General features: G+C 62.8%; 111 protein-coding genes and 3 tRNA genes (2 of these 114 running past the window's edge). 60 read left to right on the forward strand and 54 right to left on the reverse strand.

The annotated features are described in order from the left end of the window. The 5 genes from pepN to F0Q04_RS11995 form a co-directional block, all read right to left on the reverse strand. Nucleotides 1-2,292, reverse strand: partial view of an aminopeptidase N gene (gene pepN / locus F0Q04_RS11975; protein ID WP_182340771.1) — the 5' portion only. It extends 447 nt beyond the left edge of the window; 2,292 of the gene's 2,739 nt are visible here — the first part of the coding sequence; it begins with the start codon at nt 2,290-2,292; the stop codon falls past the left edge of the window. Next, nucleotides 2,282-2,953 (reverse strand): HAD family hydrolase, encoded by a 672-nt coding sequence (locus tag F0Q04_RS11980; RefSeq protein WP_182340774.1) that lies wholly within the window; start codon nt 2,951-2,953, stop codon nt 2,282-2,284. The genes pepN and F0Q04_RS11980 overlap by 11 nt, the downstream gene beginning before the upstream one ends. 101 nt (nt 2,954-3,054) lie before the next feature. Next, a protein-coding gene (gene prfB / locus F0Q04_RS11985) for a peptide chain release factor 2 (RefSeq protein ID WP_133857164.1) occupies nt 3,055-4,159 on the reverse strand; the annotation gives its coding sequence in 2 pieces (ribosomal slippage) (nt 3,055-4,077 and nt 4,079-4,159; 1,104 coding nt in all). A gap of 148 nt (nt 4,160-4,307) precedes the next feature. Further along, nucleotides 4,308-4,967, reverse strand: a complete 660-nt coding sequence (locus F0Q04_RS11990; protein WP_232539316.1) for an NUDIX hydrolase — start codon at nt 4,965-4,967, stop codon at nt 4,308-4,310. A 93-nt stretch (nt 4,968-5,060) separates the two neighbouring features. Next, nucleotides 5,061-5,381: a hypothetical protein gene (locus tag F0Q04_RS11995; RefSeq protein WP_116926896.1), complete on the reverse strand. Its 321-nt coding sequence runs from the start codon at nt 5,379-5,381 to the stop codon at nt 5,061-5,063. Between the two features lie 507 nt (nt 5,382-5,888). On the opposite strand from F0Q04_RS11995, the gene F0Q04_RS12000 reads away from it, so the two are divergent. The 3 genes from F0Q04_RS12000 to plsY all read left to right on the forward strand — a co-directional run bounded on the left by F0Q04_RS12000 (nt 5,889) and on the right by plsY (nt 8,500). After that, a complete protein-coding gene (locus F0Q04_RS12000) occupies nt 5,889-6,950 on the forward strand; it encodes an aldo/keto reductase (RefSeq protein ID WP_116926895.1) in 1,062 nt (353 codons plus the stop codon). Between the two features lie 358 nt (nt 6,951-7,308). Further along, nucleotides 7,309-7,800, forward strand: coding sequence for an aminoacyl-tRNA deacylase (locus F0Q04_RS12005; RefSeq protein WP_116926894.1), 492 nt, complete (start codon nt 7,309-7,311; stop codon nt 7,798-7,800). A 67-nt stretch (nt 7,801-7,867) separates the two neighbouring features. Next, on the forward strand, nt 7,868-8,500 hold the full coding sequence (gene plsY, locus F0Q04_RS12010) for a glycerol-3-phosphate 1-O-acyltransferase PlsY (RefSeq protein WP_182340780.1): 633 nt from the start codon (nt 7,868-7,870) through the stop codon (nt 8,498-8,500). 97 nt (nt 8,501-8,597) lie between these two features. Here plsY and F0Q04_RS12015 read toward each other — a convergent pair whose 3' ends face one another. Continuing rightward, nucleotides 8,598-9,308: a retropepsin-like aspartic protease family protein gene (locus F0Q04_RS12015; RefSeq protein ID WP_182340783.1), complete on the reverse strand. Its 711-nt coding sequence runs from the start codon at nt 9,306-9,308 to the stop codon at nt 8,598-8,600. A gap of 273 nt (nt 9,309-9,581) precedes the next feature. On the opposite strand from F0Q04_RS12015, the gene F0Q04_RS12020 reads away from it, so the two are divergent. Beyond that, the gene (locus F0Q04_RS12020) at nt 9,582-11,723 is read left to right on the forward strand and encodes a TonB-dependent receptor (protein ID WP_182340786.1); all 2,142 of its coding nucleotides are present in this window, start codon (nt 9,582-9,584) and stop codon (nt 11,721-11,723) included. Nucleotides 11,724-11,798: 75 nt separating this feature from the next. On the opposite strand, the gene F0Q04_RS12025 is transcribed toward F0Q04_RS12020, so the two are convergent. Further along, on the reverse strand, nt 11,799-12,284 hold the full coding sequence (locus tag F0Q04_RS12025; protein ID WP_021026760.1) for a YajQ family cyclic di-GMP-binding protein: 486 nt from the start codon (nt 12,282-12,284) through the stop codon (nt 11,799-11,801). A 65-nt stretch (nt 12,285-12,349) separates the two neighbouring features. Here F0Q04_RS12025 and murB point away from each other — a divergent pair, with 65 nt between their 5' ends. Beyond that, nucleotides 12,350-13,450, forward strand: a complete 1,101-nt coding sequence (murB, locus tag F0Q04_RS12030; RefSeq protein WP_116926890.1) for a UDP-N-acetylmuramate dehydrogenase — start codon at nt 12,350-12,352, stop codon at nt 13,448-13,450. Nucleotides 13,451-13,474: 24 nt separating this feature from the next. Here the strand turns inward: murB and F0Q04_RS12035 are convergent, their stop codons facing one another. The 6 genes from F0Q04_RS12035 to F0Q04_RS12060 all read right to left on the reverse strand — a co-directional run bounded on the left by F0Q04_RS12035 (nt 13,475) and on the right by F0Q04_RS12060 (nt 18,769). Further along, complete coding sequence (locus F0Q04_RS12035; protein WP_182340789.1) at nt 13,475-14,704, reverse strand: MFS transporter; 1,230 nt, start codon at nt 14,702-14,704, stop codon at nt 13,475-13,477. 138 nt (nt 14,705-14,842) lie between these two features. Further along, nucleotides 14,843-15,619, reverse strand: coding sequence for an ABC transporter ATP-binding protein (locus tag F0Q04_RS12040; protein ID WP_021026757.1), 777 nt, complete (start codon nt 15,617-15,619; stop codon nt 14,843-14,845). Between the two features lie 19 nt (nt 15,620-15,638). Next, complete coding sequence (locus F0Q04_RS12045) at nt 15,639-16,352, reverse strand: ABC transporter permease (protein ID WP_182340792.1); 714 nt, start codon at nt 16,350-16,352, stop codon at nt 15,639-15,641. Then, a complete protein-coding gene (locus F0Q04_RS12050) occupies nt 16,349-17,035 on the reverse strand; it encodes an ABC transporter permease (RefSeq protein ID WP_116926886.1) in 687 nt (228 codons plus the stop codon). The genes F0Q04_RS12045 and F0Q04_RS12050 overlap by 4 nt, the downstream gene beginning before the upstream one ends. A 211-nt stretch (nt 17,036-17,246) precedes the next feature. Further along, the gene (locus F0Q04_RS12055; RefSeq protein WP_116926885.1) at nt 17,247-18,008 is read right to left on the reverse strand and encodes a transporter substrate-binding domain-containing protein; all 762 of its coding nucleotides are present in this window, start codon (nt 18,006-18,008) and stop codon (nt 17,247-17,249) included. A gap of 281 nt (nt 18,009-18,289) precedes the next feature. Further along, entirely contained in the window at nt 18,290-18,769 is a 480-nt protein-coding gene (locus F0Q04_RS12060; RefSeq protein ID WP_133248187.1) for a hypothetical protein, read from the reverse strand. A gap of 412 nt (nt 18,770-19,181) precedes the next feature. Here F0Q04_RS12060 and F0Q04_RS12065 point away from each other — a divergent pair, with 412 nt between their 5' ends. The 3 genes from F0Q04_RS12065 (at nt 19,182) to F0Q04_RS12075 (ending at nt 23,591) form a co-directional block, all read left to right on the forward strand. Then, nucleotides 19,182-20,726 (forward strand): acetolactate synthase large subunit, encoded by a 1,545-nt coding sequence (locus tag F0Q04_RS12065; RefSeq protein ID WP_182340795.1) that lies wholly within the window; start codon nt 19,182-19,184, stop codon nt 20,724-20,726. Between the two features lie 49 nt (nt 20,727-20,775). Further along, a complete protein-coding gene (locus F0Q04_RS12070) occupies nt 20,776-21,213 on the forward strand; it encodes a DUF2946 family protein (protein ID WP_182340799.1) in 438 nt (145 codons plus the stop codon). 203 nt (nt 21,214-21,416) lie between these two features. Continuing rightward, entirely contained in the window at nt 21,417-23,591 is a 2,175-nt protein-coding gene (locus tag F0Q04_RS12075) for a TonB-dependent copper receptor (RefSeq protein WP_420093958.1), read from the forward strand. A gap of 70 nt (nt 23,592-23,661) precedes the next feature. Here F0Q04_RS12075 and F0Q04_RS12080 read toward each other — a convergent pair whose 3' ends face one another. Then, entirely contained in the window at nt 23,662-24,132 is a 471-nt protein-coding gene (locus tag F0Q04_RS12080; protein WP_182340802.1) for a CopD family protein, read from the reverse strand. Nucleotides 24,133-24,335: 203 nt separating this feature from the next. Further along, nucleotides 24,336-24,833, reverse strand: coding sequence for a flavodoxin family protein (locus tag F0Q04_RS12085; protein ID WP_116926985.1), 498 nt, complete (start codon nt 24,831-24,833; stop codon nt 24,336-24,338). Between the two features lie 120 nt (nt 24,834-24,953). On the opposite strand from F0Q04_RS12085, the gene F0Q04_RS12090 reads away from it, so the two are divergent. Continuing rightward, on the forward strand, nt 24,954-25,379 hold the full coding sequence (locus tag F0Q04_RS12090) for a PaaI family thioesterase (protein WP_182340805.1): 426 nt from the start codon (nt 24,954-24,956) through the stop codon (nt 25,377-25,379). Between the two features lie 56 nt (nt 25,380-25,435). On the opposite strand, the gene F0Q04_RS12095 is transcribed toward F0Q04_RS12090, so the two are convergent. Together F0Q04_RS12095 and F0Q04_RS12100 are read right to left on the reverse strand one after the other, a co-directional pair. Continuing rightward, the gene (locus F0Q04_RS12095; protein ID WP_116926879.1) at nt 25,436-26,224 is read right to left on the reverse strand and encodes an enoyl-CoA hydratase/isomerase family protein; all 789 of its coding nucleotides are present in this window, start codon (nt 26,222-26,224) and stop codon (nt 25,436-25,438) included. Nucleotides 26,225-26,279: 55 nt separating this feature from the next. After that, a complete protein-coding gene (locus F0Q04_RS12100; protein WP_182340808.1) occupies nt 26,280-27,269 on the reverse strand; it encodes a Bug family tripartite tricarboxylate transporter substrate binding protein in 990 nt (329 codons plus the stop codon). Nucleotides 27,270-27,481: 212 nt separating this feature from the next. On the opposite strand from F0Q04_RS12100, the gene F0Q04_RS12105 reads away from it, so the two are divergent. Continuing rightward, nucleotides 27,482-28,276 (forward strand): crotonase/enoyl-CoA hydratase family protein, encoded by a 795-nt coding sequence (locus tag F0Q04_RS12105; RefSeq protein ID WP_116926877.1) that lies wholly within the window; start codon nt 27,482-27,484, stop codon nt 28,274-28,276. A gap of 28 nt (nt 28,277-28,304) precedes the next feature. On the opposite strand, the gene F0Q04_RS12110 is transcribed toward F0Q04_RS12105, so the two are convergent. Continuing rightward, on the reverse strand, nt 28,305-29,750 hold the full coding sequence (locus F0Q04_RS12110; protein ID WP_182340811.1) for a PLP-dependent aminotransferase family protein: 1,446 nt from the start codon (nt 29,748-29,750) through the stop codon (nt 28,305-28,307). Between the two features lie 121 nt (nt 29,751-29,871). On the opposite strand from F0Q04_RS12110, the gene F0Q04_RS12115 reads away from it, so the two are divergent. Genes F0Q04_RS12115 through F0Q04_RS12125 form a run of 3 tightly spaced genes read left to right on the forward strand, consistent with a single transcriptional unit; the run spans nt 29,872 to nt 31,762 of the window. Then, the gene (locus tag F0Q04_RS12115; RefSeq protein WP_182340814.1) at nt 29,872-30,309 is read left to right on the forward strand and encodes a carboxymuconolactone decarboxylase family protein; all 438 of its coding nucleotides are present in this window, start codon (nt 29,872-29,874) and stop codon (nt 30,307-30,309) included. Between the two features lie 33 nt (nt 30,310-30,342). Beyond that, complete coding sequence (locus F0Q04_RS12120; protein ID WP_182340816.1) at nt 30,343-31,068, forward strand: SDR family oxidoreductase; 726 nt, start codon at nt 30,343-30,345, stop codon at nt 31,066-31,068. Between the two features lie 58 nt (nt 31,069-31,126). Next, nucleotides 31,127-31,762, forward strand: coding sequence for an FMN-dependent NADH-azoreductase (locus F0Q04_RS12125; protein WP_116926873.1), 636 nt, complete (start codon nt 31,127-31,129; stop codon nt 31,760-31,762). 424 nt (nt 31,763-32,186) lie between these two features. Here the strand turns inward: F0Q04_RS12125 and F0Q04_RS12130 are convergent, their stop codons facing one another. Together F0Q04_RS12130 and lexA are read right to left on the reverse strand one after the other, a co-directional pair. Next, nucleotides 32,187-32,774, reverse strand: coding sequence for a hypothetical protein (locus F0Q04_RS12130; protein WP_133248186.1), 588 nt, complete (start codon nt 32,772-32,774; stop codon nt 32,187-32,189). 135 nt (nt 32,775-32,909) lie between these two features. Continuing rightward, entirely contained in the window at nt 32,910-33,626 is a 717-nt protein-coding gene (lexA, locus tag F0Q04_RS12135) for a transcriptional repressor LexA (RefSeq protein WP_021024923.1), read from the reverse strand. Between the two features lie 114 nt (nt 33,627-33,740). Here lexA and F0Q04_RS12140 point away from each other — a divergent pair, with 114 nt between their 5' ends. Further along, nucleotides 33,741-34,760 (forward strand): asparaginase, encoded by a 1,020-nt coding sequence (locus F0Q04_RS12140; protein ID WP_269780243.1) that lies wholly within the window; start codon nt 33,741-33,743, stop codon nt 34,758-34,760. A gap of 97 nt (nt 34,761-34,857) precedes the next feature. Here the strand turns inward: F0Q04_RS12140 and adk are convergent, their stop codons facing one another. From adk to F0Q04_RS12175, 7 genes are all read right to left on the reverse strand, one after another. Then, nucleotides 34,858-35,514: an adenylate kinase gene (adk, locus tag F0Q04_RS12145; protein WP_116926871.1), complete on the reverse strand. Its 657-nt coding sequence runs from the start codon at nt 35,512-35,514 to the stop codon at nt 34,858-34,860. 217 nt (nt 35,515-35,731) lie between these two features. Then, entirely contained in the window at nt 35,732-36,526 is a 795-nt protein-coding gene (gene kdsB / locus F0Q04_RS12150; protein ID WP_182340819.1) for a 3-deoxy-manno-octulosonate cytidylyltransferase, read from the reverse strand. A gap of 215 nt (nt 36,527-36,741) precedes the next feature. Further along, nucleotides 36,742-37,338, reverse strand: coding sequence for a hypothetical protein (locus F0Q04_RS12155; RefSeq protein WP_133248185.1), 597 nt, complete (start codon nt 37,336-37,338; stop codon nt 36,742-36,744). Between the two features lie 161 nt (nt 37,339-37,499). Then, nucleotides 37,500-37,697, reverse strand: coding sequence for a Trm112 family protein (locus F0Q04_RS12160; RefSeq protein WP_027010813.1), 198 nt, complete (start codon nt 37,695-37,697; stop codon nt 37,500-37,502). A gap of 8 nt (nt 37,698-37,705) precedes the next feature. Further along, nucleotides 37,706-38,833, reverse strand: a complete 1,128-nt coding sequence (lpxK, locus tag F0Q04_RS12165; RefSeq protein WP_182340822.1) for a tetraacyldisaccharide 4'-kinase — start codon at nt 38,831-38,833, stop codon at nt 37,706-37,708. A gap of 42 nt (nt 38,834-38,875) precedes the next feature. After that, nucleotides 38,876-39,292: an ExbD/TolR family protein gene (locus tag F0Q04_RS12170; RefSeq protein ID WP_021026537.1), complete on the reverse strand. Its 417-nt coding sequence runs from the start codon at nt 39,290-39,292 to the stop codon at nt 38,876-38,878. Nucleotides 39,293-39,311: 19 nt separating this feature from the next. Next, on the reverse strand, nt 39,312-39,932 hold the full coding sequence (locus F0Q04_RS12175; protein WP_021026538.1) for a MotA/TolQ/ExbB proton channel family protein: 621 nt from the start codon (nt 39,930-39,932) through the stop codon (nt 39,312-39,314). A 614-nt stretch (nt 39,933-40,546) separates the two neighbouring features. On the opposite strand from F0Q04_RS12175, the gene xseA reads away from it, so the two are divergent. The 10 genes from xseA (at nt 40,547) to F0Q04_RS12225 (ending at nt 54,478) form a co-directional block, all read left to right on the forward strand. Further along, nucleotides 40,547-41,902, forward strand: coding sequence for an exodeoxyribonuclease VII large subunit (gene xseA / locus F0Q04_RS12180; RefSeq protein ID WP_182340825.1), 1,356 nt, complete (start codon nt 40,547-40,549; stop codon nt 41,900-41,902). Between the two features lie 273 nt (nt 41,903-42,175). Beyond that, nucleotides 42,176-42,757: a superoxide dismutase gene (locus F0Q04_RS12185; protein WP_021026539.1), complete on the forward strand. Its 582-nt coding sequence runs from the start codon at nt 42,176-42,178 to the stop codon at nt 42,755-42,757. 238 nt (nt 42,758-42,995) lie between these two features. Then, complete coding sequence (locus F0Q04_RS12190) at nt 42,996-45,242, forward strand: TonB-dependent receptor (RefSeq protein ID WP_182340828.1); 2,247 nt, start codon at nt 42,996-42,998, stop codon at nt 45,240-45,242. Between the two features lie 29 nt (nt 45,243-45,271). Beyond that, nucleotides 45,272-45,802, forward strand: coding sequence for a sigma-70 family RNA polymerase sigma factor (locus F0Q04_RS12195; protein ID WP_232539317.1), 531 nt, complete (start codon nt 45,272-45,274; stop codon nt 45,800-45,802). Nucleotides 45,803-45,812: 10 nt separating this feature from the next. Then, entirely contained in the window at nt 45,813-46,802 is a 990-nt protein-coding gene (locus F0Q04_RS12200) for a FecR domain-containing protein (RefSeq protein ID WP_182340831.1), read from the forward strand. Nucleotides 46,803-46,955: 153 nt separating this feature from the next. Continuing rightward, entirely contained in the window at nt 46,956-49,433 is a 2,478-nt protein-coding gene (locus F0Q04_RS12205; RefSeq protein WP_232539318.1) for a TonB-dependent siderophore receptor, read from the forward strand. Nucleotides 49,434-50,539: 1,106 nt separating this feature from the next. After that, nucleotides 50,540-51,520 carry a protein-methionine-sulfoxide reductase catalytic subunit MsrP gene (gene msrP / locus F0Q04_RS12210; RefSeq protein WP_182340834.1) on the forward strand — a complete coding sequence of 327 codons (981 nt, stop codon included), beginning with the start codon at nt 50,540-50,542 and terminating at the stop codon, nt 51,518-51,520. Between the two features lie 15 nt (nt 51,521-51,535). Further along, a complete protein-coding gene (locus F0Q04_RS12215; protein ID WP_182340837.1) occupies nt 51,536-52,174 on the forward strand; it encodes a sulfite oxidase heme-binding subunit YedZ in 639 nt (212 codons plus the stop codon). A 112-nt stretch (nt 52,175-52,286) separates the two neighbouring features. Continuing rightward, entirely contained in the window at nt 52,287-52,997 is a 711-nt protein-coding gene (locus tag F0Q04_RS12220; RefSeq protein WP_182340839.1) for a response regulator transcription factor, read from the forward strand. Then, nucleotides 52,994-54,478, forward strand: a complete 1,485-nt coding sequence (locus tag F0Q04_RS12225; RefSeq protein WP_116927414.1) for a sensor histidine kinase — start codon at nt 52,994-52,996, stop codon at nt 54,476-54,478. Before F0Q04_RS12220 ends, F0Q04_RS12225 begins: the two co-directional genes overlap by 4 nt. Nucleotides 54,479-54,601: 123 nt before the next feature. Here the strand turns inward: F0Q04_RS12225 and F0Q04_RS12230 are convergent. The 4 genes from F0Q04_RS12230 to F0Q04_RS12245 form a co-directional block, all read right to left on the reverse strand. Then, nucleotides 54,602-54,692, reverse strand: a tRNA-Ser gene (locus F0Q04_RS12230). A gap of 87 nt (nt 54,693-54,779) precedes the next feature. Further along, nucleotides 54,780-54,870, reverse strand: a tRNA-Ser gene (locus F0Q04_RS12235). Nucleotides 54,871-54,991: 121 nt separating this feature from the next. Further along, nucleotides 54,992-55,906, reverse strand: coding sequence for an SPFH domain-containing protein (locus tag F0Q04_RS12240; protein WP_021028801.1), 915 nt, complete (start codon nt 55,904-55,906; stop codon nt 54,992-54,994). A 189-nt stretch (nt 55,907-56,095) separates the two neighbouring features. After that, the gene (locus tag F0Q04_RS12245) at nt 56,096-56,536 is read right to left on the reverse strand and encodes an NfeD family protein (RefSeq protein WP_182340842.1); all 441 of its coding nucleotides are present in this window, start codon (nt 56,534-56,536) and stop codon (nt 56,096-56,098) included. A gap of 159 nt (nt 56,537-56,695) precedes the next feature. Here F0Q04_RS12245 and F0Q04_RS12250 point away from each other — a divergent pair, with 159 nt between their 5' ends. After that, entirely contained in the window at nt 56,696-59,254 is a 2,559-nt protein-coding gene (locus F0Q04_RS12250; RefSeq protein WP_232539319.1) for an arginine/lysine/ornithine decarboxylase, read from the forward strand. 111 nt (nt 59,255-59,365) lie between these two features. Here the strand turns inward: F0Q04_RS12250 and F0Q04_RS12255 are convergent, their stop codons facing one another. Together F0Q04_RS12255 and msbA are read right to left on the reverse strand one after the other, a co-directional pair. After that, nucleotides 59,366-60,262, reverse strand: a complete 897-nt coding sequence (locus F0Q04_RS12255; protein WP_232539320.1) for a DNA ligase — start codon at nt 60,260-60,262, stop codon at nt 59,366-59,368. A gap of 131 nt (nt 60,263-60,393) precedes the next feature. Further along, a complete protein-coding gene (msbA, locus tag F0Q04_RS12260; protein WP_409935150.1) occupies nt 60,394-62,214 on the reverse strand; it encodes a lipid A export permease/ATP-binding protein MsbA in 1,821 nt (606 codons plus the stop codon). A gap of 121 nt (nt 62,215-62,335) precedes the next feature. Between msbA and tolB the strand changes: the two genes are divergently transcribed. The 5 genes from tolB (at nt 62,336) to F0Q04_RS12285 (ending at nt 65,968) form a co-directional block, all read left to right on the forward strand. Further along, nucleotides 62,336-63,649 carry a Tol-Pal system beta propeller repeat protein TolB gene (gene tolB / locus F0Q04_RS12265; RefSeq protein WP_116927367.1) on the forward strand — a complete coding sequence of 438 codons (1,314 nt, stop codon included), beginning with the start codon at nt 62,336-62,338 and terminating at the stop codon, nt 63,647-63,649. 59 nt (nt 63,650-63,708) lie between these two features. Then, a complete protein-coding gene (pal, locus tag F0Q04_RS12270) occupies nt 63,709-64,245 on the forward strand; it encodes a peptidoglycan-associated lipoprotein Pal (RefSeq protein ID WP_116927366.1) in 537 nt (178 codons plus the stop codon). 9 nt (nt 64,246-64,254) lie between these two features. After that, a complete protein-coding gene (ybgF, locus tag F0Q04_RS12275) occupies nt 64,255-65,016 on the forward strand; it encodes a tol-pal system protein YbgF (protein ID WP_027011353.1) in 762 nt (253 codons plus the stop codon). Nucleotide 65,017: 1 nt separating this feature from the next. Beyond that, nucleotides 65,018-65,818, forward strand: a complete 801-nt coding sequence (locus tag F0Q04_RS12280; protein WP_116927365.1) for a tRNA threonylcarbamoyladenosine dehydratase — start codon at nt 65,018-65,020, stop codon at nt 65,816-65,818. Nucleotides 65,819-65,892: 74 nt separating this feature from the next. Further along, nucleotides 65,893-65,968: transfer RNA gene (locus tag F0Q04_RS12285), tRNA-Lys, on the forward strand. A 91-nt stretch (nt 65,969-66,059) separates the two neighbouring features. Here the strand turns inward: F0Q04_RS12285 and F0Q04_RS12290 are convergent. From F0Q04_RS12290 to F0Q04_RS12325, 8 genes are all read right to left on the reverse strand, one after another. Continuing rightward, complete coding sequence (locus F0Q04_RS12290; RefSeq protein WP_232539321.1) at nt 66,060-67,043, reverse strand: tyrosine-type recombinase/integrase; 984 nt, start codon at nt 67,041-67,043, stop codon at nt 66,060-66,062. A gap of 118 nt (nt 67,044-67,161) precedes the next feature. Next, on the reverse strand, nt 67,162-67,386 hold the full coding sequence (locus F0Q04_RS12295; protein WP_182340848.1) for a DUF4224 domain-containing protein: 225 nt from the start codon (nt 67,384-67,386) through the stop codon (nt 67,162-67,164). Nucleotides 67,387-67,507: 121 nt separating this feature from the next. Then, the gene (locus F0Q04_RS12300) at nt 67,508-68,014 is read right to left on the reverse strand and encodes a hypothetical protein (protein ID WP_182340851.1); all 507 of its coding nucleotides are present in this window, start codon (nt 68,012-68,014) and stop codon (nt 67,508-67,510) included. Next, nucleotides 68,007-68,375, reverse strand: a complete 369-nt coding sequence (locus tag F0Q04_RS12305) for a hypothetical protein (RefSeq protein WP_182340854.1) — start codon at nt 68,373-68,375, stop codon at nt 68,007-68,009. The genes F0Q04_RS12300 and F0Q04_RS12305 overlap by 8 nt, the downstream gene beginning before the upstream one ends. A gap of 1 nt (nt 68,376) precedes the next feature. Then, on the reverse strand, nt 68,377-68,898 hold the full coding sequence (locus F0Q04_RS12310) for a Lar family restriction alleviation protein (RefSeq protein ID WP_182340857.1): 522 nt from the start codon (nt 68,896-68,898) through the stop codon (nt 68,377-68,379). Nucleotides 68,899-69,097: 199 nt separating this feature from the next. After that, nucleotides 69,098-69,745 carry a hypothetical protein gene (locus tag F0Q04_RS12315; RefSeq protein ID WP_182340860.1) on the reverse strand — a complete coding sequence of 216 codons (648 nt, stop codon included), beginning with the start codon at nt 69,743-69,745 and terminating at the stop codon, nt 69,098-69,100. 554 nt (nt 69,746-70,299) lie between these two features. Beyond that, nucleotides 70,300-71,154: a hypothetical protein gene (locus tag F0Q04_RS12320; protein ID WP_182340863.1), complete on the reverse strand. Its 855-nt coding sequence runs from the start codon at nt 71,152-71,154 to the stop codon at nt 70,300-70,302. Between the two features lie 223 nt (nt 71,155-71,377). Further along, a complete protein-coding gene (locus F0Q04_RS12325) occupies nt 71,378-72,340 on the reverse strand; it encodes a DNA cytosine methyltransferase (protein ID WP_232539322.1) in 963 nt (320 codons plus the stop codon). A 166-nt stretch (nt 72,341-72,506) separates the two neighbouring features. Here F0Q04_RS12325 and F0Q04_RS12330 point away from each other — a divergent pair, with 166 nt between their 5' ends. Continuing rightward, nucleotides 72,507-72,809, forward strand: a complete 303-nt coding sequence (locus F0Q04_RS12330; protein ID WP_182340866.1) for a hypothetical protein — start codon at nt 72,507-72,509, stop codon at nt 72,807-72,809. 61 nt (nt 72,810-72,870) lie between these two features. Here F0Q04_RS12330 and F0Q04_RS12335 read toward each other — a convergent pair whose 3' ends face one another. The 10 genes from F0Q04_RS12335 to F0Q04_RS12380 all read right to left on the reverse strand — a co-directional run bounded on the left by F0Q04_RS12335 (nt 72,871) and on the right by F0Q04_RS12380 (nt 80,367). After that, the gene (locus tag F0Q04_RS12335) at nt 72,871-73,554 is read right to left on the reverse strand and encodes a hypothetical protein (RefSeq protein ID WP_232539323.1); all 684 of its coding nucleotides are present in this window, start codon (nt 73,552-73,554) and stop codon (nt 72,871-72,873) included. A gap of 25 nt (nt 73,555-73,579) precedes the next feature. Further along, nucleotides 73,580-74,005: an exonuclease domain-containing protein gene (locus F0Q04_RS12340; protein ID WP_182340870.1), complete on the reverse strand. Its 426-nt coding sequence runs from the start codon at nt 74,003-74,005 to the stop codon at nt 73,580-73,582. Beyond that, the gene (locus tag F0Q04_RS12345) at nt 74,006-74,200 is read right to left on the reverse strand and encodes a hypothetical protein (protein ID WP_182340872.1); all 195 of its coding nucleotides are present in this window, start codon (nt 74,198-74,200) and stop codon (nt 74,006-74,008) included. Nucleotides 74,201-74,267: 67 nt separating this feature from the next. Next, complete coding sequence (locus F0Q04_RS12350; protein WP_182345669.1) at nt 74,268-74,573, reverse strand: HU family DNA-binding protein; 306 nt, start codon at nt 74,571-74,573, stop codon at nt 74,268-74,270. A gap of 48 nt (nt 74,574-74,621) precedes the next feature. Then, nucleotides 74,622-76,532: a YqaJ viral recombinase family protein gene (locus F0Q04_RS12355; RefSeq protein WP_182340875.1), complete on the reverse strand. Its 1,911-nt coding sequence runs from the start codon at nt 76,530-76,532 to the stop codon at nt 74,622-74,624. Further along, nucleotides 76,533-77,534, reverse strand: a complete 1,002-nt coding sequence (locus F0Q04_RS12360; protein ID WP_182340878.1) for a recombinase RecT — start codon at nt 77,532-77,534, stop codon at nt 76,533-76,535. 115 nt (nt 77,535-77,649) lie between these two features. Further along, nucleotides 77,650-78,009 (reverse strand): hypothetical protein, encoded by a 360-nt coding sequence (locus F0Q04_RS12365; RefSeq protein ID WP_182340881.1) that lies wholly within the window; start codon nt 78,007-78,009, stop codon nt 77,650-77,652. After that, on the reverse strand, nt 78,006-78,296 hold the full coding sequence (locus F0Q04_RS12370; protein WP_182340884.1) for a hypothetical protein: 291 nt from the start codon (nt 78,294-78,296) through the stop codon (nt 78,006-78,008). Before F0Q04_RS12370 ends, F0Q04_RS12365 begins: the two co-directional genes overlap by 4 nt. A gap of 994 nt (nt 78,297-79,290) precedes the next feature. Further along, nucleotides 79,291-79,668, reverse strand: coding sequence for a hypothetical protein (locus F0Q04_RS12375; protein ID WP_182340887.1), 378 nt, complete (start codon nt 79,666-79,668; stop codon nt 79,291-79,293). 24 nt (nt 79,669-79,692) lie between these two features. Further along, nucleotides 79,693-80,367: a LexA family transcriptional regulator gene (locus F0Q04_RS12380; protein ID WP_182340890.1), complete on the reverse strand. Its 675-nt coding sequence runs from the start codon at nt 80,365-80,367 to the stop codon at nt 79,693-79,695. Between the two features lie 71 nt (nt 80,368-80,438). Between F0Q04_RS12380 and F0Q04_RS12385 the strand changes: the two genes are divergently transcribed. The 11 genes from F0Q04_RS12385 (at nt 80,439) to F0Q04_RS12435 (ending at nt 86,823) form a co-directional block, all read left to right on the forward strand. Next, entirely contained in the window at nt 80,439-80,651 is a 213-nt protein-coding gene (locus F0Q04_RS12385; RefSeq protein ID WP_182340893.1) for a Cro/CI family transcriptional regulator, read from the forward strand. After that, nucleotides 80,644-80,919, forward strand: coding sequence for a hypothetical protein (locus F0Q04_RS12390; RefSeq protein WP_182340896.1), 276 nt, complete (start codon nt 80,644-80,646; stop codon nt 80,917-80,919). The genes F0Q04_RS12385 and F0Q04_RS12390 overlap by 8 nt, the downstream gene beginning before the upstream one ends. Before the next feature lie 159 nt (nt 80,920-81,078). Beyond that, complete coding sequence (locus F0Q04_RS12395) at nt 81,079-81,612, forward strand: hypothetical protein (protein WP_182340899.1); 534 nt, start codon at nt 81,079-81,081, stop codon at nt 81,610-81,612. Beyond that, nucleotides 81,605-81,760 carry a hypothetical protein gene (locus tag F0Q04_RS12400; protein ID WP_182340902.1) on the forward strand — a complete coding sequence of 52 codons (156 nt, stop codon included), beginning with the start codon at nt 81,605-81,607 and terminating at the stop codon, nt 81,758-81,760. The genes F0Q04_RS12395 and F0Q04_RS12400 overlap by 8 nt, the downstream gene beginning before the upstream one ends. Beyond that, nucleotides 81,757-82,062 (forward strand): hypothetical protein, encoded by a 306-nt coding sequence (locus tag F0Q04_RS12405; protein WP_182340905.1) that lies wholly within the window; start codon nt 81,757-81,759, stop codon nt 82,060-82,062. The genes F0Q04_RS12400 and F0Q04_RS12405 overlap by 4 nt, the downstream gene beginning before the upstream one ends. Continuing rightward, a complete protein-coding gene (locus F0Q04_RS12410; RefSeq protein ID WP_182340908.1) occupies nt 82,055-83,014 on the forward strand; it encodes a hypothetical protein in 960 nt (319 codons plus the stop codon). Before F0Q04_RS12405 ends, F0Q04_RS12410 begins: the two co-directional genes overlap by 8 nt. Next, the gene (locus F0Q04_RS12415; RefSeq protein ID WP_182340911.1) at nt 83,011-84,396 is read left to right on the forward strand and encodes a replicative DNA helicase; all 1,386 of its coding nucleotides are present in this window, start codon (nt 83,011-83,013) and stop codon (nt 84,394-84,396) included. The genes F0Q04_RS12410 and F0Q04_RS12415 overlap by 4 nt, the downstream gene beginning before the upstream one ends. Before the next feature lie 18 nt (nt 84,397-84,414). Continuing rightward, nucleotides 84,415-84,915, forward strand: a complete 501-nt coding sequence (locus F0Q04_RS12420) for a hypothetical protein (protein WP_182340914.1) — start codon at nt 84,415-84,417, stop codon at nt 84,913-84,915. Beyond that, entirely contained in the window at nt 84,912-85,385 is a 474-nt protein-coding gene (locus F0Q04_RS12425) for a DUF1367 family protein (protein WP_182340917.1), read from the forward strand. Before F0Q04_RS12420 ends, F0Q04_RS12425 begins: the two co-directional genes overlap by 4 nt. Then, nucleotides 85,382-85,753: a hypothetical protein gene (locus tag F0Q04_RS12430; RefSeq protein WP_182340920.1), complete on the forward strand. Its 372-nt coding sequence runs from the start codon at nt 85,382-85,384 to the stop codon at nt 85,751-85,753. Before F0Q04_RS12425 ends, F0Q04_RS12430 begins: the two co-directional genes overlap by 4 nt. A gap of 554 nt (nt 85,754-86,307) precedes the next feature. Beyond that, entirely contained in the window at nt 86,308-86,823 is a 516-nt protein-coding gene (locus F0Q04_RS12435; RefSeq protein ID WP_182340922.1) for a hypothetical protein, read from the forward strand. Between the two features lie 5 nt (nt 86,824-86,828). On the opposite strand, the gene F0Q04_RS12440 is transcribed toward F0Q04_RS12435, so the two are convergent. Beyond that, on the reverse strand, nt 86,829-87,245 hold the full coding sequence (locus F0Q04_RS12440; protein WP_182340925.1) for a hypothetical protein: 417 nt from the start codon (nt 87,243-87,245) through the stop codon (nt 86,829-86,831). Nucleotides 87,246-87,401: 156 nt separating this feature from the next. Between F0Q04_RS12440 and F0Q04_RS12445 the strand changes: the two genes are divergently transcribed. From F0Q04_RS12445 to F0Q04_RS12490, 10 genes are all read left to right on the forward strand, one after another. After that, the gene (locus tag F0Q04_RS12445) at nt 87,402-88,085 is read left to right on the forward strand and encodes a hypothetical protein (protein ID WP_182340928.1); all 684 of its coding nucleotides are present in this window, start codon (nt 87,402-87,404) and stop codon (nt 88,083-88,085) included. A gap of 44 nt (nt 88,086-88,129) precedes the next feature. Next, nucleotides 88,130-89,650 (forward strand): terminase, encoded by a 1,521-nt coding sequence (locus F0Q04_RS12450; protein WP_232539325.1) that lies wholly within the window; start codon nt 88,130-88,132, stop codon nt 89,648-89,650. Between the two features lie 5 nt (nt 89,651-89,655). Further along, entirely contained in the window at nt 89,656-91,803 is a 2,148-nt protein-coding gene (locus F0Q04_RS12455; RefSeq protein ID WP_182340934.1) for a genomic island protein, read from the forward strand. Nucleotides 91,804-91,813: 10 nt separating this feature from the next. Beyond that, nucleotides 91,814-92,005 (forward strand): hypothetical protein, encoded by a 192-nt coding sequence (locus tag F0Q04_RS12460; protein ID WP_182340937.1) that lies wholly within the window; start codon nt 91,814-91,816, stop codon nt 92,003-92,005. Nucleotides 92,006-92,041: 36 nt separating this feature from the next. After that, the gene (locus F0Q04_RS12465; protein ID WP_182340940.1) at nt 92,042-93,106 is read left to right on the forward strand and encodes a hypothetical protein; all 1,065 of its coding nucleotides are present in this window, start codon (nt 92,042-92,044) and stop codon (nt 93,104-93,106) included. A gap of 163 nt (nt 93,107-93,269) precedes the next feature. Further along, nucleotides 93,270-94,370 carry a N4-gp56 family major capsid protein gene (locus tag F0Q04_RS12470; protein ID WP_182340944.1) on the forward strand — a complete coding sequence of 367 codons (1,101 nt, stop codon included), beginning with the start codon at nt 93,270-93,272 and terminating at the stop codon, nt 94,368-94,370. A gap of 67 nt (nt 94,371-94,437) precedes the next feature. Continuing rightward, nucleotides 94,438-94,839 (forward strand): hypothetical protein, encoded by a 402-nt coding sequence (locus F0Q04_RS12475; RefSeq protein ID WP_182340946.1) that lies wholly within the window; start codon nt 94,438-94,440, stop codon nt 94,837-94,839. A gap of 80 nt (nt 94,840-94,919) precedes the next feature. Beyond that, nucleotides 94,920-95,306: a hypothetical protein gene (locus F0Q04_RS12480; RefSeq protein WP_182340949.1), complete on the forward strand. Its 387-nt coding sequence runs from the start codon at nt 94,920-94,922 to the stop codon at nt 95,304-95,306. Nucleotides 95,307-95,315: 9 nt separating this feature from the next. Further along, nucleotides 95,316-95,987, forward strand: coding sequence for a DUF6682 family protein (locus tag F0Q04_RS12485; protein ID WP_182340952.1), 672 nt, complete (start codon nt 95,316-95,318; stop codon nt 95,985-95,987). A 510-nt stretch (nt 95,988-96,497) separates the two neighbouring features. Continuing rightward, nucleotides 96,498-97,370: a hypothetical protein gene (locus F0Q04_RS12490; protein WP_182340955.1), complete on the forward strand. Its 873-nt coding sequence runs from the start codon at nt 96,498-96,500 to the stop codon at nt 97,368-97,370. Here the strand turns inward: F0Q04_RS12490 and F0Q04_RS12495 are convergent. Next, the gene (locus F0Q04_RS12495) at nt 97,367-97,702 is read right to left on the reverse strand and encodes a hypothetical protein (protein ID WP_232539326.1); all 336 of its coding nucleotides are present in this window, start codon (nt 97,700-97,702) and stop codon (nt 97,367-97,369) included. The two genes, F0Q04_RS12490 and F0Q04_RS12495, sit on opposite strands and share 4 nt — an antisense overlap. A 222-nt stretch (nt 97,703-97,924) precedes the next feature. Between F0Q04_RS12495 and F0Q04_RS12500 the strand changes: the two genes are divergently transcribed. From F0Q04_RS12500 to F0Q04_RS12510, 3 genes are all read left to right on the forward strand, one after another. Beyond that, nucleotides 97,925-98,128 (forward strand): hypothetical protein, encoded by a 204-nt coding sequence (locus tag F0Q04_RS12500; RefSeq protein WP_182340958.1) that lies wholly within the window; start codon nt 97,925-97,927, stop codon nt 98,126-98,128. Continuing rightward, nucleotides 98,121-98,525: a hypothetical protein gene (locus F0Q04_RS12505; RefSeq protein ID WP_182340961.1), complete on the forward strand. Its 405-nt coding sequence runs from the start codon at nt 98,121-98,123 to the stop codon at nt 98,523-98,525. The genes F0Q04_RS12500 and F0Q04_RS12505 overlap by 8 nt, the downstream gene beginning before the upstream one ends. Nucleotides 98,526-98,617: 92 nt before the next feature. Beyond that, a complete protein-coding gene (locus F0Q04_RS12510) occupies nt 98,618-105,370 on the forward strand; it encodes an LPD38 domain-containing protein (RefSeq protein ID WP_182340964.1) in 6,753 nt (2,250 codons plus the stop codon). On the opposite strand, the gene F0Q04_RS12515 is transcribed toward F0Q04_RS12510, so the two are convergent. Further along, on the reverse strand, nt 105,365-105,535 hold the full coding sequence (locus F0Q04_RS12515) for a hypothetical protein (RefSeq protein WP_182340967.1): 171 nt from the start codon (nt 105,533-105,535) through the stop codon (nt 105,365-105,367). The two genes, F0Q04_RS12510 and F0Q04_RS12515, sit on opposite strands and share 6 nt — an antisense overlap. Before the next feature lie 751 nt (nt 105,536-106,286). Between F0Q04_RS12515 and F0Q04_RS12520 the strand changes: the two genes are divergently transcribed. The 5 genes in view from F0Q04_RS12520 to F0Q04_RS12540 are tightly spaced (at most 9 nt apart) and all read left to right on the forward strand, a layout consistent with a single transcriptional unit that may run on beyond the window. Then, complete coding sequence (locus F0Q04_RS12520) at nt 106,287-107,084, forward strand: hypothetical protein (protein WP_182340971.1); 798 nt, start codon at nt 106,287-106,289, stop codon at nt 107,082-107,084. Nucleotides 107,085-107,093: 9 nt separating this feature from the next. Then, nucleotides 107,094-108,185, forward strand: coding sequence for a hypothetical protein (locus F0Q04_RS12525; RefSeq protein ID WP_182340974.1), 1,092 nt, complete (start codon nt 107,094-107,096; stop codon nt 108,183-108,185). A gap of 7 nt (nt 108,186-108,192) precedes the next feature. Further along, nucleotides 108,193-108,879 carry a hypothetical protein gene (locus F0Q04_RS12530; RefSeq protein WP_182340977.1) on the forward strand — a complete coding sequence of 229 codons (687 nt, stop codon included), beginning with the start codon at nt 108,193-108,195 and terminating at the stop codon, nt 108,877-108,879. Further along, the gene (locus F0Q04_RS12535; RefSeq protein WP_182340980.1) at nt 108,873-110,039 is read left to right on the forward strand and encodes a hypothetical protein; all 1,167 of its coding nucleotides are present in this window, start codon (nt 108,873-108,875) and stop codon (nt 110,037-110,039) included. The genes F0Q04_RS12530 and F0Q04_RS12535 overlap by 7 nt, the downstream gene beginning before the upstream one ends. Further along, nucleotides 110,036-111,227: the 5' end (the start) of a hypothetical protein gene (locus F0Q04_RS12540; protein WP_182340985.1), read on the forward strand. The gene runs 1,196 nt beyond the window's last position; 1,192 of the gene's 2,388 nt are visible here — the first part of the coding sequence; the start codon lies at nt 110,036-110,038; its stop codon lies off the right edge, out of view. Before F0Q04_RS12535 ends, F0Q04_RS12540 begins: the two co-directional genes overlap by 4 nt.

The raw sequence follows: 111,227 nt of genomic DNA on the forward strand, positions 1-111,227 counted from the left end.
GCTGCCGCTCACCACCAGCGCGCTCAAGGCGTTGTAGCGGTCGGTCATGTTGCCCGCGTCCTTGTAGCGCTGCAAGGTCTTGCCAGGCCAGACCTTGTCGCCCGACTCACGGGCGGCCACGCAGAGCATCAAGAGCGCATGGCCGGCCAGTGCGCGCTTGCCGGCGCTCACCGCATCGGGCACATAGGCGCCGGTGTGGCTGCATTCGTCGTAGGCCCAGGCCCAGTCGGCGGCCAGCTCAGTGGCCAGCTGCTGGCGCATGGCCTCGCGCACGGCGTGCACGGTCTGCGGGTCGACCTGGTCGAGCTGCTCCGTGATATAGCCTTCGGACGGCAGGGTCAGCGCCAGGTCCTTGAAGGCGGCGTCCAGCTGCGGATCGCGCAGTACTTCGCGCATCGCTTGCACAAACGAGGCGGGCAGCAGGTTGGCTTGCAGCGCGGGGGCATCGGCACCGGCGGCGCTGCGTGCGGCAATCGCTTGCAGCGCAAAGCGCAGGCCCAGGCGTTGGCCCGCTTCCCAGCGGTTGAAGGCGTCTTCGTCGTGGGCCAGCAGGTGCAGGAGCGCGTCATCGCTCTCTTCGATCTGCAGCACCACGGGCGCGCTAAAGTTGCGCAGCAGCGATGGGGCAGGGGCTTGCTCGACACCGTCGAACACGATGGTGTGGGATTCCTCGGTCAGCACCACGGTGTGGTTAGTGGCGCTGTGGGCAATGCTGCTGAGTGCCTGGCTGGGGCGAATGTTCAGCGGCAGGCTGCGGCCGTCGGCTGCCAGCAGGCCCAAGGTGACGGGGATCACAAACGGCTCCTTGCCAGGCTGGCCCGGGGTGGGTGGGCAGGACTGGGTCAGGGTCAAGGTGTAGGTCTGCGCTTCTGCGTCATACACACCTTGCGCGGCCACGCGCGGCGTGCCCGACTGGCTGTACCAGCGCTTGAACTGCGGCAGGTGCTGGGCCAGTGGCGAGCCGGGGTTGGCATCGGCAATGGCCTGGGCGAAGTCGTCGCAGGTCACGGCCTGGCCGTCATGGCGCTCAAAGTAGAGCTTCATGCCTTTGGCAAAGCCTTCGCGGCCCACCAGGGTGGACTGCATGCGCACCACTTCCGAGCCTTTTTCGTAAATGGTGACGGTGTAGAAGTTGTTGATTTCTAGGTAGCTGTCCGGGCGCACGGGGTGGGCCATGGGGCCGGCGTCTTCGGGGAACTGCACGGTGCGCAGCACGCGCACGTCGTCGATGCGCTTGACGGCGCGGGCCGAGGCGCTGCCGGCCATGTCCATGCTGAACTCCTGGTCGCGGAAGACGGTCAGGCCCTCCTTGAGCGAGAGCTGGAACCAGTCGCGGCAGGTGACGCGGTCACCCGTCCAGTTGTGGAAGTACTCGTGTCCCACCACCGACTCGATATTGGCGTAGTCGGCATCGGTCGCGGTGGCCTGGCTGGCCAGCACGTACTTGGTGTTGAAGATGTTCAGGCCCTTGTTCTCCATCGCGCCCATGTTGAAGTCGCTGGTGGCGACGATCATGAAGCGGTCCAGGTCCAGGCTCAGGCCAAAGCGGGCTTCGTCCCAGGCGATGGAGGCCATCAGCGAGTTCATCGCGTGCTCGGTCTTCTCCAGGTCGCCCGGGCGCACAAAGACCTGCAGCAGGTGCTCTTTGCCGGCGCGGCTCTTGATCTTTTGCTCGCGGGCAACGAGGTTGCCGGCCACCAGTGCGAACAGGTAGCAGGGCTTTTTATGCGGATCGACCCACTTGGCAAAGTGGCGGCCTTCGTTGCCAGGCCCTTGCAAGTCGCCTTGCTCGACCAGGTTGCCATTGGACAGCAGCACCGGAAACTGGGCCTTGTTGGCGCGCAGGGTCACGGTGTACATGGCCATCACATCGGGACGGTCCAGGAAATAGGTGATGCGGCGAAAGCCTTCGGCCTCGCACTGCGTGAAGAACGAGCCATTGCTGGTGTACAAGCCCATCAGCTTGGTGTTCTTCTCGGGCATGCAGGTGGTGAAGATCTCCAGGTCGACGGGGTCGCTGCCTTCTGGCAGGTTCTCCAGCACCAGGTCCGAGCCGTCCATCTTGAACGAGGACGCTGCGCCATTGACCATCACGCGGGCCAGGTTCAGCTCGTCGCCATTGAGGTGCAGCGGCTGGGCCGGCACATCGGGGTTGCGGCGCACGCGCATCTTGTTGAGCACGCGCGTCTTGGCCGGGTCCAGATCGAATGTCAGGTCGACCGTATCAATCCACCATGCCGGGGCCTGGTAGTCGGCGCGGTACACGGTGTGTGCTTGTCCTTCACGCATCATGGAGCTTCTCCAAAAATTGGTTGTTGAGCAGGGTCGAAAAATCGGGCGCCCATGCCAGAACATGGGGGCCGCTGAGTTGCTGGGCATCGTGCGTGGTGCCAATGCCCACCGCACGCATGCCGGCGCGCCGCGCCGCCTCAATGCCGTGCGGCGCATCTTCAAACACGATGCAGGCGGCCGGGTCTATTGCCAGGCGCTCGGCCGCCTTCAGAAAAATATCGGGGTGGGGCTTGCCGGGCAGGCCCTCGTCGCCACGCGCAATCGCCTGGGCCGGGGGCTGCATCTGCAGGTTGTCCAGCACAAAGCGTACATTGTCCTGGTCGCCCGCAGTGCCAATGGCCACTTTGAGGCCCATGTCTCGCGCCTGGGCATGAAAACGGTCAAAGCCATCGACCGCGCAGAAATGGGCGGCAAACAGCTCGCGGTAAATGCCTTCTTTTTCTGCGGTGATGCGCTCGCTCTCTTCGGGGCTCACCGTGCGGCCCATCAGCGCGCAGGCGCATTCAAAGGCATTCTTGCCCGTGGTCTGCGCCATGAAGGCGGGCACATCCAGATCCATGGCGTGGCGGCGTGCGTATTCCACCCAGGCCTGGGTGTGCCAGGGCATGGAGTGAACCATGGTGCCGTCCATGTCAAAAATCAGCGCTTCGATCGCAGGCATTGGGCTTGTCTTCAGGTCCGTATCGGCTGGGAGGCCCAGCCAATCGATAGAGGGGCTGAGGCACGCCGCATGCACCGCTGCATGGGGAGTGCCACAGGTTTTTAAACGCCTTGCTTGAGCGAGGCTTCGATGAACACGTCCAGGTCGCCGTCCAGCACCTTTTGGGTGGCTGAGACTTCGACGTTGGTACGCAGGTCCTTGATACGGCTGTTGTCCAGCACGTAGCTGCGGATCTGGTGGCCCCAGCCCACATCGGTCTTGGTGTCTTCGAGCTTTTGCTGCTCTTCCATGCGCTTGCGCATTTCAAAGTCATAGAGCTTGGAGCGCAGGCGCTGCCAGGCTACATCGCGGTTGCTGTGCTGGCTGCGGCCATCCTGGCACTGCACGACGATGCCGGTCGGGATGTGGGTCAGGCGCACGGCCGAGTCGGTCTTGTTGATGTGCTGACCACCCGCGCCCGAGGCACGGTAGGTGTCGGTACGCACATCCGAGGGGTTGATGTTGATCTCGATGGAGTCATCAATCTCGGGGTAGACGAACAGCGACGAGAAGCTGGTGTGGCGGCCGCCCGAGGAGTCGAACGGGCTCTTGCGAACAAGGCGGTGCACACCGGTTTCGGTGCGCAGCAGGCCAAAGGCGTACTCGCCCTCGATCTTGATCGTGGCGCTCTTGATGCCGGCGACGTCGCCCGGGGTTTCTTCTTCAACAGTGGCCTTGAAGCCCTTGCGCTCGGCGTACTTGAGGTACTGGCGCAGCAGCATGCTGGCCCAGTCGCAGGCTTCGGTGCCACCGGCGCCAGCCTGGATGTCGACAAAGCAGTTGAGCGGGTCGGCCTCGTTGCGGAACATGCGGCGGAACTCGAGCTCCTCGATCAGCGGGCGCAGCTTGGCAGCCTCGGCCTCGATGGTCTCCAGCCCGGCGTCATCGCCTTCTTCCTTGCTCATCTCGAAGAGCTCGGTGTTGTCGGCCAGCTCACTGCTCAGCTTTTGCAAGGTCAGCACGACGGAGTCGAGGGCCTTCTTTTCCTTGCCCAGCTCCTGGGCCTTCTTGGGATCGTTCCAGACGCTGGGGTCTTCCAGCGAGGCGTTTACCGTGCGCAGTCGTTCGTACTTTGCATCGTAGTCAAAGATACCTCCGAAGCTCTTCTGTCCGGCTGGACAGGTCTTCGAGGGTGTTGCCGATTTGGTTGATGCGTTCTGCTTCCATGTCACTGTGTCCTATTATTGCGGTCTAGCCCGTTATTGTCGCATGCTGGCAGCGCTTGGCCGGCCAGTGGTGCTTTAGGGCATATGCTTGATTTAATAATGTTTTTGCTCCCGCTGCGCCGCGTTTGCGGCGCTGGGCGAGGCGAGGCTCACTTCCAGGCAAACCGGGGCTGGTCAAAATGCGCGACGCGGGTGGGGTGCCCCAGCAGGCAAACCTCACGAAACTGGTACAAAAATGCGGCTGTAGGTGCGGCCACCCAGCTCTTGCCCATGGGCATGCGCAGCACCGGGTGGGGGGAGGCATCGGTGTGCTCCAGCATCGGCGTATCGCTGCGCAGCAGCTCGGCCAGTGGGATGCGGTGCACGCTGGCCACTTCATCGGGGTTGGGTTGCAGCTGGGCGGTGGCACCGGCCCAGACCACCACCGGGGTGATGACAAAGCCAGAACGCGTGGCGTAGTCATCGAGGCAACCGAGCACTTGGCTGGGCGCCAGCAACAGGCCCGCCTCTTCATGCAGTTCGCGCAACGCCGCCTGCTCGGCGGTCTCGCCCGCCTCGATGCGGCCGCCGGGCAGGGCCCATTGGCCCGGGTGGTTGCGCAAGTGCAGGGCGCGGCGCGTCAGCAGCAGTGCGGCCTCGTTGCTCCACTGCGCGGGTGGGGGCATGCCTTCGAGCCCGGCGCCCGGGCCTTCGTCCAGCAGCACCAGCGCGACGGCGGCCTGGGACTGGCCGGCGACGCCCATGCGCTGCACCTCAAAATGCTGCAGGCTGTGGTGGATGCGCGTTCGCAGGGCGTCGCTCAGGGGCATGGCATGGGTCATAGGGCTGCTGCATTGTAGAAGCGGCCCGGCCGGCTACGGCGCGCCAGAGAGACAGGGGGCGGTGTTCGGGACTTTAAGGGTTCAGCTGGAGCGGCTCCTGTGGCGCAGGCAGACCTGGAACATCAATCCAAAGCCCGCATCGGGCCCAAACTGGGCAGGCCAAGGCTCGCCCGGGGTCAGCAGCAGGCGGCCATGCATCACGCCGGCATCGCCTGGCTGGGAGGTAATGAGTATCTCAGGGCCGCATCCACCGGGCAGCAGTACCCGCAGGGTCTGGCCCTGGTGGTAGTGCAGGGGGGCTTGCGGTTCAAAGATCAGCCGGACCGTGCCGTGTGCATGGCCGCTGGCGTCGCACAGCATGCAATGCACGATGCCTGGGGCGCTGCCCTTGGGCCAGGACATTGCCTGCCCCGCAACTGGACCTTTGTGGTGCTGTGCGTATTGCGCCGTGCTGCTGCAGGCCCACGCCTGCCTGCCATGGGGCGCGCACTGAGGGCAATGGGATTGGGTGCAAGGCGTTGGTATGCTTTTGCCGTCCTCGGGCTTGGGGTCGCGCGGCTTGTCTGGCCGGGGTGCGGGGGGAGGGTGGCTGTGGGGGTTGGGCGGCTGGAACATCGGGGGCTGTCGCTATAACTGTATTGAACGGATTAATGATCTCGATAGTTTTTTATAAATAATAAAAGATGAAGCTTCAGCAGAACTTACGGGTTATTGGCGACTGATGCGGATCAAAAGAGCGATGAATAACGCTTGACAGCGCCTCAATCTGCTGCGCGGTGCTAGCTGAGCGGCGGTGATGCCCGTGTCGATGGGCGTCTCTGCCTGGCGCGCATGGCGGGCATGGCCAGCGAGGTGTCAAAAAATGCTTTTACACTTGGTTTTTTTGACCGACACCGCTGAATTTTTCTTATGCAAGACATCCAACTTGGCCGCAGTGATTTGAAGGTTTCGCCCATTTGCCTGGGCACGATGACGTTTGGCGAGCAAGTGAGCGAGGCGGATGCGCATGCGATGCTCAGCCATTCGCTGGCGCGCGGCGTGTACTTCTGGGACACGGCGGAGATGTACTCGGTGCCCGCCCGCGCCGAAACCTATGGTGCGACGGAGACCATCATCGGCAACTGGTTCAAGGCCAACCCGGGCCAGCGCGACAAGGTGGTGCTGGCCAGCAAGGTGGCGGGCCCGTCGCGCGGCATGCCCTGGGTGCGCGAAGGCAAGGGCATGACGGCGGCCGACATCGTGGCATCGTGCGAGGCGAGCCTGCGCCGCCTGCAGACCGATGTGATCGACCTCTACCAGATCCATTGGCCCGAGCGCCATGTGCCCGCCTTTGGCAATCTGTACTACGACCCGAAAAAGGAAACCAGCGAGACAACGATTGGCGAGCAGCTGCAGGCGCTGGCTGGCCTGGTCAAGGCCGGCAAGATCCGCCACATTGGCCTGTCCAACGAGACGCCGTATGGCGTGCATGAGTTTGTGCGCCTGGCCGAGCAGCATGGCCTGCCGCGCGTGGCCAGCGTGCAAAACCCGTACTGCCTCATCAACCGCAGCTGGGAAAACGGCCTGGATGAAACCTGCGACCGCCTGGGTGTGTCGCTGCTGGCGTACTCGCCCCTCGCCTTTGGCCTGCTGACGGGCAAGTACGACGACAGCGGCATCACCGGCCCCCAGGCACCCCAGGGCGCGCGCATTGCCAGCTATGAATCGGTGCGCAAGCAGCGCTGGGGCCGCCCCGAGGCGCTGGATGCCGCCAAGCGCTACAACCAGCTGGCACGCGACCATGGCCTGACCCCGGCTGCATTGGCACTGGCCTTTTGCTACAACAAATGGCAGGTGGGCAGCACCATCATCGGTGTGCGCACGATGGAGCAACTGGACGAAGACCTCAACGTCTGGGGCACGCAGCTGTCCGAGGCCTTGCTGCAGGAGATTGACGCACTGCGCTGGGCGCTGGGCGATCCGGCGCAATAAGAGACGTTAACACAACCCTTCATACGTCGTTGCCTCGCTGGCCGCGCCCTGCCTTGTCGTACTACTGTACTGCCTGCGGCAGGACGCCTAGTCGGGGACGCCTAGTCGGGGACGCCTAGTCGGGGACGCCTAGTCTCAACCGCAAACCTTCGGTTTGCTGGGTCGTGTTACCGGCTCTAAGTCTCCAACAGGTTCTGAGGTCCTGGAGGGGGCTGATGAAGGCGCTGACCTGCAGGCCCTGGTGCAAACCAGGGCCTTTGGCGTTGCCAAGGCCGCTATGCTTGGCGGCGCCCTCTACTTATTTTTTCGGGACAATAGGGGCAGATTTTGTGTGGCGCCTGCCGCCACCCCTCCAGCCATGAGCAAAAAAAACCATATCAGCGAAACGCCTGCCACCCAGTTTCTGAAGGCGCACAAGGTGGCGTTTACCGAGCATCCCTACGACTATGTGGAGCATGGCGGCACGTCCGAGTCGGCCCGCCAGCTGGGGCTCGATGAGCATGTCGTCGTCAAGACCCTGGTGATGCAGAACCAGGATGCCAAGCCGCTGATCGTGCTGATGCATGGCGACTGCAAGGTGTCGACCAAGAGCCTGGCGCGCCAGATTGGCGCCAAGAGCGTGGAGCCCTGCACGCCCGAGGTGGCCAGCCGCCACAGCGGTTATCTGGTGGGGGGCACCTCACCGTTTGGCCTGCGCAAGGCCATGCCGGTCTATATCCAGGAGACGATTCTGGCGCTGCCGCGTATCGCCATCAACGGCGGGCGGCGTGGTTTTTTGGTGCAGATCGACCCCAAAGCGTGCGTGGAGGTGCTGGGCGCTCAGCCGGTGCAATGCGCGCTGGCAGAATGATGCCTGTTTTTGACCTAGATATACCAGTGCGCGCCGGCCGCCCAGGCGCGCAGACAAGGGGAGCAATTTGAGTACCGTTTATTCCATCCTGGCCACCATCCTGGCCTACCTCATCGGTTCGCTGTCATTTGCGGTGATCGTCAGCCGCACGATGGGCCTGAGTGACCCGCGCACCTATGGCAGCAAAAACCCGGGTGCCACCAATGTGCTGCGCTCGGGCAGCAAGGCTGCGGCCGTGGTGACCTTGCTGCTCGATGCCGCCAAGGGCTGGCTGCCGGTGGCGCTGGTGGTCTGGTTGGGCAAGCCCTATGGCCTCGAAGAGGGCACTGTCGCCCTGGTGGGAATTGCGGCATTTCTGGGCCACCTCTGGCCGGTGTTCTTCAAGTTTGAAGGCGGCAAGGGCGTGGCCACTGCGCTGGGCGTGCTGCTGGGCTTTAGCGGTTGGCTGGGTCTCTTGGTCTTGCTGGCCTGGGTGGCGGTCGCTGCCATCTGGCGCTATTCGTCGCTGTCGTCGCTGGTGGCGGCGGTGCTGGCGCCGGTGTTCTACATCCTCATCGGTGGCGAGCTCTGGGATTTCCATGCCGAGATCTTTGTCGCGATCCTGGTGATGTCGGCCTTGCTGGTCTACCGCCACAAGCTCAACATCCAGCGCCTGGTCGAAGGCAAGGAATCCAAGCTGGGTCAAAAGAAAAGCAAGTGATGCGTCGCGCTGCCGACGGGCAGATGGCAAAAGGGCTGAACCCCCATAGCGGGTTCAGCCCTTTTGTTTTGCCGGCTTTCAGCCCAGCCGTTGCACGCTATTTGATCCGGTCCAAGGTCATCTGCGGGCCGGCGCGTTTCATCTCAAAGGCATTGAGAAAGCTGTTGCCCAGCAGCACATAAGGCATGTTGGCCGAGGTGACCACGGCATCGACATTGCGCAGCTCCACATCGGAGATGCGCACGCTGCTCAGCTGGAGGTGCCAGCCGTTGCTGACGCCATTGGCCGTGCCCATGCGCACTGCACGGCCCTGTTTGTAGTCAATCCCCAGCTTGAGCGCCTCGCTCATCCCCAGGCTCACCGTTGTGGCACCGGTATCGACCAGAAAGCGCGTGGCCTTGCCGTTGATCATGCCGGCCGTCATGAAGTGCCCGCTGGCATCGGCTGCCAACACAATACGGCCGGTGTTGCTGACGGGCAGCGCCGCATCGGCCACGCTGACCGGCGACTCACCCATGCGCAGGCTGTGCAGGGCGCCCGCGATGCTGACCTGTGCCTGCCCATCCTTGACGCTGACCACCTGCACCTGCTGGTAGCTGCTGCCCACTGCCACGGCCTTGGGCGCCCGGCCATCGATGACGAGCAAGGCCTTGTCCCCCAGAATGCCGGCCAGCGCCACCGAGCGGGGGCCTTCGGCGGCATCTTGTGCATGGACGGCCCAACTGGCGCTGCCGCACAGGGCCAGTGCCAACGCCCAGTGGTGCAGGCGGGTTGGGGCGGGGCAAGGCTTGGGGACTGAAAGCTTCATGGGTCGCGGGGCAGCATGGTGGTGCATACAAACAGGGCGGGGCCGCGTCTAGCGCGGGTCACAGGCAGGTCGGCTGCTTTACATCCTAAAGCATGCGAGTGGCAGCAAAAGCTGCGATTTATTTTTTGACCCAAAGTCTAGCCCGTTGTTTTTTTGAAAAGTAAGCAGCCGCTTAAGGTTAATATGTTGCTATTGATAATCGTTATCATTAGCATTCCTGACTCAAATTTACAAGCCGTTTACCAAGCGGAATTATTGTTTCAGGAGTTTTCAATGATCCAAGCCCTTCGCAGCGAGACGCTCGCGCGTACAAGAGGCGAGCGCGCCGGCCTGTCGGTCGCCGCGCTGTTGATGATGGCCGCCGTGCCGGCCATGGCACAAGAGCATACCTTGCCAACGGTCCAGGTGTCTGCCGACCAGTTCGATCCCGATGATGTGCGCCCCGAAGGCGTGACCACGGCGACCAAGACCTATATGGCGCCCAAGGACATTCCGCAGACCATCGACACCTTGGAAGTCAACAAGTACAAGAGCTATGGCATCAATGACCTGTCGGTCATGCTCGATGGTGTGCCGGGCGTCAACACCAGCTATGACATGCGTGGCGAGGGGGTGATGATCCGCGGCTTCAATGCCGACAGCGGCGACATCTACCGCGATGGCGTGCGCGAATCCGGCCAGGTGCGCCGCAGCACGGCCAACGTCGAGCGCATCGAGATCCTCAAAGGCCCGGCCTCGGTGCTGTATGGCCGTGGCGCGGGCGGCGGTGTGGTCAACATGGTCAGCAAGCAGGCGCGTTTTGATGGCGTGAGCAGCGTGACCTTGCGCGGCGGCTCCTGGGAGAACGTGGGCGGCACCATCGACATCAACCGGGTGATCAGCCCCAATGTGGTCATGCGGCTGACGGCCGACCGCGAGCAGGCGCACAGCTTTCGCAGCGGCATCCGCAACCGCAACGAGATGGTCTCGCCCAGCATCCTGGTGGATACGCGCACGGGCCTGCGCTGGACCGGCCAGTACACCTATGACAATGTCTGGCGCGTGCCGGACCGGGGGCCATCCTACGACCAGATGCCGCCGGGCATGTCCATCCGCCAGGGCTTTGCCCAGCCGGGCGACTTTGTCGAAGACCGCCTGCGCGTGCTGCGCTCGGACCTGTCGTATGAGTTCAACAAGGCCTGGAGTGTGCGCTGGGTGGCCAGCAAGCGCGAAGCCAGCCAGGACTTTGACCACTACTTTGCCGGTACCTACTGCAACCCCCAGGGCCTGACGCCGGCGGGCGCCAAGTGCGCCAACCCCGGCCTGCTGCGCCAAAGCTATGCCTGGCAGCAAACCGAGAACCGCACCACCACCCACACCGTAGACTTGACCGGCAAGCTGGACCTGGCCGGCATGCGCCATGAGCTGTTGCTGGGTGTGGAGCACAGCGAGGAAGAGCGCGCGCCGCGCCTTTTCAGCACCGCCAACAGCAATGGCTATATCGACCCGAACAACCCGGTGTTCGATGCCGTGCGCCCGCCCCAAGGCGCGCCATCGCAGCACAACCTGCACAAGGGCACGGCCCGCGCGCTGTATGTGCAGGACTTGATCAGCCTGAGCGACCAGTGGAAGCTGCTGCTGGGCGCGCGCTACGACAACTTTGACTTCAACAGCACGAACCAGCTGACCCATGCGAGCCGCAGCACCGACGGCAACTCCGTCAGCCCGCGTGCGGGCCTCGTTTGGCAGCCGGTGCGCGAGCACAGCTTGTACGCGTCCTGGAGCCGCAGCTTCTCGCCCTATGGCGGGCGCGGCATTCTGTCGGTGGATACCGGCGCTGGCGCGGTGCTGGACAACGAGCCCCAGCATTCGCAGCAGTTCGAGATGGGGGTCAAGAGCGATTGGCTGGGTGGCGCGCTGTCCACGCAGCTGGCCGTCTACCAGCTGGAGCACTACAACATCCGCTACCGCCCCGATCCGGACAACGACCCCTTCACCTGGGCCGTGCGTGGCAAGGAGCGCTCACGCGGCATCGAGTTCAGCGCGTCTGGCCGTGTGGCACCGTTTTGGTATGTGCGCGGCGGCGTCGGCATCATGGCCGCCAAGGTTACCGAGAACAAGGCCAACCCCGCTCTGGAAGGCAACTACCTGGCCAACACCGCGCGCCGCAATGGCAATGTCTTTCTGCGCTATGCGCCTGCAGGCAACTGGTATGCCGAGCTGGGCGTGACCCACACCAGCGCGCGCTACACCAATGACGCCAACACCAGCCGTGTGCCGGGTTACACCCGCTGGGATGGCCTGGTGGGCTGGCGCGCCGCGCCCTGGACCGTGACGCTGGCGGTGTCCAACCTGACCAACAAGGAATACTGGCGTTCCAGCAGCATGCCCGGCACGCCGCGTGGTGCGCTGCTGAGCGCGAACTTCCAGTTCTAAACGCCCAGGCGCCATAAAAACAGGCCGCGCTGCAATCCCTGCAGCGCGGCCTGTTTGTTTTTGATCGAGTGCGGATCAGTCGCGGAAGTTATTGAACGACAGCGGCACGTCGGTCACGTCTTTCTTCAGCAGTGCCATCGCTGCTTGCAGGTCGTCGCGCTTGGCGCCGGTGATGCGCACAGCATCGCCCTGGATGGCGGCCTGCACCTTCATCTTGCTGTCCTTGATGAGCTTCTGGATCTTCTTGGCCAGCTCCTGCTCGATGCCGTTGCGCACCTTGATCACTTGCTTGACCTTGTCGCCGCCGACCTTTTGCACATCGCCCTTGTCCAGAAAGCGCACATCCACATTGCGCTTGGTCAGTTTGTTGCGCAGGATGTCTTCAACCTGCACCAGCTGGAAGTCGGCATCGCCGTACATGATGATCTCTTTGTCCTTGAGCTCGATCCCGGCCGACGTTCCCTTGAAGTCAAAACGGGTGCCAATTTCCTTGGCGGAATTCTCAACAGCGTTTTTCACCTCGACGAAGTCGGCTTCGCAAACCGTGTCAAACGATGGCATAAATACTCTCCTTGCAGGCCAGGCTGAGCGCCTGAGTGGGTCGCGACAAGTGCGACAATCTAGCGATGTTAGTCGAGAAAAATGCCCCGCTGCAGCAATACAACACCTTTGGCATCATGGCGCGGGCCATGAACCTGGTGCGCGTGCAGGCCCCGCAGGATATCCGTGATTTTTTGGCCCAGCCCCCGTTGGGCGCCAGCCGCCAGGTGGTGGTGCTGGGGGGCGGCAGCAATATCGTCATCACCGGCGATGTCGAGCCCACCGTCTTCAAGATGGAGATCATGGGCAAGCGCCTGGTCGAAGAGACCGACAAGCACTACATCATTGAAGTGGGCGCTGGTGAAGTCTGGCACGAGGTCGTGGCCTGGAGCCTGGCCCAGGGCTACCCCGGGCTGGAGAACCTGGCGCTGATCCCGGGCACCGCAGGCGCTGCGCCGGTGCAGAACATTGGCGCCTATGGCGTGGAGCTGCAAGACCGCTTTGACTCGCTCGATGCGATCGACCTGAGCAATGGCGAGCATTTCAGCCTGCAGGCGGCGCAGTGCGCGTTTGGCTACCGGGATTCAGTGTTCAAGCATGCGCCGGCCGAGACCATGCCGCTGACCATGATTGCCCGCGCCACCGGCGTGGCCGAGCCCCGGGGCATGGGGCTGGCGGGCCGCGCCGTCATCACCCATGTGCGCCTGCGCCTGGCCAAGGATTGGAAGCCCGAGCTGGGCTACCTGGACCTGGCCCGCAAGCAGGCCGAAAAAGGCATTGCGCAGCCCACGGCCCAGGATATTTTTGACTGGGTGGTGGAGATCCGCCGCGCCAAGCTGCCCGATCCGGCGCAGATCGGCAATGCCGGCAGCTTTTTCAAGAACCCGCAGGTCACCGCCGACCAGTGCGAGGACATCATTGCGCGCGAGCCCAAAATTGTGCACTACCCGATGCTGGACGGCAGCATCAAGCTGGCTGCGGGCTGGATGATCGATGCCTGCGGCTGGCGCGGCAAAAGCATTGGCAAGGCCGGTGTCTATGACCGCCAGGCCCTCGTGCTGGTCAACCTGGGCGAGGGCGAAGGCAGCGTGACCGGCGGCGAGGTGGTGACCTTGGCGCGCGCGATCCAGACCAGTGTCTATGAGCGCTTTGGCATCCAGCTGGAGCCCGAACCCGTCGTTTGGTAGCTGCGCCAGCGCGGGCTAAAGGGCTCAGCGCTTGGCTGGCGGTATCCAGCGCGCCAGCGCAGCCGCCGCACCCCAGGCCAGCAAGCCGATGCAGGCGATGCCGCTGGCCAGCGACAGGCTGCCGGCCAGAAACGACAGCAGCGCTGGCCCCAGCGATGAGCCCAGGTCGGCCGCCAGGCGCCATAGCCCCAGAAAATGCGCCCGCGCATGGCGCGGCGCGTGGTCGGCCCCCAAGGTCATGATCAGGCCCGAGCCAATGCCATTGCCAAAGCCCAGCGCCATGGCTGCGAGCAGCAAGGTCGTCACGCTGCCCGTCAGCGGCATCAGCAGCATGGCCGCGCCCATCACCAGCATCGACGGCACGGCCACCCAGCGCCGGCCTTTGAGATCCATGAGCTTGCCCGCAGGGTAGAAGACCAGCATATCGATGGCGCCCGCCAGCCCGTAGACCAGCGAGGCGGCAGCGGGTGCCAGGCCAAGATGGTCGGCCCACAGCGGAATGACCACCTGGCGCGAGGCACGCACGGCGCTGACCAGCAGCACGCCCAGGCCCAGCGTGAGAAATAGCCGGTGGTGATCGCGCAGAATGCCGGCGATGGACGGAGCCTCGGTGGGCACCGGCTGTCCCGGCAGCGCAGTGGGCGCCGCCAGATCGGGCACGCGCAGGCCAATGGCTGCAGCGCAGAGGACGCCCACAATGCCCACCGCGAACGCGGCATGCAGGCCAAAGGCATGCATGGCCCAGGCGCCGATAAAGGGCCCGATGAACATGCCGATGCGCATCACCCCACCCAAGGTGGACAGCGCCCGCGCGCGGTAGGACACCGGCACGGCCTCGCTCAGATAGCTTTGCCGCGCCAGGTTGTAGACCGCCTGCGACATGCCCACCATCAGGCAGCCCAGCGCAAACAGCCACAGCTGCTGGGTGGCCAGGCAGAGGGCCATGCCGATGGCGCTCCACAGGCCTGCGGCCACAATGGCCCAGCGCTCGCCCCAGCGGGCGGTTATCAGCGATGCCGGGATATTGCTCAGCAAGGAGCCAATGCTGACCAGCCCCACCACCAGCGCCGCCATGGAGACTGAGGCGCCCAGGTCCCGCGCCATCAGCACGATCACCGGCAGCACCGCACCCTCGCCAATGCCAAACAGCAGCGAGGGGCCAAAGGCCGCCACGGCAATGCGGCGCAGCGAGAATGCTGCGTCACTGTCTAGGGCCGGATCGGATGCGGGAGGAGGGGAGCTGGGCGTGCCCATGGTCGCGGTAAAGTGGGTATCAATCTACGCTGGTTGCCTGGGGTGCTGTGTGGATCAGCACCTCAAGCGCAGATTGTGCGCCTGCCCGGCGCTCGGATAGCAGTGATCCTGTCGCGGGCAGAACTTGGCCTGCGCGGCTTACTTCAAGCTGCCCGAGAGGAAGCGTGCCAGGCGTTCACTCTTGGGGTTGGCCAGCACCTCGCGCGGCGGGCCTTGCTCTTCGATCAGGCCCTGGTGCAGGAAGATCACATGGTTGGAGACCTCGCGGGCAAAGCCCATCTCATGCGTCACGACCAGCATGGTGCGGCCTTCCTGGGCGAGCACCTGCATCACGCGCAGCACCTCACCGACCAGCTCGGGGTCGAGGGCAGAGGTAGGCTCGTCAAACAGCATCACCTCGGGCTCGACCGCCAGCGCGCGCGCAATGGCCACGCGCTGCTGCTGGCCGCCGCTCATGTGGTTGGGGTAGCTGTCTTCCTTGTTTTCCAGGCCCACCAGCTTCAGGTACTTGCGGGCGCGGGCGACGGCCTCGTCCTTGCTGATGCCCAGCACATGCACCGGCACTTCGATGATGTTCTGCATCACCGTCATGTGCGCCCAGAGGTTGAAGTGCTGGAACACCATCGCCAGCTTGCTGCGCAGGCGCTGGAGCTGCTTGGGGTCCACCGCGTCCAGCGCACCATTGCGGCCGGTGCGCAGCTGCAGGCTTTCGCCAGCCACGATGATTTGCCCTTGCTGGGGCTGCTCCAGCAGGTTGATGCAGCGCAAAAAGGTGCTCTTGCCCGAGCCGGAGCTGCCGATGATGCTGATCACGTCGCCAGCGCAGGCGTTGAGCGAGACGCCCTTGAGCACCTGGTTGCTGCCATAGCTCTTGTGGATGTCCAGCGCCTGCAGTTTGTAGTTGGATGCGTTCATATCTCGATGCTCGAATGTCTTAGGCCTTGCGCGGGGCCAGATAGCCCAGGAAACGGCGCTCGGCGAGGCGGAAGATGCCAATCAGGATAAAGGTGATGCTCAGGTAGATGGCAGCTGCCGCGATATAGGCTTCAAACGGCAGGTAGTAGTCCGAGTACACCCGGCTGGCAGCGCCGGTCAGGTCTACCAGCGACGGCACGGTCGAGGCCAGGCTGGTCGAATGCAGCATCATCACCACCTCGTTGCTGTAGGCGGGCAGGGTGCGGCGGATGGCGCTGGGCATCACGATGCGGCGCATCAGCTGCCAGCGGCTCATGCCCATCGCGCGGGCCGCTTCGACTTCGCCCTTGTAGGTTTCGCGGATCGAGCCGGCGAGCATCTCGGCCGTGTAGGCCGCGTTGTTCAAGGTGAAGGCGAGGAACGCGCAGAAGAACGGCTCCTTGAAGTAGGTCCAGGGCCAGATCGCATCCCAGCGCGCCTGCACCCATTCGAGCTGCGAGAAGCCGTAGTAGATCAGGTAGACCTGGATCAGCAGCGGCGTGCCGCGCATGAAATAGGTAAAGGCGCCCACCGTTTTGCGCAGCAGCCAGGAGCGGCTGACCAGCGCGAGCGCGCCCAACAGCGCCAGCACAGCGCCAAGGGCCAGGCTGGACAGCAGTAGCTTGAGGGTGGTGACCAGGCCCTCGCCGTACAGCGCAATCGTGTCGGGCTGAAAAATGACGTCCCAGTTCATAGCTGCACCTTTTCGGTTCCCAAGCTGTAGCGGGCATTGAGGCGGCCCAGCGCCCACAGTGATACCGATGTGTAGACGAGGTACAGCGCAGCGGTGAAGAGGAAGAAGATAAAGGGCTCGCGCGCAGCGGCGCTGGCCTGCTTGGCCAGGTAGGTCATGTCTTGCAGGCCGATCAGGCTGACCAGCGCGGTGGCCTTGATCAGCACCAGCCAGTTATTGGTAAAGCCGGGCAGGGCATAGCGCACCATCTGCGGCAGGGTGATGCGAAAGAAGGTCTTGACCGGACTCATGCCGAAGGCCCAGGCCGCTTCCATCTGGCCCTTGGGGATGGCCAGGATCGCGCCCCGGAAGGTTTCGGTCATGTAGGCGCCGTAGATAAAGCCGATCGTGAACGAGCCAGCCACAAAGGGGTTGAGGTCGACCGAGCTTTCGCTGCCCATCTTCTCGAGCAAGGTATTGAGGCCGATGGCGCCGCCGTAGAAGATCAGCAGCATCATCACCAGCTCGGGGATGCCGCGCACGATGGAGGTGTAGACCGTCGCCAGCACCACCAGCGGGCGGCGGCCCGACAGCTTGGCACTGGCACCCAGCAGGCCCAGCACGGTGGCAATGGCCGCTGATGCCAGTGAGACCGCTACCGTCAGCAGCGAGCCCATCAGGATCGATTGAAAGTAATCACTCATATTTTTTGGCCTTGGGCGCCGGGATCGCGTTGTGCAATCGGGCCCATCGGTGGCCTGGTGTTGCCTTGGGTGGGCGCTGCAAAAAGGCCTGGCACCATGGAATTGCGGCGCGATTCATCCAGTATGAAGACTCTGGAGCAGCGCGCCGCTTGGTGTTAGCCCTGATCGAGGACGCGGGTGGCGCTAGGCGCGCCACCGCGTTTTACAAAGATCAGTTGCCGTAGGGGTCGAAATCGAAGTACTTCTTGGCAATCGTGGCATAGGTGCCATTGCTGCGGATGGTCTTGATCGCTTCGTTGATCTGCTTTTTCAGGTCGCCCTGGTTCTTGCGCAGCGCAATGCCGATGCCATCACCGTAGTACTTGGTCTCGTACTGGTCCGGGCCCTTGTAGCCGTAGTCAGCGCCTTCGGGCTTGCGCAGGAAGCCGCCGTTGACTTCGACCTTGTCAGCCACGGTGCCGTCGAGGCGGCCGGACTTGATGTCCAGGTAAACCTGGTCCTGGGCTTCATAAGGCACGATGGTCGCGCCTGCGGGCTTGAGCTCGCCATTGGCCCACTTCTCTTGGGTCGAGCCCTTGAGCACGCCGATCTTCAGGCCCTTGGCCGAAGCCGGGCCCTTGTATTCCACGCTTTTCTTCAGCACCACGGCGCTGGGCGTCTTGTAGTAGCGGTCGCTGAAATCGACCACGCGGCGGCGCTCGTCGGTCATCGACATGGAGCTGACGATGACGTCGTATTTCTTGGCTTGCAGGCCGGGGATCATGCTGTCCCAGACTTGCTCGACGAACACGCACTTGCGCTTGATCTGCTCGCACACCGCCTTGGCGATGTCCACGTCAAAACCGGTGACTTCGCCTTGGGGCGTCTTGTAGGTAAACGGTTCGTAGGTCGGGTCGACAGCTACTTTCAGGTCTGCAGCAAAAGCAGGGGCGGCGATAGCGGCCACTGCCAGTGCGATCAAGGTTTTACGCATAGTGAATCCTCGGATCCGAATGTTGATAAGGTGGCTAGCATGCTAGTGCTTTTGCTGCCCGCCGTCGGGCTCTGATATCGGCTTGTGGCGACCCGGCGACAGCTCTGCGCTGTGCTTTGTGGCAAAGCGGCGAGCTTGTGCGCATTATCACCAGCCTAAACGGCCATTGAGCGCAAAAATTGACGTTGAAGCGTCAATTTTTACGCCCTATCCAGGGAAACACTAATAAGTATGGGTTGTGACGGTCGATTTGATCGTCTATTTTGTCGAAACGTCCGCGCTTACTTCTTCCAGTAGCCTGGGCGAATCAGCAGGCTGTGGACGCGGTAGGGCGCCTTTTCCTCAATGCCGATGTCCATCGGCACATAGGCCTTGTCGCACTGCAGCAGGTAGCTGGTGATGTAAGGGGTGGGGCTGGTCATCTGCGCGCCGACCTTGCAGCTGCCCACGCTTTGGTGCACGTCGTTGAACACCTGCTTCATCTGGTCGGCCGTGACCTGCTTGTTGAAGTCTTCGGTGAAAGTCTTGGCATCGGGCACGGCGGCCTTGCCTTCAAAGGCGGCGAGCAGCGCCTGGAAACGCTGGGCCAGCGCCTTTTCAGCAGCCGGGTTGGGCGCAGGGGCCTGGGGCGCTGCCTCGGCTGCGGGCGGCGTGGCTGCCGCTGCTGGGTTGGCCGCTCCCTGGCTGCTTTGGGCTTGGGCCGCCAAGGCGGCGCAGGCCAGTGCGGTGGACAACAGGGCGTGGCGGGACATACGGTGCATGCGGGTTTCCTTGGTGTGGTTTTGCATCGGGCCATCCTAGGCGCAGTGGGCGCGCTGGTGGTAACACTTGGTGTTTAGATGCAGGGGCTAAAAGTGGGGGCGGAGGGCCGTTTTCGGCGCCTGTCTCGCAGCCCAGAACGGGCGAGCCAGGCATCTTCATCGGATGCCGCTCTGCGTGGACCTCTACTGTGGCGCGCGGCCGGCCAAGGTGGGGCCATCCGATGCCGTAAGAGGGCTTGAGAATTGGCCTACATAGTGGGTCGATGCAAAAGCGGGCAAACCCTGTGCCCATGCGCTTGTGCGGCACGCGGCCATGGCCCGGCCTGGCCCGCTTTCATCTTGGCGACCCGGTTTTTGCGCTGTTGCGGCTAAGGTGTCGCGCAGTGATAGGCAACCCCATAAGGACATAGAGATGAATGGCGCACACAGTCTGGTCAAGACTTTGCTGGCTGCAGGTGTGGATACTTGCTTTGCGAATCCCGGCACCAGCGAGATGCACTTTGTAGCAGCTTTGGACCAGATCCCCGGCATGCACTGCGTGCTGGGCCTGCAAGAGAACGTGGTCACCGGCATGGCCGATGGCTACTACCGCATCGCCCGCAAACCCGCCTGCACCTTGCTGCACTGCGGCCCGGGCCTGGCCAATGGCCTGGCCAATTTGCACAATGCGCGCCGCGCGCGCAGTGGCATTGTCAATATCGTGGGCGACCAGGCCACCTACCACCGGCCTTTTGACGCGCCGCTGACGGCTGATACCGATGGCCTGGCGCGCGCCGTATCGGGCTGGGTGCATACCAGCACGCACAGTGCGGACCTGGGCCAGGATGCGGCGATGGCCGTGCGTGCGGCCTCGACCTTTCCCGGGCAAATCGCCAGCCTGATCTTGCCGGCCAATGTGTCCTGGGACGAGGGCGGTGTGGTGGCGCAGCCGCTGCCCCTGCCTGCGCCGCCCGCAGTGGATGGCCATGCGATCGATGAAGTGGCAAAGCTGCTGCGCCAGGCGGGCGGCAAGGCCTTGATTCTGCTGTCGGGCGCGGCGGTGTTTGCGCCGGCCCAGGCGCTGGTGTGGCGGCTTGCGCAGGCCAGCGGCGCTGCCGTGCTGGCCGAGTACGGCGCTTCGCACCTGCAGCGCGGCCAGGGCCGCATGGCGCTGGAGCGGGTACCCTATGGCATGGAGGCCGCGATCAAGACCCTGGCCCGGTTTGAGCACATCATCCTGGTGGGCGCCAAGCCGCCGGTGGGCTTTTTTGCCTACCCCGGCCTGCCGTCGACCCAGTACCCTTCGAGCGCCCAGCTGCATGTGCTGACGCGCCCCGAGCAGGAGCCGCTGGCCGCGCTGCAAGCCCTGGTCGATGCGCTGCAGGCGCCGCAGGCCGCCATCCCCGATGCGGGCCCCCGGCCCGAGGCAGCGACTGGCGCGCCCACGCCCGAGGGCCTGGCGCGTACCGTGGCCGCGCTGATGCCCGAGGGCGCCATCGTCTCGGACGAGAGCATCTCCTACGGCCGGGGCTTTTACCCGCACACCCATGCCGCGCCGGCGCATGACTGGCTGCACCTGGCTGGCGGCGCGATTGGCGATGGCATGCCGGTGGCGACCGGCGCGGCCATTGGTGCGGGCAAGCAGCGCAGGGTGATCAATCTGCAGGCCGATGGCTCGGCGATGTATTCGCTGCAATCGCTGTGGACGCAGGCGCGTGAGCAGCTGCCTGTCACCACCATCGTGCTGAACAACAGCCGCTACAACATCCTGATTGGCGAATATAAGGGCGTGGGCGCCACGCCGGGCGCCACCGCCATGCAGATGCTGGACCTGGGCAACCCGTCGATTGGCTGGGTGAAGCTGGCCGAAGGCATGGGCGTGGAAGCGGCGCGCGCCACCAGCATGGAGGACTGCGCCCAGCTGATGCAGGCCAGCTTTGCTAAATCCGGCCCGTTCTTGATTGAACTGATAATTTAATAAATTCTGAACATACAGGTTTGGAAGTCACCTACACTGCTGCCTGACCATGCTCCAACGCCTGCGCAGCCGCCCACGCTTTTCCGCCGTCATCACGGCGGTTTTTGCGTTGCTGCTGCTCGTGGCATCGGTGGCGGGCGTGCAGGTGCGTGTGCTGGCGCAGCCCATTGCCGCGGTGCTGGCGGCCGATGTCTGCAGCGTCAATGCGCCGGCGCTGGATGTGGCGCTGGCCCATGGTGACCACCAGACCTTGGATGATCTGCTGGCCGATGGCAGCGACAGCCATGCCAGCCACAGCGCGCACAGCGCCCATGGCGCTGATTGCGTGCTGTGTATCGCCATGGCGCTGCCACTGGCCTTTGCCGCCGATGTGCACCGGCCAGCGGCCCCTGCTTTCCACGCGCAGTGGCAGGCCCAGGCGGCGCACAACCCCCAGGCGCCGGGCGCACCGCTGCCCGCGCGCGGCCCGCCTCCCGTCCTTGTCTAACGCACTTATGCCGCAGTGATGCTGCCGCTGCTCTCCGCGCCCATCGCGCGGGGAGGGCAGCCGCGCAACCTTGCGGCCCATGGGCCTCTTCGTCATGTCTGCTTTAGCCGCCTTCGCTGCGGCCGGCTGGGCATGGCTGCGAGTGCCTCCACCACATTGATGCAAGCCGCTGCGCCCTGCAGCGCTTGCTGCGAGAGACATTGATGACTTCCTTCTTTTTGGCAGCAGCGCCTGGACTGCGCCTGCCTGCCCCGCCACGCGCCCGCTTGCAGCGACCGCAGATGGCGCTATCCGCGCTGGTCTTGGCCACCAGCTCTGCCTGGGCGCAAAGCCCTGCTGCACCATCGCTACCTGCGGCCAGCGTGCCTGAGATCAGCCTGCAGGAGACCGTGGTGACAGCGGTGCATGAACACTCCCCACTGCAGGTGGTGGCCGATCCCAAGCAACCGCGACAACCGGTGCCGGCGAGCGATGCGGCTGACTATCTCAAGAGCATTCCAGGCTTTTCGGCCATCCGCAGTGGGGGCTCCAACAGCGACCCGGTGTTCCGGGGCCAGTTTGGCTCACGCCTGCCGGTATTGACCAATGGGCAGACCTTGCTGGGTGCATGCCCGGCGCGCATGGATTCGCCCAGCTCCTATATCTCGCCCGAGACCTACGATGTGCTGACGGTGGTCAAAGGCCCGCAGACGGTGATCTGGGGGCCGGGTGCATCGGCCGGAGTGGTGCGCTTTGACCGCGAACGGCCCGAATTGGACAGCGGCCAGGTGCGCCTGTCTGCCAGCCTGCAAGGCGGCACCGCGGCGCGCAGCGACCAGAACATCGACCTGCTGGCCGGCAATGCCGCGTACTACCTGCGCCTCACGGCCAACCATTCGCAAAGCAAGGACTACCGCGACGGCGATGGCCAGCGCGTGCCCTCGCACTGGGACAAATGGAACACCGATGTTGCGATTGGCTGGACGCCCGATGCCAACACCTGGCTGGAGCTGAGCGCGGGCCAAGGCGATGGCGAGGCGCGCTATGGCGGCCGGGGCATGGACGGCACCCAGTTCAAGCGCGAAAGCTATGGGCTGCGGCTGGAGAAAAAGAACCTGGGCGAGCGCTGGACCAAGCTGGAGGCGCAGCTGTACTACCACCGCGCCGACCATGTGATGGACAACTTCAGCCTGCGGCCCTTTGTGCCGGAAGGCGGCATGTCCATGCCGATGGCGGCCAATGTGCGGCGCACCACCACCGGCATGCGGGTCGCAAGCACCTGGCAACTGGGCCCGCACACCGAAGCGGTGCTGGGCGTGGATGCCATGGGCAGCCCGCACGACAGCCGATCGGGCACGGCCATGCAGTCCTACCGCAGCAAGCCCTGGGCGCGGGATGCCAAGTTCAGCAACCAGGGCCTGTTTGCGCAGGCCACGCAGCACCTGGGTAGTGAAGACATGCTCGTCGCCGGCCTGCGGCTGGACCGCGCCCAGGCCTGGCGCACCCCCAGCAAAGGCGGTATGGGTGGCATGGATGGGATGGGTGATATGGGTGGTATGGCGGGCATGCAGGCCATGGCGGGCATGGATGGCAGCATGGCCGCCACGGCCAGCAACCACCGCGAGCGCAGCGCCATGCCCAGTGGCTTTCTGCGTTGGGAACGGGCCCGCGCCGATGGCAGCACGCTCTACGCCGGTATCGGCCATGTGCAGCGCTTCCCGGATTACTGGGAGCTGATATCGCCGAGCAACAGCGCAGCCGACAAGGGCGATGCCTTCAACCGCCTGCAGCCGGAGAAAACCACGCAGATCGATGTGGGCGCGAGCTGGAAGGGGGCGGACTGGCAGCTGTGGACCTCGGCCTATGTCGGCCAGGTGCAGGACTATCTGCTGTTTGACTATGCCGGCATGGCCGCCAACGTGCGCAATGTGCAGGCGCGCACCGCTGGTGCCGAGCTGGGTGGCAGCTACCGGCTGAGCCCCGGCCTGACCGCCCAGGCCACCCTGGCCTACAGCTGGGCCCGCAACCGCAGCGATGGCAAGCCGCTGCCGCAGATGCCGCCGCTCGAAGCCAAGCTGGGCCTGGACTATCGGCAAGGCCCCTGGAGCGCGGGCGCGCTGTGGCGCCTGGTTGCCGCGCAGCACCGCTATGCCAGCGGCCAGGGCAATGTCGTGGGCCAGGATCTGGGGCCCAGTGCTGGCTTTGGCGTGCTGTCGCTCAATGCCGGCTACAAGATCAGCGAGCAACTGCGCCTGACGGCCGGCATCGACAATGTCTTTGGCAAGACCTATGCCGAGCACCTGAACCTGGCTGGCAATGCGGGCTTTGGTTTCCCCGGTGGGGTGCGCATCCATGAGCCGGGTCGCACCTTGTGGCTGCGGGGCGACTTGAAGTTCTGAGGCAGGCCTGCGCTGCTGCCAGCCAGGTGCTGGCGGCGGCGCTGCGGCTTTGGACTCTTTGAACAGGTTCTTACAACGGTACGCGCAGAAAAAGCACAATCACTACGCCCAGCGCCAGGTTCAGCGCGACGAGCTGGCGAATCTGGCCCAGGGCCTTGCCGCCTGCCGGCCAGTCCTGGGCGTTGACGGCGCGGTCCAGGCGCTTGAACAGCGCAAAGCGGATATGGCCAAACACGGCCATCATTGCCAGGCCCAGCACGGCCATCACCATCCAGGGGACGGGCATGCTGAATTTGGCACTGGCCTGCGCGGCCATCTGGTGGACCAGGCCCATCATGCCGATGCCCGACAGCAGCACGGCGGCGATGATGACCAGCACCACGGCAAAAAAGCGCCCCAGCACATCGCGCATCAGCATCAGGCGCTGAGGGGGTTCGAGCTGCTGCAGCGCAGGGCGCAGAAAGAAATGTGCAAAAGCCATGCCGCCCAGCCAGACGATGATGGACAACAGGTGCACGGTTTTGAGAATGATGTAGAGCATCGGGGGGCGCCGTTTAGTTTTGTGTGGGGATGCGCTATGGTACGCGCCAAGCCGCCCCGGCTGGGGATGCGGGCCTGCTTTGAGAGGCGCTAACATAGCCCAGCAAACCGAAGGTTTGCGGTTGAGACGAGGCTTCAAGCCGCAGACAGTACAGACGTACGGCAAGGCTTGAGAACGAAGTATCAACGGTTATGTCAGTGACTCTAAAAAATACCCATGCTTAAACCTGCTGCCAAGGCTTCGCCCAGCTCGCGGCAGCGCTGCAGATCGTCTGCGCCAATCTGCTTGGTCGCCGCAATGGTCTCGGGCGTTTGGGCATGGGTGCAGACAATCAGCGGCTCGGCAATGGGCTTGAGCCGCCAGCCGGTTGCGATGCGGGCAATCTGCCTTGCCGCGTTGCTGCCATCGCTGCCAGCGCAGATGAGGGCGGCATAAGGCCGGCCCTCAATGCGGCCCAGCGCCGCGTAGTAGCAGCGGTCAAAAAAGTCCTTCATCAGCCCGCTCATCGCAGCCAAATTCTCGGGGCAGACAAACAGGTAGCCGCTGGCGGCCAGCACATTGGCAGGCCCGGCATCGGGCGCGCACAGCAGGCGCACTTGCACACCCGGCTGGCTGGCCGCACCGGCGTGCGCGGCCTCGGCCATCTGGCGGCTGCCATCCGTGTGGCTGTGATAGACGATCAGGAGTTGGGGACTGTCCATGGCTGCAAGCATAGTGGCAAAGGCAGCTGTCATGTGCAGGACGCAGGGCTGCACCATCAGTTGCGCTGCATGCTAGATTGGCTGATCGCTATCGAGGCTTGGCCACAAAGGCATACCACCATGAACGCAGTGTTTGAACGCATCTCCACCAGCTTCCATGCCCAAGGGCTGATGCAGACCCTGGGCGCGAGCCTGCTGTCCGTGCAGCCGGGGGAGGTGCAGATTGCGCTGCCCTACCAAAAGGCGCTGTCGCAGCAGCATGGTTTTTTGCATGCCGGCGCCGTCAGCAGCGTGGTGGACAGCGCGGCAGGCTATGCGGCGCTGACGGTGGCGGCCGAGGGCTATGAGGTGGTCACGGCCGAGTTCAAGATCAACCTGATGCGCCCGGCGATTGGCGAGCGCTTTGTCGCCATTGGCAAGGTGGTGAACGCCGGCAAGCTGCTGACGGTGTGCAGCGGCGAGGTGCTGGCCTATGGCGCAGATGCGGCAGTGCCACCCAAGGTAGTGGCGCTGCTGCAGGCGACGATTGTCAATGTGAAGTACTGATCTGACGCACCAGCAGCCCACCAGGGCTGCTGCAGCTGCGCCTTCCGATCACGTGCTCAGTCCTGCCACTGGAACAGCGGCGGCTGCTTGGCTACAAAGCGGGCAATGGCCTCCTGGTGGAAGGCGCTTTCGCGGCACAGCGTCTGGGCCAGCGCTTCTTGCTGGTAGATCTCGTCGCGCTGGGTCTCAAAGGCGCGGTTCATCACGCGTTTGGTGTAGCCCATGGCCTCGGTCGGTGCGCTGGCAAAGCGCTCGGCAAAGGCCAGGGCGTCGGCCAGCACGTCTTCGCTGGTGATCTTGTAGACCATGCCCATCTGCTGCGCCTCGGGGGCGGCGACGACGCGGGCCGTGAAGGCCAGCTCCTTGGCCGCTTGCAGGCCCACCAGGCGCGGCAGCAAATACATGCCGGCCAGATCGGGCACAAAGCCGATCTTGGCAAACACGCAGCAGAACTTGGCAGACGGTGCGGCCAGCACAAAATCGCCTGCCAGGGCCAGCGACAGGCCGGCGCCAAAGGCGCTGCCCTGCACGGCGGTGATGACGGGCTTTTCCATGTCCAGCAGCTCGTCAAACCAGCGGTGCAGGCCCAGCATGCGGTTGCGGCTGTCAAACACATCCTGCTTGCCGGCAACGGCCGCTTGCATGCTCTTGATATCGCCGCCGGCGCAGAAATGGCCGCCGGCCCCCGTCAGCACCACGGCCTTGATCGCGCGGTCATCGCGCACCTGTGGGATCAGGCGGGTGAAATCCTCGCGCATCTGCTCGTCGAGCGCATTGCGGGCCTGGGGGCGGTTCATCGTCAGCACGGCGGTGGTGCCATGCATGCTCAGGGTCAGGGCGGTCATATCAGTCGGTTTTCAACAATAAAACGGTAAGGCAAGCCAGCGGCGGGAGCGGGGGCTATTCGGCGCGGATACCCAGCTTTTGGGCCACCGGTATCCAGCGTTCGCGCTCGGAGGCCACAAACTGCCCCCATTCTGCGGTGCTGCCCGCAATCGGCTGCGCACCTATGCGACGCAGGCGCTCTTGCACATCGGGCTTGGCCAGGGACTGGTTGATGGCCCGGGCCATGCGCGCCACCGCGTCAGCGGGCGTGCCGCTGCGGGCCACCACGCCAAACCAGGCGCTCGCCTCGGTATCGCCAAAGCCCAGCTCGGCCAGGGTGGGCACCTGGGGCAGTGCTGCAAAACGCTGTTTGTCCAGGATGGCCAGCGGCACGATGCGCCCGCCAATCGCCTGCTGCATGCAGGAGGGCAGCGCGTCGAACATGATGTCCACATTGCCGCCCATCATGCTGGTGATGGCCGGTGCACTGCCGGAAAACGGCACATGCGTCACCTGAAAACCCATGCGCTCGGCGGCATATTCGCCCGCCAGGTGGGTGATGTTGCCGCTGCCGGCCGACCCCATGCTGAGCGTCTTGCCCTGGCGCTGCGCCTGCTGGGCGAGCGTGATCAGCGCGCGCAGATCGCTGGCGCCCAGGTCCTTGCGGGTGACCAGTAGCAAAGGCGCCTTGCCCAGGCCCGCGACAGGCACAAAATCCTTGACCGGGTCATAGCTCATCTTGGCGTAGATGGCGCTGTTGATGACCAGCGGCGCATTGGAGCCGACAAAGAAGGTGAGCCCATCGGCGGGGGCGCGCAGCGCGGTCTCGGCCGCAATCATGCCGGCGGCGCCGGCCTTGTTCTCGATGACGATGGGCTGCCCTGTGCTTTGGCCCACATCCTGGGCCACGATGCGGGTGATCTGGTCGGCGGCGCCGCCTGCGGGGTAGGGCACGACCCAGCGCAAGGGGGCATCGGCCGCGCGTGCCAGCCAGGGGCTGGCCAGGCTGGCGGCTGCGCCCCATTGCACAAGACGGTGGTGGAACTGGCGTCGGGATACGGGCATCAACTGTCTCCTAGGCAGCATGTAGTTATCGGCATGTGGGGCGCTGCCTGCCCCAGCATCCATGCAGGCTAGGGCCGTTTTTGGGCAGCGTCCAATACCAAATTGCACTCAGCTGATATGCAGGCGCATGCGGGCTTTAACCGTATGCTCTGGCTCATTCGGCGCACAGCGCTGACCACATCGAGACCTACCCGGAACCAGGAGCCCTTTCCATGACTGCATTTTTGAAGTACGAACAGCAAGGCCATGTCGTTACCCTGACGATGAACCAGCCCGAGCGCCGCAATCCGCTGACCGGCAACACGGCGGTGGCGGAGATCCTGGCCGCCTGCGAGACCATTGCGGCCGACAGCAGCGTGCGGGCCGTCATCCTGACGGGCGAGGGCCCCGCGTTCTCGTCGGGTGGCGACATCAAGACCATGCAGCAGCAGTCCTTTGGCGATGTCGATGGCATGCGCATCCGCGATGACTACCGCCGTGGCATCCAGCGCCTGCCGCTGGCGCTGTTCAACCTGGAGGTGCCCACCATCGCGGCGATCAATGGAGCGGCGGTGGGCGCGGGCCTGGACCTGGCCTGCATGTGCGATCTGCGCGTGGCCTCGGACAAGGCCAAGTTTGCCGAGAGCTTTGTGAAGATGGGCATCATCCCCGGCGACGGCGGTGCCTGGCTGCTGCCCCGCGTGATCGGCATGGCGCGCGCGGCCGAGCTGTCGCTGACCGGCCGCATGATTGATGCCGCCACCGCCTTGCAGTGGGGCCTGGTCTCGCAGGTGGTGCCGCCCGAGGAATTGCTGAACGCCGCCAACGCCCTGGCCAGCGAGATTGCGGCCAACCCGCCCCAGGTCACCCGCATGACCAAGAAGCTGATGCGCGAAGGCATGCACCAGAGCCTGGCTTCGTTGCTGGAGCTGTCAGCCGCCTACCAGGCGCTGGCCCACCAGACGGCTGACCACCGCGAAGCGGTGACTGCCTTCTTGGAAAAGCGCACGCCTGCGTTTAAGGGCTAAGCAGTCCGTCTTCCTGGTCCGCGTTCCGCTAGCCGAAGGCTTGTTGGATCTGGCCCGCCAGCTGTAAGGCCTGCGCCTCGCTGGTGATATTGGCAAAGCCCATCAGCAGGCCTTGGCGAGGGGCTGCGTCGATATACCAGCGCGACAGCGGGTGCGTGGCCAGGCCCTGTACGCGGGCGCGCTGGGCCACCAGGCTGTCGTTGTCGCCGTCCTGGATCTGGCCGAGCAAGTGCAGACCGCCGGGCTGCAAGTCAATGCGCAGGCGATCGCCCAGCACTTGCTGAAAACTGCGCTGTGCGACTGCGCGGCGCTCGGCATACAAGAGCCGCATCTTCTTGAGGTGGCGGGCAAAGTGGCCCTGGGCCATGAAGTCGGCCACGCTGGCCTGCAGCAGATAGGGGCAGCCGGCATTGAGGTTGGAGCTGACGGCCTGAAAGCGGGGCACGACCTCGAGCGGCACCACCGCGTAGGCCAGGCGCAGGCCGGGAAACATCACCTTGCTGAAGGTGCCGGCGTAGATCACGCGGTCCTGCCGGTCCAGGCTTTTGAGGGCGGGCAGGGGCCGGCCCTGGTAGCGGAACTCGCTGTCGTAGTCGTCTTCGATGATCCAGCTGCCCGCCTCGCTCGCCCATTCGAGCAGCGCCATACGCCGGTCAAGTGACAGGGTGACGCCAAGCGGGCTCTGGTGCGAAGGCGTCACCATGGCAAATTTAGCATACGGACTGAGCTGGCGACCCGCATCGACCTGCAGGCCCTGGGCATCGACGGGTACGGGCACGATCTGTACGGCGGCATTTTGCAAAAACGGCCGCGCCAGGATATAGCCCGGGTCCTCAAACCAGAAGGCATCGCCAGGGCTGGCCAGGCTGCGCAGGCTCAGCTCCAGGGTGTTGCGCAGGCCGGTGGTGACGAAGACCTGCTCGGGCACGCAGGTCACGCCGCGCGAGACCGCCAGGTAGGCCGCAATGCGCTGGCGCAGCTCCTCATCGCCTTGCGGGTTGGGGTAGGCCAGGCGGTAGGGCTCGCTGCTGCGCAGGCGGTGGGTGACCAGCCGGTTCCAGACCTTGCGCGGAAAGGCATCGATCGCGGGCAGGCCCAGTTGCAGGGGGCGGGGCTGCAGACCGTCGTGGTCCACGATATCGGCGGCCGGTGGCCGGGCGATGGCTTGCGGCGCCGGGGCCGTGGCAGCCGGGGGCAGGCTCGGTGATATGACGGTGCCCGCCGCGCCGCGCCCCTGGAAGTAGCCTTCGTCGGCAAGGATGCGGTAGGCCAGATCGACGGTGCCGCGCGCCAGGTTCAGCTCGGTGGCCAGCGCCCGCGACGCAGGCACCCGGTCGCCGGCGCGCAGATGGCCTTGCGCAATGGCGGTCTTGAAGCGCTGGCAGATCTGCAGGTACATGGGCAGCTGCAGGCTGCGGTCCACCTGCAGTGGCAGCGCATGTAGGGGATCGGTGTGGGCGGGGTCTGAAATCATGGCATCCCTATCTTGGCCTAGTCATTTTTGCATTTCTTGGCTCTTTTGGCTTGGCCAAGACAACTGCATACTGCCTATCAGCAACGGAATTCACCGACGCAACCCAGCCATGGAGATAGCTATGCAAACCCGACTCGACTTCTACACCGCCGACCCCGCCATCATGAAGGCCCTGATGGGCGTGGAAAACCAGATTGCCAAGGGCAGCCTGGACATTCTGCTCAAGGAACTGGTGCGCCTGCGCGCCTCGCAGATCAATGGCTGCGCCTTTTGCCTGGACATGCATGTGACCGATGCGGTCAAGGCCGGCGAATCCAGCCGCCGCCTGGCCACCGTGGCCGCCTGGCGTGAGACGCCGTTCTTCAGCGACCGCGAACGCGCTGCGCTGGAGTGGACCGAGGCGCTGACCCTGGTCTCGCACAACCATGTGCCCGACGCCGTCTGGGAGGCCGTGCGCCCCCACTTCACGGATGCCGAGCTGATGGAGCTGACGGCAGTGATCACCTCGATCAACAGCTGGAACCGCTTTGCGATTGCCTTTCGCAAGATGCCGGTTTAAGAAGCTAGCTCCCGGCGTGGCGCAAGACGGCCTATGAAAGTCCTGGTTCTGGGCGGCTGCAAGCTGCTGGGCGCGAAGGTGGTCAGCAATCTGCGGCAGCTGGGCTACCCGGTGGTTGCGGATGTGGACCCCAGGCTGCCAGCTGCGCTGCATGGCGCCCAGGTGCTGATTGATGTGCGCGAGCCACCTGTGATGGAGACGGCCGATGCGCTGGCGAGCTGGGCGAGCATATGCCGCCAGCTAAATGCCGCCATCGCCGCTGCAGCAGTGGCGCACCATATTGCGCTGTCGGCCTTGGGGGTGCAGCGCTTGCAGCACAGCGGCTACTACCAGGCGCTGGCGCTGCGAGAGCAGCTGATCCAGGCAGGCAGCACGCCTTATACGGTGCTGCGTGCCGCACCCCTGTACGAAAGTCTGGCACGGCTGGCACAGGGCAGCCCTGCCGGTACGGCGCTGACCATGCCCGTAGCGCGTATGCAGGCGATGGCCGCAGAGGACCTGGCGATGTTGGTGGCCGATGCCGCGCTGGCGCAGCCGTTGGATGGCTGCATGGAGGTGGCCGGGCCCCAGAAGATGGCGATGGCCGACTGGATGCAGCAGTACCTGCGCTTGCGCGGCGACCCGCGGGAAGTGCTGGGCGATGCCCACGCTCTGTATCGGGGGGCGTTGCTGGACGGTGACAGCTTGCTGCCCACGGGACCCGCTCGCCTGGGGCGGACCACGCTGGCGGCCTGGGTCTGCAAATGCAGTGCGGCTTGATGCCCCAGGCATTGGCTGGACACCGGGGTGTGATTATTTTCAAACGATTGGACGACTGATGACCCGTACCTTGCTCTTGAACTGTGGCCCCCATGGCCAGGCCAGCCATGGCTACCAACTGGCGGCCGATATGCTCGCCGAGTTGGGCCTGGCGCAGCAGCCGCTGCGCGAGCGCGACTTGGTGGCCACCCCGATACCGCCGATCAGCCGCGACTATGCGCTGGCGATCACCGCCAATGCGAGCGCGGATGCACCGGCGCTGGCCTGGTCCGAAACGCTGATCAAGGAGTTGGAAGACAGCGATCTGCTGATGATTCTGACCCCCATGCACAACTTTGCGGTGCCGGCCACGCTCAAGCTCTGGCTGGACCATGTGATCCGCATCCACCGCAGCTTTGCATCCACGCCTGAAGGGAAGATCGGCCTGATGAAAGACCGGCCCACCTTGGTGTTGGTGAGCTCGGGCGGCTTCCACACGGGCCCCCGGGCCCGGCAGGAAGATTTTCTGACGCCTTACTTGCGCTATGCGCTGGCCTCCATCGGCATCCGCAATGTGCATTTTGTATTGCTGCAAGGCCTGGTATTTGGCCCCGATGCCGTCGCCGCTGCGGTGGATAGCGCAAGAGATACCTTGCGGGAGCAGCTGGCGCCCTTCAAGCAGCAGGCGCTGGAGGTGGTCGCTGCTGCGCGCTGACAGCACGCGTAGCTGGTGCAAGTGGGCAGCAGGGAGCGATGGCTGACAGCGCGGGGTGCCCAGCGCATGGGCCTTGCACCACCAAGGCCTGGCCTGGACGGCAGGGAGGGGTGCTGCTGGACTGGGCAGGTCTGTACTGCCGTTGCACCTGTCTTGCATGTTGCCCAGACTATCTCAGCGTCGTTCTGGAAACCCTCCGGTAGGCTGTTGCCTGGCTGCTCACACCTAGCCGGCCGCACCTAGCCGGCCGCACCTAGCCGGCCGCACCTAGCCGGCCGCACCTAGCGGCAATCGGGTCTGCCTGCGGCAAGATGCCGCGCCGGGGACGCTGAGCCCCATGCGCAAACCTTCGGCTAGTCTGGCCCTGTTTGCGGCGTTCAACGCATGCTGGGGGCCAGACTTGATCCCCGCCCTGGGCGGCGGCTTAGACCGCGTGCAGATGTTCCAGCCGCTCCAGGCGCTCGAGCTCGGCACAGATATCGGCCATGCTGCCCGACATGGCCCAGCGCATACCTTTTTGGCGGTGCAGGCTGGCCGGTTGGGCCCAGTACATCTTGATGGGCGCATCATTGGCGGCCTGGGCGCTGCAGCGCTGCACCGACAGGAAGGGGCGGGTGTGGGACTGCGCAGCTGCTGAGAGGCGACGGCGCGCAGCGGGTTTGCGCGGCAGGCGGATGCGGTCGATGGGGCGCTGCACTGGTGCACCATCGGCAGGCGAGTCAACGCGGGGCGTGTCCATGCAGGAGGTATCCGCGCCTGACGTATCCACGCTGGACTGAGCTACCGGGCCATCGAGCAAGCTCAGCTGCTGGGCGGCGCCGCGCTGTACAGCGGCAGAGGACGCGGTGGCAAAGCAGTGCACCTGGGCGGCCAGTTGGCCGTCATTGGCGGCGCCATGGCCGGGGCGGCGGCGGTTGCTGCGCACAATGGCACGCTGGATGGACTGGAACCAGGGCAGGCCGGCGACGAGGGAAAAAGGCGCAAGCGCGCGCAATGCATCTGCTACAAGCATAGGAGACTCCTTGGTATACGGGTAACAGCAGGATTGCGCAGGGCGAGCGCATCCCCCAGGGCTGTGGGCCAAGAGCCCACAACGCCCGCTACCTGGGGTTGCGCAGAAAAGGGAGGGCCGAGGGGGCCGCTAGGCCTAGTTCAGCATCGTGTTGCGGATCAGGCCCACGGCAATGCCTTCGATCTCAAAGGGCTCGCCGGGCTGCACGATGATGGGCAGGTAATCCGGGTTTTCGGCCAGCAGTTCAATGCCGTCCTTGGTGCGCTGGAGGCGCTTGACGGTGACATCATCGCCCAGGCGCGCCACGATGATCTGGCCGTTGCGGGCCTCGCGCGTGGCTTTGACGGCCAGCAGATCGCCATCGATGATGCCGACATCGCGCATCGACATGCCGCGCACCTTGAGCAGGTAATCGGGCTGCTGCTGGAACAGGCCGCCCTCCACGGTATAGGTTTGGTCGACATGCTCTTGCGCCAGGATGGGCGAGCCGGCCGAGACGCGGCCAATCAGCGGCAGGGCCAGCTGGGCGAGCTCTTGCACCACACGGCCCAGGCCGGCCGTGGCATTGGACACGCCTGCCAGCGGCGACGAAAAGCGCGTGCCACGTGCGGCATTGATAGAGCGCACAGTATCGCTTTGCAGGCGAATCCCCCGGGAGGTGCCGCTGACCAGCTCGATCACGCCCTTGCGGGCCAGCGCCTTGAGATGGTCTTCTGCCGAATTGGCCGATTTGAAGCCCAGTTTGCTGGCAATCTCGGCGCGCGTTGGCGGGGCGCCGGTGCGCGAAATGGCGGTCTGGATCAGGTCCAGAATTTCTTGTTGGCGCGCGGTCAGTTTGGGATGGTCTCGCATAAGATCTCCGTGTGATCTGCGGTGCCGGGCAGAAGCAAAGCCACTGTGCATCCCAACACCTGTATATCAATCCAGTACCTGTATTTTTAACCAGTTTTTTGCAGGAGGCAAGCCTTGCAGCCAAAAATTTTGATCATCGGCACCGGCGGCACCATTGCCGGCATGGCTGATGACGCCGAGAAACCCGGCCAATACCGCGCGGCCCAGCTGTCCATCGCGGCCTTGCTGGCGGGCGTGAGCGGTATTGAGACTGCGGCGGCAGGCCCGCTGGATGCGGTGCAGATAGCGCAAATTGATAGCAAGGACATGAATGACGAGGTCTGGCATGCGCTGCTCAAGCGCTGCGATGCGGCCATGCACGATGAGACCGTGCGTGCTGTTGTTATCACCCACGGAACCGATACGCTCGAAGAGACTGCCTGGTTCCTGCATTGCGCTTTAGGGCGCCTGGCCAAGCCCGTGGTGCTGACCTGTGCCATGCGCCCGGCCAATGCCTTGATGCCCGATGGCCCGCAGAACCTGAAGGACGCCGTGGCCGCCGCTGCGGCGTTGGCTGCGGATGGCCAGCCGCTGCTGCGCGAGGTCGTGGCCGTGACGGGCGGCGGCGAGCTGCACAGCGCGCGCTGGCTGCAAAAGGTGCATCCGCACCGTTTGCTGGCCTTTTCATCGGGCGAGCAGGGGCCCCTGGGCTGGGTGGATGGCGTGACCGTGCGCCTGCGCCAGGGCTATGCCTCGCCGGCACCAGGCGCAGCGGATGGCTACACCGGCAGCCAGTGGCTGGCCGCCTTGCCTGCCCCCGCCAGCCAGCCCTGGCCCTGGGTGGAGATCGTGACCAGCCATGCCGGTATGCGCCCCGGGCTGGTGGACGCCCTGCACGCCCAGGGCATCGACGGTCTGGTGGTGGCAACCACCGGCAATGGCACCGTGCATGAGCTGCTTCTGGAGGCGATAGCGCGCGCACGCCAGCAAGGTCTGCCGGTATGGCGCAGCAGCCGCTGCAGCGATGGTGTGATCAGCGATGCGGTGTTGCCTGGAGTGGCCGATTTGGAAAAGGACTTGGCGGTGGCCTTGACGCCCTACAAATGCCGGGTCAGCTTGCAACTGGCGCTGGCGCAGGTCCAAGCCAAGGCCTAAAGCAGCCGCCGCATGCCGGTCTGCTGATGGCATGAGCAGGCATTAAAAAAGCCACTGTCGCAAGACAGTGGCTGTGCGGATAAGTCTGAGCGACTTATCAGGCCTGCAGCGCGGCAATGGCGCGCTGCGTGATCTCTTCGACCGAGCCCATGCCGCTGATGGCGCGGTACTTGGGGGCGGCGGCCGGGTCTTGGGCGGCCCAGCTGCTGTAGTAGTCCACCAAGGGGCGGGTCTGGTTGCTGTACACATCCAGGCGCTTCTTGACGGTTTCCTCCTTGTCGTCTTCGCGCTGCACCAGGGGCTCGCCGGTCACATCGTCCAGGCCTTCAGTCTTGGGCGGGTTGAACTTGACGTGGTAGGTACGGCCGGAAGCGGGGTGGCTGCGGCGGCCGCTCATGCGCTCGATGATGGCCTCAAACGGCACATCGATCTCCAGCACATAGTCGAGCTTGACACCGGCGGCCTTCATCGCGTCGGCCTGGGGGATGGTTCGGGGGAAGCCGTCAAACAGGAAGCCATTGGCGCAGTCGGCCTGGGCGATACGTTCCTTGACCAGATTGATGATCAGATCGTCACTGACCAGCTGGCCGGCGTCCATCACGGCCTTGGCTTGCAAGCCCAGCGGCGTGCCAGCCTTGACGGCAGCACGCAGCATGTCGCCGGTGGAAATCTGGGGAATACCGTATTTTTGGCAGATGAAGGCAGCTTGCGTACCTTTGCCGGCGCCGGGTGCTCCCAAAAGAATTAATTTCATGACGGTCCTTGGAGAATAAAAAACTTGCACGGCAAAAGCGGGCACTAAAGCCCGCTTTTACACAAAAAAACTGGGCTTGAGCATATCACGCATCAGGGGATTGTCAGCGAACTGGCACCAATACCGTGTCTCGGCTGCGCGAGACAGGCATGCTGCGCCTTTTAGCTTACGGTGCGCTTGCATCGGTGGCCGTCGCGGTGCAGGGTAGGCACGCGGGTTACATCACCGCGCCCAGCAGCTGGCGCACGCGCACCAGGTCTTCGGGCGTATCGACGCCCGAGCCAGGGATCTGCCGCGTCACATGCACGGCGATGCGGTGGCCATGCCAGATCGCGCGCAGCTGCTCGAGCATCTCGATTTGCTCGGTCGGGGCCTGGCTGAGCGTAGGGAAAGTATGCAAAAACTGGGCGCGGTAGCTGTAGATGCCCATATGGTGCAGCGGCGCAAAACCGGGCGTGCCGGTGGTGCCGGGGTTCTTCCACCAGGCCATATTCACAAAATCACGGCCCCAGGGGATGGGCGCACGGCTGAAATAGCTGGCCAGGCCCTGTGCATCGAGCACCACCTTGACGACATTGGGGCTGAGCAGCGACTCCAGATCAGCAATCGGGTGCGCGACCGTGCCCATGCTGGCCTCGGGCCGGTCGCTGAGCAGCGCCGCGACCGCATCGATCAGCGCCGGCGCGATCAAGGGCTCGTCGCCTTGCACATTGACCACGATGTCATCGCCGCCCAATTGCAGCACATTGCAGGCCTCGGCCAGGCGGTCGCTGCCACTGGGGTGCTTGGGCGAGGTCATCACCGCTTGCACACCATGCTTTTTGCAGGCGTCGATGATGCGCTCGTCATCTGCAGCCACCACCACGCGCTGGGCGGCGCTCTCCTGCGCGCGTTTGGCCACGCGCACCACCATGGGCAGGCCGGCGATATCGACCAGGGGCTTGTTGGGCAGGCGCGAGGAGGCCATGCGCGAAGGAATCAAGACAGTAAACGGCGCGGGTGCGTATGCCATGGTGCTAAAGGAGAGGAGAGTGAAGCCAACTTAAATTGTAGCGAGGAGGGTGGCCGGCGAGGTGCGGCCGGCTAGGTGCGGCCGGCCAGGCGCTGCCAGCGAGGTGTAGCCGACTAGGTGCGGCCGGCCAGGTGCGCCCAGCTAGTCGCCGCCGGCCAGGCCCGACAGCCACAAGCCACCTACCCAGGCAGTCGCCGCTGCTGCGGCGCCCGCGCTCAGGGTGCAGGCTTGACAGGCGTATTGGTCTCGTTGCTGCCAAACAGAATGGCCTCGATGGGGCGCAGTTTCTTGGCGTCGATCACCTCGCGCAGCTTGGGCAGGACGGCGACCAGGCCGTCGTAGCCCTGGGCTTTTTCCAGTTGCAGCTGCAGCCGAAAGCCTTTGAGCCCCAGGCCGCTGACCAATTGGCTGGCAGCGGCATAGGCCTTGATATAGCGCTCGCTGGGGTTGCTGATGGCAGCAGTTGCATTGCTGGCTGCGGTCTGCGCGGCAACTGGGGCGGCTGCAGCAGCGGGTGGCGGCGTGGTCGCAGGGTCGGTCAGGTTGTCAATGATGGCACTGGCGCTCGCGGGCAATTGGCCTGCGTCGCTGGGGCGCAAAAGCTCCAGCAGGCCTTGCTGCAGCAGCTGCTTGATGTCTTCGAGCACCTGCAGCTGTCCACCTGCCGAGGGCGCCAGCGCCATCACCTGTTCAATGCTTTTTTGCCCATCAAACATGATGAAGGCCGGTCGCATGCGGTGCGGCAACGAGGGATCCCGGGCGCGCAGCGCCTCCATGCCTTTGTCGGTTTTCTTGAGAATCAGGGTATGCATGGCAATGTGCTGAAAAAAATGGATGCAATCCACAAGGCCTGCCCGGAGGCGCTGTGCCTAAAATTTCAGCAAATTGTGTCTTTTTTTTACCAAACCGCTATTGGGGTTTGCCTGTGCGGACGGCCATGCCGGCCCCGGTGGGGCCGCAACTTCATCAAACCTTAATCTGCCGCAGCTAAAGCGTCGATTTCTTCGTCGCTGAGCGGGCGCGCTTCGCCTTCGAGCATGATGGGCATGCCATCGCGCACCGGGTAGGCCAGGCGCGCGCTGCGCGAGACCAGTTCCTGGCGCTCGCGGTCATAGCGCAGGGGGCCTTTGGTGACGGGGCAAACCAGCAGTTCGAGCAGTTTCGGGTCCATAGCAGCAATCAGTCTTTCTTAACAGGGGGCGATGCGGGCTGGTGCTGGCGCAGCAGTGCATCGGCATGCTGGCCAAAGGCCGGGTCGATGGCGACCTCCAGCGGCACAGCCAGTGCATGGGGGGCAATGCGCCAGAGCTTGTGCGCATCCTTTTCGGTGCACAGCAGCACGGGTGCATCGGGTGCACCTATTGTAGGTGCGCTGGTCGCGGCGATTCCGAGGCTTGCCAGCCAGGCCGGGTCGTCCAGCGGGGCATGGTCGGGCAGTGCATCGCTGCGGGCCAGCTGCAGGCCCTGGGCTTGCAGCATCGCAAAAAACTCCTGCGGATAGGCAATGGCGGCCAGCGCATGCACTGGCCGGCCGCGCAGATCGGCAAGCGCATGGTGGCGGCCATCCTGGCCAACGGCATAGCAGGCCAGGCTGCGCTGCAGCGGCCAGGCCGCTGCACCAGTGGCTGCCAGCTGCTGGGGCGCTGGGCCGGCGTAGAGCGCAATGTCCAGCCGCCTGGGCCAGGGCTCGCGCAGTGGCCCGGCCGGCAGTTGCCAGCCATTGCCAATGCCTTGGGCGTTGAAGACGGCAATCTCCACATCGCGGGCCAGTGCCAGGTGCTGCAGGCCATCGTCGCAGACCAGCACATCGACATCGGGGTGCGCCTGCAGGGCCGCCTGGGCGGCCGTGGCCCGCAGCGCAGCCACATACACCGGCACGCCACTGCGCTGGGCGATCAGCAAGGGCTCATCGCCCACCAGGCGCGGGTCGCTGCCGGGGGTGACGGCTATCGCGTTGGGATTTTTGCTGTTGTCGCGCCCATAGCCGCGCGAGATAACCGCTGGCCGCCAGCCCTGGGCCTGCAAGGCCTGCACCAGGTGCAGGGTCACAGGCGTCTTGCCCGCGCCCCCGGCGATCACATTGCCCACCACCACCACGGGCACCGGCGCGCGGTAGGCCTTGCACAGACCGGTGCGGTAGAGGGCGCGGCGCAGCGCGCCCAGCGCTGCATAGCACCAGGACAGCGGCAGCAGCGCGATGGCCAGCAGGCCTTTGCGCTGCCAGGCATCGGTGATGCGTGCCGAGCGGGGGCGCGTGGCACTGGGGGGCGCGGCAGGCGTGGATGGAGGGGGAGGCGGGACGGTCATGCAGGCTGCATGCTAGCACTGCCCAGGCGCAGTGCCTGGGGTTTAGCGTGCCGCCGTCTGGGTGGCAAAGGTGATCTGCTGCAGGCCAACGCGGCGGGCGGCTTCCATCACCGAGACCACCGACTGGTGCGGCGCCAGCGCATCGGCGCTGATGATGATCACGCTGTCCTTGCCAGCGGTGGCGGCATTGCGCAGTGCTTCGGCCATATCGGCCACGGTCTTGCCTTCCAGCGCGACCTTGCCCACGGCATAGCGCCCATCGGCAGCGACGGAGACGATGATCTCTTTGGGCCGGTCGCGCAGTTGCTCGGCATTGGCGGTCGGCAAGGTCAGCTGCAGCTCGGTGAATTTGCTGTAGGTGGTCGAGAGCATCAGGAAGATGAGCACGACCAGCAGCACATCAATGAACGGGATCAAGTTGATCTCGGGCTCTGTCGTGGTGCGGGGGCGAAAGTTCATGCTGGCTCCTGCCCGGCGATCAGCTGCGGCGCAGCTTGTTCAGGTGGCGCAGAAACTGCTCGGCCGACAGCTCCAGGGTGAGCAGATAGCCATCGACCCGGCTGCGGAAGTAGCGCCAGAAAATGAGGGCCGGGATGGCCACCATCAGGCCAAAAGCGGTGTTGTACAGCGCAATCGAGATACCGTGGGCCAGCATGCTGGGGTTGTTGCCGCCACCGCTTTGCGAGCCGAAGATCTCGATCATGCCGATCACCGTGCCCAAGAGGCCCAGCAATGGCGCGGCCGATGCGATGGTGGCGAGGGCGGTGAGGTACTTTTCGAGCTTTTGGGCTTCGCGGCGGCCGGTGCTCTCCAGCGTGGCGCGCAGGTCGGCCTCCGAGATGCGGGGCTCCAAGGTGATGGTGCGCAGTCCGCTGGCCAGCACCTCGCCCAGCGACGAGTTCTGGCCGAGCTGGTTCACCACTTCGGCGCTGGGCACCCCATTGGCTGAGACGGACATGGCTTCCTGCAGCAGGTTGGCTGGGGCGACTTTGTCCGCTTTCAAAGCCACAAAGCGCTCAACGATCAATGCCAGGGCCAGGATGGAGCAGGCAATCAAGGGCCAGATGGGCCAGCCTGCTGCTTGGATGATGGAAAACAAGATTCTCTCTCCGCTCTTTCTTTTTTCAGCGGCCATTATGGCCCAAGGCCACTGCCGGTCCGCCTAAAATCGGCGCTGGCGCTGCGTCCAACCCACAGTCCCAGAATGCCGGAAAGGCCCAGTCATCCACAAAAAATGTGGATAACTTTGTGGGTAATGTGTCATCAGCCGGAAAAATTGCCCAATTTACGGGGTTTTTCTTAGATTGCTTAAAAAATAAGCTGATAAAAATATTGAAAAATCAAAAGCTTGTACGTAGGTTCAATATTTTGTGCTACAGAGTATGACGTATGCATGACGCTGTCACAGAGCCGCTTTCTTGTGGACTACTGCGTGTTGGAGGTGTGGGAAAAGCCGGCTTTTGAGCCTTCCCTGGCCTCTATGTCGTTGCTGTGACGGGAAAAAATGCCGCTGCCAGTGGTTGCGTTGGCAGCTAATTGGCAGCCCCTTCGATAGCGGAATGGCAGCACCTGACGGTGGATGGCCAGCCCGCTGGATCCCTGGCGCAAGTCCCAGCCGCTACCATGTCTGCTGCATGCCGCGTTGCGGCGCAACCAACACTCACCTCTCCTGATTTCTGCCGAGCCGAGCCTGCCGCCAAGCCGGCCATTTTTATGGACACCACACACTACCCGCCCACTGTCGCTGCCAACGCCGCCCCCAGCCCCCGCATCTGGGAGGTGGGCGCGCTGTGCCGGGCGGTGGCCGATGCGCTGGCGGCGCGCTTCAACCCGGTGGAGGTGCGCGGGGAGCTCAGCGGTTTTTCGCGCGCGGCCAGCGGCCACTGCTACTTCAACCTCAAGGATGCCAACGGCCAGGTGCGCTGCGCGATGTTTCGCCGCTCCGCGCAGGCGCTGGACTTCAACCCGCGCGACGGCGAGTTGGTCGAGGTGGTGGGCAAGCTGGGGGTCTATGAGCAGCGCGGCGATCTGCAGCTGATTGTCGAAGGCATGCGCCGGGCCGGGCAGGGGGCGTTGTTTGAGCAGTTCCTGCGCCTCAAGGCGCAGCTCGAATCCGAAGGCCTGTTTGACAGCGAGCGCAAGCGGCAGCTGCCGCTGATGCCGCGCGGCATCGGCATCGTCACCTCGCTGGGCGCGGCGGCGCTGCACGATGTGGTGACGGCCTTGCGCCGCCGCGTGCCGCAGCTGCCGGTGGTGCTGGTGCCAGCGCTGGTGCAGGGCGCGCAGGCGGCGCCATCGATGGTGGCGGCGCTGCAAAAGCTCTACCGCCTGGCCGAGGCCCAGATCGCTTATGACGCCCGCCTGAGTATTGACGCGCCGGCGGTGCCCATCGACACCATCTTGCTGGTGCGCGGCGGTGGCTCGCTGGAGGACCTCTGGGCCTTCAACGCCGAGCAACTGGCCCGCACCGTAGTGCAAAGCCCGGTGCCGCTGGTGAGCGGCGTGGGGCATGAGACCGACTTCACGATCGCCGATTTCTGCGCCGATCTGCGCGCGCCCACGCCCACGGCCGCTGCCGAGCTGGTCTGCCAGCCGCGCGATGTCTGGCTGGGCGCGCTGCAACTGGCGGAGCAGCGCCTGGTCGATGGTGTCGAGCGCCATCTGGACCGCCAGCAGCAGCGCCTGGACATGGCAGCGCGCCAGATTGGCAGGCCGTCATCCTTGGTGCACGGCCAGCAGCAGATGCTGGACCGGCTTGGCCGCCGCCTGCAAAGCGCTGCACAAAGCCAGTTGCATGGCCAGGACAAGCGCGTGCAGCACCTGGCCAGCGTATTCCCCTCTGGCGCGGCGCGCCATCTGGAGCGCAGTGAGCAGCGCCTGGCGCAATTGCATGCGCGGCTGGAGCTGCTCAACCCGCGCCAGGTGCTGTCGCGGGGCTATGCCTTGCTGACCGACATGCAAGGCCAGGTAGTGAGTTCGGTAACGCAGGCGACACCGGGCAAGGCCCTGCATGCCGAGCTGGCCGATGGCAGTGTCGATGTGGTGGCGACCCAGCGCTTGCTGGTCTAGCGCTGCGCCAAGGTGCCACTGCGCAGGCCTGGGGGCGGACGCGCGCTTGCGCCGCTGCGGCGGCCAGCCCGCGTGATGGCAATTGGCGGCGCTTTCTGACGCCGTGCTGCCTGGCTTGCATGCTATCGTCGTCATAGTAAATGGGCTGAACCCGTATTCATCAACGGGTCGATTTTCCTTTTTACAATCGACGACTGAGGCTGCGGGCTGGCCGGTGTTTGCCAACACCGCCTGGCCCGGCTTTGAAACCATACCAACCACGAGGAAACCACGATGGAACGCACTCTGCCACCACTGCCCTATGCGATTGATGCCCTGGCCCCTGCCTACAGCCAGGAAACGCTGGAATACCACCACGGCAAGCACCACAAGGCCTACGTGGACAAGCTCAACGAGCTGCAAAAGGGCACCGAGTTCGAGAACCTGGAGCTGGAAGCCGTGATCAAGAAGGCGACCGGTGGTATCTACAACCAGGCCGCTCAAATCTGGAACCACACCTTCTTCTGGAACTGCATGACCCCCGGCGGCGGCGCTGAGCCAAGCGGCGCGCTGGCCGATGCCATCAACAAGAAGTGGGGCAGCTACGCCGAGTTCAAGAAGGCGTTCCAGGCCTCGGCCGTGGGCAACTTCGGCTCGGGCTGGACCTGGCTGGTCAAGAAGCCCGATGGCTCGGTGGACATCGTCAATACCGGCGCTGCTGGCACCCCGCTGACCACTGACGACAAGGCACTGCTGACCGTCGACGTGTGGGAACATGCTTACTACATCGACTACCGCAATGCCCGTCCGAAGTTTGTTGAAACCTTCTTCGACAAGCTGGTGAACTGGAAGTTTGCGGAAAGCAATTTCGCCTGATAGCGGCTGCCCTGCGTGATCGCCGGGTACACCTGATCAGAAAAAAGGCCGGATGGTGCGCTGCACCGTATCCGGCCTTTGCTTTTTGGGGGCAGGGCGGTGCATTGGCGCCAGTGCCCAGTCTGTCAGCTACAGGCAACACTTCCCTCTGGCAAAGCCCCTGATTTGCGCCAGTTTTCCGAGCCGTGCAAATGCATGATTGATAATCAGTCTCATTTGCTTCTTGGCTGGTTGTTGTATGTTGTTCTCTTCCCGTTTTGCGCTCCACCCGGTGGCGGGCGCAGTTGCTCTGCTGGTTTCTTTTACCGCTGTCCCCGCTTTGGCTCAAACCCAGGAGGGCGCTGCTGACACAGCCACCGCCGCAGCGGCGCCAGCTGCCGGCGAAGACAGCGTCTTGCCGACCGTGACCGTCAACGCCAGTGCCGATGCATCGGCGCAAGGTCTGTCCAAGGCCTATGCCGGCGGCCAGGTGGCGCGCGGCGGGCGTGTGGGTATTCTGGGCACCGAAGACATCATGAACACGCCGTTCTCCACGACGGCCTATACCCAGGATCTGATCCGCGACCAGCAGGCGCGCAGCGTGGGCGATGTGCTGCAAAACGATGCCTCGGTGCGCGTCTCGCGCGGTTTTGGCAACTTCCAGGAATCGTATTTTGTGCGCGGCTTTGTGCTGGGCTCGGACAGCATTGCCTACAACGGCCTCTACGGTCTGCTGCCGCGCCAGTATGTGTCGGCCGAGCTGTTTGAGCGCGTAGAGCTGCTGCGCGGCGCCAGCGGCTTTTTGAATGGGGCATCGCCCGCCGGTGACAGCATTGGTGGCGCCCTGAACCTGCTGCCCAAGCGCGCCTCGAACGAGCCGCTGACGCGGGTCAGCGTGGGTGGATCGAGCGGCGCGCAAGGCTATGCCGCGGCCGACATCAGCCGCCGCTTTGGCCCCGACCAGGCCACCGGCCTGCGCCTGAACGTGGCCAAACGCAAGGGCGATACCACGATCGACGACGAAGGTGTCGATCTGAGTGTGGTGTCCTTGGGGTTGGATTGGCGCTCCAGCAATCTGCGCCTGTCGGCCGATGTGGGCTACCAAAGCCACAAACTGACCACGCCACGCCCCAATGTGACCTTGGGTGCCGCAGTGACCCAGGTGCCCAGCGCCCCGGACAACAGCAAAAACTTTGCCCAGCCCTGGACCTATTCGAACGAGCGCGACAGCTTTGGCTCGGTGCGCGCCGAGTACGACATCAACAGCCGGCTCACCGCCTGGGCGGCAGGCGGTGCACGCTTTGGCCGCGAGCGCAACTCGCTCGCCAGCCTGACCCTGAACAATGGCAGCACCGGCAGCGGCACCCAAGGGCGCTTTGACAATACCCGCGCCGATGACATCTTTACCGGCGAAGTGGGCCTGCGCGGCAAGCTGACCACCGGCAGCATTGGCCACAGCATCGTGCTGGCGGCCTCGGCTTTCTCGGACAAGCGCAAGAACGCCTTCTACTCGCAGCCGGCCGCCAGCGCGCTGGCCACCAATCTGTACAACCCCGTCTATGGCGCGGCACCGCCCTTGGGCACCAGCTCGAACGACCTGGATGACCCGGCCGTGCAGGCCCGCATCAAGCTGTCGAGCCTGGCCTTGTCGGACACCCTGTCGATGTTCGACGAGCGCCTGCTGCTCACCCTGGGCGTGCGCCACCAGGCCATCGAGACGCAGACCTTTGCCTATAACACCGGCATTGCAGCGCCCAAGGTGGACAAGAGCCGCACCAGCCCGATGGCGGCCGTCGTCTTCAAGCCGGCCGAGCGGGTATCGCTCTACGCCAACTACATCGAAGGCCTGACCCCGGGCGAGATTGCACCGGCGCTGTCGTCGGGCTTGCCGGTGGCCAATGCCGGCGCGGCGCTGGCACCCTATGTCTCCAAGCAAAAGGAAGTGGGCTTGAAGTGGGATGGTGGCGATATTGGCGCGGGCCTGGCCTGGTTCACCACCGACAAGCCGCGTGTGTTCCGCAATTCCATCTCGGGCGTCTACGGCCCTGAAGGCATGGACCGCCACCGTGGCCTGGAGCTCAATGTGTTTGGCCAGGTCACACGCGGCCTGCGCGTGCTGGGTGGCGTCACCTGGCTCGATGCCAAGCAACTGGCCGATGGCAACAACCCCAATGCCGGCAAGCGCGTGATTGGCGTGCCCCGCCAGCAGGGCAATCTGGGGCTGGAGTGGGATGTGCCCGGCGTGCGGGGCCTGAGCCTGGATGGCCGCGCCGTGGCCACCGGCAGCAGCTATGCCAATGCGACCAATACCTTGCAGGTGGCAGGCTGGACTCGGTTTGACCTGGGTGCGCGCTACCTGACCGAAATCGATGGCCGCCTGGTGACCCTGCGCGCCCGCGTGGAGAACGCGGCCAACCGCAACTACTGGGCCTCGGTGGGTTCGACCGGCTACTTGGTGCTGTCCAACCCGCGCACCTTCACGGTCAGCGCCAGTGTGGACTTCTAAGCGCTGACAGCCGGACTGCGGTTTGCCCCATGACTGCGACCAGCCCCTTGCCCCTGCAGCCCGTCCCCATGCTGCCCGATATTGCCGCGCTCTATGTGGAGCACCATGGCTGGCTGCAAGGGTGGCTGCGCCGCAGGCTCGGTGATGCACACCAGGTGCGGCTGCTGAGCCCGGCTGCCAGCCATGGCGATGCCAGCGCGGCCGCGCCGCCGGCCGCTGCGCTGCGCGCCCCGCGTGCCTACCTGGCCACGGTGGCCAAGCATGTGCTGGTCAACCACCTGCGCCGCCAGTCGCTGGAGCAGGCCTATCTGCAGGCGCTGGCTGTGTTGCCCGAGCCCGAGGCTATCTCGCCCGAGCGGCAACTGGCCATTCTGCAGGCTTTGCAGGAGGTCGATGCGATGCTCGATGCACTGCCGGCCAAGGTAAGGGCGGTGTTCATCCTCTCGCAGATCGACGGCCTGACCTATGCCGAGATTGCCCAGGTACTGGGCGTGGGCCTGCGCTCGGTCAAGCGCTATATGGCCCAGGCCATGGCCGAATGCATTTTGCTGGCGGACTGAGGTGCCCGCCATGAGTGCCTGGAATCCGCCGCCCGTGGCCGCGCCCCTCATCACCCGCGAGGTGGCGATGCAGGCGGCCGAATGGTTTGTGCGCCTGCAAGAGGAGGCCGGCAGCGCCGGTGCCCAGGCGGAGCTGGCGCGCTGGCGGTCGCAATCGCCTGCGCATGAGCGTGCCTGGCAACGGGCGATGGCCGTCAGTCTGCAGGCGGGCTCCATTCCGGCATCGCCGGGCGCGCCCGCGCTGTCTCGGCCCCAGCGCCGTGCCACGCGCCGCGATACCGTGCGCGCGCTGGCGGTGCTGATCACGGCAGTGCCAGCGGGCTGGCTGGCCTGGCGCATGGCGCCGGTGCAGCAGTGGACGTCCAGCCATGCCACGACCACTGGCGAATGGCGCAGCTGGACGCTGTCCGATGGCAGCCGCATGGTGCTGGACACTGCCAGCGCGGCCGATGTGCAGTTCGACGCGCTGCAGCGCCGCATCCATCTGCGCGCTGGCGCGCTTTATGTGGAGACAGCGCCCGATCCGCAGGCCAGCGCAAGGGCTTTTTTGGTGACCACCGAGCAGGGCGAGATACGCGCACTGGGCACACGCTTTAGTGTGCGCTGCGGTGATGGCTACAGCGATGTGGCCGTGCAGCAGGATGCCGTGGAGGTACGCCCACGCGGCGGCGCAGCAGCACTGCGCTTGCAGGCCGGCCAGCAACTGCGCTTTAGCGACAGCGAGGCAGGGCAGCCACAGCTTGCCCAGGCCGGGGCCAGCCAGTGGACGCAAGATGTGCTGGCGGCCGACAACATGCGCCTGGATGCCTTTTTGGCCGAGCTGGGCCGCTACCGCAAAGGTTGGCTGCGTTGCGACCCGCAGGTGGCGGCGCTGCGCATCTCGGGCGCGTTCCAGCTAGCCGATACCGACGCGGTGCTGGCCAACCTGGCCCATCTGCTGCCGGTGCAGATCAGCGCCCGAACCCCTTACTGGGTCACGGTGCTGCCCTTGCGGCACTGAGCTTTTAAAGAATTTTCTGCCAAGTTGGCCCCTTTGGGCGCGGTCGGCTGTCCTGCATAGAGATAGCGAATTGATCTGTACCGACCCCAAGCAGGAAGCCTTATGCCAACCGTTTTTCATCGTCCCCAAACCACCCCCGCGGGAGCGCTGCCCATGCCATCTACGGTGGCCCGCGCGGTGCAAGCCGCCGTCATCACCATGGGTGTCAGCGCCATGATGGGGCTGGCCGTGCCGGCCCATGCCCAAACCGCCGCCGAGCAGGCCCCTGCAGCGGCGGGCGCGGCGCAACCGCTGCAGGTGCCGGCCGGGCCACTGCCAGCGGCGCTGGTGGCCTTTGCATCGCAAACCGGTGTCAGCGTCAGCGGCCCGCCCGAGCTGGTGAGCGCCGCGCAATCGCCCGGCGTGCGCGGGCAGCTGCCCGTGGCCCAGGCGCTGCAGCTGCTACTGGCGGGAACCGGGCTGGAGGCCGTGCCTGCGGGCGACCGCTCCTATGTGCTGCGCAAGCGCGCGGCGGCCAGCCAGGGCCCGGCGGCGGGCGAGATGGTGCTGGCGCCGGTGGTGGTGCAGGCCCAGGCCGACCGGGTGGCCGCCTCGGAGCATACGGGCTCTTACACGGCAGCGGAATCCAGCACCGCAACGCGCATGGGCTTGTCCTTGCGCGAGACGCCGCAGTCGGTGACGGTGATCACCCGCCAGCAGATGGACGACCAGGGCCTGAGCAGCCTGCCCGAGATTCTGGACAAGGTGACCGGCATCACGGTAGGCCGCAATGACAGCGAGCGCGCGACCTTCTACTCGCGCGGCTTTGCGGTCGAGAACTTCCAGTTCGACGGCATGCCCAATACGATGAACTCGGCCAACCAATACACCACCTCGTTGGCGGACAGCGCCATCTACGACAGGGTGGAAGTGGTCAAGGGCGCCACCGGCTTGCTGATTGGCGCGGGCAACCCGGGCGCGGTTGTCAACCTGGTGCGCAAGCGGCCGACCAAGGAGTTCCAGGCATCGCTGGAAGGCGGTGTGGGATCCTGGAGCAAGCAGCGCGGTGTGGCCGATGTATCGGGCCCCTTGAATGCCGATGGCAGCCTGCGTGCCCGCGTGGTGGCCGCCGCGCAAAATGCCGATTCACATGTCGACTACTACAGCCGCGATACGCGCAACTTCTATGGCATCGTCGAGGCCGATCTGGCGCCCCGCACCACGGCAGCGCTGGGCATTGACTACATGCAGACCCGTGCTGACGGCGCAAGCTATGGCCATCTGCCGCTGTTTTTCTCGGATGGCAGGCAGACGCATTTTCCGACCTCGCTCAACCCTGCTGCGCGCTGGTCGTACTGGAACAACGACAGCACCAACCTGTTTGCCGATCTGAAGCATGTGTTTGACAACGGCTGGAAGCTGGAGCTGGCAGGCAGCCACCTGCGCCAAAGCCGCGATGTGAAGGTGGGCGTGGCCGCCTATGGTTCGCTGGACAAAGAGACAGGGCTGGGCCTCAATATGCTGTCGGCCAAGATTCCCACGACCTCGACCACCGATTCGCTCAATGCCGTGCTGTCGGGCCCGTTCGAGCTGCTGGGCCGCAGCCATGAGCTGACCTTGGGCGCGGGGTGGTCGCGCGAGCGCCGTGGCGCCCCCGGCTACACCACCAGCTATGACGCGGTGGGCAATTATTTTGACTGGCATGGCAATGCGCCCGAGCCTCAACTGGACCTGGTCAGCGACCGCGACACGCGCGTCACCGAAAAAGGCGCGTTTGCCGCCGTGCGCCTGCGGCCCACCGATGCGCTGTCCGTCATCCTGGGCGCGCGGCTGAGCTGGTACCGCCTGGTCGATGGCGAGACCGACCTGGCAACCAGCGCCTACACGCTCAACGACAGGCTGAAGGTGAACCACAAAGTCATTCCTTATGCTGGCGTGGTCTATGACTTCAGCAAGCAGTGGTCGGCCTATGCGAGCTACACCGATATCTTCAACCCGCAGACCTACTACAAGGATGCGGGCGGTGCAGCCTTGCCACCGCTGACGGGCAAGAGCCAGGAGATCGGCATCAAGGGCGCGCTGCTGGATGGCAAGCTCAACACCTCTATCGCGCTGTTCCACACCCAGCAAAACAACGCTGCGCAGTATGTGGATTCCAACCCCGCGACCGGTGAAGAGATCTATATCGCGGCCAAGGGCGTCAAGAGCCGGGGCGTGGAGATGGAGGTCTCCGGCCAGGTCACCCCCGCCTGGAATGTGTACGCGGGCTACACCTACCGCGAGTCCACCTTGGGCTACCAGCCCGATGTGATCCTGAGCGCGGTCAACACCAACCAGCCCAAGCACCTGGTCAAGCTCAGCACCAGCTACCGCCTGCCCGGCCAGTGGAACCCCGTGACGGTGGGCGGGTCGCTCAGCTGGCAGAGCGAGACCTACTACCAGCAAGCGGGCGACACCCAGTGGCGCGCCACCCAGCCGGCCTACACCTTGCTGGGCCTGATGGCGCGCTGGGAGGTGGACTCGCACCTGTCGATAGCGCTGAACCTGAGCAATGTGCTGAACAAGACCTATATGCCAGGCATGGGCTCGTATGGCACGGGCGTATATGGGGATCCGCGCAGCTATTACCTGTCGGCGCGCTATAAGTTCTGAGGGTCACACTTAATGGCGCTTGATGACGAGTGGCAAAACACTGCACACGTAGTGGTGTGCGCCTAGCCTGAGGATCATCATTCCTTCGCCGCAAGCCTGGGGTTGTGAGGGCCCTGGGCCCAGTAGTGCACCCCTCTACCGCTGGGCCACCGGTATGCGCAAGCGCCGTTACCGGCACGAACGGAGCCAGTGAGTCAAGTCATGCAATCTGAGCATGCTTTGATCTTCAGCAGCGGCGGCGGCGCTCACTTTACTGCATCTGACTTGCTGCAGCAGCGGCCCCTTTCATCCAAGCTGATCCTACTAGTTGGCAGCCTTGAATTCGACGCTGAGGGCCCATTCATGCACCGTACTGGCAGGTTCATTGCTTCAAGCATTTTGGAGGCTCCTCTCGTGATAATCAACGCGACCTAAGGTAGCTCCGCAGATATCGATGACGTCACGGTAGGAGAGCCACATGGCAGGGATTTCTGGCTGGGGGCTTATTACAACGAACCATCGGATGCTTCGTCGCACAATGTCCCCGGGAGTCCACTCTAAGGAAGCAAGGCCATACAGCCATCGCGGCCTGGCGGGCTTTCTGCTCCATGGTGCAATTCCGCTGCAGGCCATGCTGGCAAGGTATAAAGCCATCAGCGGCAGCGTCTACGGCATTCCGTTTCAGGGGAATAATCATGCCTAGTTATGCATAGCCATCAGCGGTATGCTTTGTCCACTCAGCATGTAACCGGTCTTGTTTGGCCAGGATTTACACGGACATAGATCTGCATGGCATCTTTCAGTGTTTGTCTGATAGCACTGTATGTAAGGGCCATCTCAGAATGGGACGGGATTTGTGTGCAAGCTCATCTGCGCTGGGCGGCGATAGGCGGATCTGAATGGTCGGTGCCACGCTTTCGAGGGTGGTCTTGTTTTCTGTGCGCTAGAGATCCGGCACCAAAGCGGACGCTGGCAGGCATTCCAAACAGGTTATTTATAACTTTTTGTTTAACAAATACTGAGCAGCGCTTGAAATTTTTGCGCTGCAGATGGTGTCTATTAGAGGTAACCGAGGCAGGCCCACTGGCCTGCCTCATCCGCATCTACCGACTTCAGGAGCGATACCCATGCTGATACGTACCAACAACGCGGGTTTTGACCACGGCAGCAGCAGCGACATCACCCCGCAGCACCTGTATTTGAGCCGGCGCGACTTGCTCAAACTGGGGGCCGCTGGCGGCTCGGCGCTGGCCGCAGGCGGGGCTTGGGCACAAGCGGCCAGGTCCGACGGCACGCAGCCGATCAGCACCGTGCGCTCGACGGTGCCCGGCGCCATGTCGATGGAGACACCGACGTCCTTTCAGGATGCCAGCAGCTACAACAACTACTACGAGTTCGGCCTGGACAAAAGCGACCCGGCGCGCTACGCCCACACCTTGCAGACACGGCCCTGGACCGTGCGGGTCGAAGGCCTGGTCAACAAACCCAAAACCTTTGACATCGAAGAGCTGCTCAAGCTCAGCGCCCAGGAAGAGCGCATTTACCGGCTGCGCTGTGTCGAGGGCTGGTCGATGGTGATCCCCTGGGTGGGCTACTCGCTGTCCAAATTGCTGGCGCAGGTGGAGCCCCAGGGCAGCGCGAAGTATATAGAGTTCGTGACCTTGGCCGATCGCAAGATGATGCCTGGCCTGAACAGCAGTGTGCTCGACTGGCCCTACACCGAGGGCCTGCGCATGGACGAAGCCATGCACCCGCTCAGCCTTCTGGCCTTTGGCATGTACGGCAAAACCTTGACCCCGCAAAACGGCGCACCGGTGCGCCTGGTGCTGCCCTGGAAATATGGCTTCAAAAGCGCCAAGAGCATCGTGACCATCCGCGTGGTCGAGAAGCAGCCGGGCACCGCCTGGAACAAGGCGGCGCGCAATGAGTACGGCTTTTACTCGAATGTGAACCCGGATGTGCCGCACCCGCGCTGGAGCCAGGCGACCGAGCGCCGCATTGGTGAAGGCGGCCTGTTTGCCAAGCGCCACAAGACCTTGCTGTTCAACGGCTACGAAGCCCAGGTGGGCCAGCTGTACGCTGGCATGGATCTGCGCAAAGACTACTGATCGGTGTCCCTGCCCATGGCAAAACCTTCGCGCTTTTCTGCCAAAGCTGTGCAGCGGCTGCTGCTGCATGTATTGTGCCTGGTGCCAGCGGCCTGGCTGTTTTATCTGGCCGCCACCGATGGCCTGGGGGCCAATCCGGCTGAAGCGCTGCTGCGTTCGCTGGGTGACTGGGCCATCCGCTTTATCTGCTTTGCGCTGGCAGTCACGCCATTGCGCCAGTGGCTGCGCTGGAACGGGTTGGCAGCCTACCGCCGCATGCTGGGCCTTTATGCCTTCTTCTACGCCAGCTTGCACTGGCTGGCCTATGTGGTGTTTGACATGGGGGTGGATTGGCCCGCCATCGTCGACGACCTGATCAAGCGCCCCTTTATCCTCGTGGGCACCTTGGCCTGGCTGATCCTGCTGGCGCTGGCCATTACCTCGGTGCCCAGGATCATCCGGCGCATGGGCGGCAAACGCTGGCAGATGCTGCACCGCGCGGTGTATGGGGCGGCTGCGCTGGCCGTGCTGCACTTTTGGTGGATGCGCTCGGGCAAGAACAACTTTGCCGAGGTGTGGCTCTACGGGCTGATCCTTGCCGGGCTGCTGGCGGCGCGCTGGGTTTTTCAAAAGCGCAAGCAGATGCAAGCGGCGGCCAAGGCTGCCGGGGTCTGACTGGATTGGCCATTTCAAGCGCGCCTGCCTCCGGCGTTTGCGGGCGCGGCGCCTGGGTTTGCAGCCAAGTGCCGATGCCAGCAGACCGCACGATGTACCGCACAATGACAGCATGAACCCCAGCAAACGTATCTTGATCGTGGAAGACGATGCTCCCATTGCGGAGCTGCTGCAATTGCACCTGCGCGACGAGGGCTATGAGGTGGTGCACATGGCCGATGGCGACGCGGGCATGCAGGCCTTGGAGCGGGGCGGTTGGGATGCATTGGTGCTGGATTTGATGCTGCCGGGCGTGGATGGCCTGGAGATATGCCGCCGCGCCCGCGCGATGGCCTATTACGTGCCCATCATCATCACCAGTGCCCGCTCCAGCGAGATGCACCGCATCCTGGGGCTGGAGCTGGGAGCGGACGACTACCTGGCCAAGCCATTCTCGGTGCTGGAGCTGGTGGCCAGGGTGCGCGCGCTGTTGCGCCGCAGCCAGGCCTTGGCCCAAAACGCCCGGTTGGATGCCGGTGTGCTGGTGCTCGGCAATCTAGAGATCAACCCGATATCGCGCGAGGTGAAGGTGGGTGGATCCCAGGTGGAGCTGACACCGCGAGAATTTGACCTGCTGCATTTTTTTGTGCGCCATCCGGGCAAGGTGTTCTCCCGGTTTGACCTGCTCAACCAAGTCTGGGGCTACCGCCATGATGGCTACGAGCACACAGTCAACACCCATATCAACCGCTTGAGAGCCAAGATCGAAGCCGATCCTGGCAGCCCCAAGCGCATTCTGACCGTATGGGGCCATGGCTACAAATGGGCGGAGGAAGTGCCATGAAGCTCGCATCCACCACCTTGGCGCAGCGCCTGACCCTGGTCTTTGTGCTGCTGCTGTTGGCTTGCAGCGCGGCCACGGTCTGGCTGCAGATGCGGGTGTCCGACCAGCGTGAGCAAGAGGTGGTGCAGCGCCTGTCGCAGGATCTGGCCGCGCGCATTGCCCGCTATCCGGAGCTGATGCGTGCCGATGGCCTCAACGCCGGGGCCAGCCGCGAGCTGTTTGGCAAGCTGATGCAGGTCAACCCGAGCGTTGAGGTCTACCTGCTCGATGACACAGGTGCCATCCAGGCTTACGATGCGCCGCAAGAACGGATTTTGCGCCAAAAGGTGGATCTGGAGCCCTTGCAGCGCCTGTTCAGTGGCGCGGCCCTGCCGGTGTTGGGGGATGATCCCCGCAGCATGGCCGAGCGCAAGGTGTTCAGCGCAGCGCCATTGATGCAGGGCGGCCAGCGTTCTGGCTATGTCTATGTGATCCTGCAAGGCCAGGGGCGTGACAGCCTGGCAGCCCGCGTGAGCAGCGATGGCGCGCTGCGCACACTGCTCTGGTCGCTGCTGGTCGTGGTGGTGCTGGGCGCCGTCGCTGCAGCCGTAGCCTTTGGCATGATTACCCGGCCGCTGCGGCGCCTGACGGCGGCCGTACAAGAGCTGCAAACCGATGGCCTGGCCGATCTGCCCCAGGCCCAGGCCAAGCTGCAAAAAGCCGCGCATGGCGGAGCCGATATCGCTGTGCTTAGCCAGGCCTTTGCGCAGCTGGCGCAACGCACCTGGGAGCAGTGGCAAAAGCTGCGCACCCAAGACCAGCAGCGCCGCGAGCTCTTCGCCAATATCTCCCACGACCTGCGCACGCCTTTAACGTCATTGCATGGCTATCTGGAGACCCTGCAGATCAAGGCCGATGTGCTATCGGCAGACGAGCGCCGCCGCTACCTGGGCATCGCGCTGGACCAAAGCCGCAAGGTCGGTGACCTGGCGCAAAAACTGTTTGAGCTGGCGCGGCTGGAATACGGCGTGGTCAAGCCCGAGCCCGAGCGCTTCTTTCTGCCCGATCTGCTGCAGGACGTGTTCCAGAAGTTCGAGCTGGCCGCCGAAGCCAAGGCGCAGCGCCTGCACGCCGTGATTGACCCGGATCTGCCCCCCGTCACTGCTGATCTGGGCATGCTTGAGCGCGTGCTGGTCAACCTGATCGACAACGCCATCCGCGCCACGCCGCCAGGCGGCGATATCCATGTGGAGCTGCGTGCCGCAGAGCAGGGCCGCATCAGCGTGACGGTGCAGGACACCGGGCCAGGCATACCGCCCGTGCTGCGCGACAGCCTGTTCGAGCGCCCCACCTTGAGCCGCATGCACAGCCGCAGCGATGGGCGGTCTGGAGGGCTGGGGCTCATGATCGTGCACCGCATATTGCAGCTGCACGACAGCTCGATTGAGCTGCTCAGTGAGGCAGGGGAGGCGGGGGCGCGGTTTCGGTTTTATTTGCGCTAGGGCTACCTGAGCGCATCACGTTGAAAACAAAAGGCTGCAAACCGAAATTTGCAGCCTCTGTTTTGTGCGCCTCTGGCAGCGCCAGATTCAAAAGCCTTTGCAAGCTGCTGAATCCATTATCTTTGGCGGAGAAGGCGGGATTCGAACCCGCGGTGGGCTATTAACCCACACACGCTTTCCAGGCGTGCGACTTAAACCACTCATCCACCTCTCCGCATGTTTTGTACGTTTTACATCCTGTGGTGGCCAGGAAATAAAAAGCCAAGCGTGGACAGCTTGGCTGACAATTTCACCTGTTGACTGGCGGAGAGGGCGGGATTCGAACCCGCGGTGGGCTATTAACCCACACACGCTTTCCAGGCGTGCGACTTAAACCACTCATCCACCTCTCCAGTCGGTGAAGCGTGTATTCTAGCCTGAAATTTGGCGCCTTCCAGCAAAGCGGGGGCTTGTTTGGCAAAAATGCAGCGCGGCCCCAGGAGGGCGCGCGCTGCATCTGCGTTGGCGGGGTGGTTACTGGCCCTTGCCGGTCTGGATCATGCGCATGGCCGAGGTGATCAAGCTGGAGACCTCGGTCATGTTGCTGGGGACGACCAAGGTGGTGGTCGCGTCGCTCGCCAGCTTGCCGTAGGCATGCACGGCCTGCTCGGCCACCTTCAGCTGCACGGCTTGCTCGCCGCCGGGCTGGCGGATGGCGGTCGCAATGCGCTCGAGCGCCTGGGCAGTGGCATCAGCCACCGCAGTGATCGATGCGGCCTCGCCTTGCGCCTTGTTGATGGCGGCTTGCTTCTCACCTTCGGAGCGGGCGATGAAGGCCTCTCGCTCGCCGGTGGCGATATTGATCTGTTCCTGGCGGCGGCCTTCGGAGGCGGCAATCAGCGCGCGCTTTTCACGCTCGGCAGTGATCTGGGCTTGCATGGAGCGCAGGATTTCTGCCGGTGGCGTCAAATCCTTGATTTCGTAGCGCAACACCTTCACGCCCCAGTTGAGCGCGGCCTCGTCGATCGCCGAGACGATCTGGGCATTGATCATGTCGCGCTCTTCAAAGGTCTTGTCCAGTTCCAGCTTGCCGATCACGCTACGCAGCGAGGTCTGGGCCAGCTGGGTGACGGCCATGATGTAGTTGGACGAGCCGTAGCTGGCGCGCATCGGGTCGGTCACCTGGAAGTACAGGATGCCGTCCACCTGCAGCTGGGTGTTGTCGCGCGTAATGCAGACCTGGCTGGGGACATCCAGCGGAATTTCCTTCAAGCTGTGCTTGTAGGCGACTTTGTCGACAAAGGGAATGATGAAGCGCGGGCCGGGGGCCAGGGTGCCGGCGTAACGGCCCAGGCGCTCTTTGACCCAGGCGTGCTGCTGGGGCACGATCTTGACGGACATCGCAATGAAGATGATTGCGATGACAAATATGATGATGGCGACTTCCATGGACTCTCCTCATGGGCGCACTGCTAAGTGCAACGCGCCCGTTTTTTCGGTGATTGGCTGGGGATGGCTCCCTGGCTCAACGGTCTTGGCCATTACACCACGCGGGTGTGATGGGCCAAGTGGCGGTGGTGGGGCATGGGTTGGGCTGCGCCTGTTATGTTTTGTTGCCCCGGTGATGGGAATACGCGCTTAGTGCGCTGCGGGCTCGGCAGGTTCCACCAGCAGGCGGTTACCGTCGAGCCGCACCACGCGGTAGGCGCCGGGCAGCGCAGGGTATTGGCCCAGCAGTGCAGCCGTCCAGGGCGCGCCGCGGTAGCGCACCTGGGCGCAGCGGTCGGCATCCCAGTGTTCGATGTGGACCAGCTCGCCAATGTCCAGGTGCATGTCCTGATCGCGCTCACCCGAGAGCAGCGAGCCGCGGCGTTTTTGCCGCAGGTAGCAGGCCAGCACGGTGGCCGCGCCCACGATGGCGGCGACCAGGATCTGCGTGACTTCGTTGGCACCCAGGTGCGCAGCGATGGCAGCGGCAGCCATGCCAATGGCGAACATCAGCAAGTACAGCGTGCCGGTGAGCAGCTCGGCGACGACGGCCAGGCCGGTCAGCAGCCACCACACGGTTGACATCTCCATAGCTCCCTCCTTGTTCGATTAGGTTTGTTGTCCGATTGTGCGATATGCCGACCAATTTTGCGGCAATTGATGCAGGATACATAAAAAGGGCGTGCAAATTCCGTACACTTCGCGGCTGTTTCGATTGTTTTAGTGAGGCCCGCCCCTGCGGGAACGCCCATGAAGTTTCGCTTTCCCATCGTCATCATTGACGAGGACTTTCGCTCGGAAAACACTTCCGGCCTGAGCATCCGCGATCTGGCGCATGCCATCGAGGAGGAGGGCTTTGAGGTGCTGGGCGTGACCAGCTACGGTGATCTGAGCCAGTTTGCGCAGCAGCAAAGCCGCGCCAGTGCCTTCATCCTGTCTATCGATGATGAAGAGTTCCAGCTCGGCGGCGGTGATGACCTGATCGTGCACAACCTGCGTGACTTCATCACCGAAGTGCGCCGCAAGAACCCGGATGTGCCGATCTACATCTATGGCGAGACCAAGACCAGCCGCCACCTGCCCAACGACATCCTTCGCGAGCTGCACGGCTTCATCCACATGTTCGAGGACACGCCCGAGTTCGTGGCCAAGCACATCCTGCGCGAAGCGAAGAACTATCTCGAAGGCATCCAGCCGCCGTTTTTCAAGGCGCTGCTGGACTACGCCGAAGACGGCTCCTACAGCTGGCACTGCCCCGGTCACGGTGGCGGTGTGGCGTTTTTGAAGAGCCCGATTGGCCAGATGTACCACCAGTTCTATGGTGAGAATATGCTGCGCTCGGACGTCTGCAACGCCGTCGAAGAGCTGGGCCAGCTGCTGGACCACAACGGCGCGATTGGCGAGAGCGAGCGCAATGCGGCGCGCATCTTCAATGCCGACCACTGCTTTTTTGTGACCAACGGTACCTCGACCTCCAACAAGATGGTTTGGCACCACACGGTGGCGCCGGGCGATGTGGTGGTGGTGGACCGCAACTGCCACAAGTCCATCCTGCACTCGATCATCATGACGGGTGCGATTCCGGTGTTCTTGAAGCCCACGCGCAACCACTTCGGCATCATCGGCCCGATCCATGAGAGCGAGTTCTCGCCCAAGACCATCGAAGCCAAGATCGCTGCCAACCCGCTGCTCAAGGGTGTTGATCCAAAGGCCGTCAAGCCTCGCGTGCTGACGCTGACGCAATCGACCTACGACGGCGTGCTCTACAACACCGAGACCATCAAGCAAAAGCTCGATGGCTATGTGGACAACCTGCACTTTGACGAGGCCTGGTTGCCGCATGCCGCATTCCACCCCTTCTATGGCAGCTACCATGCCATGGGCAAGAAGCGCGCGCGCCCGAAACACTCGGTGGTGTACGCGACCCAGTCCATCCACAAACTGCTGGCCGGTATCAGCCAGGCATCGCACGTGTTGGTGCAGGACAGCCAGACGCAAAAGCTGGACTTCAACCTGTTCAACGAGGCGTACCTGATGCACACCTCGACCAGCCCGCAGTACAGCATCATCGCCAGCTGCGATGTGGCCGCTGCGATGATGGAGCCGCCCGGTGGCACCGCGCTGGTGGAGGAGTCGATCCTCGAGGCGCTCGACTTCCGCCGCGCCATGCGCAAGGTCGACGATGAGTTTGGTGAGGACGACTGGTGGTTCCAGGTCTGGGGCCCAGAAGCCCTGGCTGACGAAGGCGTGGGCTCGGCCCAGGACTGGATCATTCGTGGCCCGGACGCATCGCGCAAGACCAAGGGCAAGAACGGCAAGGAGTTCGACAACTGGCACGGCTTTGGCGATCTGGCCGATGGCTTCAACATGCTGGACCCGATCAAGTCCACCATCGTGACGCCAGGTCTGGACCTGGACGGTGACTTTGACGAGACCGGTATCCCCGCATCCATCGTCACCAAGTACCTGGCCGAGCACGGCGTGGTGGTGGAGAAGACGGGCCTGTACTCGTTCTTCATCATGTTCACCATCGGCATCACCAAGGGCCGCTGGAACACCATGTTGACCGCGCTGCAGCAGTTCAAGGACGACTACGAGAAGAACCAGCCGATGTGGCGCATCCTTCCCGAGTTCTGCCAGCAGCATAAGCGCTATGAGCGCATGGGCCTCAAGGACCTGTGCCAGCACGTGCACCAGCTCTACGCCAAGTACGACATCGCCCGCCTGACCACGGAGATGTACCTGTCGGACCTGACGCCGGCGATGAAGCCATCGGACGCCTTTGCCCATATCGCCCGCCGCAAGACCGAGCGTGTCGAGATCGACCATCTGGAAGGCCGCGTCACCGTGGGTTTGGTCACGCCATACCCACCCGGTATTCCGTTGCTGATTCCTGGCGAAGTCTTCAACAAGAAGATCGTGGACTACCTCATGTTCGCGCGTGAGTTCTCCAAGCTCTGCCCAGGTTTTGAGACCGATATCCACGGCCTGGTGGAGCTGGTGGACGAAGAGAGTGGTGAGGTGCGTTACTACGCCGATTGCGTGGCGCTGGACGCCAGTGACCAGGCCGTGCAAACCCAGGTGGTTTCTGCACCGGTGGCTTCGTCCAAGAAGCGCAGCCCCATGCTGGAAGGCAAGGCGCCCGCGTCGTCGGCCAAGAAGCGCACCACCGCTGCGATGAAGAAATCGCTCAAGGCGGAAAAGCCGATGGGTGATGCCAGCGAAGGTGTTGTCTCGCCGGTGGCCAAGACCCCGCAGGCAGCGCCCAAGCCACGCCGCGTGGCCAAGCCGCGCTCGCCCAAGGTCTGACCGGGCAGGTGAGTAGTGGCGGGGGATGTTGAGTCCCCTGCGTCACGCTTTCCTCAGCTCAAAAGCAGCGCAGAGGCGCTGCTTTTTTTATGCCCGCACATGACTCATGGCTCATGGTGTGCTTGCCACTTCGCCCGCAGGGGAGGGTGGCATGCCTTCTTCCCTCACGCGCCAGAAGGTGGCAAAGCGCGGCTTGCCGCTGTCGTGCAGGCCACGGTAGCGGTAGGTCACCCAGCTGCCGATGGCGGGTGGATCGAGACGCTGGGCATCGCTCAAGCCACTGCCCAGCTTGAAGTCGATGCCATCAATGGTGCGTACCAGCAAGGCGCCCGTCATGCCTTCGTATTTGCCGCGCCCGGGTGCATAGCCCATCACCTGGGCCTCGGCATCCTCATGCGGCTTGAGTTTGAGCACATCGCCACTGCGGCCGCTGCGGTAGACGGCGCTGGCCTTGTGCAGCATCAGCCCTTCACCCCCGTCGCGCACGATGCGCCGCATCTGTGTCATTAGGCGGGCTTCGTCGGTCTCCTGCCATTGCGGTGCCGCCTGAACCCAGGGCTGCTGCACGGCAGCGACGAACTGCGCAATGGCTGGCAGGCGATCGCTGAAACTGCCTGGCGCGGCGGGTGCGTCAAACACCATAAAGTGCAGGTCCTGCCAGTCGGCATCCTCAGGCTTGGCTTTGCTGGCGATGGATTGGGCACGGGCAAACTGGCCGCGCCCGGCCCATAGCTCACCTTCCATCGGCGTGGCAGGCCAGCCGGCGGTGTACCAAGTGGGCGCGTGGATGGCAGTGCCCTGGCGCGTCCACAGCGCTTGGCCATCCCAGTAGCCGCGCACGCCGTCGTATTTCTCGCTCACCCAGTACTGCTGCAGGTCCAGTCCGCCGGGGTACTTTTGCGCAAGCCACAGCGCGGGTGGGCTGTTGGCCTGTGCCAGCACAGACCAGCAGCACAGCAGGGTGGCCAGCCACAGCTGGCGCCACCAGGGATGGACAGGGACACGCATGCAGCCTCCTCGGGCGGCGGCCGGGGTGGCCGCCTATCCGCATGCTAGCGGCGATAGCCAACACCTGCCAACCGCCGCTGTGGTTTGGCGCGGTAAGCAGATGTTGGGTTGCGCGGGGATGCCTAGGTGGTTCAGTGCGGACGAGACTGCAGCCGCGCGTACAGGCCGCCCAGGTCAAGCAGTTGCTGGTGCGTGCCTTGCTCGACCACCTGGCCGCGCTCCATCACCACCACGCGGTCGGCGTGTTCGATGGTGGACAGGCGGTGGGCGATGACCAAGGTGGTGCGGCCCTGCATCAGGCGTGAGAGGGCTTCTTGCACCAGGCGCTCGGATTCGGTGTCTAGCGCCGAGGTCGCTTCATCGAGGATCAGGATCGGCGCATTTTTGTACAGCGCCCGGGCAATGGCCAGGCGCTGGCGCTGGCCGCCAGACAGCTGGTTGGCATTGTGCCCAACGATGCTGTGGATGCCCTGGGGCTGGCGCTCGACAAAGTCCTGCAGGTTGGCGGCAGCCAGACATTCGAGCAGGCGTTTTTCATCGATGTCCTGGCCCAGCGCCACGTTGGCAGCGATGGTGTCATTGAACATCACCACATCCTGGCTGACCATCGCAAACTGGTTGCGCAGGTTGGGCAGGTCCCACTCGGCCAGGGCCACGCCATCAATGCTGATCTGGCCGTCGCTGGGCTCCACAAAACGCGGCAGCAGGTTGACGAGCGTGGTCTTGCCAGCGCCCGAGGGGCCCACCAGCGCCACGACTTCACCGGGGTGGATGGTCAGGCTCAGGTGGCGCAGCGCCGGGGCTTTGTCTTCGCCAAAGGCCACGCTGACATCCTGCAGCGCGATGGCGCCACGCGCTTGTTCGGTCTTGTAGCCACCGCCTTGCTCTGGCGGGATTTCCTCGAGCAGACCGAGGCCGCGCTCCAAGGCGGCAACGCCTCGCGTGAGCGGATTGGCCACATCGGCCAGGCGACGGATAGGCGCAATCAGCATCAGCATGGCCGAGATAAAGGCCACAAAGCCGCCAACGGTCACATCCTTGGCATTGATGCCGGTGGTGCGGCTTTGCCACAGCGCAATGCAGATCACCGCAGACAGCGCAACAGCGGCCAGTAGCTGGGTGAGCGGCGTCATCGCCGCCGAGGCGATGGTGGCCTTGATGGCGAGCTGGCGCAGCTTGCGGCTCAGAATCTGGAAGCGACCGGACTGGCTGGACTGGGCGGCGTGGATGCGCACCATGCGGTGCGCGAGCACGTTCTCCTCGACCACATAGGCCAGCTCATCGGTGGCTTGCTGGCTGGCCTTGGTGATGTGGTAGAGGCGCTTGGAGAGCTTTTTCATGATCCACGACACGCTGGGTAGCAGTACAGCCACGATCAGGGTCAGCTGCCAGTTGAGGTAGAGCAGGTACATCAACAGCGCAATGACGGTGAAGCCATCGCGCGAGAGCATCAGCAAGGCCTGCACGATCAGGGTGGAGCCGTTTTGCACCTCATACACCACGGTGTTGGACAGCGCACTGGCAGACTGCTTGGTAAAGAGCCCCAGGTGCGCATCAAGCACCCGGCCAAAGAGGTTCTCGCGCAGGCGCATCATGCCGTCATTGGCAATGCGCGCCAGCGCATATTGGTTGATGAACTGCGCCAGGCCTCGGATGAAAAAGACGCCGACGATGGTCACAGGCACAGCCCACAGCGGCAAGGTGCCACCGGTAAAGCCCTGGTCGAGCAAAGGCTTAAGCAGGGCCGGGATGGCCGGCTCGGTGCCCGCTACAACGATGGTCGCGAGAATGGCAAGCACCCAGGTCCAGCGTTGGTAGCCAAAGTAGGGCGCCAGGCGCGACAGGCGTGCGCGCAGTGGCATCTGCGCAACGCTGCCAGCCGGTTTGTGGCCTTCGGTGCTGGAAGATGCCTCAGACGCACGTGCAGAAGATGGTTTTTCGGTTGTGGACATGTAGAGGTGATTCTAAAATGCACGGCTGTCGACGTTGGACGATAATAAAGAATTTGTGGGGTGTGTAACATCCTGCAGCCTTCAGGGCTTGTCATGCATAGCGCATTTATGATGGTCGGTAATGACTAAAACACGCTTCCCATCTCTCATCTCGGAGGCGGCCAAGCCGCTCTTCCATCGTCGTCACGTACTGGGTGCTGCGCTCGCAGCCCCTGCAGTCCCCGCCCTGGCGCAGTTCCGGGTTGAGATCAGTGGCGTTGGCATCAAGCAAATCCCCATCGCCTTGCCCAAGTTTCGGGGCGAAGATGCGTCGCCGCAAAAGATCTCTGCGATCGTGCAGGCCGATCTGATCCGCAGCGGTCTCTTCAAGCCCGTTGACGCATCGGGCGAACAGCTGGACGAGAGCTCTCGCCCCGATGTGGCCAGGTGGTCATCCGCCGGCGCCGAGTACCTGTCGGTCGGCAGTGTGAGCCGTGGCGCCAATGGCTTTGACGTGCGCTTTCGCTTGTGGGATGCCGTCAAGGGCGCCGACATGGGCGGTCAGAGCTACAGCGTGCCGCAGGCGGATCTGCGCTTGGTTGCGCACAAGATCTCGGACTACATCTACGAAAAAATCACCGGCGAAAAGGGCGTGTTCTCGACCCGCATTGCCTATGTGACCAAGGCCGGTCCGCGCTACACCCTCTGGGTAGCCGATTCGGATGGCGAGAATGCACAGTCGGCACTGGCCAGCCCCGAGCCCATCATCTCGCCCACCTGGTCGCCTGCCGGCACGCAACTGGCCTATGTGTCTTTCGAGTCGCGCAAGCCCGTGGTCTATGTGCACGAGGTCTCGTCCGGCCGCCGCCGCCTGATCGCCAATTTCCGTGGCTCCAACAGCGCGCCAGCCTGGTCGCCCGATGGCAGCACCTTGGCGGTGACCTTGAGCCGCGATGGCGGCTCGCAGCTCTACACCATCCCTTCGAGCGGGGGTGAGCCTCGCCGTCTGATGCAAAGCAGCGGCATCGACACCGAGCCAACGTACTCCAAGGATGGCCGCTATATCTACTTCGTCAGCGATCGTGGCGGTGCGCCGCAGATCTACCGCGTGGGCGCGCAAGGCGGCGGTGCAGAGCGCGTGACGTTCAGCGGGTCCTACAACATTTCTCCTTCCATCAGTCCTGATGGCAAGACACTTGCTTACATCACCCGCGCCGGTGGTGGATATAAATTGCAGGTCATGGATCTGGCTTCCAGCACTGTGGCGTCGGTCACCGACACCACGAGCGATGAAAGCCCCAGTTTTGCTCCGAACAGCCGACTCATCGTCTATGCAACCCGCGAAGGCGGTCGTGAAGCCCTCATGACCACGACGCTGGACGGCAAGATCAAAGCACGACTGGCAGGGCAGAGCGGAGACATACGGGAGCCCGATTGGGGCCCATACCAGCCCTAAGATTGGTTTTTGGCGAGTCAATTATTTTTATACGAGAAATTCGTTTCGGAGAGTTTTACATGTTGTCATTGAAGAAAGCTTCGCTGGCCCTGGTGGCCGCTGCCGTGTTGGCTGGTTGCAGCTCTGCGCCTCCGCTGGATAACGCACCTGTGGAAGACAAGGGTGCTGCTACCGCCGGTCAAGGCGCTGGCGCCGGTGGTGCTGGCCAAAGCACCGTTGGTGGTGTGGACCTGAACAACAGCGCAGCCAACGGCCAAGGCCCTGTCGGCGTTGCACGCATTGTGTACTTTGACTTCGACAGCTACTCGGTCAAGCCCGATGCGCAATCGATGCTGGATGCACACGCACGTTTCCTGAAGGCCAACCCTTCGCGCAAGGTCATGCTCGAAGGCAACACCGACAACCGCGGTGGCCGCGAGTACAACCTGGCCCTGGGCCAAAAGCGTGCTGAAGCCGTTCGCCGTTCGCTGAACGTGCTGGGCGTGAGCGACAGCCAACTCGAAGCCGTGTCTTTCGGCAAGGAAAAGCTGGCTGCTGAAGGTAGCTCGGAAGATGCGCACGCACAAAACCGCCGCGTTGAACTGAACTACCGTTAATAAGGCTCCATGAACCTCACTCGCAGTACTCCCCGTTGGATTGCACTGGCCGCGTTGATGGCCTGTGCAAGCACCTCCCAAGCCGCTTTGTTTGAAGATGGCGACGCACGTCGCGCCATCATTGAACTGCGCCAGCGTGTCGATCAGCTGACGCAAGGCAACAACCAAAATGGTGAGGACACCTCGCAAGTGCGTCGCAGCCTGCTGGACTTTCAATCGCAGATTGAATCCATGCGTGGCGAGATGAACAAGTTGCGCGGTGAAAACGAGACGCTGCGACGTGAGGTTGCCGATCTGAAGCGCGGTCAGACTGATTTGGCCAAGGGTGTCGAAGCCCGGCTCCAGCAGTTTGAACCCGTTTCGGTCACCGTAGATGGGCAGGAGTTCAAGGCCGATCCTGCCGAAAAGCGTGATTTCGAAGCCGCGCTGGGCGTGTTTCGCACCGGTAAGTTTGCCGATGCCGCTGGCGTGTTCAGCAGCTTCATCCAGCGCTACCCCAAGAGTGGCTATGTGCCATCGGCACGCTTTTGGCTGGGCAACGCGTACTATGCCACCCGCGACTACAAGCCCGCCATCGACAATTTCAAGCTGATCCTGGCCCAGGCGCCCGAGCATATGCGTGCGCCTGATTCGGCACTGTCCATTGCCAACTGCCAGATCGAGCTCAAGGACACCAAGGCCGCCCGCAAGACCTTGGAAGACCTGATTGCTGCCTACCCGCAAAGCGATGCGGCAGCGGCTGCCAAAGAGCGCCTCTCCAAGCTGAAGTGATATGAGTGCACCGTCTCCATCGGCGCCCGATCGGCAGGACGCCGAGGCGGACGTTGACACACAAAGGCGCTTTGGCGGGCTGGACCGCCTGTTTGGCGTTGCGCCTGCCGCGCAAATGCGCGCAAGCGCTATCGCCGTTATCGGCATCGGGGGCGTGGGCTCCTGGACGGCCGAGGCCCTGGCCCGCAGTGGCGTTGCCAGGCTTCGCCTGATCGACTTGGACAATGTGGCCGAGTCCAACATCAATCGCCAGATCCACGCGCTGACAGACACCATTGGCATGGCCAAGGTCGACGCGATGCGCGAGCGCATCCGCCAGATCAACCCCCATTGTGAAGTTGAGGTGGTAGAGGACTTCCTCACTGCCGATAACTGCGCCGCATTGCTCGATGGCGTTGACGGCTTTGTCGACGCCTGTGACCAGGTGCGTGCCAAGGCGGCAATGGCCAACTGGGGGCGGCGCCACCAGCGTCCTTTTGTATGCATCGGTGCGGCAGGCGGCAAACGCCTGGCCTGGAAGGTGGAGCAGGCCGACCTGTCACAGACCACGCACGACCCCTTGCTGGCCCAGGTGCGCTACCGCTTGCGCAAAGAATATGGCGCCCCCAAGGATGGCAAGAAAATGAATGTGGCCTGCATCTACAGCCAGGAGGCCGTGGCCGGCCCCGACCCTTCCTGCGCCGTGGATGGTGATGGCTCGCTGAACTGCCACGGTTATGGCTCATCGGTGGCGGTGACCGCGACCTTCGGAATGTGCGCGGCCAGCTGGATTCTGGAAAAGTTGGCACTTTCCCCAAAATGACAAAAAACCTACGCTATAATTTAAGTCTGTTGTGAGCAAGACCAGTTCTTAGGAATTTGTCAAGCAAACACGGCGGGTCTTTAGCTCAGTCGGTAGAGCAGCGGACTTTTAATCCGTTGGTCGCGAGTTCGAATCTCGCAGGACCCACCAAACATTATTCATATGAATCAAGCCCTTGCGCAAATCGTGCAAGGGCTTTTTTCTTTGCAGTTGTTCCGCAATTACTGGTGCTGTTCCGCAATTATCCGGCGGGCTTCACTTTCTTGCCGACCTTGTGGCGGATGTATTTCGCAGTCATGGACTCGGTCGTGTGGCCGAGCAATGCCTGCGCGTCCCTGATGCCGGAGCTGTCATCCAGGGTCGTGGCGGCCGTAGCGCGCAGGTCACGGAACTGAAACTCTGCTTTGGGAATCTTCGCGGCTTCACGGGCATCATCGAAGCGGACGCGCAGCATGTATGTGGTCAGTGTTTCGCCCTTTTCGTTCACGAGCAAGTGATGGGATCGGGACAGAACCGACTGCTTGTAAGCCCGGATCTCATCCATGAGCACCGCCAGGCCTTCGATAATCTCGATGCGTAGCTTGGTGTATGTCTTGCCTTGCTTGACATGGAGAATGCTGCCGACCACATTGTTTTCGCTCATGCGCAGCACATCGGCCGGCCGCTGACCGGTGAGCTTGGCCAGGCGTATCGCGAACCGCAACGGCGGAGCTGCGAAGGGCATGATTCTGTCCAGTAGGGCGTCGCCAATCACGGTATCGCGCCCCTTTTCCTTGAACTTCTCAATTCCAGCGCATGGGTTTGGCTGCTTGGTGATGCCCTCTCTGCGGGCGAAATTCCACATATGAGAGAACAGCGACTTCTCGCGGTTTGCGCGCACATGGCCGAAGTTTGGCGGGATCGCCAAAGCCTTCAGCCCCTTTGCGGAGCGCTCTCTGTTTTCTTCCTGAGCCACCTTGCGCGCTTCTTGAATCCGCCAATCCATGTACTGGCGGATGTGCACGGGCTCGATGTCGTCCAGCGGGGCCGGTGGATCGCCGAAAAATTTCAGAAGCCAAATAAGCTCCTTTTCGTTATCCACTCTTGTGCGCGGAGCCTTAAGTGGCAATGCTTTGGCTCGATATACAGGCACGATATCCAGGAAGGTGCGCTGGGCAGCGCGCGGCTTTTTAGCGGCTGTTAGCTCACTCCATTTTTGGACGGCCAACACGTAGTCGGATCCCAAGGGGATCTCCCGCCGTGGTTTTTGGCCGGTGTCCAGGTAGTAGTGCACTTTCTTGCCTCGCTCTCTGGCGCGCATGCCTGGCGGAAGATTTGTCCAGCGGCTTGGTTTGCGTCCCATCTCACCTAGCCCCCACCACGCGCGGCGTCCACCGCAATGGTTCTATTGCGGCCGGCTCGGGTTCTGGCTTCCGGCCTTCAACAGCGCCCCGGGTGACGATGGCATGGCCGCGCGCGTTCACGCGAAATGGAATCCCAGAGGTGCGCAGCCATTCAATCTGGCGCGTCTTGTATTTCCGGCCGGTCAACACAGCCAGCTCGGCTTCGTTCAGAAAGAGGGTAGACATGGCCGTACTCTCCATTAAAAAAGCCCGCTGTGTGCGGGCTCGGGTTGATCGGTGGGCTCTTTCCAGCGGTCGCGTTTATCGCCGCGCTGGCGCGCCCGTCTGCTCATTGCTATTGATCGGCTCATTGAAGGGCCTCGCTTGGAAGCTCCACAGGCCTGATCGCATCTGTGCCCACGGTGCCGGCCTTGACCTCGTGCGAGAGCAGGCGGGCGCCCGGCTCAAAGCGGCGGCCCAGGTTTCGATAGCTGCAGAATAGGTCGATGCTGATTTCTACGGCATACGAGAGCTGCGCTCCCCAGCTTGAGTCCCAGTGGTGGCCATCCACTGCCATGTCTACCACGGCGGCCAGCGCCTGGTGCAGGCCGGGCCGGTTGTTTCCGGCTACGGGTATGGCTCGCGCAATCTCCGCGCCGATCCCGATCAGATAGGCAAGGCTGGCCAGCATCTCGGGCTGCACGCTACCGTGGTCGGTCATCATGCAGTGCAAGCCCAGGTTGACCACATCGGCCTGCATGCTCTGGCGCACCATCAAGGCCTCGATGGGCGATGCCTTGCGGTAGATGCCGTTTTTCAATGCGCGGCTGTGCGTTGGCTGTCGTTGCGAGCGCTTGGTGGTGGCTTTAGCCATTGGTGGATCCTATTCCGTGTGAGACTCGCCGTTTATCAATGGCTGCAATGGCCTTTGAGACAGCGTGCCCGACGTATTCAGCGGGCGAAGGAGCTGATTCGATTTGCATTTCAGTGATGACGAATCTGGCTTGTGCTGCTCCTTGTTCGATCGTGATGGTGTACCTGCCGTCATCCGTCAGCGGCTCCCGCTCAGGTGGGGGAGGGGCGGCCATTCGCACACACTCTTCCACAAGTGCCGCCATGCTGTCGCCGTCGATCCATCGCCCGTCATAGAACCCGCTCGACAGGCTCAGCAGGGCTGACAGTGGAATAAGCTCGGCACCGGGGACTTTCGACATTTCCGAATTTGCGTCTGACATATCACTTCCCTTCCTTTGTCCTGGAGTTCCATGAAGAAATCGCCGCTTCCTTGTCAAAGAAGTAGCCGCTGGAGCATTCGCATTCATCACTCCAGCACAGGATGCGGTGACCGTCGCTCTCGCCAGATTTCACATGCTTCGATTTGCTTCCGCAAAGAGGGCAGGGTGCTATACCATGCTCATCCAATGGCATAGCCTTCGTCTCGGAATGCACCTCTGCCTTCAATGCGAAGTATCGTACCAGCCACTTTTTTAGGCGCGCCATCATGATCTTTGGGCCGTAAGCTACATCCTCGGGATGTTGACCCTCATAAGTGATAGTGCATGGCACCCACCCATCCGGCGCAGCCTGCCGCGCTGATAGCTGGGCCTTGAGCTGCTGTATCTCGGCGTGCTGGCGGCGCAGTTCGGCGGAGGCTCTTCGCTTCGACTGAGCGTTGTCGTCACCAAAGGCGTGTCTGGTGGCGTCCAGCTGTTCAGCCACATACAGCGCTTCGGGCTGTGCTTCTGTCTTGTCGGTCATGGGGACTCCTATCGCTGCCGTCCACGGCGCTGTTGTTCATCCTTCCACTGCGCGCGCCGGCGTTCGCGGGGCAACGGGGGGCCTTGTTTGGCAATTGGCTCAGCAACTGCCTTGACGGCTTGTCCGCCGGGCAGGAGCATGGCTAGGATTGCAAGAGATGCAAGGCGCCCGTGTCCCATAAAAATGGTTGCGCGTCTGGTCATGGTGCTTCCTTGGGGGCGGGCTGGTCGATGCGTTTGAAGTCGATGACCCACACCCACGGGTTCGCGGCCCAATCGCCGCCGGTCGAGTCCCATAGGCACTCAAACAGTTGCTTCGCGGTAAGCGTTTCATCAGCGTCGGGCACTGAGCGCAAAAAGCCAACTCCCTCGGCCTCGGCGTCTTCCTCGCTGATGGCCTGCAGCCGCTCCACGCGCACGCCGGTTATCTCCAGCCAGATGCGAGCGAGCGCTTTGGGCATGTGGATGGCAGGCTTCCACGGGGTGTTGGTTTCCCAGCCGTCCTCATCGGTCCATGAAATATGGTTGTCGGTAGCTCGAAACCAGGTCTTTTTGGGGAGCTCGTTCCCGTCTTCGTCATATTGCTTCAGTCGGTCGGCAACTGGGTCGTAGTCGTAGCCTTGCAAGAATGTCTCGCGCACATAGATGCGGTCGCCGGGCTGGCCTAATGGGCATGCCCGATGAATCACATGCGGCGGCTCACCCTCAAGCGCCAGGGCGCCAGGCGTGTACCAGTTACCGAGGTCAGGGTGGCGCACGTCTTTGGCGATGCGGCGGGTCTGTGTTTTTTGGCCGCTCAGAATGGCACGCACCAGCGGCGCCTTGAACATCAAGCCGGTTTCTTTCATTTGCTGTCCTTCTGTGGTTGGGCCTGGGCCGATCTTTGCCCCGCGCGATGCGCAGATTGAAGGCCGTCCATCAGTTCCTTGTGTGTGAGCACATAGCAGCCGCCAGCCTGTTCGCACCTCGCAGCGACTGCGCCAGGTACGACGCGGCCAGTGAAGTGGTAAAACTTCTGCATGGTGATCGGCTGGCTGTATGCCGCGCCTGCGATAGCGATGAGGATTAGGGCTCTCATTTGCTGTCCTTCTGTGGTTGGGCCTGGGCGGGCTGATACTTGTGGCCGCAGTACTCGCCCTTACGTGGTCCATTTGCTGCCGGCTGGTGGATGGCCATATGCTCTGACCAGCCGCAGACGGCACACGGGTTTCTGGTATCACTCTTGGCGCGATACCAATTTTTGTATGGCTCCCCCATCACTGGCCCTCCCTCTGCTGGGCGCGCTTGATCCGTCTTTCACGCGCTCGGTACTGGATGTTTCGCCACACCTCATATCCGCCAATTACGGCCAGGGTCAGGATGATGGACATGACGACCGCGACTGCAAGGTAAGGCCAGAAGCTCATGCATTGCCGCCTTCCTGGGCTGCAGCCATGGCGGCGAAGGCGGCAGACAAGGCTGTGTAGTTGTCCCAGCTCTTTAGGCCGATTTCCTCGCTCCATGCCTGGCTCGCTTCGCGGCACGACCCCAGGCGGGAGCGCATAGCGATCAGCCAATCCGCCATTTCCTGTGGGTTTTGGATGGCATCCAGCGCATCAGCGGGCTGGGCCTGGGGTGCTGACCCCCAGCGCGCAAGCACAGCTTTTGCGTAGTTGAGGTAGTGCATGCCCTGGCCACCTGGCAGCTTCATACATTCAGTCGACAAGGCCATCAGCTCCTGAGGGGACGGCTCTGCCAGGTCACCTGCCGAGGAATCCTCGGTAGCTGAAATTTCTCCTTCGGTCTTGATGGCTGCTCGGGCGCGCTCAAGTGCTTTAATTTGTCGAATTCCGAGCGGCGTGTACTCGATTGCCTCAATCAAGTCGCGCAGGGCATCGGTCAAGCCCACCGCTGCGCGCGCTGGCTCGGTAGCTGGAAGGGCTGGGGTGGCGGCAAGGGCGGCACGGAGGGCGGTTTCGATAGCGACCCATGCCTTGAACATAACTTCAAAATCTCCAGAGTGACCTGTGATTCCCCAGTTGGCTACTAGCTTCATCACGTTTTGGATCACCATCTCGCGCTCATCAGGCACAGCCACTGCTGCGGGCGCTGCCTGTGCTTCCACTGCCTGTGCCGCGTAGGCACGCATCTGCTCGGCGCTGTAGCTCCAAACGTCCCGGCCTGTGTCCTCGTCGTGGCAATGAGTGTCAGGCTCGGGCAGTGCTGGATAAGTCCCCTCGGCAGTCTTGAGGGGAGCGGAAGAGTTGTTTTCAGCCATGTTGGGCTCCAGAAATGGAAATGCCCGCTAAGGACGGGCTTGGAATCTATGGGATGCAGCTCATTGCTGCTTCGACGAAGGTTTGCGCGGCTTTCGCGTTGATGGCATTTCCGTAGGCGCGCAGGCGTCCCACTCGGGCGGCAGCCCCATGAGCCAGCGGGAATGTGCCGGGTTCAACTGGCCGCCACTTTCCATCCCGGCACAGGAGCCAATCAGCAGCTCGTCAGAGGCCGTTAACCGGGCCGGACCCTGCGCTTCCTTGCATTGCTGGGCCAGGGAGCTGCCCGTCATTCCCTCGGTGATCCCCGTTCCCGATCTGGTCGAGTCCGAGGCGCTCGGGGTTGTCCATCCCGCCAGCATTGCGAAGTCGTTCAGGTTGGAGCCGTGCCGCGTTTCCCCCATCGCCCGCTTGGCTTGTCCCCCGCCCGTGCTGTCGCTGGTCTGCGGTGTCGGCCAGCCCGCCAGATTGGCCGCATGGTTCAAGGTGATGTTTTTGGTCGTGGCCTCGATCGAGGGGCAACGCAGCCCGTCTGTGCTTGTGGCTGTTGGCCAGCCGGACAACAGCACCTGATGACAAAGCTGCACCTGCCCTAGCCCCAGGCGGCTGCCCAATTTCGCGTCCACGGTGTTGGGGGTACGCCAGCCCGCCAGCAGTACCACCGGCACCCACACGCCGCCCACTTCCACGCACTGCGAGCCAGTAGGTTCGGTCGCGGATGTGCGGCGCACCGACGCCCGCAGACGGGAACGCAACCGCCCCGAAGGCATAACCCAGGGCTTCCATGTCAGTGTGTACAAGGTCGAGCCAAGGGTCTGCATCCTTGCTCGCAACCTGCTCTCCATAGATTGCTGCAGGGCGGCACTGGCTGATGAGGTGGTGGAAGGCTGGCCACAAGTGCCGCTCGTCATCAAACGCAGTGCCTTGGCCTGCCTGGCTGAAAGGTTGGCAAGGACAGGAACCGGTCCAAACAGGTCGGTCATCTGGCCAGCCTGCGGCGCGCAGGGCGTAGGACCAAACACCAACGCCTGCGAAGAAGTGGCACTGGGTGTATGGCTTGAGGTCGTTGGGGTGAACATCTTCAATGCTCCTTTCGTCAACATCACCCGGGGCGATGTGGCCCGCAGCGATGAGATTGCGCAGCGTCTGCGCAGCAAACTTGTCAATCTCGTTGTAGTAGGCAGCCATGAGGTGAAATGGAAGAGCCCGCCTCGATTGCTCAGGGCGGGCTGTGAATAGGGGCCCACTGGGGGCGGTGGTGGAGGGCTAGACAGCTTCGAGCGTGTCAAAGAGCGATGGCATGCTGATCTCGCGTTCCATCGCTTGGCAGTAGGCACCGGTTGGTGCGGGCAAGATGGATAAACTCTCTGGCTTTCAGGCAAGCAGAAAAGAGGCATCTATGGACAAGTGCGATACCGATCCCAGTTACAACATCAATCCCCGCGGAGTGGGATTCAACTTCCTATGTGATGAAGTCTTGGTGCACGGTTCCGTTAGCGAGCTGGCACTTGAAAAGCTTGGTGGGGGCGAAGTTCTCAACAGCGAGGAACAGCTTTTTGCTGTCTACACCGCCTTTTGGGAGCGCATTCACCGGATAGCAGGCGAAAAGGTGATGGCAGGAATCGCGCAACCGACAGTTGTCGCCGCGGATATCTAACAAGGAAAATAAGGACAAGGCCCCATCAGGCCCTGTGCTCATGCTCCCAACTGGGTAGTGATCAGATTGGCGAGTCTTCCTCAAAGGAATTTGCCAAAGCTTGCTCAGGTGTCAATCCGCCGCTATCGGAATCAAGGCCGTCCAGGTCTTGCTGGCCATCGCCGTCGCTATCACCGCCCGTAGACGGTGTGTCAGGCTTGCCAGCGCGGTAGCCCTTCTTGGCCAACATGACTTCGCCGGGTGCCAGCAGCTTGATGTAGATCTCGCCTTCGGAGGCCAGTCCGGACAGTTCGCCGTAGCGGTCGTTGTCCTGCAGCTCTTCGCCGTTGTACTGGATGGTGCCCTTGATGGTGACGCTGCCGCCTTCCACCAGTTCATATTGCAGGCCGCACAGCACTGCGTCCAAGAAGTCAACGTGTTCGCCCTCGGTGCCCCAGTCCCAGATGAAGCGATAGCCACGCCACTTTTGGCCCTTCGCATAGTGGTAGGCCAGCGGCAGCTGTGGGTGGCGGATGTTGGGCAGCGGTATCGCGATATCTGGCAGCTCCACTTGGCCGGCCTGCGCCGCCTTGTTGCAGAAGTGGTGCTCACGCAGGCCTGGCTCGAGCAGGTCCAGCAAGTCGTTCGACCCGGTGATCACGAATGCAATGTCGATCGCGCGGACCTTTTCTTCGCCGTGCAGCTCGCGACGGGGGTTGGCATTGACGATCGTGACCTTGGTGGGCTCAGTAAGTTGGAAGGGCATGGTGCTCCTTTGGAGTTGTGAAGCTTCAAGCAGCCTGAGCCGCCTTCAGATCCTGGATGGCGAAGAACACATCGAGCGCTGCCCGGCAGTCGGCCATCGCGCTGTGCGCGTCCACCAGCGGCTTGCCCATGAAGTGCTCGTAGGCCTCGCGGAGGTTGGCGCTCTTGTGGTGGAAGCGCCGCGCTGCCTTCATCTTTTCCGTGGGCGGCAGCTGCAGGATAGGCGTGGACAGCAGTTGCGTGCAGTGGCTTTTGGCGGCCTTCCAGTTGTCGCGCTGGTCATCGCAGACGCTGGCTGGGAAGCGATGCTGGGCGATGCGCAAGATGCGGCGATCAAAGCTCTCGTTGTGGCCCAGCAGCAGGCGGCCATCCCACAAGGTCATGAACATCTCGAGCGCTGTGCGCTCAGGAATGCCTACGGCGAGCGCACGTTCGGTGGTGATGCCGTGCACTTAGGCCACCTCGTCAGGAATGGTCCAGCCATCTGGGCGAATGATCACGTCCATGCTGGCGATGGTGGTCCGGGTGTTCAGGTCAACCAGAATGGCGCCCAGCTGCACGATGTGGGGCTGATCGGGGTGTTCGCTGGGTTCTTTGAACAGCGGAAGACCAGTCGTCTCCGTGTCATAGGCGAGTGCAAGTGTCATTTTTGGGGTCTCAGTGGTCGTAAAAATGCCCGCGCGAGGCGGGCGGCTGGTGCTCAGTTCGTGGCGGTCAGTTCACCGCCGCCTTCAACTCCTTGCCAGGGCGGAACTTGGGGGCCTTGGATTCTTCGATGCGCACCGAATCGCCTGTGCGAGGATTGCGGCCCTGGCGGCTTGCGCGGCGCTTCACTTCGAAGGTGCCAAAGCCCATGATCTGCAGCGATTTGCCACTGCGCAGCGTGTCGGTAATGGCCGCTGTCACGGCGTGGAGGGCGCGGCCGGCTTCTGCTTTGGTGAGCTGGGCGTTGGTGGCGATGTGTTCGATCAGTTCGGACTTGTTCACGGTGGTTTCCTTGTCGGGATGAAAAAAGCGCAGCCTGTTGAGGGGCTGCGCGGGGAGGGGCCGGCACTGGTACCGGCGTGGTCACACGGTTTGATGCGTGTATTCGTTGGCCATCTTCTGCAGGCGCATGGCCAAGGCCAGGCACAGGCGTGGGAAGCTGGATTCAGGCATCTGGACGGAGTTGCGCTCCTTGCGGTAGCTGATGCCCAGGCTGTCGAGCGTGCCGGCATTCACCAGCACATCGATGCCGCCGGCCTTCAAGGTGGTGTTGATCTTGCCGATGCTGATCACGCTTTCATCCGCCTGGGCTGCCGCGCTGGTTTGGGCTGCATTGATCACCTGCTTGGCGTCGATCCCGGCCACTGCCTCTGCAGCGTTGCTGGTGGCCAGGCGGGCAAGATCATTGGCCACAGGCTCGCCCAGCGCCCCGGTTTGTGCTGCCTGAGTGATCTCAGCCTTGGCGCTCTGGGCTTGCTCCTGAATGCGCTTGCGCTCTTCTGCTGCATCGGCTTGAGCCTTTGCCTGCTCTTCGGCGCGGATGCGGACACGCTCGACTTCGAGCTGCCGGTCCCGCTCGGCCGCTTCTTGAGCTGCTCGGGCGTCTGCTTCGCGTTTGGCCTTTGCTTCTTCCTCAGCGCGAATGCGCTCGCGCTCAGCCTCCAGCTTCTTGGCTTCTGCCGCCTGATGCTGGCCAATGCGCATGGCGGCCAGCGCCTGGAAGTCCTCGGAGGCCTTGGCGCCCACAGTGGCGAAGTCTGGAAAGAGGGTTATCCAGTCGCCGTTGTCCTGCACCAGGTGCTTGCGGTTGACCTCCAGTTGGTCGGCCAGCGCGTTCGCGTCCACCTTGGCATTGGTCAGCGCCACCGCTACCTTGTCGCGAATGCTGTCGAGCGACTTCAGGCCTTTGATCACCTCGGCGAATCCGCCGGCCAAGCGCGGCAGCCAGTTGGTGCCCAACCGCTGGTTGAGCGAGGCGGTATGGCTGTCCAGATCCTGCTGGGCCTGCAGCACCAGCGTCTGCTTGCGTGCATCCTTTTCTGACTTCACACGCTTTTCCAGATCGAGGGCCTTGGTTGTGGCGATCTTGTCCAGCTGCTCGAGTACCGTCAGCGCTTCATCCACGCTTTGCATGTTGGCGCGCACTCGCTTGCCAGCTTGCTTCATGGCGTCAGCAACACCGCGCAACCACTTGGCATCGTCGTCGGCCTCAGCAAACTGCTGGTCGGTCTCCAGCACCGTGTTGATGCTGTTGATGCGTGCCAGCGCACCGGCCTTGAATTCATCCAGATTGCTGGTGGTGATCTCACCCTTCGCATCCAGGCGCAGCGCCGGCAAGGCTTCGCGCAGCTTGGCCTCAGGCGCGGGCTTGGGTGCTTCGGGCTCGGGTTGGTAGGCGGCAACCTCTTGTTCCAGCTGAGCCCACCCGGCGACGATCTTGGCGCGCAGATCAGGGTTCGGCGTGTACCAGCAGCTGCGCTGCTCTTCGCACACCCATTCGCCGGTGCTTCTGTTCACCACCCACTTGCTGGCCAGGAACAGCGTGCGCGCCACGGTTTCGGCGACCATGGCCTGGTGCTCCATCTGCACTTGGTACTCCAGCGGCAGATCGGCACCCGTGGCACTTGGCTTCATTGCGTCGCGCAGCCGGTCGTTCAGGCTCTTGTGCTCCCACGCCGTCTCGCCCATCAGGGTCAGGCCGTCAAAGCTCGCGCTGTACTTACCATTGGTGCCCACCAGGGGTGCCAGTTCCTCGCCGACGATCAGCTCAGCAGCAGGCCGGGCCAAATCTTCAAACTGGTGCCCAGCGTCAAAGCGGCGCTGTGTGGCCGCATCCACTTCCGGAACGATGCCGGTGGCCAGGCGCTGGATCAGCTCCGAGCGCGAGGTGTAGCTGCTGCAGCCCATCATCGCCGGCGCGTCGCTGGCATTGAAGTGGGCGGCCCGGTGCGCATGCCATGCCGGCGTGCCTTGTGTGAGATTCACGACTTCCATTTATTGACCTTCCAGCTCGGCCACGCGAGCATCGAAAACTTCGTTCAGGCGCAGGCGCTGCGCGACATCGGGGATGGCGTCCAGCAGGCTGCCCAGCTCGTAGAGCTTTTCCAAGTCAGTAGCGGCTGCCATGTCGGCCTCCAACTTCTCAGGACTCAGCGCCGGCGCGTCGGTGGCCGGCGTGCTCTTTGGCTGCACGTCGGTGATCTCCTCCTTCTGCGCTACTGGCTTGGCAGCAGGGGCCACCGGCTGGTAATCGATCAAGGTTTTTTGCTGCGATTCCGTGAGGGTGTAGCTGGCGTTCTTGGAATGCACGAACTGGATCAGCCGCTCGGCGGGCACACCCTTGTCCAGCTGCTTCTTCCACTCCGCGAGCTTGGCGTCGAAGTCGGCCTGCGGATAGTCCTGTTTGACCTCTTCGGCCTGGCCCATGTGCTTGTTGACCGGTGGTTTGCCTGCAGTCTCCATGTCCTGCAACTCCTCGGCTACGGCCATGCCACGCAGCACATCGGGGAAGACATCGCGCAGTGCGAAAGCTCGGGCGCGCAGTTGGCGCATGCGCTTTGGGTACTGCGTCCAGGGGCCTTGCTTGCCCGCCAGGCCCGCCATGCGCGCATCTTCCATGCTGAAGGAGCGGACCTGCTCAGCGCCACCTTTGCGCCGCACGCGGCAGACGGCAGTGGTACCGTCATCCTCTTCGGTGACGTAGTCGCAAACTGGGCTGGCGAGCACCAGAGCGATGACTGCATCACCCCAGAGGGCAGGGCGGCCGTTGATCACCGCGATGTTCTGGATCGCCTGCAGCGGCTTCATTCCGAGTTCCGTGCCCCATTGCATGGCGATCAGGCAGTTCGCTGGCTTGCCCTGGAAGTCCTTGGGCACCATGTTGCTGTCGGACAGGTACTGCGCGAAGGTCAGCGCCTGCTCAAAGGTCTGGGGCGACAGGTCGACCTGCGTGTTTTGGCGCGGTGCCAGCTGGTTGTTGGTTTGTGAAGTGGTCATGGTTTTGGTGGTGGTGAGCGGGATCAGAAAAAGCGGGCCGATGTCGAAAGCACGGCAGCTGCAGAAAAAGAAAGCGCCGTGATGGCGCTCCAGAGGAAGGCGTGGAGGATGGCTCTCAAGGGTTCACCTCTCGCATGCATTGCATTTCGGTGCTGTCGTGCCACACGGCTGTCTTGCCAGGGCCGCACAGGTGCGCCGCTGCGACTGCCCGGCGCTGCTCCTGCTGGGCGACCAGGTGCTTGGGCTGGGGCTGCTCACCAGCATCTGCGCCAGTGCAGCCGCTCAGCAGGGCCAGCGCTGCTGCCGCAATGCAGATGAGCAGCGCGGAGAGAGGCATTGAGCCCTGGCCGCTACCAGCCGGGCCCATTGGAACAATCACAGATTGGCGCTGGTACGGACCAAAGGCCTGTTCCAGAGTGCGCGGGTAGCGTCGTGTGGTGTCGCTGACATCAGCGGGGAAGGGGATGCGCTTCATGCCTCTGGCTCCTCTTGTGATACCTCAGGGTCTGGGGTAATGCCCTCTATCTCGTCGCAGAGCCGCAGCATCCTGTCGCCCATACAGCAGCGGGTGCGGTTGGCTGTTTCAGCTAGGTCGCGGGCCTCTTCAAGCAGGCGGGCCTTCTGCTCCTCTGACTTGAAGAACTTGTCAACCAACTCCATGTGCACGGCCATGGAAACGGGCGGATCGTCGTCGTCTGGCTCCATGTCGTCCCAGCGGCGCTGCCCGCGAGCCAGCGCGCGGTGAATGGACAAGTCGTTCATGGGCTTCTCCTCGGAATAAAAAAGCCCGCTGTGGGGGCGGGCGAAGGCGCCGACTGGAGGGCAGCGCTCAGGGGAATAAAAAAGAGCCACCGGTAAGGGTGGCTCAAACGCCCGAGGGGTATCGGGCGGGGAGGGTGGGTTGATGGTGGCCGGAGCTGAACCCGGCATCTACGTGGTCCGCACTTTGCAGGTACGTTTAGCTGAGCGGCTTGGCCTGACGGCTTTCAGAGGTCGCTCTCCCGTAGTGCTTTGGGAGCAGCCCGCCTGCACAGGTCTCCCATCGTTATCGCATCAGCCTGCGCATTCACCATCATTTGAGCGGGCAGGGCGCTACTCCTGCTGTGGTCTGGTTGCGCTTCTCGATAACGGGGCATTGCCCTGACTGTGACCAGACCCGGAACCTCCAAGGCTTTCGCCCTCATGTGTGCGCTTGTTCCCGCACTTCCCGCGTGTCTGCTTTCCACGCCGCCGCTCAAATGATGGTCCTGCTAACCCTGCAGGCCGGGGCACGATAGGCTCGTGCGGGCCATCTTTCCTACATGACGTTCTCCCTTCCAAACCAAAAAGCTCTCGCGGGAAAGCGCTTTGGTTTTCGGTCTAGCTCTTCCCGCTTCCCCAGTTCCCCGGTTCTTCGGCTCCAGACCTAACAATGCCCCATCCTCCGCGGTGCAAGGGCAGCACCTTCATGGCTCCTCGGGGTCGTCACTTACTGCGCGTGTAGCGCCTCAGCTACCCCTTCCCATCTTTCGACGCCGGTTGACCATCTGGCCGGTGGCGCCACCTGCAGAACTGTTGTGCTGTATGGTGTCGTTAAGTAGTATTGTTAGCGTGCTTACATTCAAAGTCAAGCATACTTACGAAATATTTTTAAGTGAGCTAACATTTCTGGGCGTAGGCGAAAATAAACCGCCTTTGCGGCGGTGCATTTTGGTGAAGGGGACGCAGTCAGTGCGTAGGTAGCCGGTATGGGTCAGTCACACAACAGCGCTGATGCTCAACCCACAAGAAGGGTGATCAGCCCAGCAGTATTGCTTTTGTCTTCCGTCGTTGACCACTCAAAGTACATGTAGGCATTGGGCCAATTCGGAAACGCTCTTTTGAACAGAGCTATGACTGATTGCAGCTTCAGTATGATTTCTTCTGAGCTTGCACTGGGGGAGACTTGCCCGTCTCGCTGTAGCGCAAGGCATGTTCGCTGCAGGTGTTGAAGGTACTTCTCGTAAGCCGCTGGCGCCTTCTCCTTACCGAAGATGGTCTTCTTACCCATGCTTTTGACATAGTCGTCCATGGCCATAACCAGGTGTTGCATCGCTTCAAATGTGTGTGGCACATGGCGCTGGAGAGAAGCAAGGCACACATCCTTTTCATTCATGTGGCACCTCGGTAAACGTTCGAGCTAAAACTGCAGAGCATTGCGACGCGCTCTGCCAGCCACCAGCTGGATCGTTTGAATTTCGTGCTCATATACAGTGAGCGGGCCGTAGCCATTGTTGATGGAAAGCAACTGGATTTCGCCATCCCGACGCCAATTCAACTGCTTGAGCATTTTCTTGCCGTTGGTGCACGCCACCACCACGTCATCGCCTTCCTGCGGTTCAATGTTCGGTTCGACAATCACGAACTCGCCGGCCCGGTATCTTGGATGCATCGAATCACCACGCACCCGAACTGCATAAGCGTTCGGGTCGTTCGTCGGGTAGAGCACAAAGCCCTCGCCGTGTCCCACCGGATATTCGAGCTCTTCCAGGTATCCGTCGTCCCCGCCTTTTACTTCGCCCACCACCGGTATCTTCCTCATTTCTCGAAGTTCGATCCGATCACCTACTTCAGACGAGATTGACGAATGCTGCGGTGCTAAACGCTTGGCGCCTTCACCGGTGGATATCCAGATCGCGCTGTAGCCCGTCTTGGCGGCAAGCTTTGTCGCGGGAGATGCCTTGATGGTCTTGGTCGGACCATCTTTCCATTGCGTAACAGCAGACGACGACACCCCTGTCAGCTCGGCGATTTGGCCGACTGTCAGATTGGCCGCTGCCATGATTTCTGCGATTCGTTCTTGAAGTGTGCTCACGAAAGTGAGCTTACTTGTATTGATGGTTAGTGTGCTTGCTTCCATAATTGTAAGCGTGCTAACATTCGGGAATGAAAAAAGCAGACGCCATTGAATTGTTGGGTGGCTCGGTGGCTGTAGCCGCCAAAGCCATTGGTATCAACCCGCAAGCCATTTCGCAGTGGCCAGACGTGCTTCCAGCACGGCTGGTTGATCGCGTGATTGCCGCATGCGTCCGTAGTGGCATTGCTGTGCCTGACGGGGTGCTGGGCGCCAGGGCGTCTGTGGAGGTCCCTCATGTTTGAACCTGCAGGCACCGAAACCCAACAGCGCCAGTCCATCGTGGACGAGCTCGAGCGCCTCGATGAACGCAAGCGCGAAATCCTGGCCGCTGTGTGCACAGAGATTGACGAAAAGCATGCAGACCTGATCCGGTCGTGCAGCTTGCTTGGCCACGTGTACGGACGGCCGTTGGCTGATGGTCGCCGGGTGTGTGTTTTCTGCCGCGCCGGCGTCCTGGTGTTTCCTGAGCTCGATCTTTCATCGAGTGCTGGATATGCGGCAGACGCCTGAGCGCCGGGCCGCTGCCTGGAACTACCCCGATTCACCCAGTACCGCACGGCCTGCCAGCGTCCGTTTCGCTGCAAGCCATTCGCGCCAGTCCTCAGCCCTCTGATCCACCTGGCCACCACCCATCCCCTGAGCAACCTTGACCACAACAAGGACCCAAAAATGACACTGAGCAAAGACAACGAAGCGCCCAGCTTCGCCCGAGAAGCTAATCCGAACCTCGACCGCTCGGAGCTGCGCGTGAACATGCACAAGTTCACCCTGAACATGATCGACGCCGAAGTGCACTTCCGCCTGCGCTACAGCGATGCTGACTGCAGCCGCAGCCGCGTGATCAACGAAGTGCTGGCGAGCTGGGCGCAGCGCCAATGGGAGGCCGCCCAGATCCAGTGCGACAAAGCGGGCGACAACCCTTTCGCCGTGATCGCTGCAAAGCCGCTGGAGTTCGCTGAGCCCCAGTCGGAAGACAAGTTCGAGTGCGTGCGCGCAAGCGTGCCCAAGACCACCCTCCAGGTGATCAGTGCTGCTGCCGAGCACCGCAAGGCGTTCCAAGGCGTGAATGCGGACCGGGGCACGGTTGTCAACGAGGTGATGAACGAGTGGGCGAACCAGAAGTGGCATGGCGCTACTTTGACGCTCAAGCTCTGCGAGGGCAATCCACTCGATTCGGATTCCGCAGGAGGCACCCATGCCTGATGTCGTGAGCCTCGAATACATCCAGAGCCTGGCCCAGCGAGCGCGCGCGGCCGGCACCCCCATCGAACAAGCATGCCCCTGGCCTCTGGGCACAGCAGCTGCAGAAGCCTTTGCCGACGCCTACGAGCAGGCTGTGGAGCAGTCATGAACGCCCAAATGTCAATGATCCGGATCATCGGGCCGGAGGGTGAGCAGGACCTGCCTGCAATGGTCGTGAGCTTCGATGAGTTGCCCAACGCCATGGCGCCAGCTGACCAGGCCATGGAACTGCGCATCAAGGCCCAGGGCCTGCTGATGCACGCCGACCTGGTCGACTACCAGCACACCAAGGACCCGCTGTACCACGAGAGCGCCGAGCGCAATCGCAAGGCGATGTATGCGCTGATCAACAGCCGATCGCCAGAGCGCAAAGCGCAGATGGCTGCTGAGAGGGGTTTGCCTCATGCGTGACTACGCCAAAGTTGTGCCAAAGATGTGGCACGGCAAGACCATAAAGGCCCTTCGAAGGTCCCCCGAAGGGCTTGTGGTGGCCTTGTACCTGATGTCCTCTCCCAGCTCCAACATGCTCGGTTTGTTCGCGCAGCCTGTTTTGTACATGGCGCATGAAACTGGCCTAGGTCAAGAAGGGGCTATGAAGGGCCTTCAGAAGTGTGTCGAAGTAGGTTATTGCTCCTACGACGAAGACTCGGAATTCGTGTGGGTTCACGAGATGGCAAGCTACCAAATTGCTAGCGAACTCAAAGCGTCTGACTTGCGTTGCAAGGGAATCCAGAAGGACTATGACGCCCTCCCAGACAACCCTTTCTTGGGCGTCTTCTTCGACCGCTATCAACAGGCTTTCCACCTGGAGCGAAAGCGTGGAAATAGCGACTCTTCGAAAGCCCCTTCAAAGGGCCTACGAAGCCAAGAACAAGAACAGGAGCAAGAACAGGAACAGGAAAAGAATGAAGAACCTAACGGTTCTGTCGCCGGGGGCGACGGAGCGGGGACGGATCAAACTTGTCTTCTCGATGATGAGCCCAGTGCCGATGTTGTCGTCAAAGACTCAAAGCTGTCTCGCTGTGATGTTGACGCAGTTGTTTCGGCATACCATGAAATTCTTCCGGAACTTCCACGCGTTCGGCTTCTGAGCGACAAGCGCCGCAAGGCTATTGCCCGTGTCTGGCGTTGGGTCCTGACGAGCAAAAAATCCGATAACACGCCGAGGGCGCAGAGTGCTAGCGAGGCCATCGAATGGCTGCGCGGCTACTTCAGTCGTGCCCGTGACAACGATTTCCTGATGGGACGCAGCCAGCGCAGCGCTGAGCATGCTGGCTGGCAGTGCGATCTCGACTTCCTGCTGACGGACCGTGGTATGCAGCATGTCATCGAGCGCACGGTCACGAAGGGTGGTGCTGCATGAATGCCCCACAAACCTTTCCGCCACTCGATGGCGAACAGCAGTCGATTACCTCGCCGCTGGCGAGCATCGAAGCCGAACAGGCGGTTCTGGGATCGCTGCTCATGGACGCACGGCATTTCGATGTGGTGGGCGACATCTTGCAGGCGCACCACTTCGCTGTGGAGCAATACGGCGAGATTTACTCGGCAATCGCAAGCATGGCCATGGCCTGCAAGGTTATCGACGTACTGACAGTGTTTGAACACCTGCAGGGTCGAGTCGAGTTGTACTACCTGAACGAGATCTCGCAGGCTAGCACGACAAACGGATCGGCTGTACGACGCTACGCCGAGATCGTCCATGAACGGGCACTAAGTCGGCAGCTATTGGGCGTTGTCGATAAGGCCAGGGATCTTGCAGCAGACCACTCGATGCCTATAGGTGATCGCGTAGAGCAAGTGTCGGCCCAACTGGCTGGTCTGCTCGAAGCCTCCCCAGGAGAGGAGTGGACCGGCTCAGACGAAGGTATGACCGAGTTCATTGATGAGCTCAACACCCGGCTGGAGAACAAGGGTAGCGGTTTTCTTCCAACAGGCCTTCGTGACTTGGACAATCAACTTGATGGCGGCATGAGGCCGGGTGATTTGGTAATCATCGGTGCACGGCCGAGCATGGGGAAAACGGCGCTGGCGGTGACGATCGGCATGTACTGCGCTCAGATCGGCGCTACTGTCGGCATGTTCTCACTGGAGATGCCGCGCCAACACCTGCAGGATCGCCAAGTCTCGATGGTATCGAATGTTCATCTGTCGAAGATCCGCCGGCCCGAGCGACTCGGAGATCAGGACTGGGCCGACCTGACCCAGGCAGCCGATCAGATTCGAAAACTGCCGTTCTTCGTGAACGATAAGTCCAGCCTGAACATCAACACCTTACGCACCAAGGCGCGTGCGCTCAAGCGTCGTCATGGCCTGCGTCTGTTGATCATCGACTATCTCGGCCTCATGGATGGAACCGACCCACGTGCGAACCGCACTTCGCAGCTTGGAGAAGTCACACGCAACCTGAAAAAACTGGCCAAGGAGCTGGGCATCACAGTGATGTTGTTGGCGCAGCTGAATCGAGAGGTTGAGAAGCGCGTCGACCAAATTCCGCTTCTGTCAGACCTGCGGGACTGCGGAGAGATCGAGCAAGACGCCGACATCGTGATGTTTCCGTTTCGCCCGATCCATGCCAAGCCAACCCTGAGTGCGGATTGGCGCTACTACTGCAACCTGCGAGTTGCAAAGCAGCGAGGTGGCGCCACTGGCGATATTGACCTCTGTTACGTAGGCGAGAACGTGCGATTCATGAACTGGGACGGTCCGAAGCCCGGCACGGCCGCCCCCCGAGATTTTGAATAAAAATAGGAGCGACCACCAATGATCATTATAGGAATTGACCCAGGTTTGACCGGCGCGATCGCTGTCACCGACCACAACGGCGTGCGTGTGGTGTTCGACCTGCCCACCATGGCTGCACCTGGCGCCGGCCCCAAGGCGCTGGTAAAGCGCAAGATCGACGGCCGCGCGCTGTGCCAGCTGCTGCTCAAGCACTGCCCGGCAGAAGATGGCCTGCCCACCGTTGTACTCGAGCAAGTGGGCACCATGGGCGGTGCCAACAACGCTGTGCAAACGCAAGGTAGCCTGCTGCGCTCGCTGGGCGCCATCGAATCGGTGCTGGAGTGCTTGAAATACAAGGTGCGGTACGTGGCGCCGGGCCAGTGGAAGAAGGATTTGGGCGTGGGCAAGGAAAAGGGCGAGTCGCTCGCGCTTGCGCGTACCAAGCACCCAGAGGCTGCAGCATCGCTGTCTCGCGCCAAAGACCACAACCGCGCTGAGAGCGTGCTGCTGGCCCACTGGGGCCGCCAGGAACTGGCATGACCCGCCTCGTGATCACCAAAGGCCAGGACGGCAAGCTCTGCGGGTCCGACGCTGCTGGGCACCGGGCCTATGCCCGCTTCAAGAATGCCGTGAACAGCCTCAAGCCCGGCGAAACCTTGGGCTTCCAGTTCTGGCTGCCGCGTTCGCCCGAGCATCACCGGTTCTTCTTCCTGAGGATCAACCGGCTGCTGGACCGCACCGAGGCCTTCGACGATGCCAGCAAGCTGCGCGCCTGGCTCCTTATGGGCGCCGGCCACTGCGACTTCGTGCCAGGCCTGGACGGCAAGCCCAACGCTGTGCCCAAGAGCATGGATTTCGAGAGCATGGACGAAGCAGCCTTCTGTGAGCTGCATCGCGACATTGACCAGTTCCTGTGGACTGAGCATGCACAGCTGGTCCTGTGGCCCACACAGAACGCCCAGCAGCGCTGGGCCAGCATGGAATCGTTTTTTGGGGAGTTCCGCCAATGACCCACGCAACAGGCCGCCCACTGGGGCAGCGCTTCCGCGAAGTGCTGGATATCGTCGGCAAGCTCGGTTCCTGCACCTGCTCGGAGATCACCGCGCGCATGACGGGAGAGATCGAGCCGCGCCACACATGGACCTACTGCACCCGGGCCGTGAGCTTGGGCCTCATGAGCGTCGATCGCAGCAAAAGGCCCGTCAAATACCAGCTGGCCGACGGCAGCCAGACCATGCTGGAGGCCATGGCCAGCACTGCCAAACCCGTCAAAGCGGAGCCGTCGGCACCCTTGAGCGCGGCAGAAACGGTGGCGCTGGCCCTGCGCACGCAGCCCAACTGCGTGTTTGCACTGGCACGGGGAGGGTGCGGAGCATGAAAACCATCTTAACGTTTCACCCAAACTTGCGGCGCTACCTAGAAGTGCTTATGAGCGATCCCAATCCACAAGGGCAAGCATTTCTGACTCTAGCCATGCTAAACAACGCATCAATCCGATACAGGGACGGTCTTCTGGATGCCAACCCTGGATGTGCAGGGATGCCACTAGGCAGCTTCTCAGCGCCGTTCCAGTGGGATCTTGCTGCACCACGGAAGGAGGCCGATACGAGCACCAAGAAACCAAGGGTGCGTCTGATGGCAGGCGGAAACGAGCAGCCTCTGAAAATTTGGGTATGCGTGGGGTCAGAAGGGGATGAACTTACAGGGTGGGGCGTATCCCCTCTGGGGGCATACCTAGACTGGGAAAGACTGAATCCTCGAATCCCCTACTGGCAAGTGCTTAAAGAAAGGTTGAGCAGCGGGATTCCGGTCTCGCTACCAAGCCCATCTGAGCTATTGAGGCGCATCACGTTGCCATAAAAAGGAAAGCCACCCGAAGGTGGCGTTTCCCGGTCTGAGACCTGAGCAAACTCAGTTTACCGGGAAATGATGATGAATACTACCGTTAGCACCAACTCCACAGGACAGATTATCTGGGACTGCATTGTCTCGCTGCGCGAAGCTGGTCAGGCGATCAGTCGTCAGCGGTTGATGGAGCTCACAGACTTCCCCTACACCAAGGTCGACGACCACGTCAGCCGCTGGATCGAAGAAGGGCGCATGCGGCGCCTGGTCGATGGCGTCTATGAAGTGGTGGACCCGTTGCCCGAGCCCCGGGCCATCTCCGTGACCGACCTGCACAACAGCATGGTGCTGATCGAGGTGGGGGATCAGGAACTGCGCCTCTTCACCCCAGAGGCGCGGGCCCTGGCCCGCCAGTTGGGGGGCTTCGCCTTGCAGTATGCCCAGCTGCAGACGCAGAACGATGTTGCCGCGCTGCTCGTGGAAGCCACGGTGCGCAACCGGGCATTGGCAGATCGGATCAGCGACATGGAACGATCTAACCTGGCGATGGCCCGGCAGCTCAAGGAGCTGGGGAGTTCAGCACAAATGCAACTGGTGCCATAGAAGATTTATCGGTCAGTAAGAATTGGAGCGTCTTCTGCAAGGATCTCGCAGATTTTCTGCTGGACGTCTAGATCAGTGATTGGCACATTGACCACCTCAAAACGATTGGTCGTCAAAATGCGTGCGCCAGGAAATCTGGTCCTTGAGGAAACAGGCGTCTCAACCCAGACTTGCACTGAATCGGGAACACCGTCAACGCCTCTGATTTTCACCTCAAGCCTGCCGTCGCAATGATCACCTTTCCCAACAATATCAATGTGAAACTTTGGGCAATCACCGCCGTAGTAAGAGAGTGTCCGATCTGCATCGAAATTCCCCCCAACGGCCTCGCCGTCAAAACTGCTTGGCTCGGCGGCAAGAAACTGGGTGCGCGATGCCATCGGCTGAAATTCATTCCGTTGTTGGTTAAGGCCTTCTGCCATATACCCTCCCGTTAAAAGATTTCATTATCTCAATCACCCGCCTCGGGTTGGATTAATAAGCCCCATTTGCTGATGATGGGGGTAATGAGCAAGAATTCATCACATTCTGTAGCATCGCCCGGTAGGGACGCTGTCCAAGCTGCAACACGCCAGGCTGTGGACTGGGAGCGCATCGAGCTGGACTACCGGGCGGGCATCAAGACGCTACGCCAGATCGCAGAAGAACACGGCATAACCCATGGGGCCATCAACAAGCGTGCAAAGCGTGATGGCTGGGAGCGCGACCTCACCCAGAAGATCCACGCGAAGGCGGAAGCGCTGGTATCCAAAGCGGCGGTATCCAGCGAGGTATCCAAAGAGGCTCGGGCGGCTGAGAAGCTGGTGATCGACGGCAATGCACAGGCGGTGGCCGATGTGCGCCTGGGTCAGCGCCGCGACATTCAGCGGGCCCGCAGCCTGTGCCTGACCCTGCTGGAGGAGCTTGAGCTCCAGACCACGCGGCCAGAACTCTTCGAGGAAATCGAGCAGGCGCTGGTCGAGCGCCCGGCCGGCGAACAGCTGAGCAGCGCGGCACGGTCCAAGCTTCTGGATGGAATGAACCGGGCAATGAGCCTGGCTGGCCGCACCAGCACCATGCGCTCTCTGGCTGAATCCCTGCGCCTGCTGGTTGGACTCGAGCGTCAGGCCTGGGGCATCAAAGATGATGCCGAGGGCGGCGACATGCCGGGCCAGTTGGGTGGGCGCGAGCTGACCGATGCAGAGCGGGCTGTGCGCATGGCCAGGATGTTGGCTGCCAACCCCGGCGCCTTGGCTGCCATCACTGGAGGTGCAGCCGCATGAGCAAGGCTCCATCCACTGCTGAAATGTTGGAGATGGTGAAGGCCATGCCTGCCGACCTTAAGCGGGAGCTGGACAAGCTGTTGCTGGCCGACGGTGCACCGATCTGGGTGCCGCAGGATGGCCCACAGCTGAGCGCCTACAACTCGCCAGCGGACATCGTCTTCTACGGTGGCTCGGCCGGCGGCGGAAAGACCGATCTGCTGCTGGGCCTGTCGCTTACCTCCCAAGAACACAGCATCATCTTCCGGCGCGAAGCTGTGCAGCTGGTGGGTATCGAAGAGCGCATGGCCAAGATCATCGGCACGCGCAAGGGCTACAACAGCCAAGACGGTGTCTGGCGTCTGCCTGGCAAGCGGATCCTGGAGCTGGGCAGCGTGAAGGACGCAGGCGATTGGATCAAGTACCAGGGCCGTCCGCACGACGCCAAGCTGTTCGACGAGATCTGCCACTTCACAGAAATGCAGTTCCGCACGCTGATCGGCTGGTTGCGCACGGACAACCCCAAGGTGCGCCAGCGCGTGGTTTGCGCGGGGAATCCCCCCACCGAGCCGGAAGGCGAGTGGGTGAAGCGCTTTTGGGCGCCATGGCTGGACCCCAACCACGGCAACCCTGCAAAGCCGGGAGAGCTGCGCTGGTATTTCACCAACGAAAAGGGCGAGGACCAGGAAGCCGACGGGCCTGAGCCAGTGATGATGGGGGGCGAACTGGTCAAACCCCAAAGCCGCACGTTCATCCCGTCGAGCGTGGATGACAACCTATTCCTGGCAGCCACTGGCTACAAGGCCAAGCTGCAGGCGCTGCCCGAGCCCCTGCGCTCCCAGATGCTGCGCGGGGATTTCAACGCCGGCGCGGCTGACCCTGCCTGGCAGCTGATCCCGACCGAATGGGTGAAGGCAGCGCAGGCCCGCTGGAAGCCCAGGGATGCCAAGGGCCAAATGACCGCTCTCGGCTTCGACCCCGCGCGCGGCGGCATCGACAAATCCAGCGCTGCCCCGCGCTATGGCAACTGGTTCGATCACCTGGTGACTGTGCCGGGCATCGTGACCAATGACGGCCCCAAGGCAGCAGGCTTCGTGGTGCCCCTGGTGCGCAACGGCGCGTGTATCTGCGTGGACGGTATTGGCATTGGCTCAAGCGCGCTGGACTTCCTGGTGGGGCTCAATCTGCTGGTGCTGTCCGTTGTTGGCTCCAACTCGAGCGAGCTCATGGACAAGGCCGGCCAGCTGCGCTTTCGCAACAAGCGCGCTGAAATGTACTGGCGCATGCGTGAAGCCTTGGACCCTCTGAACCCAGATCCCGTGTCCCTTCCGCCTGACCCAGAGCTTGCCGCCGACCTGTGCGCCGTTCGCTACAAGGTGGTGACCATGGGACAGAAGGCCGCCATTCAGGTGCGCAGCAAGGATGAGATCCGCGAGGCGCTGGGCCGCAGCCCGGACAAGGGCGACTGCGTGGCCATGACCTTTGTCTCCAACATCCCCACCCCCAAGCAGGCGAAGAAGGAACGGTCCTGGCGTGATCGCCTGGGCATCAGCCAGCGCAAACGAGGATCGGCTCAGGCCGCATGAACACCATGGCACAAGACAACGACAAGGCGCGAGAGAACTGGGCCCGCTACCTCTACGGCAAGGACCGTGGCCACACCCAATTCATGGAACATGCCAACCGATGCGAGGGCATGTACCTGGGCGGCGGTGAGCAGTGGAGCGCGGTGGATCGTGCTGTGCTGCAGGAGCAGGGCCGGCCATGCTACGAGTTCAACGAGGTGCAGCCCTCGATCAATTCAGCCGTGGGCTACCAAATCCACAACCGCATGGACATCGTCTACAAGCCGCGCGGCGGCCAGGCCGACCTTGATAAGGCCACGATCCTGACCAAGCTGGTCAAGCAGGTGACGGATTCGACCAACCTGCATTGGATGGAGACGCAGGTATTCAGCGACGGCCTGATCGCGCAGCGTGGCTACTTCGACCTTCGCATGGATTTTGAGAGCAACATCCTGGGTGAGGTGACCATTGATACCCTGGATCCGCTGGACGTGATCCCGGACCCGGATGCCAAGAGCTACGACCCAGACGACTGGGGCGATGTGCTGGTGACGCGCTGGCTGACGCTAGATGAGATTGAGCAGCGCTACGGTAAGGCCGCTCGGACCGAGGCGGAGTCGAGCAACGACGAGGGGCCGGACTTCGGTGACTTCGATGACGAGGCCGAGCGCAGCAAGTTCGGCATGTTCAGCCAGGCCAGCCTCTACGATGCCTACCGCACTGACGAGCAGGGCTTCAAGCGCTACCGCGTGATCGAGCGGCAGCAGTTTGTCTATGAGCTCACCCCGTGCCTGGTGCACCCCACCACTGGCGATGTGCTGGTCGAGTCCACCATGGCGGACGATTCGAAAGCAGATGCTCTGGCCAAGGGGGCGGTGCGCGCAAAGCGCATGCGCAAGCGTATTCGTTGGATCGTGAGCACTTGGTGCCGTTCGCTGCATGAGGACTACAGTCCTTATGACCACTTCACGATCGTCCCGTACTTCGCTTATTTCCGACGCGGCAAAACGCGCGGCATGGTTGATAGCGCCATTGGCCCGCAAGAAGTCTTGAACAAAGCGGTGAGCCAGTTCATCCATATCCTCAACAGCTCAGCCAATGGCGGCTGGATGGTGGAGCAAGATTCGCTGTCCAACATGGACACCGAGGAACTGGAGAATGTCGGCGCGCAAACGGGCCTGGTCATCGAGTACAAGAAGGAAAGCAAACCACCCACGAAGATTGGCCCCAACCAGGTGCCTACCGGCATCGATCGCATCATCGACCGTGCAGACAAGGCGCTCAAGGACGTGACCGTGCCCGACGCGATGCGCGGCAGCCAAGGGCCTGAGATATCAGGTATCGCCATCCAGTCCAAGCAGTTTGCCAGCCAGCAGCAACTGGCGGTGCCACTCGACAACCTGGCCTACACCCGGCACCTCTTGGCCACGCGGATCACCAAGCTGATCCAGCGCTACTACGACAGCTACCGCATCTTCCGCATCACGGAAATGGATCCACTGAGCGGCAAGCCGACTGACGAAGTGTTGGAGATCAACAAGTTTGACCCTGCGACTGGTGACTACATCAACGACGTGACCGTGGGCACCTATGACGTGGTGATTTCGGAGCAGCCAATGCAGGTGACCTTCGAAAACAGCCAGTTCCAGCAGGTGATGGAAATGCGCAATGCTGGCGTGCGCTTGCCCGATGCCACGGTCATCCGATACTCCAACCTGGCCGATAAGGCCGAGATTCTCGAAGCCATGCAGTCAAGCCCGGCGCCTGTCGATCCGACGCTGCAGGCCAAGGCCGATCTCATGGCCGCGCAGGCGATCAAGGCCAAGGCAGACGCCCGCCTGTCCGACAACAGGGCTATCGGCACGAACGTCGAGACGCAATACAGCGCAGTTCAGACGGCGCAGATCATCGAGATGACACCGGGCACCGCCACGACGGCCGACGGCCTGCTGGGCTCCGCTGGCTATGTGGACCATGACGCGGCGCCGATTGTGCCTGCTGCATCTGGAATTCCGGTCGCCGCAGACCCTGCGCCTGGCGGCGCGGCCGAAATGGCTGAGCCGGTGCTGCCACCAGGTGCTGCGCAAAACACAAACCCTGTGCTTCCAGCCAATCCCGGCGTCGGCTTGATGGCCGGCATCAAAACCCCTGGGCCAGACGGCCTGCAACCTTAAAGGAGCCGAAATGGCCAAGAAAGATATTGCCGTTCCAAGTTCTGAGCGCGACTGGCAAGCCGAAGACGACATGCGCACCCTGGCGCGCGCCGAAGAAATCCGCAAGGACCCGGACCGGCTGAAGGCGGCGCTCGGCAAGGCCAATGAAAAGATGGCTGAGCTGGGAGCCCTACAGGCGCTCCAGAGCGGCGGCAAGAACTGAGCACCCATTTACATAGACCACTGAGAGGACTGAACCATGAACGTGTTGCTGTTGAAACTGATGAAACGCCTGAACGAAGCCGGTGACGATGGCTCTGACGCTGGTGGCACAGGCGCCGCTCCTGCGCCTGCACCTGCTGAAGACCGTGGCGACGTTGTCGATCCTGAGCTGAACGCCAGCACCCTGGCCAGCCTGGTCGGCCAAGATGCCGGTGGCGAGGGTGCAGAGGCTGGTGAAGCGGGTGGCGAAGGCGGCGAGGGCGCTGGCGAAGGCCAGGAAGCAGACGGCGCTGGAGAGGGCGGCCAAGGCGGCCGATCCGCTGGCATCCCCCCCGCTCGCTTCAATGAAGTGAACGAGCGCCGCAAGCAGGCCGAGAAGGACCTGGCCGAAGCTCAGGCAGAGATTGAGCGCTTGCGCCAGGGCGTTGGCCAAGCGCCCAGCCCAGCCCCTGCACCTGCTGCAGGAGCACCAGCAGCACCAGCAGCTGCGCCGGCAGCACCCTTCGACGAAGATGCTCAGGAGCAGGCATATGTGAGCGCCTTGATCGACGGCGACCACAAGCGAGCTGCCGAAATCCGCAAGGGCATCAACGCGCACCTGCGTGATGAAGCCACCAAGGCGGCAATCCAGCGCGCTGACGAGCAGCGCCAGGCTGAACACCAGCAGGCCGTGGGCCGGGCTCTGGCGGCAGAGACGGCACTGACTGTCGAGAAGTACCCGTACCTGGACACGCCAGAAGGCGCCGAGGCAGTGGAGCTGATCGTGGCAGCGCGTGACGCCAAGATCGCCAAGGGCGTGCCTGCTCACGAAGCTCTGCGCGCGGCTGTGGCCGCCATTGCACCCCGGTTCGCTCCTGCCTCCGCTGCCGCCGCTGCAGCGCCTACCCCGGGTAAGGATTCTGCTTCTGCAGCAGCTCCGGCAGACTCTCGTACATCCGCTGCAATTGCTCGCGGCGCTGCAGCCTCAGTGGCTCAGCCTCCAGCACTGAATGGCGGCGTAGGTGATCGAGCCAATGCAGGCAGGGTCAACGTGGCGCAGATGACGGACGAGCAGTTCGAAAACCTGTCACCCGCTGAGATCAAGAAGCTGCGCGGCGACTGATTGCCAAACCCCAGCAGGCACTCACCCGGCCTGCTGGTTCAAACAGGGTGCACCTCGTCTGCTGGCCGACGTAAAAGGCCTGGCCTCTTGGCAGCCCATGCCATGCACTTCGCAATAGGGCGGCGCATGTCCCGAACAAGTAACCACTTATTTGGAGCATGCAATGCAGACGAATTTCGCAGGGCTGACGCCCGTTCAAAAGCTGGTCTGGTCGCGCGACGTTTGGCGCGCCGCCCGCGACCAGATGTTCCTCAAGCGCTTCATGGGCACCACCCAGGGCTCGATGGTGCAGGTGATCAAGGAGCTGACCAAGACGGAGAAGGGCGAACAGGCCATTTTCCAGCTGGTCGCCGACCTGGTCGAAGACGGTGTGATCGGCGACAACGAGCGCGAAGGCAACGAAGAAGCCATGCAGTCGCACAGCCAGATCATCAGCTTGGACCTGATGACCCATGGTGTGCGCAACAAGGGAAAGCTGTCTGACCAGAAGACGGTCATCAACTTCCGCGAGACCGGCCGCGACAACCTGGCCTACTGGCTGGCTGATCGCTGCGACCAGCTGGCATTCCTGACCATGTCGGGCATCAGCTACGCCTACAAGCCCAACGGCGCGCTGCGTGTGGGTTCGCCATTCCCATCGCTGTCCTTCGCCGCCGATGTGCGTGCACCGAGCGCCAAGCGCTCCCTGATGTACGACGGCACCAGCCTGCAGGCGTCCAACACTGCGGCCATCACGACGGCGTTCCTGCCTTCGTACAAGATGATCGTGGACCTGATCGCCTACGCCAAGGAGCACTATGTGCGCCCTCTGACCGATGGCGGCAAGCAGTACTTTGTGCTGCTGGTGGCCCCCGGCACGCTGGCAGCGCTGAAGAAGGACCCCGATTACCAGCGCGCGGTGGTGGCGGTGGCCACGAAGGCGGGCACGGATTCGCCATGGTTCAGTGGCGCGACCGTGACTGTGGACGGCGCCGTGATCCACGAGCACAACAAGGTCTACAACACCAAGGGTGCAGCAGCTGGCTCCAAGTGGGGCGCCGACGGCAACGTCAACGGCACCCGCACGCTGCTGTGCGGTGCACAAGCCATGGCCATGTGCGACCTGGGCGCGCCGGACTGGGTTGAAAAGCTCTTCCAGTACGACAGCCAGCAGGGCATCAACGTGGACAAGATGATCGGCTTCCTCAAGCCACAGTTCCACTCGATCTACGACGACAGTGTCGAGGACTTCGGCATTGTGGCGGTCGACCACTACCTGCAGTAAGCAGCCTACAGGGCAGGGCCAGCGTGCCCTGCCATCCTTTTCCCCTTGTTGTTGATAGGAGCTGATCATGTCGATCAAGAAGAACGCCGGCCGCCAGGAACTGATTGTGGCCACCATGCTGATCGCCTTTGGCGATCCCAAAGCTTATGGCACCGCCGAAGCTGCCATTGACCTGCCCGGAAATGCTGTGCCCGTGGGCGGTGATGTGACCGTGATCACCCCCTGGAACAGCGCCACCACGGCGACTTTGAAGCTAGGCGATGCGGCCGACGATGACCGCTTCACCGCAACGCCCATCGACTTGAAAACCGCTGGCCGCACTGCGCTGACCATCACCGGTTTCAAGACGCCTGCTGCCCAAGCCATCAATGCTCTGCTCGCCCAGACGGGCGCGGCAGCCACCGCTGGCCTGGCGCGGGTGACTGTGCACTACTACGTGGAAGGCCGGTCGGCTTTCACTCAAGGCTGAGTTTGTCTCAGTGGTCGGGCCGTTAAGGCCTTTCACCCGGCAGCGTCAAACCTGCCGGGTCTTTTGAAAGATGAATCACCATGCTCAAATTTCGCTCTCCCACCGCTGAGCCGATGCACATCGGGCTGACCAGTGGCCACACCACGGTCATCTCGACCGAAGGCAACGAAATCCCTGCGATCTTCCATCGCGAAGCCATTGCCCGCGGCGCGATCATCGTCACCGGACAAGCTGACGGTGCAGGTGCAGTGGTCCAAACCACCGCCGGCGGCACCACCCCAGTTGACACGGCCAACCGCTCCCTGCTGATCAAGCAGGCGCTGCAGGCCATGCTCGATGGCGGCGAAGAAGGCGACTTCACTGCCGAAGGCAAGCCCAACCTGACCAAGCTCAAAGCTCGCCTGGGCTTCGCAGTCACCCGCGAAGAAGTCGAAGCTGGGTGGCAGATCGTCTCCGCTGGCGATTAAGGCTCCACCATGAATGTCGGCGATTTCATCTCGACCTTCCGGGCAGCCGTCCTGGACCAGGCCGATCCACCGTTCTGGACATCGGAGGAGATCGTCGGCTTTCTCAACGAGGCAGTGCAAGAAGCGTGTGAGCGCGCCAAGCTGATCGAGGACCGCGCCACCGCACAGGTGTGCACACTGGCGGTTGTGCCTGGCCAAGACACCTACCCGCTGCACCACTGCGTCTTGGAGATCAAGCGGGCAGCCTTCAATGGCCGTGCCATCTGCGAAACGAGCGTGGAGGCAGAGGATGCGCTGAATTGCAACTGGGAGCAGCGCTCTGGTCATCCCCGAGACTTTATTTTTGAACAGGCCAGCGGGGCGCGTCCGCCGCAGCTGCGCATCCTGCCCCGCCCCACGGTGCCGGGCACAATCCACTTGACCGTTTACCGTGGGGCCCTGAATCCTCTGCGGCCTGGTGCGTGTGGGGAGACGCCTGAGCTGCCCAGCCGCTACCACAAGCGCCTGATGCATTGGCTGATGTACCGTGCGCACCTCAAGCAGGACGCCGACACGTTCGATGCCGTCAAGGCTGGTGAGCACCTGGCGCTATTCGAGCAGGCCTTCGGTAGACGGCCTGATGCCAACGTGCAGCGTAAGCAGCGCGATCGTCGGCCGCCGATAGTGCGCAGCCACTGGTAAGGCCACCCGCTAGGGATTGGCTGGAGACCTTTGCACTGGGAGACTTGCACCAGTCTCAAGTGAAAGGCCCTCTCAATGGCAACCGTTGACCCCACACAGCGCCGCTCGCGCGCGCAGGACTGGCTCAGCCAGATTCCGATGGACACCGACATCAAGGCACCAGCGGCCGACGGTTCCCAGAACAGTCCCTTAAATACCGAGGTAGGTCGCAACGTGATGAACACCCTGATCGCTTTGCCAGGGGCAGCGGCAGTTCCTGGCGCAGTTGGGCTGGGTGCGAATACAGCAGCAAGAGCGCTGGGCGCGGCTGCACCAGCCGTGACCGCCACGGGGCGTGCAGCTCAGGCGTTGGGCTCGTACACGCCTGTGGTTGGTGGCGGCGCGCTCTTGGGTGTGGCTGCATCACCAGCTGCGCAACCAACGGCCGCTGCACCATCGCCAGCGCCGGCGGCACCGCAAGCGAGTTCCTCAACCCCAACAGCGGCTGGCCCGCAGCCCCCATCGCAGGCCATGGCCACTCCTCCCGGCACGCCGTCGGCAGCGGCCTCTGGCAACGTGACCCGTGTGGGCAACAGCTACAGCGGATCAAATGTCTCGGGCAATATCACCGTGAATGGCCAAGCACCGGGGGGCGGCTTCATGGAAGGACAGGCCGGCCCACGGCAGCAAATGGCAAGCTTGAGCCCTGCAAGTCCCTCCGTACCTGCAGTTGCAACTCCGCAAACAGCCAACAGCACCAACGACTATTCGGCTCGCAAGCAATTGGAAAACCTGGCCACTTCTGCCAGCAGCATCACCAACACGCAGCGGTGGGGAAACGTGCGTCGAGGCGAAGTCACGCCAGCGGTCATGGCATACCAAGCCGCGCTCGCAAACGACACAGCTCTGCAGCAGCAGCAGGCAGGGCTGGACAACAGTGCAATGGTTCAACAAGCCAACTTGCAGCGCGAAGGCATGCAGCAGCAAGGCGCCAATGCACGAAGTGCTATGAGTGGGGCTGTGCAAATGGGTCGACTAAATCTCGATGCAGAGGCACAAGGGTATGCAAACCGTGCTGCCGCCCAACAGGAGCAGCTGCGTGGGCAACTCATCGATCCCAAATCCACGAGCGAGCAGCGACAGACTGCACGGCAGGCCTTGATGACCTTGAGTGGACGGCAAGATGCAGATCCCTACCTTGTGGTGCCAGGTGGCCAGCAGGTCGACGCCCTCAGCGGCCGGGCCTACAACACGCCCTCGACAGTGTTCAACCGGCAGACGGGGCAGTGGGTGCAGCAGCCGGGGCAGGGCGCGCAGCAGCCACAGTTCGAGAAGGGCCGTGTGTACGTGAATCCGAATGGTGAGCGTGCCCGCTACAACGGGGCCGGGTGGGAGCCGGCTTAATCGACAGGCCTAGCGCCCGTCGGATCAAAGGGGAAGTCATAAAGCCTTCTGCAAGCAATAGCCACCAGCGTGGCAGCCTGATTGCTCCGAGTGTCCACAGCCTTCTTGGCGGTGCACTCGGCCCCTGACTTGAAGCCCAGCACGCCACGGCCTGAGCCCTGAGGTATGGCCTCGATGCCGCCAGGGTGCTCGGCCAGGCACGACTGCATGATGGCATGGGCCGCAACGTCGTTCTGCGCTGCAGGGGCCTTGTCCAGGATGCAGGTGGCGTAGTTCGCGGCCATGGCAGGGGAGGCCATGAGCAAGGCCAGCAGTGCATGTACAGAGTGCATAAAAGTGTTGATTGGCAAGGACTGGTAAGCCATGATCGGCGTGTACACCTTCGCCAACAGAGTTTAGGGTTAACTAAGCGCTTGTGCTACGATTCCGTAATTGCTAGAACGAACAATAGGCCGTAGATCCTATGTGTAGCAACGCCTGGGACATGGGAACCAATGATGCTCCGCGTTCTCTAACCCGACACAGAACCCTGCAACCAACAGAAGGACACAGACATGAAGAACAAAGACTTCATTATTGATGTGCGCCCTGTGCGCAGCGAGCTTTTATCTGCAAAAGAGTTTTTAAAACTTGCAGATGAAGAACCAACACTAATTGAGAAAGTTGAATTCAGACCTCCGGCTCCCGGCCGGAAAGGCTTCGGAGAATTCTTCGTTAATTACACTCGCTCGCGACATCGTCGCTTAGTAAATGGCTAGTAATTCGCCTGCCCAAAGAAATGGAGCGCCGAACATCTCTGAAGAAACTGTCAAAGAGATGATCGCGGTACAGAAGCAAACTCTGACAATCAAGCTTAAAGAACTTGAACGAGACAGTGCAGAGATTGAATTCAACAAGAAGATAGCTCAAAGCTCCATCGATGCCCAAGAGAGGGATCGTAAGCATGAGCGAGAAGAGAATACAAAACGACAGTCGCACAAGTATTATTTCGGATTGGCTATTGTCGTTTTGATTTTCGCCTTTTCTGCTTATGCACTACATTTAGGACGAACTGATATTCTGATGGATGTCCTAAAAGTAGTTGTGGGCTTTGTAGGCGGTCTTGGTTTTGCTACTTATAAAACAAGAAGCCGCGATAAAGACGACGATGAATAACGACGCACCATAATCAAAACCCGCTCCGGCGGGTTTTTTCATGCCCCCGCGTAGGGTTCGACTGAGGCAGCCGCTCCCGGAACACTGGGGGCATGGCATTCCAATTTGACCCCACCGGCGCGCGCCCAGTCGATGACACGCCAAAGAATTTCAGCTTCGATCCAGCGGGCGCAGTGCTGGAGAAGGACGCTGGCGGCGTAGTCTCAGACTTAGCCAAATCTTTCAAGGTTGGCGTGCAGCGCCTGCCGGGCATGGCCGCTGGCCTGGCGGATCTTCCCATAGCTGCCGTGAGCGGCGCGCGGCCAGTGACGGCTGCAGCTGACGCCATCGGCAAGGCCACGGGCTTCCAGCCTGGGAAATGGGCCGACGAAACCAAGTTCTCTGCTGGGCACGAGCAGGGCCGCAAGGCGGTCGACGAAGCCTGGGAGCAGGGCGATGTAGGCTCCATTGCCAAGGCCTACCTGCAGAATCCTGGCTACACCGCTGGCCAAGTGGCTGAATCCCTGCCGGGCATGGTGGCGGGCGGCCTGGTCGGGCGCGCGCTGATGGGCGCCGGCGCGGCAGCGGCTGCCGGCAATGCCGCTGGCGGCGGCGCGCGCGCAGCTGTGCCGGGATATCTGGAGCGGGCCGTGGGCCAGAAGCTGGCCGTGCCCATTGCCGCAGGCGCCGGTGAAGGTGCCGTGACCGCGGCTCAGCAGATGGCCCAATACGAGGGAGACGACCAACAAAAGAACGCGCTTGCGTCCCTGGGCGCTGGTGTCGGCACCGGTGTGCTGGGAGCCGTGGGCGGCCGGCTGGCCAACAAGCTAGGCCTGGAAACCGCAGAGACTGCCATCGTCAACGCAGGCAAGGGCCGGCTGGCGGAGGGCGCGGGCAGATCTTTGGCCGGGCGTGTTGCCGGTGGCATGGTGTCCGAAGCTGTGCTGCAGGAGCTGCCCCAATCCACCCAAGAGCAGATGTGGCAGAACTATGCCGAGGGCAAAGACATCTGGGAAGGCGTAGCGCGCGCTGGCGTGGAAGGTGCCATCGCCGGTGGCGTCATGGGCGCAGGTGCCAACATTCGCGGCCGGCGCACTGAGGGCCAGCATGCCAATGACCTGGCCCGCGACGCGGCAGCCAGCGCCAATGGCCTTGCCGAGGAAGCGCAGAACCAGCCTGCGCCCCTGATGCTGGGCAACGCGCCGCCCGATCAGATGGTGTCCTTCCCTGATGGCAGTGTGGGCCGCCGTGGCGAAGTCGAGAGCTACCTGGCCAATCTCCCGGAAGACCAGCGCGAGCAGGAGCGCTTGCGCCTGATGGGCCAGCAGTTCACCGAGGTGAACGACCCCCAGGCGCAGCAGGCGCGTCGCTGGTGGGAGAACTACGGCGAGGATGGGGCCTCGGCGCAGCGCCCCGACTACCTGGCTGAGGTGCAGCAGGCCGTGCGCAGTGGCACCCCGTTCAGCACGCAGGAGACGGTCGACACGGTGCGCAGCGCCATGGAGGACTCCTGGCTACAGCAGCATGTACAGGCCGAGGCGTCGCCGGAGTCGGCCGCCGCGCCGGCGCAGGCCGCCGATGCCATTGGCCAGCAGCTGCAGGCAGAGTTTGACCAGGCTGGCCAGGATACAGCCGTCGCAGCGGTGGACGCGCGCGTGCGCACCGGCCGTGTTCTTGCCGGCTTGCAGAATGTGCTGGACGCCGGTGCCGACAACTCCCTGCAGGTGCTGTCCCGCTTGAATGATTCCCTGGTGCGCATTGGCGAATACCCGCTGCAGCCCGGCGAGGTGGCGCGCGTGCGCCGCATGACCGACGCCTACATGGGGTTCAAGGGAGCGCGGGAGGCCGCGCCATTGCCGACGGCGCCGCGCCGCGCGGCCGACATGAACGCCGACAACGCGGCCATGGAGTCTTTAATTCCTGAGCGGCCAATGTCCGAGCGCATGGGCTTGAACCCTGCCGCCGGCCCCCTTTCCCGCGCAGCAGTGACCGCAGTTGATGGAGCCGCAAATGCCCAAGCTACCCAAGGATCGCTGGCCCGAGCCGCCCAATCCATTCCCGCAACCCGAGCCCTTCCCATGGAAGCCGCTGGGCCTGCGCCAGTTTCTCAACCCGTAGGAGCAGCCCTTGTCTCGCAAACCGATCAAGCCCAGCAAGTCCCAGCGCAACGCCCGCAAACAGCAGGAGCGCAAGAAGCCCAGCCAGAGCGGGCAGGGCTGACCGATGGCAGCACCACGCCTCAGAACTCTGGAACGCAAACAACGCCAGCGCCAAGCGCGCAAAGCCAAGCGGCGCCTGCAGCGCAGGAAGTAGCTGCACCTGCACCGGCCCGGCCAGAGAACTGGCGATCCAGCATGCTGCGCGCTGCACCGGTGGCCCGTGCCATGGGCATCGAGACGCGTGGCAAGCGGCTGGCAGAGGTTGTTGCTGAGGTGGATGCAGCGGATGCTCAGCGTGCCGGCGTGGAGCAGACCGGGGCAGATCTCGCCTCAGGTCAAATCGACGGCGAGTGGAGCGCCTTTGCGCCAGAGACTGGCACCCTGGGCATTCCGCGCGCACAGATGCCGCAGATCAAGGCCTCTCACCGTGGCGCCCTGATCAACTTCTTGAAGGCGCGCGGCATCGACAGCAAGGCTGCAGAGATGCCGGCCAATGACTTGAAGCCCACCCAGGCAGAATTCTCGCAGCGCAAGGTGGATGCCGCGCGCGGCTTCACCGGTGGCGACCGATCCATCCTCGTCTCGTCTGATGGGTACGTGGTGGACGGTCACCATCAATGGCTGGCCAAGCGCGCCAACGGCGAGCCGGTAAAGGTGGTCCGCCTGCAGGCGCCTATCCGCGAAGTCCTTGCCCAGGTGGCTGAGTTCCCAAGCACGCAGGCATCTGACGGAGCGACAGCGGCGCGTGAAGAAGGTGGCGAGTCTGCAGCCAGCACAAATAATGAGGCGGCGCAGTTCAGCCGGGGCACGCCAGGCATGACGCCAGAGCTGGCCGCCGCCATCATGCGCATCAAGATGCCGGCTACCGTGGACACTGTGCGCGCCGCAGTGCGCGACCTGGTCGGCGGCCTTGGCACCCTGCCCAACCGGCTGGGCCGCGTGGTCGTGGCCACTTCTGCGGAGATCCGCCAGACCTGGGAGCCGCTGATTGGGCCCGTCGCTATGGAGGCCGCCGGCGACACTGGCCGGGCCCAGGGCTTCTACGACCCGAAGACCAAGACGGTGTTCCTGATTGCTGACCACATCCAGCGCGGCCAGGAGGCGGGCGTCGTTGCGCACGAGCTCATGCACAAGCACGGTGAGGCGGTGCTGGGCGCCGAAGGCTGGCAGCAGCTGCACGGGATGATCGAAGGCTGGGCCAGCGCGCCAGAGGGCAGCATGGAGCAGCGGGTGTACAGCGAAGCGCAGGCCCGCGTACAGTCGTCCATGCCAGAAGGTGCGCAACAGCAGCAGTATTCGTCGCAGGAGCTGTTCCCATATGCAGTGCAGGTGGCGCTGGAGATGGGGGTGCGTCCCAATCTGTTGGCTAAGCCCGGCACCGTCGCTCGCTGGCTCGGCCAAGTGCGCGCCGCGCTGCGCCAGGTATGGGCCAAGATCACCGGCAAGCCTGGCCAGTTCGAGGCGCAGGACATGGTGAACCTGGCATTCGGCATCGCCCAGCGGGAGAACCCAGAGCATGCCGGCGAGCTGGATGGCTCGATTGCTCCGTTGCGCACAGCGACCAACTTCCTGCAGGCGCGCCAAGCAGTGAAGGAATTCCAGGGCAGCGAGCTGACAAATGCAGCTACCGGGATGACTGCAGTGCTTGCTCGCAACAGTTTGGACAAGATGCTGAGCGGCAAAGCCGTGGCCAAATCCGAGACGCCGGCCACCCACGCTATGGCGGTGGCCAACGCAGACAGCCTTTTTGAGCGGGCCATTTTGGGATGGAGCAAGGAGGACCGAGCTGGCGACCCGAACATTCGGGCCATTCACCGGTTCTTTGCGCCGCTGGATGTGAACGGCCGCGCCAAGCTGGTGAAGCTAACCGTCAAGGAAAGCGTGAGCGCGGATCGCCAGAACCCGCTGTACACAATCGAAGCGGTGGAACTGAATGAAAAGATGCCAGGGGAGGCTTGGATGGAGGCTGCTGCCCGCGAGGATGGGGTGAGCCTGGACGCAAAAAGTCCCCTGCAGCGGGGAGTAGGTCGGCAGGATGACCAGCAAGCTGGATCCCGAGCAACCCTCACGCCACCCCACGGTTTTACCCCGGGCGACTCTGCAGAGGACGTGCGTAGTTTAGCGCAAGAGGTGGAGCGTCGCAATTCCGTCCCCTCACAGGCGACGGATAAGGCGGAGCCCCCCAAAGGATCAGGCGGCGAGGGAGTGCAGTTCAGCCGCGCCGGCGCCGCCACCATCACCGACAGCTACAACCCATCCCAGAAGCAGGCCGCAGAGAAGGCCTTCGGCGCCGTGTCCAAGCAGACGGTGGCGGAGCGCGCCAAAGAGATGCGCTCCAACCTGGGCACCAAGCTGCGGCAGGGCCTGGTCGACCAGTTCGCACCCATCAAGGAGGTGAGCGAAAAAGCCTATATGCTGGCCCGCCTATCCAAGGGCAGCGACGGTGCGGTAGAGGCTGCCTTGCTGTACGGCAAGCCCTTCCTCAAGGATGGCGTGGCTGATGTCAACATTCAGGATGGCGGCTTTGCCAAGGTGCTGGCCAGCCTTAAGGGTGAGCATGACCGCTTCTTCCAGTGGGTGGCGGCTCAGCGCGCCGAGCGTCTCAAGGCTGAGGGAAAAGAGAACCTGCTGACCGACCAGGACATCTCTGCCCTGAAAAGCCTCAACACCGGATCGTTCCAGGATGGCACGCCGCGCATGCCGGCATATGCGGCAGCCCTGCGCGAGCTCAACGCCTTCAACGAGGCGGGGCTCAAGATCGCCAAGGAGTCCGGGCTGATCGACCAGGCCGCCATGGACCTGATGAAGGACCAGCCCTATGTGCCGTTCTACCGCTTGATGGAGGACGGCGATATCAAGGGCGCCAGGTTCAGTTCGGGCCTGATCAACCAGCAGGCCTTCAAGAAACTCAAGGGCGGCACCCAGCAGATCAACGCCGACCTACTGCAGAACACGCTGTTGAACTGGAGCCATCTGTATGCGGCGGCCGCGCGCAACCGCGCTGCGCTGGCCACGATGAAAGATGCCGAGGGCATGGGCATTGCCTACCAGGTGCCGGCCGACACCAAGGGCGCCGTGAAGGTGATGCGCGACGGTGTGACCGAGCACTGGATGATCGAAGACCCTTACCTGCTGGACGCTGTGTCCGCGCTGCACTACACCCCGAGCAAGCTGGCCCAGGGCATGGCGCCGTTCAAGCGGCTGCTGACCATGGGTGTGACGATCAATCCCACCTTCAAGATCCGCAACCTGATCCGCGACTCGCTGTCTGCCATGGCGCAGTCGGACCTGGGCTACAACCCATTTGCCAACGTGGCCCAGGGCTGGAAGGCCATGGACAAGAACAGTCAGACCCAGGCCTCGATGCTGGCATCGGGCGGCATTATCAAGTTCGGCACACAAGAAGACACCGGTGCGCTGCGCCGCAAGATCGACAAGCTGGGCGGCACCATGCTGGACAAGGATGGCTTTGGCAAGCTCAAGAGCCAGATGGCAAGCCTGTGGGAAGCCTACGAGGAATTCGGCGACCGGACGGAAAACGCAAACCGCGCAGCGCTGTATGAGCGCCTGATTGCCAAGGGCCACAGCCATGCCGAGGCCTCGTTCATGGCGCGCGACCTGATGGACTTCTCCATGAGCGGCAAGTGGGAGATGGTGCGATTCCTCACCCAGACGGTGCCGTTCCTCAACGCGCGCATGCAGGGCCTGTACAAGCTGGGCCGGGCGGCCGCCGAAGATCCCAAGCGCTTTGGCGCCATTGCTGGGGCGGTGTCCCTGGCCAGCCTGGGCCTGCTGGCTGCCTACCAGGATGACGAAGACTGGAAGAAGCGCGACGACTGGGACCGTGACAGCTACTGGTGGTTCAAGATCGGCAACCAGGCCTTCCGCATTCCCAAGCCGTTCGAGGTCGGCTCCATCGGCACGCTGGCCGAGCGCACGGCAGAGCTGATGCTGAGCAAGGAGATGACAGGCAAGCGCTTTGGCGAGCGGCTGAGCGACATGATCTTCAACACCTTCGCCATGGACCCGACGCCGCAGGCGGTCAAGCCGCTGCTGGACGTGTATGCCAACAAGGACAGTTTCTCCGGCAAGGCTATCGAGGGCTTCGCCGACGAACGCCTACGCCCGCAGGACCGCTACAGCGACCGCACCTCTGAGGTTGCGCGCTTGCTTGGCTCGTGGGGGCTGCCCGATCCGGTGAAGCTGGCCAAGGGCGACTACTCGGCCCTCAGCCCCAAACAGATCGACTTCCTCATGCGTGGTTACACCGGCTGGCTGTCCACCGTGTTCACCACGGCGACCGACACCGTGCTGCGTCCGATGATGGGCCGGGGAGATCGTCCCGAGATGCAGATGCGGGATGTGTTCCTAGCGGGCAACTTCATGGAGAACCTGCCGACCAACTCCAGCCTCTACCTCAGCACCATGTACGACCAGGCGCGGGAGATCAGCCAGGTGTGGGCGTCCTACCAGGCAGCAGTCAAAAGCGGCGATGTGGAAGGCGCGGCCAAGATCCGGGCGGCCAATCCCGAGGCACTGGCCAAGCGCATCCCCGTGGAGGCGGCCAAGACTCGGGTGGCTGAGCTGTCACAGCAGGCCAAGAAGGTGGAGGGCGACCGCCTCATGAGCGCGGAGGCTAAGCGCCGACGGCTCGATGAGATTGCCGCCCAGAAGGATGCAATCGCAAAGCGCCTGGCCACCCTATGAGCTGAGGGTGCCCTGGCGTAGGAACTGCCATACGAACCCGCACGCGCCGAGCAAGACGATGATCACCCAGAAGGTGGACCACATCTCTCGGCGCTGCTCGCGGGTGGTGAGGTTGACGAAGATGACGATCAGGATGATCGCGCCCCAAAAGACGAGTGCTGCCATGCGCGCAGCATATAGCTGATGCATGTCAGCGCCAATCCAATGGGGTCGGATGGAAGAATGCCCTTAAAGGTTGAGTGCTGTAAAGGCCTCGAAGATAGGCACATGTTTGATTGTTGTGAGGATCAGAATGTGCACAACAGCCTCAACAAGCCCTGTCAAAGCATCAGCCAAGTCCTTGATACCACTAAGCACTATCAATATTTTCAACATACTCATTCCCATGAAGAAAGGTATGCGGACTGGATAGCGAATGTAAGAACCGACTCTGAATCCTCAAAAAGGGCTAGAGTTTTATATCGGTGAAGCTATACTGACACTATCCAAACCGCGTTACTACCAAGTTGCTGTTACGGATCTGACCCGGAGGAGTACCAGTCCTGCCGGGTCAAACCTTTTGTGCTTCCTGCTTTCGCCGGAATTCACTCAGAGACACTGCATATAGTGTTTCAGGCATTAAGTCTACGCTACCTGTAGCGTTCTTGAGAGCAAAAAAACAGGCCCATTTTCTTTTGGATACCTGTTCTCAGAGGGGTGCTACTTAAATAGAATCAAGTAACCAATTGATTTCTATTGGGCTTTCCTCTTTTTTAATTCCCTTCTGAACTCAGGGCAATGTCCCCTATACGGGCCTGGTAGTCGTACGCGTTCTCACCCCTATGGGGTTCGACCTTTTTTCTCGTTGAATCAACACTTGTCGTCATGTTCTACGTGGCGGCAACAGGGCGGCCACGAACTCACCCTAGGAGTTCACATGGCCATCACCACCAGCTATCCCAAGGGCATGGAGCGCTTGCTCCAGGGCTCCATCAATTTCGCAACCGACACGATCAAGGTTGCTCTCGTCACCGACGCCTACACATACAGCGCTGCGCATGAGTTCGTCTCGCAGCTCGGCACGCGGGTGGGGGACGACATCACCTTGGTCAACAAGTCGATCACGGGCGGGGCCTTTGATGCTGACGACGCAGAGACCGCCCCGCTGGTGCCGGGCAGCACCATCAAGGCTATCGTCATCTACAAGGACACGGGCAACGCCAGCACTTCGCCGCTTCTGCTGTACCGCGACAACGTGACGGGCTTCCCCTTGGCTACCAATGGCGGTGCAGTGAAGCTGCCATGGGACAACGGGCCGCTCCGTATCGCCGCACTGCTGGCCCCGTTCTTCCCCGCTGGCGGCGAGCTGGTACTGGGCGCCGGGGTGAACTTCCTCACCGACGATCTGAAGGTCTCGCTCCTGCCGGCCTCGTTTGATTCCAGTGGAACCTATCGCTTCCTGGCAGACGTGGGCACCACGCTGGGCACTGCCCAAGCCTTGACTGGCCGCACCATCACCGGTGGCGTGTTCAACGCCGACGACGTGGAATTCGGGGCTGTGGCGAGCGGCTCGCCCGGATCGGTGCTGCTCTACAAGGACACGGGAGTGCCAGATACCTCGCCCGTGCTCCAGCGCATCACCCAAGTGGCCGGCTTCCCCTTCGCTGCCAACGGTGGTGCTTTCACGCTGCGATGGTCTGATGGCGCGCTCAAGATTTTCAGCCTGATCCCGTAAGGAGGCTCCATGGCAATAGACGCCTTCTCCAACAACGCATCCGGCGCCATCACTGTGGCGCTGGGGAGCGAGGACACGGTCATCACGCTGCCAGACGACGGCAGCGCAGACCGTTTCGCTGATCTCTCGCAGGGACTCATGCAGCGCGCAACCCTGTCCAATCCAGCTGTTCCTGGCCAAATCGAGATCGTCTACATCACCGCCAAGGATGGCTCCAACTTCACAGTGAAGCGCAATCAGGAGGACACCTTTGCAGCCGTTGATTGGCCCGCAGGCACCACGCTGGAGGCGCGGGTCACCGCCGGCATGCTGGGACGATTTCTGCGTGCTGACGACAAAGGGGTCTTCAAGACCACGGGCGGCGAGGGTGGGGCAGGTGGAACCAGCTTCCTCGTCAACACCAAGGTGGAGCGAGATTCGCGGGTGGTGCAACTGGCTGGGGTGCAAATGCTGCACCGGCCCGGCGCTGCGCTGACCACCACCTTCTCCGCAGGCCGCTACTCTCAGGACATGAACATGTCGGTGGAGTCTGTGGGCGGCTCCTGCTTTGTGGAGCTGGGCGACAACATCGAAACCTGGCAGGCTGGGCAGACCTACTCAGGTCGGGTCATTGTGGCACCCCCCACCGCGACGGGTTTCAACTACCTCTTTGAACCTCTGGATCCGCAGTTCCAGTACACCCGCAGCGCCGAAGACCCTGGATTTGATGACTCGGGCTATGCCATCGAGGCGTACAACCCTGACAGCAGCGGGGAGGGTGAGCCAGTTCTGACGGGCCAATGGCTGCCGCTCACCATTCCCCTGGCCGTCGAGCTGAACCTGCCCAGTGTGGCGGCCGGCGTAGCGCTGACCGAGGTGGGCTTTATCTGCTACGAATACGACGCTACCACGGCGCCGGTGATCTCGATTGGCCTTGAGGCGGATGGCGACCTCGTGAGCGCGCAAGCGCTCTCTGGCATCTCTGGCGAGAAGCAAATCCAGCGCTTTGCCGTCACGCATAGCGGGGCCTTGGCCGGCAAGATCATGTTCAAGGTGGACACGCCCGCTACCGGGCGGTTCTATGGCCGCTTCTACTGGCGCGGGATGGTCTTTGACCAGTGATTGAGCCATGAGCTACCCCCTTATCAACGGCGCCGCGATCAACGCGGACAGCGCAGCGGAGAACACCATACCGGGCCTGTCGCTGTGCGCGGCCGGTGTGCCCATGGCGGTGTTCGAGTTCGATGTCGCTGGATCCATGGTCTGGGGCTTTGGCGCGCTGGCGGCCAAGATCGGCGAGGACGTTGAGCTCTACCTGCCGGGCATCAGCCTGGTGCAGAGCCCCTGGCACAGCGCCGAAGCCAGCCAGCCACCGGCCAGCACGGCATTCTCTGTGTCGGGCTCTCGCGCGCTGGGCATCGGCGCCATGCGCGCTGTGGCTGGCAGTCTGGAAGGCCAGGCGCAAGGCGCCGTGGTCCTGGGGTGTGGCGCGCTGGCGGCCGAGCCTGTGGGATTTGCGGCCGGCGCCAAGGTCTTGGGGCTGGGGGAAGTTTCCGCTTCGCGCATCGGCACGGTGCAGTCAGCGCGCGTGCTCGGTATGGGTGGCGTGTCGGTGGTCAGCTCTGTAGTCATCCCCGGCGTGTCGCTATGCCGGGGCGGGCCCGTCGCCGCGACACTCGCCGGCATGGATGGCCAGGTTGAGGGCTCGCAGGTGCTTGGGTTTGGTGGGCTGACGGTGTCCTATGCCTTCCGCGTCGGGCAGTCTTTGGCGCTGGGCATCGGGGCAATGCGGGTCGAAAGGGATAGCGAATGCTGACATTTGAATCGTTCACTGGCATCAACAATGTGCAGCCTGCGCACCGGCTCTCGGGCAGCGACCTGCTGGCGGCCGAGAACGTGGACATTGGCCTTACCGGTGAAATCACGCGTCGCGGCGGTCTGGCCCTGGTGGACGAGCGCTGCCACAAGAACCTGCACCAGGCCGCTGGCTTCATGCTGGCCACCGTGGGCCCCGTGCTGACTGCCATTCACCCCGATGGCGCGCGGCATGTGATCCATCCGGCCATGGGCTCGGACCGTGTCTGGTACTGCGACCTGCCCGACGGCCGCGTGACCTACAGCAACGGCCTGATCCAGGGCGTGACGGATGGCCTGGCCGGGCGCGAACGCAGCGTGCCCGCGCCGCAAGGCCTCGGCGCGCCGGACATTGGATTTGGCCAACTGCACCCAGGCAACTACCGCTACCACCTGAGCTATGTGCGCCTGGCCGATCATCTGGAGGGACCTGCCATCAGCTCGGATTCCATCACCATCGCCCAGGGCGGCCTGCACCTCGATGCTCTCCCGGTGCTCGATGGCCATGCGATCAATGTTTACTTGAGCGGCAAGGACGGGGAGGGGGCCTACCTGGCCGGCACCACCACGGAGGCCACCTTCCAGTACGGCGGCACCAACGCGGCCCTGGTGCTGCCCTGCCGCACGCTGGGGGCGCAGAGCTTTCCGTTGGGCACGATCACGGCCTTCTGGCGCGGCCGCGTGCTGGTGGCCCAAGGCAATGTGCTGTGGGCGAGCCGGCCCAACGCCCCGCACCTGAGCGACTGGCGCGACTTCAAGCAGCTGGCCGGCACGATCACCGCTATCCAGCCTGTCGATGATGGCGTCTACGTGGGCACAGACCAGGACCTGCTGTACCTGGGCGGCACCACCTGGGATGGCCTGGTGTACCAGCCAACCAAGCGCGGGCCGGTGGTGCTGGGCTCGGGCGTGGCAGTGCGCGGCGATAAGGTCAAGTTCGGCGATGGGGCGGGCTCTGGCATGGCCATGCTGTGCATTGCTGGCGGCGAGATGGTTGCCGGCTTCAACCAGGGCCAGACCACCAGCCTTACGGCCAACCGCTACAAAACCGATGTGCAGGAGGTCTGCGCCACCTTTCGGGAGGTGGACGGCATCCCTCAGTATCTGGCGATTCCGCAATGAGCCTGTGGAACCCCTACGCCTTCACCCCCACGGGAGCGCGCGCCTCGGTGTCGGCGCCGCCCGCGCTGCGCGTCATCGGCGGCCGGGCATCGGGTGAGCAGATGGGGATGGCACAGGCCGCTTTTGCGAAGTTCTGCGGCCGCAGCCGTGTCTCTTTTTGGCAGAACCCCAATGAGCAGGGCACGCTGCCGGACGGCTCCCGCTACAAGATCATGGTGGTGGGCAACAGCACGGTGATGACGATCTGGCCAGTGAATGCCCAGAGCAAGCCGCCTGGCAAGATGGGCATCATGCTGACCACCAAGGTGAACGACAGCTACATCAGCAAGCTGTTTACCCCAGGTGGCGAATTCGACAAGCCAGACGGGACCTGGGAGGTGACCGACCTGCAGGCAGGCAGCCGCGATGGGGTCTATGTCACTTCAAGTTTCGGCGGCAAGTTTCCCGCATGGGCCCAGAACCGCACCTTCGCGACGCCAACCAAGCTCAGCTATATCACGAGTTACGGTGGTTATGGCAACCGCCGCTTTATCCAAGCCTACCCCCAGCTCGACGGCGCGCCGGTGGCACTGCTCGACAGCCGCACGCTACTGACGCTGGTGCGCTCGCGCGGTGGACTGGAACTGCACCGCCTGACGATGCTCAAACCCGGCGAACTGTTCCCGCCCAGCGAGAACCCATATGCATTGGATCCTGTAGAGCTGACATTCGACATCAAGCTCCACCAGAACCTAGTCATTGGCGACATGGCGGAAAGCGTCCCTTTCGCCGAAGACTTTTGCATCAGCAAGGACGGCAGCCGCGTGCTGGCGGTGTACCAGGGCGAGGGCACGGTGATCGTGCCTGGGGTGCCAGAGAACGGACAGATTGTTCGATGGGCCGCGCCGAATGCGCCACAGCTCGGGGCAGAGGTCAATTCTGACGGCAGGGCCGTGTATGGCTACACCGATGGAGGCTTCAATGACCGGCCCAGGGATCGTTGGGTGCAGGCTCGCGAAGCCAATTACCGAGTTGCTGAATACCGCATGCAGGGCGGGAGCCTCTCCCGCACGGAGCTTGTGTTTAATCAAACCGGCGCATTTGTCGATGTCGAGCCTATTGCGGACTGGCGCATCAATTTCTTCGGCTCGGCCCCAAGCACTGAATACAACATCGGGCCCAATCTCTGGGGAAACACGCTCTCGCGTA

The organism is Comamonas koreensis, assembly GCF_014076495.1.
Classification (GTDB): domain Bacteria; phylum Pseudomonadota; class Gammaproteobacteria; order Burkholderiales; family Burkholderiaceae_C; genus Comamonas; species Comamonas squillarum.

Excerpts from the sequence above, each read along its gene's own strand:
- F0Q04_RS11980 (WP_182340774.1), bottom strand. The coding sequence starts at position 2,953 with ATGCCTGCGATCGAAGCGCTGATTTTTGACATGGACGGCACCATGGTT.
- F0Q04_RS11990 (WP_232539316.1), bottom strand. The coding sequence starts at position 4,967 with ATGCCCCTGAGCGACGCCCTGCGAACGCGCATCCACCACAGCCTGCAG.
- F0Q04_RS11995 (WP_116926896.1), bottom strand. The coding sequence starts at position 5,381 with ATGTCCTGGCCCAAGGGCAGCGCCCCAGGCATCGTGCATTGCATGCTG.
- F0Q04_RS12000 (WP_116926895.1), top strand. The coding sequence starts at position 5,889 with ATGCAAGACATCCAACTTGGCCGCAGTGATTTGAAGGTTTCGCCCATT.
- F0Q04_RS12005 (WP_116926894.1), top strand. The coding sequence starts at position 7,309 with ATGAGCAAAAAAAACCATATCAGCGAAACGCCTGCCACCCAGTTTCTG.
- F0Q04_RS12015 (WP_182340783.1), bottom strand. The coding sequence starts at position 9,308 with ATGAAGCTTTCAGTCCCCAAGCCTTGCCCCGCCCCAACCCGCCTGCAC.
- F0Q04_RS12020 (WP_182340786.1), top strand. The coding sequence starts at position 9,582 with ATGATCCAAGCCCTTCGCAGCGAGACGCTCGCGCGTACAAGAGGCGAG.
- F0Q04_RS12025 (WP_021026760.1), bottom strand. The coding sequence starts at position 12,284 with ATGCCATCGTTTGACACGGTTTGCGAAGCCGACTTCGTCGAGGTGAAA.
- murB (WP_116926890.1), top strand. The coding sequence starts at position 12,350 with ATGTTAGTCGAGAAAAATGCCCCGCTGCAGCAATACAACACCTTTGGC.
- F0Q04_RS12035 (WP_182340789.1), bottom strand. The coding sequence starts at position 14,704 with ATGGGCACGCCCAGCTCCCCTCCTCCCGCATCCGATCCGGCCCTAGAC.
- F0Q04_RS12040 (WP_021026757.1), bottom strand. The coding sequence starts at position 15,619 with ATGAACGCATCCAACTACAAACTGCAGGCGCTGGACATCCACAAGAGC.
- F0Q04_RS12045 (WP_182340792.1), bottom strand. The coding sequence starts at position 16,352 with ATGAACTGGGACGTCATTTTTCAGCCCGACACGATTGCGCTGTACGGC.
- F0Q04_RS12050 (WP_116926886.1), bottom strand. The coding sequence starts at position 17,035 with ATGAGTGATTACTTTCAATCGATCCTGATGGGCTCGCTGCTGACGGTA.
- F0Q04_RS12055 (WP_116926885.1), bottom strand. The coding sequence starts at position 18,008 with ATGCGTAAAACCTTGATCGCACTGGCAGTGGCCGCTATCGCCGCCCCT.
- F0Q04_RS12060 (WP_133248187.1), bottom strand. The coding sequence starts at position 18,769 with ATGCACCGTATGTCCCGCCACGCCCTGTTGTCCACCGCACTGGCCTGC.
- F0Q04_RS12065 (WP_182340795.1), top strand. The coding sequence starts at position 19,182 with ATGAATGGCGCACACAGTCTGGTCAAGACTTTGCTGGCTGCAGGTGTG.
- F0Q04_RS12070 (WP_182340799.1), top strand. The coding sequence starts at position 20,776 with ATGCTCCAACGCCTGCGCAGCCGCCCACGCTTTTCCGCCGTCATCACG.
- F0Q04_RS12075 (WP_420093958.1), top strand. The coding sequence starts at position 21,417 with ATGACTTCCTTCTTTTTGGCAGCAGCGCCTGGACTGCGCCTGCCTGCC.
- F0Q04_RS12080 (WP_182340802.1), bottom strand. The coding sequence starts at position 24,132 with ATGCTCTACATCATTCTCAAAACCGTGCACCTGTTGTCCATCATCGTC.
- F0Q04_RS12085 (WP_116926985.1), bottom strand. The coding sequence starts at position 24,833 with ATGGACAGTCCCCAACTCCTGATCGTCTATCACAGCCACACGGATGGC.
- F0Q04_RS12090 (WP_182340805.1), top strand. The coding sequence starts at position 24,954 with ATGAACGCAGTGTTTGAACGCATCTCCACCAGCTTCCATGCCCAAGGG.
- F0Q04_RS12095 (WP_116926879.1), bottom strand. The coding sequence starts at position 26,224 with ATGACCGCCCTGACCCTGAGCATGCATGGCACCACCGCCGTGCTGACG.
- F0Q04_RS12100 (WP_182340808.1), bottom strand. The coding sequence starts at position 27,269 with ATGCCCGTATCCCGACGCCAGTTCCACCACCGTCTTGTGCAATGGGGC.
- F0Q04_RS12105 (WP_116926877.1), top strand. The coding sequence starts at position 27,482 with ATGACTGCATTTTTGAAGTACGAACAGCAAGGCCATGTCGTTACCCTG.
- F0Q04_RS12110 (WP_182340811.1), bottom strand. The coding sequence starts at position 29,750 with ATGATTTCAGACCCCGCCCACACCGATCCCCTACATGCGCTGCCACTG.
- F0Q04_RS12115 (WP_182340814.1), top strand. The coding sequence starts at position 29,872 with ATGCAAACCCGACTCGACTTCTACACCGCCGACCCCGCCATCATGAAG.
- F0Q04_RS12120 (WP_182340816.1), top strand. The coding sequence starts at position 30,343 with ATGAAAGTCCTGGTTCTGGGCGGCTGCAAGCTGCTGGGCGCGAAGGTG.
- F0Q04_RS12125 (WP_116926873.1), top strand. The coding sequence starts at position 31,127 with ATGACCCGTACCTTGCTCTTGAACTGTGGCCCCCATGGCCAGGCCAGC.
- F0Q04_RS12130 (WP_133248186.1), bottom strand. The coding sequence starts at position 32,774 with ATGCTTGTAGCAGATGCATTGCGCGCGCTTGCGCCTTTTTCCCTCGTC.
- lexA (WP_021024923.1), bottom strand. The coding sequence starts at position 33,626 with ATGCGAGACCATCCCAAACTGACCGCGCGCCAACAAGAAATTCTGGAC.
- adk (WP_116926871.1), bottom strand. The coding sequence starts at position 35,514 with ATGAAATTAATTCTTTTGGGAGCACCCGGCGCCGGCAAAGGTACGCAA.
- kdsB (WP_182340819.1), bottom strand. The coding sequence starts at position 36,526 with ATGGCATACGCACCCGCGCCGTTTACTGTCTTGATTCCTTCGCGCATG.
- F0Q04_RS12155 (WP_133248185.1), bottom strand. The coding sequence starts at position 37,338 with ATGCATACCCTGATTCTCAAGAAAACCGACAAAGGCATGGAGGCGCTG.
- F0Q04_RS12160 (WP_027010813.1), bottom strand. The coding sequence starts at position 37,697 with ATGGACCCGAAACTGCTCGAACTGCTGGTTTGCCCCGTCACCAAAGGC.
- lpxK (WP_182340822.1), bottom strand. The coding sequence starts at position 38,833 with ATGACCGTCCCGCCTCCCCCTCCATCCACGCCTGCCGCGCCCCCCAGT.
- F0Q04_RS12170 (WP_021026537.1), bottom strand. The coding sequence starts at position 39,292 with ATGAACTTTCGCCCCCGCACCACGACAGAGCCCGAGATCAACTTGATC.
- xseA (WP_182340825.1), top strand. The coding sequence starts at position 40,547 with ATGGACACCACACACTACCCGCCCACTGTCGCTGCCAACGCCGCCCCC.
- F0Q04_RS12185 (WP_021026539.1), top strand. The coding sequence starts at position 42,176 with ATGGAACGCACTCTGCCACCACTGCCCTATGCGATTGATGCCCTGGCC.
- F0Q04_RS12190 (WP_182340828.1), top strand. The coding sequence starts at position 42,996 with ATGTTGTTCTCTTCCCGTTTTGCGCTCCACCCGGTGGCGGGCGCAGTT.
- F0Q04_RS12195 (WP_232539317.1), top strand. The coding sequence starts at position 45,272 with ATGACTGCGACCAGCCCCTTGCCCCTGCAGCCCGTCCCCATGCTGCCC.
- F0Q04_RS12200 (WP_182340831.1), top strand. The coding sequence starts at position 45,813 with ATGAGTGCCTGGAATCCGCCGCCCGTGGCCGCGCCCCTCATCACCCGC.
- F0Q04_RS12205 (WP_232539318.1), top strand. The coding sequence starts at position 46,956 with ATGCCATCTACGGTGGCCCGCGCGGTGCAAGCCGCCGTCATCACCATG.
- msrP (WP_182340834.1), top strand. The coding sequence starts at position 50,540 with ATGCTGATACGTACCAACAACGCGGGTTTTGACCACGGCAGCAGCAGC.
- F0Q04_RS12215 (WP_182340837.1), top strand. The coding sequence starts at position 51,536 with ATGGCAAAACCTTCGCGCTTTTCTGCCAAAGCTGTGCAGCGGCTGCTG.
- F0Q04_RS12220 (WP_182340839.1), top strand. The coding sequence starts at position 52,287 with ATGAACCCCAGCAAACGTATCTTGATCGTGGAAGACGATGCTCCCATT.
- F0Q04_RS12225 (WP_116927414.1), top strand. The coding sequence starts at position 52,994 with ATGAAGCTCGCATCCACCACCTTGGCGCAGCGCCTGACCCTGGTCTTT.
- F0Q04_RS12240 (WP_021028801.1), bottom strand. The coding sequence starts at position 55,906 with ATGGAAGTCGCCATCATCATATTTGTCATCGCAATCATCTTCATTGCG.
- F0Q04_RS12245 (WP_182340842.1), bottom strand. The coding sequence starts at position 56,536 with ATGGAGATGTCAACCGTGTGGTGGCTGCTGACCGGCCTGGCCGTCGTC.
- F0Q04_RS12250 (WP_232539319.1), top strand. The coding sequence starts at position 56,696 with ATGAAGTTTCGCTTTCCCATCGTCATCATTGACGAGGACTTTCGCTCG.
- F0Q04_RS12255 (WP_232539320.1), bottom strand. The coding sequence starts at position 60,262 with ATGCGTGTCCCTGTCCATCCCTGGTGGCGCCAGCTGTGGCTGGCCACC.
- msbA (WP_409935150.1), bottom strand. The coding sequence starts at position 62,214 with ATGTCCACAACCGAAAAACCATCTTCTGCACGTGCGTCTGAGGCATCT.
- tolB (WP_116927367.1), top strand. The coding sequence starts at position 62,336 with ATGACTAAAACACGCTTCCCATCTCTCATCTCGGAGGCGGCCAAGCCG.
- pal (WP_116927366.1), top strand. The coding sequence starts at position 63,709 with ATGTTGTCATTGAAGAAAGCTTCGCTGGCCCTGGTGGCCGCTGCCGTG.
- ybgF (WP_027011353.1), top strand. The coding sequence starts at position 64,255 with ATGAACCTCACTCGCAGTACTCCCCGTTGGATTGCACTGGCCGCGTTG.
- F0Q04_RS12280 (WP_116927365.1), top strand. The coding sequence starts at position 65,018 with ATGAGTGCACCGTCTCCATCGGCGCCCGATCGGCAGGACGCCGAGGCG.
- F0Q04_RS12295 (WP_182340848.1), bottom strand. The coding sequence starts at position 67,386 with ATGTCTACCCTCTTTCTGAACGAAGCCGAGCTGGCTGTGTTGACCGGC.
- F0Q04_RS12300 (WP_182340851.1), bottom strand. The coding sequence starts at position 68,014 with ATGGCTAAAGCCACCACCAAGCGCTCGCAACGACAGCCAACGCACAGC.
- F0Q04_RS12305 (WP_182340854.1), bottom strand. The coding sequence starts at position 68,375 with ATGTCAGACGCAAATTCGGAAATGTCGAAAGTCCCCGGTGCCGAGCTT.
- F0Q04_RS12310 (WP_182340857.1), bottom strand. The coding sequence starts at position 68,898 with ATGACCGACAAGACAGAAGCACAGCCCGAAGCGCTGTATGTGGCTGAA.
- F0Q04_RS12315 (WP_182340860.1), bottom strand. The coding sequence starts at position 69,745 with ATGAAAGAAACCGGCTTGATGTTCAAGGCGCCGCTGGTGCGTGCCATT.
- F0Q04_RS12320 (WP_182340863.1), bottom strand. The coding sequence starts at position 71,154 with ATGGCTGAAAACAACTCTTCCGCTCCCCTCAAGACTGCCGAGGGGACT.
- F0Q04_RS12325 (WP_232539322.1), bottom strand. The coding sequence starts at position 72,340 with ATGGCTGCCTACTACAACGAGATTGACAAGTTTGCTGCGCAGACGCTG.
- F0Q04_RS12330 (WP_182340866.1), top strand. The coding sequence starts at position 72,507 with ATGGATAAACTCTCTGGCTTTCAGGCAAGCAGAAAAGAGGCATCTATG.
- F0Q04_RS12335 (WP_232539323.1), bottom strand. The coding sequence starts at position 73,554 with ATGCCCTTCCAACTTACTGAGCCCACCAAGGTCACGATCGTCAATGCC.
- F0Q04_RS12345 (WP_182340872.1), bottom strand. The coding sequence starts at position 74,200 with ATGACACTTGCACTCGCCTATGACACGGAGACGACTGGTCTTCCGCTG.
- F0Q04_RS12355 (WP_182340875.1), bottom strand. The coding sequence starts at position 76,532 with ATGGAAGTCGTGAATCTCACACAAGGCACGCCGGCATGGCATGCGCAC.
- F0Q04_RS12360 (WP_182340878.1), bottom strand. The coding sequence starts at position 77,534 with ATGACCACTTCACAAACCAACAACCAGCTGGCACCGCGCCAAAACACG.
- F0Q04_RS12365 (WP_182340881.1), bottom strand. The coding sequence starts at position 78,009 with ATGAAGCGCATCCCCTTCCCCGCTGATGTCAGCGACACCACACGACGC.
- F0Q04_RS12370 (WP_182340884.1), bottom strand. The coding sequence starts at position 78,296 with ATGAACGACTTGTCCATTCACCGCGCGCTGGCTCGCGGGCAGCGCCGC.
- F0Q04_RS12375 (WP_182340887.1), bottom strand. The coding sequence starts at position 79,668 with ATGAATGAAAAGGATGTGTGCCTTGCTTCTCTCCAGCGCCATGTGCCA.
- F0Q04_RS12385 (WP_182340893.1), top strand. The coding sequence starts at position 80,439 with ATGAAAAAAGCAGACGCCATTGAATTGTTGGGTGGCTCGGTGGCTGTA.
- F0Q04_RS12390 (WP_182340896.1), top strand. The coding sequence starts at position 80,644 with ATGTTTGAACCTGCAGGCACCGAAACCCAACAGCGCCAGTCCATCGTG.
- F0Q04_RS12395 (WP_182340899.1), top strand. The coding sequence starts at position 81,079 with ATGACACTGAGCAAAGACAACGAAGCGCCCAGCTTCGCCCGAGAAGCT.
- F0Q04_RS12400 (WP_182340902.1), top strand. The coding sequence starts at position 81,605 with ATGCCTGATGTCGTGAGCCTCGAATACATCCAGAGCCTGGCCCAGCGA.
- F0Q04_RS12405 (WP_182340905.1), top strand. The coding sequence starts at position 81,757 with ATGAACGCCCAAATGTCAATGATCCGGATCATCGGGCCGGAGGGTGAG.
- F0Q04_RS12410 (WP_182340908.1), top strand. The coding sequence starts at position 82,055 with ATGCGTGACTACGCCAAAGTTGTGCCAAAGATGTGGCACGGCAAGACC.
- F0Q04_RS12415 (WP_182340911.1), top strand. The coding sequence starts at position 83,011 with ATGAATGCCCCACAAACCTTTCCGCCACTCGATGGCGAACAGCAGTCG.
- F0Q04_RS12420 (WP_182340914.1), top strand. The coding sequence starts at position 84,415 with ATGATCATTATAGGAATTGACCCAGGTTTGACCGGCGCGATCGCTGTC.
- F0Q04_RS12425 (WP_182340917.1), top strand. The coding sequence starts at position 84,912 with ATGACCCGCCTCGTGATCACCAAAGGCCAGGACGGCAAGCTCTGCGGG.
- F0Q04_RS12430 (WP_182340920.1), top strand. The coding sequence starts at position 85,382 with ATGACCCACGCAACAGGCCGCCCACTGGGGCAGCGCTTCCGCGAAGTG.
- F0Q04_RS12435 (WP_182340922.1), top strand. The coding sequence starts at position 86,308 with ATGAATACTACCGTTAGCACCAACTCCACAGGACAGATTATCTGGGAC.
- F0Q04_RS12440 (WP_182340925.1), bottom strand. The coding sequence starts at position 87,245 with ATGGCAGAAGGCCTTAACCAACAACGGAATGAATTTCAGCCGATGGCA.
- F0Q04_RS12450 (WP_232539325.1), top strand. The coding sequence starts at position 88,130 with ATGCCTGCCGACCTTAAGCGGGAGCTGGACAAGCTGTTGCTGGCCGAC.
- F0Q04_RS12455 (WP_182340934.1), top strand. The coding sequence starts at position 89,656 with ATGGCACAAGACAACGACAAGGCGCGAGAGAACTGGGCCCGCTACCTC.
- F0Q04_RS12460 (WP_182340937.1), top strand. The coding sequence starts at position 91,814 with ATGGCCAAGAAAGATATTGCCGTTCCAAGTTCTGAGCGCGACTGGCAA.
- F0Q04_RS12465 (WP_182340940.1), top strand. The coding sequence starts at position 92,042 with ATGAACGTGTTGCTGTTGAAACTGATGAAACGCCTGAACGAAGCCGGT.
- F0Q04_RS12470 (WP_182340944.1), top strand. The coding sequence starts at position 93,270 with ATGCAGACGAATTTCGCAGGGCTGACGCCCGTTCAAAAGCTGGTCTGG.
- F0Q04_RS12475 (WP_182340946.1), top strand. The coding sequence starts at position 94,438 with ATGTCGATCAAGAAGAACGCCGGCCGCCAGGAACTGATTGTGGCCACC.
- F0Q04_RS12480 (WP_182340949.1), top strand. The coding sequence starts at position 94,920 with ATGCTCAAATTTCGCTCTCCCACCGCTGAGCCGATGCACATCGGGCTG.
- F0Q04_RS12485 (WP_182340952.1), top strand. The coding sequence starts at position 95,316 with ATGAATGTCGGCGATTTCATCTCGACCTTCCGGGCAGCCGTCCTGGAC.
- F0Q04_RS12490 (WP_182340955.1), top strand. The coding sequence starts at position 96,498 with ATGGCCACTCCTCCCGGCACGCCGTCGGCAGCGGCCTCTGGCAACGTG.
- F0Q04_RS12495 (WP_232539326.1), bottom strand. The coding sequence starts at position 97,702 with ATGCACTCTGTACATGCACTGCTGGCCTTGCTCATGGCCTCCCCTGCC.
- F0Q04_RS12500 (WP_182340958.1), top strand. The coding sequence starts at position 97,925 with ATGAAGAACAAAGACTTCATTATTGATGTGCGCCCTGTGCGCAGCGAG.
- F0Q04_RS12505 (WP_182340961.1), top strand. The coding sequence starts at position 98,121 with ATGGCTAGTAATTCGCCTGCCCAAAGAAATGGAGCGCCGAACATCTCT.
- F0Q04_RS12510 (WP_182340964.1), top strand. The coding sequence starts at position 98,618 with ATGGCATTCCAATTTGACCCCACCGGCGCGCGCCCAGTCGATGACACG.
- F0Q04_RS12515 (WP_182340967.1), bottom strand. The coding sequence starts at position 105,535 with ATGGCAGCACTCGTCTTTTGGGGCGCGATCATCCTGATCGTCATCTTC.
- F0Q04_RS12520 (WP_182340971.1), top strand. The coding sequence starts at position 106,287 with ATGGCCATCACCACCAGCTATCCCAAGGGCATGGAGCGCTTGCTCCAG.
- F0Q04_RS12525 (WP_182340974.1), top strand. The coding sequence starts at position 107,094 with ATGGCAATAGACGCCTTCTCCAACAACGCATCCGGCGCCATCACTGTG.
- F0Q04_RS12530 (WP_182340977.1), top strand. The coding sequence starts at position 108,193 with ATGAGCTACCCCCTTATCAACGGCGCCGCGATCAACGCGGACAGCGCA.
- F0Q04_RS12535 (WP_182340980.1), top strand. The coding sequence starts at position 108,873 with ATGCTGACATTTGAATCGTTCACTGGCATCAACAATGTGCAGCCTGCG.